This window comes from Pseudomonas sp. FW306-02-D09B (assembly GCF_058782685.1).
In genome coordinates this window covers 1-114,641 of the sequence record NZ_JBYSXY010000012.1, presented here as the reverse complement: position 1 = coordinate 114,641, position 114,641 = coordinate 1, and the positions used below count along the sequence as shown (strand labels likewise).

At 59.7% G+C, this 114,641-nt stretch carries 112 protein-coding genes (1 of these 112 running past the window's edge); 32 read left to right on the top strand and 80 right to left on the bottom strand.

Features of this window, described 5'->3' with window-relative positions; all coding sequences use genetic code 11:
• The 7 genes from AC3WK5_RS19940 to flhA form a co-directional block, all read right to left on the bottom strand.
• A protein-coding gene (locus AC3WK5_RS19940; RefSeq protein ID WP_103315625.1) for a chemotaxis protein CheA crosses the window boundary here: on the bottom strand, positions 1–1,919 show its 5' portion. Its footprint begins 322 nt before the window's first position; 1,919 of the gene's 2,241 nt are visible here — the first part of the coding sequence; it begins with the start codon at positions 1,917–1,919; its stop codon lies off the left edge, out of view.
• A gap of 38 nt (positions 1,920–1,957) precedes the next feature.
• Positions 1,958–2,746, bottom strand: coding sequence for a protein phosphatase CheZ (locus AC3WK5_RS19935; RefSeq protein ID WP_103315624.1), 789 nt, complete (start codon positions 2,744–2,746; stop codon positions 1,958–1,960).
• Positions 2,747–2,777: 31 nt separating this feature from the next.
• Positions 2,778–3,149, bottom strand: a complete 372-nt coding sequence (locus AC3WK5_RS19930; RefSeq protein ID WP_008006721.1) for a chemotaxis response regulator CheY — start codon at positions 3,147–3,149, stop codon at positions 2,778–2,780.
• A gap of 166 nt (positions 3,150–3,315) precedes the next feature.
• On the bottom strand, positions 3,316–4,056 hold the full coding sequence (fliA, locus tag AC3WK5_RS19925) for an RNA polymerase sigma factor FliA (protein WP_007894214.1): 741 nt from the start codon (positions 4,054–4,056) through the stop codon (positions 3,316–3,318).
• On the bottom strand, positions 4,053–4,883 hold the full coding sequence (gene fleN / locus AC3WK5_RS19920; protein WP_019692370.1) for a flagellar synthesis regulator FleN: 831 nt from the start codon (positions 4,881–4,883) through the stop codon (positions 4,053–4,055). The genes fliA and fleN overlap by 4 nt, the downstream gene beginning before the upstream one ends.
• Before the next feature lie 114 nt (positions 4,884–4,997).
• Complete coding sequence (flhF, locus tag AC3WK5_RS19915; RefSeq protein WP_103315623.1) at positions 4,998–6,329, bottom strand: flagellar biosynthesis GTPase FlhF; 1,332 nt, start codon at positions 6,327–6,329, stop codon at positions 4,998–5,000.
• 11 nt (positions 6,330–6,340) lie between these two features.
• Positions 6,341–8,470, bottom strand: a complete 2,130-nt coding sequence (flhA, locus tag AC3WK5_RS19910) for a flagellar biosynthesis protein FlhA (RefSeq protein WP_054596299.1) — start codon at positions 8,468–8,470, stop codon at positions 6,341–6,343.
• Between the two features lie 401 nt (positions 8,471–8,871).
• Between flhA and AC3WK5_RS19905 the strand changes: the two genes are divergently transcribed.
• The gene (locus AC3WK5_RS19905; RefSeq protein WP_103315622.1) at positions 8,872–9,168 is read left to right on the top strand and encodes a DUF3077 domain-containing protein; all 297 of its coding nucleotides are present in this window, start codon (positions 8,872–8,874) and stop codon (positions 9,166–9,168) included.
• A 681-nt stretch (positions 9,169–9,849) separates the two neighbouring features.
• On the opposite strand, the gene flhB is transcribed toward AC3WK5_RS19905, so the two are convergent.
• From flhB to AC3WK5_RS19645, 52 genes are all read right to left on the bottom strand, one after another.
• Entirely contained in the window at positions 9,850–10,989 is a 1,140-nt protein-coding gene (gene flhB / locus AC3WK5_RS19900; RefSeq protein WP_054596297.1) for a flagellar biosynthesis protein FlhB, read from the bottom strand.
• 3 nt (positions 10,990–10,992) lie between these two features.
• Positions 10,993–11,775, bottom strand: coding sequence for a flagellar biosynthetic protein FliR (gene fliR, locus AC3WK5_RS19895; RefSeq protein ID WP_054596296.1), 783 nt, complete (start codon positions 11,773–11,775; stop codon positions 10,993–10,995).
• 3 nt (positions 11,776–11,778) lie between these two features.
• Positions 11,779–12,048: a flagellar biosynthesis protein FliQ gene (gene fliQ / locus AC3WK5_RS19890; protein ID WP_054596295.1), complete on the bottom strand. Its 270-nt coding sequence runs from the start codon at positions 12,046–12,048 to the stop codon at positions 11,779–11,781.
• Positions 12,049–12,072: 24 nt separating this feature from the next.
• Positions 12,073–12,822 carry a flagellar type III secretion system pore protein FliP gene (fliP, locus tag AC3WK5_RS19885; RefSeq protein ID WP_071551272.1) on the bottom strand — a complete coding sequence of 250 codons (750 nt, stop codon included), beginning with the start codon at positions 12,820–12,822 and terminating at the stop codon, positions 12,073–12,075.
• The gene (gene fliO, locus AC3WK5_RS19880) at positions 12,822–13,253 is read right to left on the bottom strand and encodes a flagellar biosynthetic protein FliO (RefSeq protein ID WP_103315621.1); all 432 of its coding nucleotides are present in this window, start codon (positions 13,251–13,253) and stop codon (positions 12,822–12,824) included. The genes fliP and fliO overlap by 1 nt, the downstream gene beginning before the upstream one ends.
• Entirely contained in the window at positions 13,254–13,715 is a 462-nt protein-coding gene (fliN, locus tag AC3WK5_RS19875; RefSeq protein ID WP_103315685.1) for a flagellar motor switch protein FliN, read from the bottom strand. It abuts the gene before it with no gap.
• Positions 13,716–13,784: 69 nt separating this feature from the next.
• Positions 13,785–14,753 carry a flagellar motor switch protein FliM gene (fliM, locus tag AC3WK5_RS19870; protein WP_103315620.1) on the bottom strand — a complete coding sequence of 323 codons (969 nt, stop codon included), beginning with the start codon at positions 14,751–14,753 and terminating at the stop codon, positions 13,785–13,787.
• Between the two features lie 9 nt (positions 14,754–14,762).
• Positions 14,763–15,263 (bottom strand): flagellar basal body-associated protein FliL, encoded by a 501-nt coding sequence (gene fliL, locus AC3WK5_RS19865; protein ID WP_103315619.1) that lies wholly within the window; start codon positions 15,261–15,263, stop codon positions 14,763–14,765.
• Positions 15,264–15,463: 200 nt separating this feature from the next.
• Positions 15,464–16,861, bottom strand: a complete 1,398-nt coding sequence (locus AC3WK5_RS19860) for a flagellar hook-length control protein FliK (RefSeq protein WP_103315618.1) — start codon at positions 16,859–16,861, stop codon at positions 15,464–15,466.
• Between the two features lie 105 nt (positions 16,862–16,966).
• On the bottom strand, positions 16,967–17,311 hold the full coding sequence (locus AC3WK5_RS19855) for an Hpt domain-containing protein (protein WP_054596289.1): 345 nt from the start codon (positions 17,309–17,311) through the stop codon (positions 16,967–16,969).
• Between the two features lie 30 nt (positions 17,312–17,341).
• Positions 17,342–19,048 (bottom strand): ATP-binding SpoIIE family protein phosphatase, encoded by a 1,707-nt coding sequence (locus tag AC3WK5_RS19850; RefSeq protein WP_103315617.1) that lies wholly within the window; start codon positions 19,046–19,048, stop codon positions 17,342–17,344.
• A gap of 5 nt (positions 19,049–19,053) precedes the next feature.
• A complete protein-coding gene (locus tag AC3WK5_RS19845) occupies positions 19,054–19,362 on the bottom strand; it encodes an STAS domain-containing protein (RefSeq protein ID WP_103315616.1) in 309 nt (102 codons plus the stop codon).
• 77 nt (positions 19,363–19,439) lie between these two features.
• The gene (fliJ, locus tag AC3WK5_RS19840) at positions 19,440–19,889 is read right to left on the bottom strand and encodes a flagellar export protein FliJ (protein WP_054596287.1); all 450 of its coding nucleotides are present in this window, start codon (positions 19,887–19,889) and stop codon (positions 19,440–19,442) included.
• 6 nt (positions 19,890–19,895) lie between these two features.
• A complete protein-coding gene (fliI, locus tag AC3WK5_RS19835) occupies positions 19,896–21,254 on the bottom strand; it encodes a flagellar protein export ATPase FliI (protein ID WP_103315615.1) in 1,359 nt (452 codons plus the stop codon).
• Entirely contained in the window at positions 21,244–22,053 is an 810-nt protein-coding gene (gene fliH / locus AC3WK5_RS19830) for a flagellar assembly protein FliH (protein ID WP_103315614.1), read from the bottom strand. Before fliH ends, fliI begins: the two co-directional genes overlap by 11 nt.
• A gap of 4 nt (positions 22,054–22,057) precedes the next feature.
• Positions 22,058–23,077 (bottom strand): flagellar motor switch protein FliG, encoded by a 1,020-nt coding sequence (gene fliG / locus AC3WK5_RS19825; protein WP_019692390.1) that lies wholly within the window; start codon positions 23,075–23,077, stop codon positions 22,058–22,060.
• Entirely contained in the window at positions 23,070–24,857 is a 1,788-nt protein-coding gene (gene fliF, locus AC3WK5_RS19820) for a flagellar basal-body MS-ring/collar protein FliF (protein ID WP_103315613.1), read from the bottom strand. Before fliF ends, fliG begins: the two co-directional genes overlap by 8 nt.
• Before the next feature lie 15 nt (positions 24,858–24,872).
• Positions 24,873–25,202: a flagellar hook-basal body complex protein FliE gene (fliE, locus tag AC3WK5_RS19815; RefSeq protein WP_019692392.1), complete on the bottom strand. Its 330-nt coding sequence runs from the start codon at positions 25,200–25,202 to the stop codon at positions 24,873–24,875.
• 306 nt (positions 25,203–25,508) lie between these two features.
• Entirely contained in the window at positions 25,509–26,909 is a 1,401-nt protein-coding gene (locus AC3WK5_RS19810; protein WP_103315612.1) for a sigma-54-dependent transcriptional regulator, read from the bottom strand.
• The gene (locus tag AC3WK5_RS19805) at positions 26,909–28,108 is read right to left on the bottom strand and encodes a sensor histidine kinase (RefSeq protein ID WP_177474813.1); all 1,200 of its coding nucleotides are present in this window, start codon (positions 28,106–28,108) and stop codon (positions 26,909–26,911) included. The genes AC3WK5_RS19810 and AC3WK5_RS19805 overlap by 1 nt, the downstream gene beginning before the upstream one ends.
• Before the next feature lie 128 nt (positions 28,109–28,236).
• Positions 28,237–29,712 carry a sigma-54 dependent transcriptional regulator gene (locus AC3WK5_RS19800; protein WP_103315610.1) on the bottom strand — a complete coding sequence of 492 codons (1,476 nt, stop codon included), beginning with the start codon at positions 29,710–29,712 and terminating at the stop codon, positions 28,237–28,239.
• Between the two features lie 170 nt (positions 29,713–29,882).
• The gene (gene fliT, locus AC3WK5_RS19795; protein WP_103315609.1) at positions 29,883–30,179 is read right to left on the bottom strand and encodes a flagellar protein FliT; all 297 of its coding nucleotides are present in this window, start codon (positions 30,177–30,179) and stop codon (positions 29,883–29,885) included.
• Between the two features lie 10 nt (positions 30,180–30,189).
• Positions 30,190–30,585 (bottom strand): flagellar export chaperone FliS, encoded by a 396-nt coding sequence (fliS, locus tag AC3WK5_RS19790; protein WP_103315608.1) that lies wholly within the window; start codon positions 30,583–30,585, stop codon positions 30,190–30,192.
• A 129-nt stretch (positions 30,586–30,714) separates the two neighbouring features.
• The gene (gene fliD, locus AC3WK5_RS19785; RefSeq protein WP_103315607.1) at positions 30,715–32,163 is read right to left on the bottom strand and encodes a flagellar filament capping protein FliD; all 1,449 of its coding nucleotides are present in this window, start codon (positions 32,161–32,163) and stop codon (positions 30,715–30,717) included.
• Between the two features lie 83 nt (positions 32,164–32,246).
• The gene (locus tag AC3WK5_RS19780) at positions 32,247–32,609 is read right to left on the bottom strand and encodes a flagellar protein FlaG (RefSeq protein ID WP_103315606.1); all 363 of its coding nucleotides are present in this window, start codon (positions 32,607–32,609) and stop codon (positions 32,247–32,249) included.
• A gap of 73 nt (positions 32,610–32,682) precedes the next feature.
• Entirely contained in the window at positions 32,683–33,534 is an 852-nt protein-coding gene (locus AC3WK5_RS19775; RefSeq protein WP_103315605.1) for a flagellin domain-containing protein, read from the bottom strand.
• Positions 33,535–33,781: 247 nt separating this feature from the next.
• On the bottom strand, positions 33,782–34,054 hold the full coding sequence (locus AC3WK5_RS19770) for a hypothetical protein (RefSeq protein WP_103315604.1): 273 nt from the start codon (positions 34,052–34,054) through the stop codon (positions 33,782–33,784).
• Positions 34,051–35,343 carry a motility associated factor glycosyltransferase family protein gene (locus tag AC3WK5_RS19765; protein WP_103315603.1) on the bottom strand — a complete coding sequence of 431 codons (1,293 nt, stop codon included), beginning with the start codon at positions 35,341–35,343 and terminating at the stop codon, positions 34,051–34,053. The genes AC3WK5_RS19770 and AC3WK5_RS19765 overlap by 4 nt, the downstream gene beginning before the upstream one ends.
• An 82-nt stretch (positions 35,344–35,425) precedes the next feature.
• Positions 35,426–36,352, bottom strand: coding sequence for a ketoacyl-ACP synthase III (locus tag AC3WK5_RS19760; protein WP_103315602.1), 927 nt, complete (start codon positions 36,350–36,352; stop codon positions 35,426–35,428).
• Between the two features lie 226 nt (positions 36,353–36,578).
• Positions 36,579–37,631 carry a pseudaminic acid synthase gene (gene pseI / locus AC3WK5_RS19755; RefSeq protein ID WP_103315601.1) on the bottom strand — a complete coding sequence of 351 codons (1,053 nt, stop codon included), beginning with the start codon at positions 37,629–37,631 and terminating at the stop codon, positions 36,579–36,581.
• A gap of 1 nt (position 37,632) precedes the next feature.
• The gene (gene pseG, locus AC3WK5_RS19750; protein WP_103315600.1) at positions 37,633–39,129 is read right to left on the bottom strand and encodes a UDP-2,4-diacetamido-2,4,6-trideoxy-beta-L-altropyranose hydrolase; all 1,497 of its coding nucleotides are present in this window, start codon (positions 39,127–39,129) and stop codon (positions 37,633–37,635) included.
• Complete coding sequence (gene pseF / locus AC3WK5_RS19745) at positions 39,126–39,833, bottom strand: pseudaminic acid cytidylyltransferase (protein ID WP_103315599.1); 708 nt, start codon at positions 39,831–39,833, stop codon at positions 39,126–39,128. The genes pseG and pseF overlap by 4 nt, the downstream gene beginning before the upstream one ends.
• Positions 39,830–40,450 (bottom strand): pseudaminic acid biosynthesis-associated methylase, encoded by a 621-nt coding sequence (locus AC3WK5_RS19740; protein ID WP_103315598.1) that lies wholly within the window; start codon positions 40,448–40,450, stop codon positions 39,830–39,832. Before AC3WK5_RS19740 ends, pseF begins: the two co-directional genes overlap by 4 nt.
• A gap of 31 nt (positions 40,451–40,481) precedes the next feature.
• Positions 40,482–41,639 carry a UDP-4-amino-4,6-dideoxy-N-acetyl-beta-L-altrosamine transaminase gene (pseC, locus tag AC3WK5_RS19735; RefSeq protein WP_103315597.1) on the bottom strand — a complete coding sequence of 386 codons (1,158 nt, stop codon included), beginning with the start codon at positions 41,637–41,639 and terminating at the stop codon, positions 40,482–40,484.
• Positions 41,636–42,637 carry a UDP-N-acetylglucosamine 4,6-dehydratase (inverting) gene (gene pseB, locus AC3WK5_RS19730; RefSeq protein WP_103315596.1) on the bottom strand — a complete coding sequence of 334 codons (1,002 nt, stop codon included), beginning with the start codon at positions 42,635–42,637 and terminating at the stop codon, positions 41,636–41,638. Before pseB ends, pseC begins: the two co-directional genes overlap by 4 nt.
• A gap of 29 nt (positions 42,638–42,666) precedes the next feature.
• Positions 42,667–45,597 (bottom strand): TIGR00180 family glycosyltransferase, encoded by a 2,931-nt coding sequence (locus AC3WK5_RS19725; protein ID WP_103315595.1) that lies wholly within the window; start codon positions 45,595–45,597, stop codon positions 42,667–42,669.
• Positions 45,598–45,652: 55 nt separating this feature from the next.
• The gene (locus AC3WK5_RS19720; protein WP_103315594.1) at positions 45,653–46,381 is read right to left on the bottom strand and encodes a cephalosporin hydroxylase family protein; all 729 of its coding nucleotides are present in this window, start codon (positions 46,379–46,381) and stop codon (positions 45,653–45,655) included.
• Positions 46,382–46,406: 25 nt separating this feature from the next.
• Positions 46,407–47,072, bottom strand: a complete 666-nt coding sequence (locus tag AC3WK5_RS19715; RefSeq protein ID WP_103315593.1) for an acetyltransferase — start codon at positions 47,070–47,072, stop codon at positions 46,407–46,409.
• The gene (locus AC3WK5_RS19710; RefSeq protein ID WP_103315592.1) at positions 47,069–48,190 is read right to left on the bottom strand and encodes a DegT/DnrJ/EryC1/StrS family aminotransferase; all 1,122 of its coding nucleotides are present in this window, start codon (positions 48,188–48,190) and stop codon (positions 47,069–47,071) included. The genes AC3WK5_RS19715 and AC3WK5_RS19710 overlap by 4 nt, the downstream gene beginning before the upstream one ends.
• Positions 48,187–49,413 (bottom strand): class I SAM-dependent methyltransferase, encoded by a 1,227-nt coding sequence (locus AC3WK5_RS19705; protein ID WP_103315591.1) that lies wholly within the window; start codon positions 49,411–49,413, stop codon positions 48,187–48,189. The genes AC3WK5_RS19710 and AC3WK5_RS19705 overlap by 4 nt, the downstream gene beginning before the upstream one ends.
• Positions 49,410–49,970: a dTDP-4-dehydrorhamnose 3,5-epimerase family protein gene (locus AC3WK5_RS19700; RefSeq protein WP_103315684.1), complete on the bottom strand. Its 561-nt coding sequence runs from the start codon at positions 49,968–49,970 to the stop codon at positions 49,410–49,412. The genes AC3WK5_RS19705 and AC3WK5_RS19700 overlap by 4 nt, the downstream gene beginning before the upstream one ends.
• Positions 49,967–51,049 (bottom strand): CDP-glucose 4,6-dehydratase, encoded by a 1,083-nt coding sequence (rfbG, locus tag AC3WK5_RS19695; RefSeq protein WP_103315590.1) that lies wholly within the window; start codon positions 51,047–51,049, stop codon positions 49,967–49,969. Before rfbG ends, AC3WK5_RS19700 begins: the two co-directional genes overlap by 4 nt.
• Positions 51,031–51,804, bottom strand: a complete 774-nt coding sequence (gene rfbF, locus AC3WK5_RS19690; RefSeq protein WP_103315589.1) for a glucose-1-phosphate cytidylyltransferase — start codon at positions 51,802–51,804, stop codon at positions 51,031–51,033. The genes rfbG and rfbF overlap by 19 nt, the downstream gene beginning before the upstream one ends.
• Positions 51,805–52,691: 887 nt before the next feature.
• Entirely contained in the window at positions 52,692–56,288 is a 3,597-nt protein-coding gene (locus tag AC3WK5_RS19685) for a glycosyltransferase (protein ID WP_103315588.1), read from the bottom strand.
• Positions 56,289–56,402: 114 nt separating this feature from the next.
• The gene (locus AC3WK5_RS19680) at positions 56,403–57,971 is read right to left on the bottom strand and encodes a flagellar hook-associated protein 3 (RefSeq protein ID WP_103315587.1); all 1,569 of its coding nucleotides are present in this window, start codon (positions 57,969–57,971) and stop codon (positions 56,403–56,405) included.
• Between the two features lie 13 nt (positions 57,972–57,984).
• Complete coding sequence (flgK, locus tag AC3WK5_RS19675; RefSeq protein ID WP_103315586.1) at positions 57,985–60,048, bottom strand: flagellar hook-associated protein FlgK; 2,064 nt, start codon at positions 60,046–60,048, stop codon at positions 57,985–57,987.
• A 23-nt stretch (positions 60,049–60,071) separates the two neighbouring features.
• Positions 60,072–61,367, bottom strand: a complete 1,296-nt coding sequence (gene flgJ / locus AC3WK5_RS19670) for a flagellar assembly peptidoglycan hydrolase FlgJ (protein ID WP_103315683.1) — start codon at positions 61,365–61,367, stop codon at positions 60,072–60,074.
• A gap of 10 nt (positions 61,368–61,377) precedes the next feature.
• Positions 61,378–62,487 (bottom strand): flagellar basal body P-ring protein FlgI, encoded by a 1,110-nt coding sequence (locus AC3WK5_RS19665; RefSeq protein ID WP_054596272.1) that lies wholly within the window; start codon positions 62,485–62,487, stop codon positions 61,378–61,380.
• A 15-nt stretch (positions 62,488–62,502) separates the two neighbouring features.
• The gene (flgH, locus tag AC3WK5_RS19660) at positions 62,503–63,183 is read right to left on the bottom strand and encodes a flagellar basal body L-ring protein FlgH (RefSeq protein WP_054596271.1); all 681 of its coding nucleotides are present in this window, start codon (positions 63,181–63,183) and stop codon (positions 62,503–62,505) included.
• Between the two features lie 51 nt (positions 63,184–63,234).
• A complete protein-coding gene (gene flgG / locus AC3WK5_RS19655) occupies positions 63,235–64,020 on the bottom strand; it encodes a flagellar basal-body rod protein FlgG (RefSeq protein ID WP_054596270.1) in 786 nt (261 codons plus the stop codon).
• A gap of 45 nt (positions 64,021–64,065) precedes the next feature.
• Positions 64,066–64,806, bottom strand: coding sequence for a flagellar basal body rod protein FlgF (locus AC3WK5_RS19650; RefSeq protein ID WP_103315585.1), 741 nt, complete (start codon positions 64,804–64,806; stop codon positions 64,066–64,068).
• Positions 64,807–65,174: 368 nt separating this feature from the next.
• Complete coding sequence (locus AC3WK5_RS19645; protein WP_103315682.1) at positions 65,175–66,737, bottom strand: sigma-54-dependent transcriptional regulator; 1,563 nt, start codon at positions 66,735–66,737, stop codon at positions 65,175–65,177.
• A 281-nt stretch (positions 66,738–67,018) separates the two neighbouring features.
• On the opposite strand from AC3WK5_RS19645, the gene phhA reads away from it, so the two are divergent.
• The 6 genes from phhA (at position 67,019) to AC3WK5_RS19615 (ending at position 71,441) form a co-directional block, all read left to right on the top strand.
• On the top strand, positions 67,019–67,810 hold the full coding sequence (gene phhA, locus AC3WK5_RS19640; RefSeq protein WP_103315584.1) for a phenylalanine 4-monooxygenase: 792 nt from the start codon (positions 67,019–67,021) through the stop codon (positions 67,808–67,810).
• Positions 67,811–67,879: 69 nt separating this feature from the next.
• Positions 67,880–68,236 (top strand): 4a-hydroxytetrahydrobiopterin dehydratase, encoded by a 357-nt coding sequence (locus tag AC3WK5_RS19635; protein ID WP_019692410.1) that lies wholly within the window; start codon positions 67,880–67,882, stop codon positions 68,234–68,236.
• Complete coding sequence (locus AC3WK5_RS19630) at positions 68,236–69,429, top strand: amino acid aminotransferase (RefSeq protein WP_103315583.1); 1,194 nt, start codon at positions 68,236–68,238, stop codon at positions 69,427–69,429. Before AC3WK5_RS19635 ends, AC3WK5_RS19630 begins: the two co-directional genes overlap by 1 nt.
• A gap of 307 nt (positions 69,430–69,736) precedes the next feature.
• Complete coding sequence (locus tag AC3WK5_RS19625) at positions 69,737–69,868, top strand: hypothetical protein (protein ID WP_256583854.1); 132 nt, start codon at positions 69,737–69,739, stop codon at positions 69,866–69,868.
• Between the two features lie 75 nt (positions 69,869–69,943).
• On the top strand, positions 69,944–70,126 hold the full coding sequence (locus AC3WK5_RS19620; protein ID WP_019692413.1) for a hypothetical protein: 183 nt from the start codon (positions 69,944–69,946) through the stop codon (positions 70,124–70,126).
• Between the two features lie 115 nt (positions 70,127–70,241).
• Complete coding sequence (locus AC3WK5_RS19615) at positions 70,242–71,441, top strand: MFS transporter (RefSeq protein WP_103315582.1); 1,200 nt, start codon at positions 70,242–70,244, stop codon at positions 71,439–71,441.
• On the opposite strand, the gene arfB is transcribed toward AC3WK5_RS19615, so the two are convergent.
• Together arfB and AC3WK5_RS19605 are read right to left on the bottom strand one after the other, a co-directional pair.
• Positions 71,438–71,851, bottom strand: coding sequence for an alternative ribosome rescue aminoacyl-tRNA hydrolase ArfB (gene arfB, locus AC3WK5_RS19610; RefSeq protein WP_019692415.1), 414 nt, complete (start codon positions 71,849–71,851; stop codon positions 71,438–71,440). The two genes, AC3WK5_RS19615 and arfB, sit on opposite strands and share 4 nt — an antisense overlap.
• Before the next feature lie 144 nt (positions 71,852–71,995).
• Positions 71,996–73,417, bottom strand: a complete 1,422-nt coding sequence (locus AC3WK5_RS19605; protein ID WP_103315581.1) for an amino acid permease — start codon at positions 73,415–73,417, stop codon at positions 71,996–71,998.
• A gap of 949 nt (positions 73,418–74,366) precedes the next feature.
• On the opposite strand from AC3WK5_RS19605, the gene AC3WK5_RS19600 reads away from it, so the two are divergent.
• Both AC3WK5_RS19600 and AC3WK5_RS19595 read left to right on the top strand, forming a co-directional pair.
• Positions 74,367–74,504: a hypothetical protein gene (locus tag AC3WK5_RS19600; RefSeq protein WP_054596264.1), complete on the top strand. Its 138-nt coding sequence runs from the start codon at positions 74,367–74,369 to the stop codon at positions 74,502–74,504.
• Between the two features lie 67 nt (positions 74,505–74,571).
• On the top strand, positions 74,572–75,534 hold the full coding sequence (locus tag AC3WK5_RS19595) for a M29 family metallopeptidase (RefSeq protein WP_103315580.1): 963 nt from the start codon (positions 74,572–74,574) through the stop codon (positions 75,532–75,534).
• Between the two features lie 199 nt (positions 75,535–75,733).
• On the opposite strand, the gene rluB is transcribed toward AC3WK5_RS19595, so the two are convergent.
• The 5 genes from rluB to AC3WK5_RS19570 form a co-directional block, all read right to left on the bottom strand.
• Positions 75,734–77,017: a 23S rRNA pseudouridine(2605) synthase RluB gene (rluB, locus tag AC3WK5_RS19590; protein ID WP_054596262.1), complete on the bottom strand. Its 1,284-nt coding sequence runs from the start codon at positions 77,015–77,017 to the stop codon at positions 75,734–75,736.
• Between the two features lie 321 nt (positions 77,018–77,338).
• Complete coding sequence (gene scpB / locus AC3WK5_RS19585; protein WP_103315579.1) at positions 77,339–78,331, bottom strand: SMC-Scp complex subunit ScpB; 993 nt, start codon at positions 78,329–78,331, stop codon at positions 77,339–77,341.
• A 12-nt stretch (positions 78,332–78,343) separates the two neighbouring features.
• Positions 78,344–79,162: a segregation and condensation protein A gene (locus AC3WK5_RS19580; RefSeq protein WP_103315578.1), complete on the bottom strand. Its 819-nt coding sequence runs from the start codon at positions 79,160–79,162 to the stop codon at positions 78,344–78,346.
• Positions 79,163–79,792, bottom strand: coding sequence for an L-threonylcarbamoyladenylate synthase (locus AC3WK5_RS19575; RefSeq protein WP_103315681.1), 630 nt, complete (start codon positions 79,790–79,792; stop codon positions 79,163–79,165). It lies immediately after the preceding gene.
• A 13-nt stretch (positions 79,793–79,805) separates the two neighbouring features.
• Positions 79,806–80,669, bottom strand: a complete 864-nt coding sequence (locus AC3WK5_RS19570; protein WP_054596259.1) for a PHP domain-containing protein — start codon at positions 80,667–80,669, stop codon at positions 79,806–79,808.
• Between the two features lie 87 nt (positions 80,670–80,756).
• On the opposite strand from AC3WK5_RS19570, the gene AC3WK5_RS19565 reads away from it, so the two are divergent.
• The 6 genes from AC3WK5_RS19565 (at position 80,757) to AC3WK5_RS19540 (ending at position 84,817) form a co-directional block, all read left to right on the top strand.
• Positions 80,757–81,353 (top strand): septation protein A, encoded by a 597-nt coding sequence (locus AC3WK5_RS19565; RefSeq protein ID WP_054596258.1) that lies wholly within the window; start codon positions 80,757–80,759, stop codon positions 81,351–81,353.
• Between the two features lies 1 nt (position 81,354).
• Entirely contained in the window at positions 81,355–81,654 is a 300-nt protein-coding gene (locus AC3WK5_RS19560; RefSeq protein WP_103315577.1) for a YciI family protein, read from the top strand.
• 108 nt (positions 81,655–81,762) lie between these two features.
• A complete protein-coding gene (locus AC3WK5_RS19555; RefSeq protein WP_054596256.1) occupies positions 81,763–82,173 on the top strand; it encodes an SH3 domain-containing protein in 411 nt (136 codons plus the stop codon).
• A gap of 7 nt (positions 82,174–82,180) precedes the next feature.
• Positions 82,181–82,858, top strand: a complete 678-nt coding sequence (locus AC3WK5_RS19550; RefSeq protein ID WP_103315576.1) for a response regulator transcription factor — start codon at positions 82,181–82,183, stop codon at positions 82,856–82,858.
• 104 nt (positions 82,859–82,962) lie between these two features.
• The gene (locus AC3WK5_RS19545; RefSeq protein WP_054596254.1) at positions 82,963–83,403 is read left to right on the top strand and encodes a Spy/CpxP family protein refolding chaperone; all 441 of its coding nucleotides are present in this window, start codon (positions 82,963–82,965) and stop codon (positions 83,401–83,403) included.
• Positions 83,404–83,470: 67 nt separating this feature from the next.
• Positions 83,471–84,817, top strand: a complete 1,347-nt coding sequence (locus tag AC3WK5_RS19540) for a sensor histidine kinase (RefSeq protein ID WP_103315575.1) — start codon at positions 83,471–83,473, stop codon at positions 84,815–84,817.
• Between the two features lie 37 nt (positions 84,818–84,854).
• On the opposite strand, the gene AC3WK5_RS19535 is transcribed toward AC3WK5_RS19540, so the two are convergent.
• Positions 84,855–85,421: an NAD(P)H nitroreductase gene (locus AC3WK5_RS19535; protein WP_103315574.1), complete on the bottom strand. Its 567-nt coding sequence runs from the start codon at positions 85,419–85,421 to the stop codon at positions 84,855–84,857.
• 120 nt (positions 85,422–85,541) lie between these two features.
• On the opposite strand from AC3WK5_RS19535, the gene AC3WK5_RS19530 reads away from it, so the two are divergent.
• Positions 85,542–86,996, top strand: coding sequence for a TrkH family potassium uptake protein (locus tag AC3WK5_RS19530; protein ID WP_054596251.1), 1,455 nt, complete (start codon positions 85,542–85,544; stop codon positions 86,994–86,996).
• Here the strand turns inward: AC3WK5_RS19530 and AC3WK5_RS19525 are convergent.
• The gene (locus tag AC3WK5_RS19525) at positions 86,953–88,014 is read right to left on the bottom strand and encodes an AraC family transcriptional regulator (RefSeq protein WP_103315573.1); all 1,062 of its coding nucleotides are present in this window, start codon (positions 88,012–88,014) and stop codon (positions 86,953–86,955) included. The genes AC3WK5_RS19530 and AC3WK5_RS19525 overlap by 44 nt on opposite strands.
• Before the next feature lie 160 nt (positions 88,015–88,174).
• On the opposite strand from AC3WK5_RS19525, the gene AC3WK5_RS19520 reads away from it, so the two are divergent.
• Both AC3WK5_RS19520 and AC3WK5_RS19515 read left to right on the top strand, forming a co-directional pair.
• Positions 88,175–88,486: an Mpo1-like protein gene (locus AC3WK5_RS19520; protein ID WP_103315572.1), complete on the top strand. Its 312-nt coding sequence runs from the start codon at positions 88,175–88,177 to the stop codon at positions 88,484–88,486.
• Positions 88,487–88,585: 99 nt separating this feature from the next.
• A complete protein-coding gene (locus AC3WK5_RS19515) occupies positions 88,586–89,176 on the top strand; it encodes an HD domain-containing protein (RefSeq protein WP_103315571.1) in 591 nt (196 codons plus the stop codon).
• Between the two features lie 183 nt (positions 89,177–89,359).
• Here AC3WK5_RS19515 and AC3WK5_RS19510 read toward each other — a convergent pair whose 3' ends face one another.
• The gene (locus AC3WK5_RS19510) at positions 89,360–90,181 is read right to left on the bottom strand and encodes a UDP-2,3-diacylglucosamine diphosphatase (RefSeq protein ID WP_103315570.1); all 822 of its coding nucleotides are present in this window, start codon (positions 90,179–90,181) and stop codon (positions 89,360–89,362) included.
• A gap of 134 nt (positions 90,182–90,315) precedes the next feature.
• Here AC3WK5_RS19510 and AC3WK5_RS19505 point away from each other — a divergent pair, with 134 nt between their 5' ends.
• Together AC3WK5_RS19505 and AC3WK5_RS19500 are read left to right on the top strand one after the other, a co-directional pair.
• Positions 90,316–91,074 (top strand): helix-turn-helix transcriptional regulator, encoded by a 759-nt coding sequence (locus AC3WK5_RS19505; RefSeq protein WP_103315569.1) that lies wholly within the window; start codon positions 90,316–90,318, stop codon positions 91,072–91,074.
• 91 nt (positions 91,075–91,165) lie between these two features.
• Positions 91,166–92,059 carry a DMT family transporter gene (locus tag AC3WK5_RS19500; RefSeq protein ID WP_103315568.1) on the top strand — a complete coding sequence of 298 codons (894 nt, stop codon included), beginning with the start codon at positions 91,166–91,168 and terminating at the stop codon, positions 92,057–92,059.
• Here the strand turns inward: AC3WK5_RS19500 and AC3WK5_RS19495 are convergent.
• The 4 genes from AC3WK5_RS19495 to recQ all read right to left on the bottom strand — a co-directional run bounded on the left by AC3WK5_RS19495 (position 92,053) and on the right by recQ (position 97,002).
• Positions 92,053–92,340, bottom strand: a complete 288-nt coding sequence (locus tag AC3WK5_RS19495) for an Rdx family protein (RefSeq protein WP_103315567.1) — start codon at positions 92,338–92,340, stop codon at positions 92,053–92,055. The two genes, AC3WK5_RS19500 and AC3WK5_RS19495, sit on opposite strands and share 7 nt — an antisense overlap.
• A 196-nt stretch (positions 92,341–92,536) precedes the next feature.
• The gene (locus tag AC3WK5_RS19490) at positions 92,537–94,192 is read right to left on the bottom strand and encodes a motility hub landmark protein FimV (protein ID WP_103315566.1); all 1,656 of its coding nucleotides are present in this window, start codon (positions 94,190–94,192) and stop codon (positions 92,537–92,539) included.
• Between the two features lie 127 nt (positions 94,193–94,319).
• A complete protein-coding gene (locus AC3WK5_RS19485) occupies positions 94,320–94,754 on the bottom strand; it encodes a MarR family transcriptional regulator (RefSeq protein ID WP_054596242.1) in 435 nt (144 codons plus the stop codon).
• Between the two features lie 118 nt (positions 94,755–94,872).
• Positions 94,873–97,002 carry a DNA helicase RecQ gene (gene recQ / locus AC3WK5_RS19480; protein ID WP_103315565.1) on the bottom strand — a complete coding sequence of 710 codons (2,130 nt, stop codon included), beginning with the start codon at positions 97,000–97,002 and terminating at the stop codon, positions 94,873–94,875.
• A 313-nt stretch (positions 97,003–97,315) separates the two neighbouring features.
• On the opposite strand from recQ, the gene AC3WK5_RS19475 reads away from it, so the two are divergent.
• The 3 genes from AC3WK5_RS19475 (at position 97,316) to lapD (ending at position 100,398) form a co-directional block, all read left to right on the top strand.
• On the top strand, positions 97,316–97,903 hold the full coding sequence (locus tag AC3WK5_RS19475) for a UPF0149 family protein (RefSeq protein ID WP_103315564.1): 588 nt from the start codon (positions 97,316–97,318) through the stop codon (positions 97,901–97,903).
• Positions 97,904–97,913: 10 nt separating this feature from the next.
• Positions 97,914–98,309 carry a YbaN family protein gene (locus AC3WK5_RS19470; RefSeq protein WP_019692443.1) on the top strand — a complete coding sequence of 132 codons (396 nt, stop codon included), beginning with the start codon at positions 97,914–97,916 and terminating at the stop codon, positions 98,307–98,309.
• A 148-nt stretch (positions 98,310–98,457) separates the two neighbouring features.
• On the top strand, positions 98,458–100,398 hold the full coding sequence (gene lapD, locus AC3WK5_RS19465) for a cyclic di-GMP receptor LapD (protein ID WP_103315563.1): 1,941 nt from the start codon (positions 98,458–98,460) through the stop codon (positions 100,396–100,398).
• A gap of 52 nt (positions 100,399–100,450) precedes the next feature.
• Here lapD and AC3WK5_RS19460 read toward each other — a convergent pair whose 3' ends face one another.
• Together AC3WK5_RS19460 and AC3WK5_RS19455 are read right to left on the bottom strand one after the other, a co-directional pair.
• Positions 100,451–101,050, bottom strand: coding sequence for a tRNA-uridine aminocarboxypropyltransferase (locus AC3WK5_RS19460; protein ID WP_103315562.1), 600 nt, complete (start codon positions 101,048–101,050; stop codon positions 100,451–100,453).
• Between the two features lie 13 nt (positions 101,051–101,063).
• A complete protein-coding gene (locus tag AC3WK5_RS19455; RefSeq protein WP_103315561.1) occupies positions 101,064–101,957 on the bottom strand; it encodes a LysR family transcriptional regulator in 894 nt (297 codons plus the stop codon).
• Positions 101,958–102,154: 197 nt separating this feature from the next.
• Between AC3WK5_RS19455 and speB the strand changes: the two genes are divergently transcribed.
• From speB to AC3WK5_RS19440, 3 genes are all read left to right on the top strand, one after another.
• Complete coding sequence (speB, locus tag AC3WK5_RS19450) at positions 102,155–103,105, top strand: agmatinase (RefSeq protein ID WP_054596236.1); 951 nt, start codon at positions 102,155–102,157, stop codon at positions 103,103–103,105.
• A gap of 374 nt (positions 103,106–103,479) precedes the next feature.
• Entirely contained in the window at positions 103,480–104,859 is a 1,380-nt protein-coding gene (locus tag AC3WK5_RS19445; RefSeq protein WP_103315560.1) for a sodium:solute symporter family protein, read from the top strand.
• 87 nt (positions 104,860–104,946) lie between these two features.
• Entirely contained in the window at positions 104,947–105,672 is a 726-nt protein-coding gene (locus tag AC3WK5_RS19440) for an MBL fold metallo-hydrolase (protein WP_103315559.1), read from the top strand.
• Positions 105,673–105,745: 73 nt separating this feature from the next.
• Here the strand turns inward: AC3WK5_RS19440 and AC3WK5_RS19435 are convergent, their stop codons facing one another.
• Both AC3WK5_RS19435 and ptrR read right to left on the bottom strand, forming a co-directional pair.
• Complete coding sequence (locus AC3WK5_RS19435) at positions 105,746–105,874, bottom strand: PA1414 family protein (RefSeq protein WP_009042667.1); 129 nt, start codon at positions 105,872–105,874, stop codon at positions 105,746–105,748.
• Positions 105,875–106,102: 228 nt separating this feature from the next.
• Positions 106,103–107,029: a putrescine utilization regulator PtrR gene (gene ptrR / locus AC3WK5_RS19430; RefSeq protein ID WP_103315558.1), complete on the bottom strand. Its 927-nt coding sequence runs from the start codon at positions 107,027–107,029 to the stop codon at positions 106,103–106,105.
• A gap of 103 nt (positions 107,030–107,132) precedes the next feature.
• Here ptrR and AC3WK5_RS19425 point away from each other — a divergent pair, with 103 nt between their 5' ends.
• Positions 107,133–108,311: an MFS transporter gene (locus AC3WK5_RS19425; protein WP_103315557.1), complete on the top strand. Its 1,179-nt coding sequence runs from the start codon at positions 107,133–107,135 to the stop codon at positions 108,309–108,311.
• On the opposite strand, the gene AC3WK5_RS19420 is transcribed toward AC3WK5_RS19425, so the two are convergent.
• Positions 108,259–109,188: a DMT family transporter gene (locus tag AC3WK5_RS19420; RefSeq protein ID WP_054596231.1), complete on the bottom strand. Its 930-nt coding sequence runs from the start codon at positions 109,186–109,188 to the stop codon at positions 108,259–108,261. The two genes, AC3WK5_RS19425 and AC3WK5_RS19420, sit on opposite strands and share 53 nt — an antisense overlap.
• A 102-nt stretch (positions 109,189–109,290) precedes the next feature.
• Complete coding sequence (locus AC3WK5_RS19415; protein WP_019692453.1) at positions 109,291–110,127, bottom strand: CvfB family protein; 837 nt, start codon at positions 110,125–110,127, stop codon at positions 109,291–109,293.
• A 352-nt stretch (positions 110,128–110,479) separates the two neighbouring features.
• Between AC3WK5_RS19415 and AC3WK5_RS19410 the strand changes: the two genes are divergently transcribed.
• Positions 110,480–110,668 carry a PFL_1563 family small protein gene (locus AC3WK5_RS19410; RefSeq protein WP_017337097.1) on the top strand — a complete coding sequence of 63 codons (189 nt, stop codon included), beginning with the start codon at positions 110,480–110,482 and terminating at the stop codon, positions 110,666–110,668.
• 176 nt (positions 110,669–110,844) lie between these two features.
• Positions 110,845–111,714 carry a DUF6279 family lipoprotein gene (locus AC3WK5_RS19405; protein WP_103315556.1) on the top strand — a complete coding sequence of 290 codons (870 nt, stop codon included), beginning with the start codon at positions 110,845–110,847 and terminating at the stop codon, positions 111,712–111,714.
• On the opposite strand, the gene AC3WK5_RS19400 is transcribed toward AC3WK5_RS19405, so the two are convergent.
• Complete coding sequence (locus AC3WK5_RS19400) at positions 111,711–112,103, bottom strand: hypothetical protein (RefSeq protein WP_054596229.1); 393 nt, start codon at positions 112,101–112,103, stop codon at positions 111,711–111,713. The two genes, AC3WK5_RS19405 and AC3WK5_RS19400, sit on opposite strands and share 4 nt — an antisense overlap.
• Positions 112,104–112,295: 192 nt before the next feature.
• On the opposite strand from AC3WK5_RS19400, the gene AC3WK5_RS19395 reads away from it, so the two are divergent.
• The 3 genes from AC3WK5_RS19395 (at position 112,296) to AC3WK5_RS19385 (ending at position 114,519) form a co-directional block, all read left to right on the top strand.
• Positions 112,296–113,033, top strand: coding sequence for a DUF899 domain-containing protein (locus AC3WK5_RS19395; protein ID WP_103315555.1), 738 nt, complete (start codon positions 112,296–112,298; stop codon positions 113,031–113,033).
• A 268-nt stretch (positions 113,034–113,301) separates the two neighbouring features.
• The gene (locus AC3WK5_RS19390; protein ID WP_103315554.1) at positions 113,302–113,901 is read left to right on the top strand and encodes a papain-like cysteine protease family protein; all 600 of its coding nucleotides are present in this window, start codon (positions 113,302–113,304) and stop codon (positions 113,899–113,901) included.
• Positions 113,902–113,910: 9 nt separating this feature from the next.
• A complete protein-coding gene (locus tag AC3WK5_RS19385; protein ID WP_103315553.1) occupies positions 113,911–114,519 on the top strand; it encodes a hypothetical protein in 609 nt (202 codons plus the stop codon).
• The last annotated feature ends 122 nt before the right edge of the window (positions 114,520–114,641 follow it).

The window sequence follows — 114,641 nt, the reverse complement described above, 5'->3', positions numbered from 1 at the left end:
GTGCGCGACAGGTCGAGATGGAAAATCTCGTTGACGTTGACCAGCGGGAAAGCAAAGGCCTGGTTGCCGAGCATGACCATCAGCGTTGGCATGATCGCCAGGGTCAACGGGACCTTGATGACGATCTTCGAGCCTTTGCCCTTGGTCGAGTAGATATTGATGGTGCCGTTGAGCTGGGCGATCTTGGTTTTCACCACGTCCATGCCCACGCCACGACCGGACACGTCGGAGATCTCGGTTTTGGTCGAGAAACCCGGCGCGAAGATCAGGTTGAAGCAGTCGGACTCACTGAGACGGTCCGCCGCATCCTTGTCCATCAAGCCTTTCTTAACGGCAATACTGCGCAAGACATCAGCGTCCATGCCCTTGCCATCATCAGAGATGGACAGCAGGATGTGATCGCCTTCCTGCTCTGCGGACAGAATCACTTTGCCGCTGCGAGGCTTGCCCATCGCCTCACGATCAGCCGGTTCTTCGATACCGTGGTCGACCGAGTTACGCACCAAGTGGACCAGCGGGTCGGCCAGGGCTTCGACGAGGTTCTTGTCGAGGTCGGTTTCTTCGCCGACCAGCTCCAGGTTGATCTCTTTCTTCAACTGGCGCGCGAGGTCGCGAACCAGCCGCGGGAAGCGCCCGAAGACTTTCTTGATCGGCTGCATCCGGGTCTTCATCACCGCGGTCTGCAAGTCGGCCGTGACCACGTCGAGGTTCGACACGGCCTTGGACATGGCTTCGTCGCCGCTGTTGAGGCCCAGACGAACCAGACGGTTACGCACCAGTACCAGTTCGCCGACCATGTTCATGATTTCGTCGAGACGTGCGGTATCCACACGCACGGTGGTCTCGGCTTCACTGGCCGGTTTTTCCGGTGGCGGTGAGGCCGGTGCGCGAGCTGGGGCCGGTGCAGCAGCGGCAGCAGGTTTAGGCGCTTCGGCTTTTGGCTCGGGCGCTTTAGCCACAGGTGCTGGCGCTGCAGCCTTGGCAACTGGCGTCGCCATAGAAGCAGCAGAACCGGTGCCGACCTCCGTGAACTTGCCTTTGCCATGCAGTTCGTCGAGCAGCGATTCGAACTCGTGATCGGAGATCAAATCGCTGCCAGCGGCCGCAGCCACAGGTGCCGCAGGCGCCGGAACGGCAGCAATTGCCGATTCCAGGGCATCAACGGCGAAGTTGCCTTTGCCATGCAACTGATCGAGCAGTGCTTCGAATTCGTCGTCGGTAATGTCGGAGCTGTCGCCTGCCGCTTTCGGGGCAGTCGGTGCGGCTGGCGCTGCCACCGCATCGACAGCGAACTGACCCTTGCCGTGCAATTGATCGAGCAACGACTCGAACTCGGCATCGGTAATTTCATCGCTGCCGGCAGCCACTTCAGGTGCCGGGGCGACAGGCGTCCCCGCCTCGGCTTGCGCCTTGACCGCGTTCAGCGAGTCCAGCAGCAGTTCGAATTCATTGTCGGTGACGTCGCCCGATTCGCTTTCAGCGGCAGGTGCTTCAACCACCTCTGCAACCGGTTGCGCCACATCGGCTGTTTGAGGCTCGGCCAGACGGGCCAGAGCCGCCAGCAGTTCCGGTGTAGCTGCAGTGATCGGTGCACGCTCGCGGACTTCGCTGAACATGCCGTTCACCGCGTCCAGCGCTTCGAGAACCACGTCCATCAGTTCCGAGTCGACGCGACGCTCACCCTTGCGCAGGATGTCGAACACGTTCTCGGCGATGTGACAGCACTCCACCAGCTCGTTGAGCTGGAGGAAGCCGGCGCCCCCTTTTACAGTGTGAAAACCGCGAAAAATTGCATTGAGCAAATCCGCATCATCTGGTCGGCTTTCCAGCTCGACCAGCTGTTCGGACAGTTGCTCTAGAATCTCGCCGGCCTCAACCAGGAAATCCTGAAGGATCTCTTCATCGGCGCCGAAGCTCATTAAGGGGGTGCTCCTAAAGGTCTAAAAACCTAAAAAACCTAAAATCCAAGACTGGATAGCAAATCGTCCACATCGTCCTGACCGGACACAACGTCTTCTCTTTTATCGGCATGAATCTGCGGACCTTCACCCTGAGAGAGATGTTTTTGCGGATCTTTTTCAGCCAGCATCGCTTCATGGTCATGTTCGATGCCCGCAAAGCGGTCTACCTGACTGGCCATGAGCACGAGCTTGAGCAGGTTGCTTTCGACTTCGGTGACCAGTTGAGTCACGCGCTTGATCACCTGACCGGTTAGATCCTGGTAATCCTGTGCCAGCAGAATATCGTTGAGGTTGCCCGAGACGACCTGGCTCTCCTCGACACTACGCGTCAGGAAACCGTCGACACGCCGGGCCAGTTCGCGGAACTCTTCGGCACCGACTTCGCGGCGCATGAAACGCCCCCAGTCGGCGCTCAAGGCCTGGGCGTCAGTGCTCAGGCCATTGACCAGCGGAGTACTGTTCTCGACCAGATCCATGGTCCGGTTCGCGGCCGCTTCGGTCAGCTTGACCACATAGGACAGGCGCTCGGTGGCGTCCGTGATCTGTGAGACTTCCTCGGCTTGCGGCATGTTCGGGTCAATCTGAAAATTGACGATCGCGCTGTGCAGCTCGCGAGTGAGCTTGCCCACCTCCCGGTACAGGCCGCGGTCACGGGTCTGATTGAGCTCATGGATCAGTTGCACAGCGTCACCGAACCTGCCCTTTTCAAGGCTTTCGACCAGTTCGTGAGCGTGTTTTTTCAGGGTCGATTCGAAATCGCCCTGTGAAGATTCTCTTTGCTCCATAGCTCCCCCCGTGGCGCAGTGGCTCCGCGCATCAACCGATGCGTTCGAATATTTTTTCGATCTTCTCTTTCAACGCCTGGGCCGTGAAGGGTTTGACCACATAGCCGTTTACACCGGCTTGAGCGGCTTCGATGATCTGCTCGCGCTTGGCTTCGGCAGTGACCATCAGCACCGGCAGGTGCTTGAGCTTTTCATCGGCGCGCACGTGGCGCAGCAAATCGATACCGGTCATGCCAGGCATGTTCCAGTCCGTTACCAGAAAGTCGATGCTCCCGCTGTTGAGGACGGGAATGGCGGTAATACCGTCGTCCGCCTCGACCGTGTTGGTGAACCCAAGGTCACGCAACAGGTTTTTTATGATCCGCCGCATCGTTGAGAAGTCATCAACGATGAGGATTTTCATGTTCTTGTCCAATTCGACCTCCAAGCAGTCTTAAACGCGTTCAGCACCTGAACACGCCATTCAATCAATTCGGCAGAGCACTCGACGACTGTCTGGAGCACAACGGATGAAGACCGGCACAGCGTTACGCCCTGCCTGTTTCGTTCGCAGTGTCCCCACACTGCTGTCAGCGCGCTCGCCACTCCCCCAAACGCCCCCGCAAACGGGCCGCGCACTGGCTGTGTAACTGGCTGACCCGCGATTCACTGACCCCCAGGACCTCACCGATTTCCTTGAGATTCAGCTCTTCGTCGTAGTACAGCGCCAACACCAGTCGCTCACGCTCCGGCAAATTGGCAATCGCATCCGCCAGTGCAGCCTGGAAGCGTTCATCTTCCAGGTCGCGCGACGGTTCGAGATGAGCACTCGCGCCATCCTCGTGCAGCCCTTCATGCTCGCCGTCCTGCAACAGATCGTCGAAGCTGAACAGGCGACTGCCCAAGGTGTCATTCAAAATCCCGTAATAATCGTCGAGACTCAATTGGAGTTCGGCCGCAACCTCGTGATCTTTAGCGTCACGCCCGGTTTTAGCTTCAATTGAGCGAATCGCATCACTCACCATCCGGGTATTGCGGTGTACCGAGCGTGGCGCCCAGTCACCCTTGCGGACTTCATCGAGCATCGCACCACGGATACGGATCCCCGCGTACGTCTCGAAACTCGCACCTTTGCTCGCGTCGTATTTGGTCGACACTTCAAGCAAACCGATCATGCCTGCCTGGATCAGGTCCTCGACCTGAACACTGGCCGGCAAGCGCGCCAACAGGTGATAGGCAATACGTTTTACCAGTGGCGCGTAACGCTCGATCAGTTCGTACTGCGCGTCACGCGCCGACTTCTTGTACAGGTTGTAACCGCTGGCTGTCATAGAACCGGACCCGCAGTTTGCTGCACCAGACGCTCGACGAAAAACTCCAGGTGCCCACGCGGGTTGGCGGGCAACGGCCAGGTATCGACTTTCTGCGCGATGGCCTTGAACGCCAGTGCACATTTGGAGCGAGGAAACGCTTCATACACGGCGCGCTGCTTTTGCACCGCCTTGCGCACGCATTCGTCGTAAGGCACCGCACCGACGTATTGTAAGGCGACGTCGAGGAAGCGATCCGTGACCTTGGTCAACTTGGCGAACAGATTTCGCCCTTCCTGCGGGCTTTGCGCCATGTTGGCCAGCACGCGGAAGCGGTTCATGCCGTAATCGCGGTTGAGCAGCTTGATCAGCGCGTAGGCGTCAGTGATCGACGTCGGCTCATCGCACACCACCAGCAATACTTCCTGGGCTGCGCGAACAAAACTGACGACCGACTCACCAATGCCCGCCGCCGTGTCGATCACCAATACGTCGAGGTTATCGCCGATGTCGCTGAATGCCTGAATCAGGCCAGCATGCTGGGCTGGACTCAGATGAACCATGCTCTGGGTACCGGACGCTGCTGGAACAATGCGAATTCCGCCCGGCCCCTGGAGTAATACATCGCGCAGTTCACAGCGGCCTTCGATGACGTCGGCCAGCGTACGCTTGGGCGTAAGCCCCAGCAGGACGTCAACGTTCGCCAGCCCCAGATCGGCGTCCAGCAGCATGACGCGCCGGCCGAGCTCAGCAAGAGCCAGGGACAAGTTCACTGACACATTAGTCTTCCCGACGCCACCTTTGCCGCCGGTCACTGCGATCACCTGTACGGGATGCATGCTGCCCATGTTCGTTCTTTACCTTGTCTTGCTTAGACGCGGACTACATGACTGGCTGCGCGCTCACTTGTGAACAATGCATGGCAGGCCATCGATGTAGATACAAATCTATTCATTATTACCTCAGCCGACACGCTTGGCCGGGCTGTGGTAGAGGTCAGCGAACATATCAGCCATGGCTTCTTCGCTGGGTTCTTCCTGCATCTGCACGCTAACGGCGCGACTGACCAACTGATGCCGGCGCGGTAAATGTAGATCATCCGGGATCCGTGGCCCGTCGGTCAGATAAGCGACAGGTAATTCGTGGCTGATTGCCAGGCTCAACACCTCGCCCAGGCTCGCTGTTTCATCCAGTTTAGTCAGAATGCAGCCTGCTAGCCCGCACCGCTTGTAACTGTGATAAGCGGCAGTCAGCACCTGCTTTTGGCTGGTAGTGGCCAGCACCAGATAATTCTTCGACTTGATCCCGCGACCGGCCAGGCTTTCCAGCTGCATGCGCAACGCCGGATCACTGGCCTGCAGGCCGGCGGTGTCGATCAACACCACACGCTTGCGCAACAGCGGATCAAGGGCTTGCGCCAGGGACTGGCCCGGGTCGACGTGAGTCACCGAGACATTGAGGATACGCCCCAGAGTCTTGAGCTGTTCCTGAGCCCCAATGCGGAAGCTGTCCATGCTCACCAACGCGATGTTCTGCGCGCCGTACTTGAGCACGTAACGTGCGGCCAGCTTGGCCAGCGTGGTGGTTTTGCCCATGCCGGCAGGGCCGACCATGGCGATCACGCCACCTTCTTCCAGTGGTTCGATCTCGGGAGTCACGATCATCCGCGCCAGGTGCGCCAACAGCATGCGCCAGGCCTGGCGGGGTTCTTCAATGTCAGTAATCAGTTCCAGCAGATCGCGCGACAACGGACCGGACAGGCCAATGCGTTGCAGGCGACGCCACAGGTTGGCTTGCTGCGGGCGACTGCCTTGCAGCTGGTTCCAGGCCAGCGAACCCAACTGCACTTCGAGTAATTCACGCAGGCCATTGAGTTCGAAACGCATCGAGTCGAAAGCCCGCGGATCGACCCCGGCAGAATGCACAGGCGCTGAAGCAGGACGCGGCCGCTCAGCAAAGGTCGGCTCGATCAACGGTTCCGCAGCGGTCAGCGGCAGGCCGGCAAACAACTGGCGATTGGTGCTGGCGCTCGCATCACCTTCGCCGTCGCCACGCAGGCTCAATTCAGCCTGAGCCGTGACGATCCGCGACTGGGTCTTGCGCAACTCGTCTTCGAGTTCAATGTTCGGTACACGCGGGGCCAGCGCCGACAGCTTGTAATCCAGGGCAGCCGTCAGCTCGACACCACCGGCGATCCGGCGATTACCGATAATGGCCGCATCAGCGCCCAGCTCATCGCGAACCAGCTTCATGGCCTGACGCATATCGGCGGCGAAAAAACGCTTAACTTGCATAAACCACTACCTCAGCCGTTGGGCCCTACTGTCGCAACGATGGTCACTTGCTTGTTGTCAGGGATTTCCTGATACGCCAACACATGCAACCCCGGTACTGCCAAACGTCCGAACCGCGAGAGCATCGCGCGTACCGGACCTGCTACCAGCAGAATCACCGGTTGACCTTGCATTTCCTGACGCTGCGCGGCGTCGATCAACGAACGTTGCAGCTTCTCTGCCATGCTTGGCTCCAGCAAAACGCCCTCTTCCGAGCCTTGTCCTGCCTTCTGAAGACTATTGAGCAATATTTGTTCCAACCTTGGTTCCAAGGTGATCACAGGCAGCTCGGACTCAGTGCCTACAATGCTTTGGACGATAGCGCGCGATACGCCGACGCGAACGGCCGCCACCAGAGCGGCAGTATCTTGACTCTTGGCGGCATTGTTCGCGATGGCTTCGGCAATGCTGCGAATGTCGCGAACCGGAACCTGTTCGGCCAACAAGGCCTGCAGTACTTTGAGCAACTGCGACAGCGAAACGACGCCCGGCACCAGCTCCTCGGCCAGTTTCGGCGAGCTTTTGGCCAGCAATTGCATGAGCTGCTGAACTTCTTCGTGGCCGATCAGCTCGCTGGAGTGCTTGTACAAAATCTGGTTGAGGTGAGTCGCCACCACCGTACTGGCATCGACCACGGTGTACCCCAGGGATTGTGCCTGCGGACGCTGACTGATTTCGATCCAGACCGCTTCCAGACCAAAGGCCGGATCTTTGGCGGTGATGCCATTGAGCGTGCCGTAGACCTGCCCGGGGTTGATCGCCAGTTCGCGATCCGGATAAATCTCCGCCTCCGCGAGGATCACCCCCATCAGGGTCAGGCGGTAGGCACTCGGCGCCAGATCGAGGTTGTCGCGAATGTGCACGGTCGGCATCAGGAAGCCCAGATCTTGGGAAAGCTTCTTGCGCACGCCCTTGATCCGCGCCAGCAACTGACCACCCTGGTTGCGATCCACCAGCGGGATCAGCCGGTAGCCGACTTCCAGACCAATCATGTCGATCGGGGTCACGTCATCCCAGCCCAGCTCTTTGGTTTCCATGGCCCGTGCGGGCGACGGCAGCAGGTCCTGCTGACGCTTGACCTCTTCCAGAGCCTGAACCTTGACGATGTTGTGTTTTTTCCAGAACAGATACGCGCCGCCTGCTGCGACGGCTGCCATGCTGAGAAAGGAGAAGTGCGGCATGCCTGGCACCAGGCCCATGACTGCCATCAAACCGGCAGCTACCGCCAGCGCCTTGGGCGACGCGAACATCTGCCGATTGATCTGCTTGCCCATGTCTTCCGAACCGGATGCACGGGTCACCATGATCGCCGCCGCGGTGGACAGCAGCAGTGATGGCAATTGCGCCACCAAACCGTCACCGATGGTCAACAATGCGTAGACCTTGCCGGCATCGCCGAAGCTCATGCCGTGCTGGAAGATCCCGACCGCCATACCGCCAATCAGGTTGATAAACAGAATCAGCAGACCGGCGATGGCGTCACCGCGGACGAACTTGCTGGCACCGTCCATCGAACCGTAGAACTCGGCCTCCTGGGCCACTTCCATACGGCGCAGCTTGGCTGCTGGCTGGTCGATCAGGCCGGCGTTCAGGTCGGCGTCAATGGCCATCTGCTTGCCCGGCATCGCATCAAGGGTAAACCGCGCACTGACCTCGGAAATCCGCCCGGCACCTTTGGTCACCACGACGAAGTTGATGATCATCAAAATCGCGAAGACCACGATACCGACCACGTAGTTACCGCCAATCACCACCTCGCCGAAGGCCTGAATCACCTTGCCGGCGGCGGCATGGCCGTCCTGACCGTGGAGCATCACCACCCGGGTCGAGGCCACGTTCAATGCCAGTCGCAACAACGTGGCGACCAGCAGAATGGTCGGAAACACCGCGAAATCCAGCGGCCGCAAGGCGTAGACGCAGACCAGCAGCACGACAATCGACAGCGCAATGTTGAAGGTGAAGAACACGTCGAGCAGGAACGGCGGGACCGGCAACATCATCATCGCCAGCATGACCAACAGCAACAGCGGCACACCCAGATTGCCTCGACTGAGGTCTGCCAGGTTGCTGCGGGCACTGTTGATTAACTGAGAGCGATCCACCGGTATTCCCCGTTCCTTGAAGCAAACTTTTGACGCCTGAAGCGGGCGCAGGCCGGCTATTGCAAGAAGCCTTCCAACTTTTGCGGGGAGCTTGAAACAGCGGGGTTTATCGGGAGTTTTTCAGCGATCGGAGAGACGCCATCGCGGGCAAGCCTTGCTCCTACAGATCACTCACATCCGTAGGAGCAAGACTTGCCCGCGAAGAGACCGGATATTCAACGCCCATCCCAAGAATTCAGCCACAAATCTGGAAAACACCGGGATTTGTCCGACAGGCTTTCAAGGTTGCCCCTCGGAAGTGGCATCGCTAGTCTTTGGTGGTCACTGCCGAATCAGCGACCGGGCCTGGAAACCCGATTGAGTAAACGAGGCCGCTCTAACCAGTAAACGAGAACCTCGCCATGAACAAATCTTCGCACCTCCACGATTTAAAAACCGCCGGCCTCACCCCCTTCTCCATCCACAACGATCAAGCCTCGTTCCGCGTCAACAGTGGCGTCTCGATCCACGAAGCCTTGCCCCACGTATCCGACCTGCTCCACCTCTCCAGGATGCTGGCCGAAGATGCAGCGATGGAGCGCAAAACCGACCGCTATGCCTGGGCCTCTCACTACTTGCAGGAGATGAGCAAAGCCGTCATCGATAACGCGGTGAAAGTCATATCCGCATCGAACAACCATCAAAAAGCCGAACATTAACTCACCCACCGCGAATCGCTCCCACGCTCCTGCGCGGAAACGATCTAAAGCCGTTCACGCCCCAACCACTCAGGCCGGCCGGTAGGCCGCCGTGCTGTGGCTTTTGATCTTGATCCACCCGCCCCTTCGGGAGGCCGAGTGGAGGTGTTCATCAGGGGGTGGGCGCGCAGCGCCGTTCGACGCAGTCGAACACATCGAGAGGAGGTCGTCGCGAAGCAGACCGTAGGCGATGCCCCCTGATGAATGCCGGAACGAGGGGACGCCGAGCCTAGGCGAGGTGCCGTACGCTTGGGGCGAAGACTTTTGCTTACTTTTCGTCGTTTGGAAAAGTGAGGCGCCGTAAGGGCGAAACCCTATGCCGCCGTTACCGCAGAAATGGATATGTACACCTGCAAGAGATTGGTCGGCTGTCAGGCCGCCATCGCGGGCAAGCCCGGCTCCCACAGGGGATGGGGGTATATCTGAAAGAGACGGGTCGGCTGTCAGGCCGTCATCGCGAGCAAGCTCAGCTCCTACAGAGGATGGGGGTATATCTGAAAGAGACGGGCCGGCTGTCAGGCCGCCATCGCGAGCAAGCTCAGCTCCTACAGAGGATGGGGGTATATCTGAAAGAGACGGGTCGGCCGTCAGGCCGCCATCGCAGGCAGGCCAACCCGCACAATTTTGATCAGCGTAAGCCGGTCAGGAATCCCGCCGCAGATCCGGAGGAATCGGCAATTCATCCTTAAGCGGATCCGGACGCTTACCCTTGCCCGCACGGTACTGACGGATCTGATAAACGTAAGCCAACACCTGAGCAACCGCCAAATAGAGCCCACCAGGAATTTCCTGATCAAGCTCGGTGGAATAGTAAATCGAACGCGCCAGAGCCGGCGACTCAAGCAGCAAGACCTCATTAGCCACCGCGATTTCGCGGATCTTCAGCGCCAGGAAGTCGCTGCCCTTGGCCACCAGCATCGGCGCCCCACCCTTCTCCGGATCGTACTTGAGCGCCACCGCGTAGTGGGTCGGGTTGGTAATGACCACATCGGCCTCAGGAATGGCCGCCATCATCCGCCGCTGGGACATCTCGCGCTGCAACTGGCGAATCCGCTGTTTGACCTCTGGGCGACCTTCCTGATCCTTGTGCTCGTCACGCACTTCCTGCTTGGTCATCAGCAGTTTTTTGTGACTCTGGTAAAGCTGAACCGGCACATCGACCGCCGCGATCAGAATCAACCCGCACGCCATCCACAAGGTGCTCCAGCCCACCAGTTGCACACTGTGAATAATCGCCTGCTCCAGCGGCTCATGGGCGATTCGCAACAAATCGTCGATGTCCGAGCGCAGCACGCTCAGCGCGACGAACAGCACCAGCAGGAATTTTGCCAGAGCCTTGAGCAGCTCGATCAGCGCCGTGGACGAAAACATCCGCTTGAGGCCGTTGGCCGGGTTCATTCGACTGAACTTGGGTGCCAGGCTACTGCCGGCGAACAGCCAGCCGCCCAGGGAAATCGGGCCGATGATCGCCGCCAGCAACAAGGTCAGCAGCACCGGTTGCACCGCGATAATCGCGATCTTGCCCGACTTCAGCAAATACAGGCCCATGGCGTCCGGAGTCAGCACCACTTCACGCGGCAGGGAGAAGTTCAGGCGCATGATTTCCAGCAGGTCCAGCGCCAGACCGCCGCCGTAGATCAGCAATCCGCCTGCACCGGCCAGCATCACCGCCAGTGTATTGAGCTCTTTGGAGCGCGCGATCTCGCCCTTTTCACGGGAGTCCTTCTTGCGCTTGTCCGTGGGGTCTTCTGTCTTGTCCTGACCGCTCTCGCTTTCAGCCATGACTCAGCGCGCCTGTGCCATATCACGCAACAACTGCAAGGCCTCGGTGGCCAGCGGTTGATACTGGTTGAGAATGTCCCCCAGGCTGACCCAGAAAATCACCAGGCCCAGCACCAGGGTCAGCGGAAAACCGATAGAGAAGATATTCAGTTGCGGCGCTGCGCGGGTCATGACCCCGAAGGCAATGTTGACCACCAGCAGCGCGGTGATTGCCGGCAATACCAGCAGCATCGCCGCCCCCAGCACCCAGCCCATCTTGCCGGCCATTTCCCAGAAATGATTGACCAGCATGCCACTGCCCACCGGCAGGGTCGTGAAGCTTTCCGTGAGGACTTCAAACACCACCAGATGGCCGTTCATGCCCAGAAACAGCAACGTCACCAACATCGTCAAGAACTGCCCGATGACGGCCGCCGACACGCCGTTGGTGGGGTCGACCATGGACGCGAAGCCCATGCCCATCTGGATCGAAACAATCTGCCCGGCCACCACGAACGCCTGAAAGAACAACTGCAAGGAAAACCCCAGCAGCGCGCCAATCAGTATCTGTTCGGCAATCAGCAGCAGACCGCTCAAGTCCAGCGGATTGACCTGCGGCATCGGCGGCAGGCCCGGCGTGATAACCACCGTTATCGCCAGCGCGAAGTACAACCGAATACGCTTGGGCACCAGGGTCGTGCCGAAGACCGGCATGGTCGTCAGCACCGCGCCAACCCGAAATAGCGGCAGCATGAAGCTGGCCACCCAGGTACTGATTTGCGCGTCGGTCAGCGCCAGCAATGACATGGTTTAGCCGATCAACTGCGGAATGCTGGTGTACAAGCGCAGGATGTATTCCATGAACGTTTGTATCAGCCACGGACCGGCAACGATCAGTGTGATCAGCATCACCAGCAAACGCGGGAGGAAGCTCAGGGTCTGTTCGTTGATCTGCGTGGCCGCCTGAAACATCGCCACCAGCAGGCCCACCAGCAAACTCGGAACGACCAATATGGCGACCATCATGGTGGTCAGCCAAAGCGCCTCACGGAACAGGTCTACCGCAACTTCAGGAGTCATATCGCCCTACCCGCCCACTTATGCCTAAACACCGCCGAAACTGCTCGCCAGCGTACCGATGATCAACGCCCAGCCATCCACCAGCACAAACAGCATGATCTTGAACGGCAGCGAAATGATCAGCGGCGAGAGCATCATCATGCCCATGGCCATCAGCACACTGGCAACGACCAGGTCGATGATCAGGAACGGAATGAAGATCATGAAGCCAATCTGGAATGCGGTTTTCAATTCCGAGGTCACGAAGGCCGGCACCAGAATGGTCAGCGGCGCCTGATCCGGCGTTGCGATGTCGGTGCGCTTGGACAGGCGCATGAACAGCTCGAGGTCGCTGCTGCGGGTCTGCGCCAGCATGAAGTCCTTGATCGGCACTTGTGCCTTGGCGACTGCATCCTGAGCCGTAAGTTTTTCGGCCAGATACGGCTGCAAGGCATCCTGATTCACCCGATCAAAGACCGGCGCCATGATGAACATGGTCAAAAACAGCGCCATGCCGGTGAGGATCTGGTTCGACGGCGTCTGCTGCAAGCCCAGGGCCTGACGCAGGATCGAGAACACAATGATGATCCGGGTGAAACTGGTCATCAGCATGACAAACGCCGGGATGAAGCTCAGCGCAGTCATGATCAGCAGGATTTGCAGGCTGACCGAGTACTCCTGAGCGCCATTGGCGTTCGTGCCCAGGGTGATCGCCGGAATCGACAGCGGGTCGGCAGCGAACGCCAACGGCGCGGCCAGCATCAGGACCAGTGTCAACAGGATGCGCAACGGCATTACTTCTTATCCTTATCTTTACCCAGCAACTCCATCAGGCGCTGGGCAAACTCGGGGGTCGCCTGCTCGGTGCTCGGCACTTGCACCGGCTCCTTGAGCACATGCAACGGGGTAATGGTGCCCGGGGTCAGCCCAAGCAAAATCTGCTCGTTACCGACTTGCACCAGCACCAGGCGATCACGCGGCCCGAGGGCGCGCGAGCCGATCAGCTCGATCACCTGCCCTTTGCCGGCAGGCCCCGCCTGCTGGACGCGGCGCAACAACCAGGCGAGGAAGAAGATCAGGCCCAGCACCAGCAGCAACCCCAGCACCAGCTGAGTCAACTGCCCGGCCACGCCGCTGCCGACCGCTGGGGTCGCGACCGCCGCTACCGGTTCCGCCGCCCATGCACTGAGCGGCAAGGCCAGCAATACGCCGAGAAACGCCTTCACTCAGCGCAGCTTCTTGATGCGTTCGCTTGGGCTGATCACGTCGGTCAGGCGGATGCCGAACTTCTCGTTGACCACCACCACTTCGCCGTGAGCGATGAGCGTGCCATTGACCAGCACGTCCAGCGGCTCGCCGGCCAGACGGTCAAGTTCGATCACCGAGCCCTGGTTGAGCTGCAGCAGGTTACGAATGTTGATATCGGTGCTGCCGACTTCCATGGAAATCGACACCGGGATGTCCAGAATCACGTCCAGGTTAGGACCGTCGAGTGTCACTGGCTCGTGGCTCTTCGGCACGCTGCCGAACTCTTCCATTGCCATACGACTGGAGGACGACGAACTCGCCGCATCGGCGGCCAGCAAGGCGTCAATATCGTCCTGCCCGGCATCACCCGTTTCTTCGAGCGCCGCAGCCCATTCATCGGCCAGCGCCTGGTCGTCCTGGGTATTCATTTCGTCAGCCATCATTTGTCCTCAGCGGGCAACCAATCAATTGGACGCCGTCAATTAAAAGCGAATGTGTGCGAACGCCGATCAGCGCCGCTCGATCGGCTCGATCACTTGCAACGCCAGGTTGCCCCTGTGGGAGCCCATCTTGACCTTGAAGGCCGGCACGCCGTTGGCGCGCATGACCATTTCTTCCGGTAGTTCCACCGGGATCACATCGCCCGGCTGCATGTGCAGGATGTCCCGCAGGCGCAATTGGCGACGAGCAACCGTGGCACCGATCGGTACGTCGACGTCCAGCAAGTCCTGGCGCAAGGCATTGACCCAGCGCTCGTCCTGATCGTCGAGGTCCGACTGGAAGCCGGCATCGAGCATTTCGCGGACCGGCTCGATCATCGAATACGGCATGGTCACGTGCAGATCGCCGCCACCGCCATCGAGTTCGATGTGGAAGGTCGAGACCACCACCGCTTCGCTCGGCCCGACGATGTTGGCCATGGCCGGGTTCACTTCTGAGTTGATGTACTCGAAGTTGACTTCCATGATCGCCTGCCAGGCTTCCTTCAGATCGATGAAGGCCTGTTCCAGCACCATGCGCACGACGCGCAATTCGGTCGGGGTGAATTCACGGCCTTCGATCTTGGCGTGACGACCGTCACCGCCAAAAAAATTGTCCACGAGCTTGAATACCAGTTTGGCATCCAGAATGAACAGCCCAGTGCCGCGCAACGGCTTGATCTTGACCAGATTGAGGCTGGTCGGTACATACAGTGAGTGCACGTACTCGCCGAACTTCATCACCTGCACACCACCGACGGCAACGTCTGCCGAGCGACGCAACATGTTGAACATGCTGATGCGGGTGTAACGGGCAAAACGCTCGTTGATCATTTCCAGGGTCGGCATGCGTCCGCGAACGATGCGATCCTGGCTGGTCAGGTCGTAGCTTTTAGCTCCGCCCGGTTCAGTAGCGTTGTCGGTCTGTACCAGACCATCGTCGACGCCATGCAACAGCGCATCGATCTCATCCTGGGACAGCAGGTCCTGCACGGCCATGTCGTGTTCCTACTGCAGTACGAAATTGGTGAACAGCAACTGGTCGATAACGACTTTGCCGACTTCTTTCTGCGCTACTTCCTGCACACTGGCAGTGGCTTTCTGGCGCAGCATTTCCTGACCGACCGGAGTCGCCAGGGTGTCGAAACTCTGCCCGGAGAACAGCATGACCAGGTTGTTGCGAATCACCGGCATATGCACTTTCAGCGCATCCAGATCGGCCTGGTTACGCGCCTGCAGGGTAATGCTCACCTGCATGTAGCGCTGACGGCCATTCTGGTTGTAGTTGGCCACGAAGGCCGGAGCCATGGGTTCATAAATCGCCGCAGGCTTGGCATTACTGGCGGTTTCGGCCGTAGGCGCAGGCTTGCTCTGAGCGCTGTGCATGAAGTACCAGGTCGCCCCCACGGACAGACCGATCGCCAGCAGCACGGCCAGCACAATCACGAGAATAAGCTTGAGTTTGCCTTTCCCGGCAGGGTCTTTCACTGCTGCTTCGCTCTTCGCCATGCCAATAATCCGTCACTATTCGAGTTTTCACAGGTGCACGGCAAGGCAAGAGCAAGTGTTATGCCAGAAGTGTCAGGAGGGGAAATGGTGTAGCGGTCGGCTAATGCCGATATTAAAAGATCGCAGCCTTCGGCAGCTCCTACAAAGGCTGGGTGTAGGAGCTGTCGAAGGCTGGGATCTGTTCGGGTTGCTGCAACTCGTCAGGCGTAGTAATCGACTGCGCTGGAGCCGATGACGCTGGTCGTGCTGGCGGCCGCTTCAGCCACGCTTGCCGGCAGCTCTTCATCCGCCGAGCCCAGACGACCACCGCTGGCAGTCGTGCCGGCGCCCTGGCCTTGCTGGGCCTGCTGCTGCCCTTGCCCTTGCCAGCCGCGGGACTGGTCGGACACGTTGACATCGACTTGCCCCATGCCTTGTTGGGCAAACATGTCGCGCAGACGATGCATCTGGCTGTCCAGCGCCTCACGCACACCTACGTGAGCACTCATGAAAGTCACTTGCGTCTGCTGATCGGGAACCATGTTCACCCGAATATCCAGGCGACCCAATTCTGCCGGCTGAAGCTGGATATCGGCCGCTTTGAGGTTGGCACTCGACAGGTACATGACCCGATTGACCACTTCCTCGGTCCAGCCGCTCTGATGCATGGCGATCGGTTGATTCACCGGCAACGCATTCGCGGTCTTGGGCGTGGCGGCCTGGGTCAGCGCTGCCAGACGATTGGCAAAATCGTCAACGCGCGTGTCACTGGTCGCCGATTTCAGGTCCTTGAGCCCGTCATCGATCAAACCGCTGAAGGACTTTTCGCCCCCCTGGCTGGTGCTGTCCTTGCTGGCTTGCACGTCAAGCATGCTCGCCATGCCATTGGCAAAGTTCTGCGCCGCGGTGGGCTCGCTATCGGCCTGATCCGGCGTCGCTTTGGTCGGGGACTGGCTGGAGGCCGACACGTGACCACTTTGCTCAAGTGCCAGGCGCACGGCCGGCATCGCGTCCAAAGGATCGGCTGCAGGATCGAACGAAGGATCAGTCGCAGCCACAGGCTGGGCCGGTGCAGGCGTCACTGTCGCCGCAAGAGCCGGATCGACCTGAGGCTGGGTCTGAACCTGAGCGACCACTGGCGGTGTTTGTGGATCGGGTACCGGCACTGGCGCTTGAGCCGGTTGCACCGCCTGCGCCAATGCCGGATCGAGAGTTGGGTCAAGCGGAGCGCTATCAGCCACCGGAGCATCCTTGGCCACTGCAGAATCGCTGGCGCCGCTTGTGTCGCTAGCAGCCTTGTCGCTGGTATCCGCCGGTTTGTCGGCGGGCAAGGATTTGCCGCTATCGGCAACTTTCGCCTCTGGCGCGGCAGACTTGTTGTCAGGCGCCACTTTTTTGCCGGTGCTGTCCGCCACTTTGTCGCGCACGTTTTTACCGGCCCCGTCAGCACTGGACGCCGGGGTAGCTTGCGCCTGTTTGGCATAGACCTGAGAAAAGCTGGCGGCCTTATCCCGGGGCTCCGCAGGCGCTGCCGGCGCATTGACAGGCACGCTGGCAGACACGGATTGAGTCTTGGCCTGCGAGGTGGCCTGAAGAAGCGAATTCGGGGCGAGGGGCATAACGGTCTCCGCTGCACTGGGATCGTAGGTACAGTTGAGAAACAAAGCTGCAAGGGTCGAGCCAGGTTTGCTCAGGTGCTGGAAAAACCTGCACCGAGGGTGCTTTCAACAATGAAAACGCTGGCGCTCTTCACTGTACAAGCGTCGGACGATGGCAAATTCGCCGTCGATTTCGCCGACCAGCTCTTCAATTCCCGCAAGGCTTTTTTGTTTGGCTCGCTGCTCCAGCTCATTGCACAGTTCAGCCAAGCGCGTAGCCCCCATGTTGCTGCTGCTGCCCTTGAAGCTGTGGGCGGCACTGAGCAACTGGTCGGGGTCCTGAGTTTCGCGAAGTTGGGTCAAACGTGTTTCGGAGTCCTGAAGGAAAGTATCCAGAAGTATCGGGTACTCATCCTCCATGACTTCTTGCAGCGCACTCAGTACGTCGTGATCCAGATGAATGTCAGTCACTTGTTCGCTCCTTGATCAAGAATGCGCGGATTATGCCTGAGCCTCCCAGGAAAACTCCACGCGGGCACGTCGGCCATTGTCCGACCAACTGGCGTTGTGGCTCAACTGACGAATCAGACTCACACCACGACCCGACAAACGGCCGCTGTCGACAGGTCGAGTCATGACCCGCTCTACGTCGAACCCTGCACCACTGTCTTCGACTTCCACCACCAGACAGCCTCCCGCACCTTGCGGCGACAGCTGCATATGCACCCGCAGGTAGCCATCCTCAAGCGCCTCCAGACGCGCATTGCGCTGCTCGTAATACCGCGCAAACCCGGAGGCATCGCGCTTGATACTCGAATCCAGGCCCAGTACACCATGCTCCAGTGCATTGGAATAGAGCTCGGCCAGCACACTGTAAAGCGCCCCGCTTTGCGCCCGCAACCCATGCACCTCAAGCAACAATTGCATCAGATAAGGCAACGGATTGAAGCGCCTGAGCGAGTCTGCACGAAACTCAAAACTCACCGACCAATCCAGCGGGCAAGACACACTGCTGTCGGAATACACCATGGCTGGCGGCGTGAGTTGCGAGGCGTCGAGCAGGCGAACCTCGAGCATGCTGACATCGTCACGCGCCTCGCCACGGAAATCCCGCAGCGCCTGTTCGATCTCCTCGAACAATCGGTCTGGCTGGCGATTGTCGGCAAACACCTGCTGCAACCGCTCGACACCAAATAACTGGTCGTTGGCATCACAGGTATCGATCACGCCGTCCGACAACAGGAATACCCGGTCGCCGAGGGCCATCGGCAACACCTCGGTGCGATCATCAAAGGCTTGCGCACTCAACACTCCCAGCGGCAGATGCCGCGCCGGCAATACGGTGCGCTTGTCGTTGGCGATATCATGCAGATAACCATCCGGCATACCGCCGTTCCAGACCTCCACCGAACGACGCTGAAAACTCAGGCACAACAGGGTCGCGCAACAGAACATATCCACCGGCAGGATACGCTTGAGCTTGGCGTTCATCTCGCACAGCATTTCCGCCAGACCGTACCCCTTGGCGGTCATACCGTAGAACACTTCCGCCAGCGGCATGGCGCCGACTGCTGCCGGCAGGCCATGACCGGTGAAATCCCCCAACAGCACATGCATGTCACCGGCAGGCGTATATGCCGCCAGCAACAGATCGCCGTTGAACAGTGCATAGGGGGATTGTGAATAACGGATATTGGGAGCGCTCAGGCAGCCGGAGTGAGCGACCTTGTCGAATACCGCCTTGGCCACCCGCTGCTCATTGAGCAGGTACTCATGGTGCCTGGCGATCAGATCGCGCTGCTCCAGGACCGTCGCCTGCAGGCGCCGCAAACGATCCATCGCCTTGATCTTGGCGCTGAGGATCACCTGGTTATAAGGTTTTGCCAGAAAGTCGTCGCCACCCGCCTCCAGGCAACGCGCCAAGGCTTCGCTTTCCGTCAGCGAGGTCAGGAAGATGATCGGCACCAGCGTTTCACCAGCCAGCAGCTTGATCTGTCGCGCCGCTTCGAAACCGTCCATCACCGGCATCATCGCGTCCATCAACACCAGTTGCGGACGCTGCTGCTGGTACAGCTCAACCGCCTCGGCGCCGTTGGCCGCAGCCAACACCTCATGCCCCTGACGACGGACGATACTCGACAACAACAAGCGATCGGCCGCGCTGTCCTCTGCGATCAGCACGGTCAGCGGCTCGGGCAGCGTCGACATGACGGTCAACTGATGTCGAACAGCTTGTCGAAGTTGGAGATGGCGAGGATTTTCTTCACATCGGAACTGCTGTTGACCACGCGAATATCGGAATTGTCTCCGCCAGCGTGATCACGCAACAGCAGCAACATACCCAACGCCGAGCTGTCGAGGTAGGTCGCGTCCTTCAAGTCGACCACCACCGAGTTTGGCATTTGCCCGTCGGGGCGCTCGTAGGACTCGCGAAACTCCTGATGCTTGGCGAAATCGAACCGCCCCTTGACCGAAATCGTGAGTTTTTGCCCATCCGGCGATACTTCTGTAACGACTGACATGCTGCGGCTTCCCTGTCATTGGCAACGTGTAGAAGGTTTAGCACTTGCCGGGAGCATGAGCAAGGTCAAAAGATCGCTCAATACGGGTCGTGGCGCGGCAAACGCTGGGAAAGCTCATCGAGCAGTTTCTGCTCACGCCGGTCTTCGAGTTGGCGAGCCTCATCAATGTAACGCTGCACCAGCTTGCGCAGCCCTTCAACCCGGGCAAACGCCTGCTGCCAGGTGTCACGTGCCTTGTTCAGGTTGTTCTGGTGCCAGGCCAGGCTTTGGCGCTGCTGATCGATCGCGGTACCCAGTTGCGCGAGAAAGCCCTGATACCCCAGCAACCATTGCCCCGAGACGCCACTGCTGCCGCGTACGATCCATTGTTCCTGGTATTCGAGGCGGAAGCTTTCGAGGTCGGCGAGCTTGCTTTCGGCCAATCGCACCTGGCCCTGAAAGTGCCCCAGGCGCTGGGCAGCGGTCTTTTCGGCCTTTTCAGCCATATCGACCACGGGCGCCAGGCGCGCCGACCGGCTCTGGGCCATGAGGTGTTAGCCGCCAGCCGCCGGGGCAAAGATCGAGGCAAGGTATGCCTCGCTCTCGCCCAGGTTGATGCTGTCGTTCAGCCCCTGACGCAGGTACTTGGCCAATTGCGGCTGCAACGAAATCGCCAGATCGGTTTCCCGGTCGCCGCCCGCCACATAGGCGCCGACACTGATCAGGTCGCGGCTTTGCTGATAACGCGACCAGAGCTGCTTGAAGTACTGCGCACGGGTCATGTGGTCTGGGCTGACCACCGATGGCATGACCCGACTGATGGACGCTTCGATGTCGATCGCCGGGTAATGCCCCTCTTCCGCCAGGCGTCGCGACAGGACGATGTGCCCGTCGAGTACACCCCGCGCGGCGTCAGCGATAGGATCCTGCTGGTCGTCGCCTTCGGACAACACCGTATAAAACGCGGTGATCGAACCGCCGCCCGCCTCGGCATTACCGGCACGCTCCACCAGTTTCGGCAGTTTGGCGAATACCGATGGTGGATAACCCTTGGTCGCGGGTGGCTCGCCGATGGCCAGGGCGATTTCCCGTTGCGCCTGGGCAAAACGGGTCAGTGAATCCATCAGCAACAGGACGTTCTTGCCCTTGTCGCGGAAATACTCGGCGATCCGCGTGCAATACATCGCGGCGCGCAGACGCATCAGCGGCGCATCGTCCGCAGGCGACGCCACCACCACGGAGCGCTTGAGCCCCTCTTCACCGAGGATGTGCTCGATGAATTCCTTGACCTCGCGACCCCGTTCGCCAATCAGCCCGACCACGATGATGTCGGCCTCGGTGAAGCGGGTCATCATGCCCAGCAGCACACTCTTGCCGACACCGGTGCCGGCGAAGAGGCCGAGGCGCTGACCGCGACCGACCGTCAATAATCCGTTGATGGAGCGAATGCCCACGTCCAGCGGCTGGCTGATGGGGTCGCGCTTGAGCGGATTGATGGTCGGCCCATCCATCGGCACCCAGTCTTCGGCTTTCATTCCGCCCTTGCCGTCCAGCGCACGGCCGGCGCCATCCAGTACCCGCCCGAGCATGCTCATGCCCATCGGCAAGCGCCCGGCATCGGCCAGGGGCACTACCCTGGCGCCCGGGGCAATGCCGGCGACACTGCCGACCGGCATCAAAAATACCTTGCCGCCAGAGAAGCCCATGACTTCGGCTTCGACCTGTACCGGGTGATAACTGTCGTCGTTGATCACCATGCAACGGCTGCCCATGGCGGCGCGCAGGCCCTCGGCTTCGAGCGTCAGGCCAACCATGCGCAGCAAGCGCCCTTCGAGGATCGGTTGGCCGGGCAATTCGGTGGCATGCGCATAAGTACTCAGGCGCTTGCCGAAGCTGGTGCGATCAAGGCGCATCAGCGATTTCCGGCTCTAGCTCAAGTGCTGCGACAGACGGCTTTTCGCTGACGGGAAGTTCCAGCGTCAAATCCGCCTCGGCCGGATGCAGCGCCTGATCGTGCAGTTGATCGAACAGCTTGGCCATGATCTGCGTGATACGGGTTTCTACGGTCGCGTCGATACGGCTGTGCTCGGTCTCGACCCGGCATCCGCCCGGCAACATGGCTTCGTCTTCGACGATGCGCCAGGTCTCCTCATGGCGCTCACGCAATGCCTTGACCTGCTCGAAGTCCTGCGGGTTGATGTACAGACGCACATTCCCGACGCCTAGCGGCAGCAGTTTCAGGGCTTCGCGCATGACGTGTTCGATTTGCGTCGAGTCGATGGCCAGCTCGCGCTGAATCACCTGCCTGGCAACGTGCTGGACCAGCCCGACCAGGGATTTCTCGATCTGCGTATCTTGCTCGGCAATTGGTTCGAACAGATTGCCCATCAGCAATTCAAGGCTGGCGAGCTTTGCGCTCAGGGCCACGTCAGCTTCCTGACGAACCTTGAGCGTGGTGCTGTGAAAACCTTCTCGCTCACCGGTAGCGAAGCCTTCGTTGTAGGCTTCCTGACGAATGCTTTCGAGCTCTTCGAGGGTCAGTGGCTGGACTTCCTCCAGCGGCACTTCTTCCATCTCCGGCGGCTCGGGCTCAGGCTCGGGTTCAGGCTCCGGGACGTGCGGGTCGAAGCTGGGCAACGACCAGGTATCAAAACCGCGAACATCACGCGCACGGATCAGGTCGGTGGGCGACTCATCACTCTTGGATGCCATGGCGTTAAATCATTTCCTCGCCGCCCTTGCCGCCGAGAACGATTTCTCCGGCTTCGGCCATACGGCGGGCAATGGTGAGGATTTCTTTCTGTGCGGTTTCGACGTCGCTGACGCGTACCGGGCCCTTGGCCTCCAGGTCGTCGCGGAGCAATTCGGCCGCTCGCTTGGACATGTTCTTGAAGATCTTTTCCTTGACGCCTTCGTCCGAGCCCTTGAGGGCCAGCACCAGCACGTCCGAGGAGACTTCGCGCAGCAACGCCTGAATTCCGCGGTCGTCGACGTCGGACAGGTTGTTGAACACGAACATGAGGTCTTCGATTTGACCGGACAGGTCTTCGTCGACTTCGCGAATCGAGTCCATCAGTTGACCTTCGATCGAGCTGTCGAGGAAGTTCATGATGTCGGCTGCACGCTTGATACCACCCAGGGTGGTGCGCGCGGCGTTGGAGTTGCCGGAGAATTGCTTCTCGAGAATCTGGTTGAGTTCTTTCAGCGCGGCAGGCTGTACGGTGTTCAGCGAAGACACGCGCAAAATAATGTCGAGGCGTACTTTATGGTCGAAGTTACCGAGCACTTCGCCGGCCTGATCCGGGTCGAGATACGCCACGACGATGGCCTGGATCTGCGGGTGCTCGTAACGGATCACGTCCGCCACGGCACGCGGCTCCATCCACTTCAGGCTGTCCAGACCGCTGGTGTTGCCACCCAGCAGAATTCGGTCGATCAGGCCGTTGGCCTTGTCTTCGCCCAGCGCCTGGGTGAGCATCTTGCGCACATAGTCATCGGAGCCGACGCCAAGGCTGGTCTGATCGCCGACGATGTCGACGAACTCGCTCATCACCTGCTCGACCTGCTCGCGGTGCACGTTGCCCATTTGCGCCATGGCCACACCCACACGCTGGACCTCTTTGGGCCCCATGTGGCGCAGCACTTGCGCAGCATCGGTTGAACCCAGGGACAGTAGCAGAATCGCGGCTTTGTCGACCCGGCTGAGTTTGGCGATAGCGGCTCGGTTATCACTCATCTGCGTTAATCCACTCTTTCACGACCTGAGCCACACGACCCGGATCTTCGGCCACCAGGCTCTTGATTGCGTTCAACTGTGCGTCATAGCCTTCGCTCGGGCTAGGCAGCAGAATACTTTGCGGACCACCTAGGCTGACGCGGTCGTTGGCCAGTTCGCCGTCCAGACCGCCCATGCCACCGAGCTCGACATCGCTGCCAAGACCCGCCAACTGCTTGCCTTTACCGCCGCCGGTAATGTTGTTGAGCACTGGACGCAGCACGCCGAACACCAGCACCAGGATGAACAACACGCCGAGCACCTGTTTCACCACATCCCAGAACCAGGGCTGCGAGTAGAACGGAATGTCAGCGATGACTTCGCCACGCTCGGCCGAGAACGGCACGTTGATCACGCTGACGCTGTCACCACGGCTGGCATCAAAACCGACGGCGTCCTGCACCAGACGCGTGAAGCGTGCCAATTCATCGGCGCTCCACGGCGCGCGGGTAGTTTCACCGTTGGCCGCATTGACCTTGACCTGATCATCCACAACGACCGCAACCGACAGGCGATTCAATCGGCCCTGTTGTTGCTTGGTGTGGCTGATGGAACGGTCGAGCTCGAAGTTCTTGGTGGACTGTTGACGCTTGTCCGCCGGGTACGGCGCCAGCATCGGCTGACCGGTTGCCGGGTCCATGATTTGCTGGCCGTTGGCATCCAGCAGCGGCTGACCTGGCTGCACCATGCCCGCGGAAGCGCTCGAGCCACCGGTGGTTTGTGGTGCTGAAGCCGGCGATGGCGGCTGGTTGCTCAGCGCACCGGGAACGCCTTGCGGGCCGTTGCTGGCGGTGCGCTGCTCGGAAGTCGATTGCTCGCTGCGCAGGGCCGGCTGATCAGGATTGAACTGCTCCGAAGTCGATTCGACTGCACTGAAATCGACATCGGCGGAGACTTCAGCCTTGTAGCGATCGTTACCCAGCACTGGCTGCAAAATATTGTGCACACGCTGTGTGAGCATGCTTTCCATGCGGCGGCTGTAATCGAATTGCTTGCCGGCCATGGTCAATTCGGAGTTTTCCGCCTGATCGGAGAGCAAGGTGCCCTTCTGGTCGACGACGGTGATCTGCGACTTGCTCAACTCAGGAACGGCGGTCGACACCAGGTTGATGATGGCCATGACCTGGCCTGGTTCCAGCGAACGGCCTGAGTAAAGCTCGACCAGCACCGATGCGCTGGGCTTGCGTTCATCACGCACGAATACCGAGCTTTTCGGAATCGCCAGGTGCACACGGGCACCCTTGACGTTGTTCAGGCTGGAAATGGTCCGCGCCAGTTCACCCTCAAGGCCGCGACGATAACGGGTCGCCTCCATGAACTGACTGGTCCCCAGGCCCTGGTCCTTGTCGAGGATTTCAAAACCGATGTTGCCGTCGCTGGGAGTGACACCAGCAGCGGCGAGCTTGAGCCGCGCGCGCGCCACATCATCGGCCTTGACCAGCAAGGCACCGGAGTTGGGTTCAACGGTGTAGGGAATGTCGGCAGCGGCCAGGGTTTCCATGACCTGCTTGGCGTCCATACCGGCAAGGCTGCCGTACAGCGGCCGATAGTCGGGTTGCTGCGACCACAGCACCACGGCAAAACCAATCGCCACGCTCGCAGCCAGGCCAACCAACAGGCCCACCTGACGCAGCATGGTCATCTCGGAGAGGTTTTCCAGGAAGGACAGACCAAACAACGGCGGTTTGCCGTCTGCTGGCGTGACCTTGGCCGGAACGTTATCGGCGACTGCTTCTGCCATGACTCAATCTCGTCCTTAAACCGGCATCTGCATGATGTCTTGGTATGCCTGAACCAGCTTGTTACGCACTTGGGTCAACGCCTGGAAAGATACGCTGGCCTTTTGCGAGGAAATCATTACATCTGTCAGGTCGACGCCGCTTTTGCCAATTTCGAAAGCATTGGCCAGTTGGTTCGAAGCCTGTTGGGTGTCGTTGACCTTGTTGACGGCCTGACCGAGCATGTCGGAAAAGCTGCTACCGCCCATTTCCGGCACCGCGACCGCCGCTTTCGGCTGAGCCATGGCGTCCATTTGCATGGACCGCATGTCCAACATCAAGCGATTAAATTCAATACCTTGGCTCATGGTCTACTCTCTCTGACGACCCGCAATTTTTTGACACTCACTCGGCGGATAGAGTGGTGTTAGCAACAAGGGTGCCAGCTCCATGGCGAGGCTTCATAAAAGTCCGACACGGATCACCGCCCCTGTAGCAGCTGTCGAGCCCGCGAGGCTGCGTTCGGTCTGAGCCGCATCCGGACGGAGCGGTCGTAAAATCAGGCGGGACGCTCTTCCAGGTAAACCGCGTATGCAGGATTTGCGAGGACTTCGTCCGAACGCGGCCCGCCTCGTACGCCGCCTCGCAAGCTCGACAGCTGCTACAGATACGGTTCAGGTCGCAAACAAGTAACCTTCAACGTCCATTCCCGCATCGCGCATTTGCGCCAGCTTGTAGCGCAAGGTCCGCGGGCTGATACCCAGGCGCTCGGCCGCTTCCTTGCGCCGCCCGCGCTCGGAACGCAAGGTATCGATAATCATCTGAAACTCGCGACGCCGCAGGTCATCGCCCAGCGCGCCCGCTGAATCGCCTTGCGGTGCCTCGACTTCGAGCATGCGTGACGACATTGGAACCGGCGTCAATGCCGGTAGTGGCGCGCAAGCGACCGGCCCCGCAAGGCAAAAGTCCTGCGGCTGAATCAAACCACCCTGCTGCAAAATCAGCGCCCGCTGAATGGCATTGTCCAGCTCGCGCACGTTGCCCGGCCACGGATAACCGATCAGGCAAGCCTGAGCTTCCGGCGACAGCCTGGCAGCGGCATGCTTCATTTTATTGACGTGCTTGGCCAGCAGACGCTCGGCCAGCGGCAAGATATCGGCGGTGCGCTCACGCAACGGACGCCAGGCCAGCGGAAACACCGACAGGCGATAGTAAAGGTCTTCACGAAAGCGCCCCGCCGCCACTTCGCCTGCCAGATCGCGGTTAGTGGTTGCGACCACCCGGATATCCAGCGCGATAGGCTTGCGTGCGCCCACGCGCTCGACTTCACGCTCCTGCAACACGCGCAGCAGCTTGGCCTGAAGCCCCAGGGGCATTTCGGAGATTTCGTCGAGCAGTATGGTCCCGCCATCGGCCTGCTCGAACTTGCCCGCCTGAGCCGCAATAGCACCGGTGAACGAGCCTTTCTCATGACCGAACAAGGTCGCCTCGAGCATGTTGTCCGGGATCGCCGCACAATTGATCGCAATGAACGGCTGACTGGCGCGACGCGACTGCTGGTGGATGTAACGCGCCAGCACCTCTTTGCCGGTGCCCGACTCTCCCGAGATCAACACCGTCGAATCACTGCGCGCCACACGGGCTGCCAGCTCAAGCAGCTGCGCACTGGCCGGCTCGAACGCGACCGGGCCCTCACCCTCTGCGGCGCCGACACAACCCAGGGCATGGCGCGACACCAGATCCAGTAGCGCCTTGGGCTCGAACGGCTTGACCAGATAATCTGCCGCCCCCTGACGCATTGCATCGACGGCGCGCTCGACCGCGCCATGGGCGGTCATCAGTAACACCGGCAACTGCGGCTGACGAATTCGCAACAACCCCAACAACTGGTGACCATCCATGCCCGGCATGTTGACGTCACTGACCACCAGATTGAATGACTCGCTCGCCACGGCTTGCAGCGCATCTTCGGCCGAGCCCACTGCGGTGTAGTCGTGACCGGCCAGCAGCAGCGTATCCGTCAATGCTTCGCGCAGCGAGCGGTCATCTTCGACCAGTAAAACCTTGATTGCCATCAGCCTCTTTCCACTCCTTGAGCGCTGGAGAACAACGGCAAGACCACCACCGCACACGTGCCGCGGCCCGGCCGCGAGCGCAGTTGCAATTCTCCCTGATGAGCACGGGCCACCGCCTTGACTACGGTCAGGCCAAGGCCGGTACCGGTGGTTTTAGTCGTAAAAAACGGCTCACCCAGGCGCGCCAGCACAGTGGGGTCGATACCGCCGCCGTTATCGCTGACGCACAGCCGAAGGGTGCTTTCACGGGTGTATAGATGGACCTTTAGACGGACTTCGCCAGCACTGGCCTGAATCGCATTTTCAATCAGGTTCAGCAGCGCGCCGACCAGCGTGTCGCGATTACACAGCAATTCTCCGGCATGACTGTCGCACTGCCAACGCACCGGATAATCCTGGACATGCGTCAATGCCGCCGCTTGCAGCGAGTGCAGGAGCGCCCCGGGTGTCAGGCGATCAGTCAACGGCAGTTCGCCGCGAGCGAACACCAGCATGTCCCGCACCTGATGCTCAAGCTCATGCAGGCGCTCTTTCAAACGTCCGGCAAACCGTTGCTGGGTAGCGACCGGCAACTCTTGCTCAGTCAAATGACTGGCATACAGCAATGCTGCGGACAGCGGCGTGCGAATCTGATGCGCCAGGGAAGCGACCATCCGGCCGAGGGACGACAAGCGCTCATGGCGAGCTAGTTGATCCTGCAAGTGCCGGGTTTCGGTCAGGTCGTTAAGCAGCACCAACTGGCCCGGCTCGGCATCCAGCGAGCGCGTGGCAATCGACAGGCGTCGACCATCCTTCAGGGAAATTTCATGACCGTCGTCTTCGCGTGGAGCAAAGCAGCGGGCAATCACATGACGCCACAACTCGCCTTCAAGCGGTAGACCCAGCAGCTCGCAGGCCGCCGGATTGGCTTCGCGCACCATGCCCTGGGCATCGATGACGATGACGCCACCCGGCAACAAGTCGAGAAGGTTTTGCAGCCGGTTGGCCAGGCGTTCTTTTTCGGCCAGCTCTTGCATGCGCTGAGCACTGACCACTGCCAGTTCGCCCTTGAGCTCGGTGACCCGGGCCTCAAGCATGCTGTAGGAATCGGTCAGTTGGCTCGACATCTGACTGAACAGCGCGAACGCCTGCTCAAGGCCAAGCCGACTTGCCTGCTCTACAGAGGACGATTGCCCCGAGACTTCGGAGACAGGGGACATTTGGGCGGCGTGGGGCATCGTGCTCTCTCGCTTGGCTGACCGTCAGTTAAACGGAACGTTGCGAGGGACGTAGCAATACCCGTGCCTAAAAAAAACCGCCCATTATTCAGTGAGTTGAAAAACAGGCGTCAATCATCCGCCTGTTCATCACCTTCGCGACGGCTCATGCCGTACTTGCGCATCTTCTCGACCAGGGTGGTACGACGAATGCGCAGGCGTTCGGCAGCACGCGCCACGATGCCGTTGGCATCATCCAGCGCCTGCTGAATCAGGCCTTGCTCCAGACCACCGAGGTAGTCCTTGAGATCCAGCCCTTCTGGCGGCAGCATGGCGTTAGCGCTGAAGTCCGGGGTATGGCCATTGATGGCTACCCGCTCTTCAAGATCGCTGCGCAAGCTATCGACCAGTTGCTCGTCTTCGTCATCGACATAACGGAATTTCTTCGGCAACTCGACCACACCGATCACGCCGTACGGATGCATGATCGCCATGCGCTCGACCAGGTTGGCCAGCTCACGGACGTTGCCCGGCCAGCCATGACGGCACAGCGACATGATCGCTGCCGAGTTGAAGCGAATGGAACCGCGCTTCTCGTGCTCCATGCGCGAGATCAACTCGTTCATCAGCAACGGAATATCTTCAACGCGCTCACGCAGCGGCGCCATCTCGATCGGGAAAACATTGAGGCGGTAGTACAGATCCTCACGGAAGCTGCCGACCTCGATCATGCTTTCGAGATTTTTGTGGGTCGCGGCAATGATTCGCACGTCGACGCTTTGGGTCTTGTTGCTCCCCACGCGCTCGAAGGTGCGCTCCTGCAATACTCGCAACAGCTTGACCTGCATCGGCAATGGCATGTCGCCGATCTCGTCGAGAAACAGCGTACCGCCGTTGGCCAGCTCAAAACGCCCGGCACGGCTGGTGATGGCCCCGGTAAAGGCGCCCTTCTCATGGCCGAACAGTTCGCTTTCCAGCAGCTCGGCCGGGATCGCACCGCAGTTGACCGGAACGAACGGCGCGTCGCGTCGCTTGGAGTGATAGTGCAGGTTGCGCGCGACCACTTCCTTGCCCGTACCGGACTCACCGAGGATCAGCACGCTGGCATCGGTGTCGGCCACTTGCTGCATCATCTGGCGGACGTGCTGAATCGCCCGACTGGTGCCGACAAGGCTACGGAAAAGGTTGGGTTCACGGTGACGACCGCGCTCGCGGGCCTGGTCGTACATCTCGCGATAAACCTGGGCGCGGTGCAGGGAGTCGAGCAACTTGCTGTAGCTGGGCGGCATTTCCAGTGTGGAAAGTACCCGGCGACGCTGGTCTTCCGGCAGGTCAATGGAAGAATTATCACCCATTAACAAAACCGGAAGGAACTCATCCCAGGTAGCGAGTGTCTTTAACAGTCCCGGAAGAGAGCCAGGAGCATTTACCGTCCCGATAAGGACGCAAATAACTTCACGACTTGATGACAAAGAGCCGACAGCCTGCTGCCAGTCATGGCTACCGCAGGGTAAATTTTCTTCGCCGAGAAAATTTAAAATCACCGCCAGGTCGCGGCGGCGGACGCTATCGTCATCAATCAGCAGAATTTTGGTTTCACGCCACATGCAATAGCAACTTCCCTAGTCAACTCAATGCCCGAAATAGGTGGGCAAGCTAGACGCTTGCAGGCACGTTAAGCCTGATAGACGCCTGAAATCTTCAAACAGCCACTAGTTAAGTCAAAAAACCGTACACAGTCAAATTTATGACGCACTACGATCGGATTAACTGAGGATTAACCGAACAGATGGTAAACCTTTGCCGCGCTCTGTGCTTGATGGATCTGCGACATCTCATCGAATATTGCCTGACGCTCTCCCGTCGCAGCCTCCAGCAACTGCCGATAAACCCCCAGCAGCTCCTCGAGATTATCGCGTAACGCCACCTCATCCAGCGAAGCCTCACTCAAGACGTCTTCCATGCAGGAACGGCAATCCAGGTCAAGTTGACCGATAGCTTCCCAGTTACGCTCGGCCAGTGCATCGACCAGGGCTTCACGGGTTTGTTCGATACGCTGCAGTACAAGACTCATGGTGATCTCCTTAAAACTGCGGACCTGGCGCTGCGATGGCGTCCCAGCCTTCCTTGATCGTCCCCAGCAAACTGGCGACTTCGTCGAGGATCTTCGGATCGCTGTTGATATTAGCCTCCGCCAGACGCTTCATCATGTAGACGTAGAGATTATCCAGCTCGCCTACTTCTTCCGCCTTGTTCTCAAGGTCCAGACCTTCACGCAGGCCGCCGATGATGCCGATGGCCTTGCTGATGAATACACCTTTGCCCGGAATATCCTTGCGCTCCATGGCGCCTTTGGCCTGAGCAATACGATCCAGCCCACCCTCCATCAACATCTGCACCAACCGGTGCGGACTGGCTTCGGAGGTTTGGGCCTGTGCTCCAATTTTCTGATATTGCCGAAGGGCTAACATCGGATTCATGCTCTACCTCATCACAACTCAAGGGCTCGTATAACCAATGTATCGTCTACGAGTCAAAAAACTTTAAATTCAAAAGGCAAAAACCCGGCGCGTTAAAAACGCAGCCGGGTTTTTGGCGCTGGCTCAAGATTAGCCGCCGGACTTCTGTGCGTTCAAGGAGGTGAAGAACGAGGTGATACTGGTCGACGTCGCCTTCATCTGCCCGACCAACAAGTCCATGGCATTGTACTTGGCAGTCAACGTCGCGGTCAGCGTGGTAACGCGCAAGTCCAACGCCACCTGCTGATTGGCCAGATCGCTTTTCTGCTTGTTCAGGCTGGCGGTGCGCTGATCAAGAATGCCATTGGTCTGCAAGTAAGGCTTGATCGCCGTACCCATCCGGGCCAGCAGGCCATTGGTGCTGTTGGTGCCGGTAAAGAGTGTTTGAACCTGGCTACTCAAGCCCTGGGTAGTCATCGCAGCGGTGAACTTGGTGGAGTCAAAGTTCAGCGTGCCGAGTTTCTGATCGGTCGTGATGCCCAATTGCGATAGCACCGCCAATTGCCCTCCCGGCCCAGGAGTCACCAACTGATTGCGAATATCGGCAATTATTGAACGAGGCACCGAGTCACCGGTCAGCGCAGCAGAGACGGTCAGCTTGCCATTGGCATCGGCCGAGGCCTGGGTCAGCGAGGTAACCGTTTTCACCAGCGTGTTATAGGCGTCGACAAACGACTGCACCGCCGTCTGCAAACCGGTGGTGTTGGTGGCCACGGTTACCGTCGAAGTACCCGGCGCAACCAACGTCATGCTCAAGCCACCCACCGCCTGATTGACGCTATTGGTTTTGCTGGTGACTGCCAGACCATCAATCGTCAGGCTCGCATCAGCGGCCAGCGCGCCGATAGTACCGGCACTGGCGGGATCAGGCAGCGTCCCCCCGGTGGTCGACGAAGGATCAGGGATAGTCCCCATCATCTTGGTGCCGTCGATTTCCAGACCGGCAATACCACTGACAGTAAGGTCCGAACCCTTGCCGGTAGTAGTCGACCCGAGCACCAGACGCGAACCACTGCTGTCGGTGACGATGTTGGCCGTGATGCCTTTGGCCGTCAGCGTGGTGTTGATCGCGTCGCGAGTGGACTGCAGCGTCGCACCGGACGGGATAGTGACGTTGTAGGCAGTGCCATTTTGACTGATATTCAAAGTACCACTCGGAATGGCACTGCTAGCACCGCCTGCAAATGAAGCACTGGCAACTTTGGAACCGGTAGCCAGATTCTTCACATTAATGCTGTAAGTACCATTGACCGCAGTGTTATCAGAAGTCACGGTCAAGGTCGCCGGCGTCGACGAGGTAGCCGCAAACCCGCCAAACGCAGGACTTGTCGAGCTATTGAGCTTGTCCATGGCAGCCTGATAAGCGGCCAAGGCACTTTTGAGCGAACCCACACCGGAAATTTTCGAGGTGTTGAGCGTGCCTTGAGTGGTGATCTGAGTCTGCTTGGCCGACTTGTCGCTGTTGACCAAAGCTGTAACGATCGAACCGATATCCAGGCCGGACCCCAGACCTGTGCCCGGTAAAATTGGACTTGCCATGTGCTTCTCCCTTTCTGTCTGTCGCCAGTCTTTTGACCACTCAAGTCGTCAAATGAACGTGCAACCACTATTCATGCCAGTTGTCAGGCTTTTGCGTCGAACAGTACGTTGCTCGCCGTATTCAAACTGTCCGCCAGCTTCAACGCTTCTTCGGAAGGGATTTGTCGCACCACTTCACCTGATTCGGTGGCAATCACCTTCACGACCACCCTGCCGGAAGCCTCATCGATAGAGAACTCCAGGTTGCGCTTGATCGACTGTACGAACTTCTCGATCTCTTGCACGGCCAGTTTCAACTTCTGCGCGTCCGCGTCCGCGCCCTTACTTCCAGCCACAGCCTGAACGCTGTCACTGCTGCTACGAGGTGCTGCAGCCGCTTTATCGACCGTCGTACTTGCCGGCTGAGCAGTCGGGTAAGACAAGTTCAGCTTCACGCTCATGTCCATATCCATCACCTCTTAACGTAAAAAGGCGAGAGAGCGCGACCAGCACACTCCCTCGCCAAAACTCATTCCGAAATTACTGAAGCAGCTTCAGTACAGCGGAAGGCAGTTGGTTGGCTTGAGCCAGAACCGAGGTGGAAGCTTGCTGCAGGGTTTGCTGCTTGGTCAGCTGAGCAGTTTCTGCTGCGAAGTCGGTGTCTTGTACGCGACCCAGTGCAGCGGTGGCGTTTTCGTTGACGTTCTGCAGGTTGGAGATGGTGCTGGTCAGACGGTTTTGCGAAGCACCCAGGTTTGCACGAACAGCACCAACAGAGGCGATTGCAGCATCGATTGCGGTGATTGCACCGTCGATGTTGGTAGCAGCAGTAGCACTGGTAGCACCGGTCAGAACAGTAGTACCGCTACCTACCGACAGGCTGACGGCGTCGAACTTGGTGCTCAGGGTCAGAGTGATCTGGTTGGCAGTACCGGTGTTGGAGCCCACTTGCAGGGTCATGCTGCCGGCGGAACCGTCCAGCAGGTTTTTGCCGTTCAGGTTGGTGGCCTGGGAAATACGGGTCAGCTCGTCGGACATCTGAGTGAATTCCGCGTTGGTCGCGGACTGGTCAGCAGTGCCGTTGGTGCCGTTACGTGCCTGGAGAGCCAGTTCACGCATACGTTGCAGAATGTTGGTGGTCTCTTGCAGAGCGCCTTCAGCAGTCTGAGCCATCGAGATGCCGTCGTTGGCGTTTTTGATAGCTACGGTCTGACCGCGGATCTGGCTGCTCATACGAGTAGCGATCTGCAGGCCGGCAGCGTCGTCTTTGGCGCTGTTGATTTTCAGGCCGGAAGACAGGCGAGTCATGGAGGTCTGCAGCGCGTTAGCGGCATTGTTCAGGTTCTTCTGAACAGACAGAGAAGCGACGTTAGTGTTTACGCCTAAAGACATGGTGAGTTCCTCGTTGGTTGGGTACTGCGGCTTCCGGCCCTGGCAACCGCCGGGTGTGGCCTAGAGAACCTTCGTAGTAGTTATCGTCGCGATTGCAGGTTGCTTGAGGGCTTTTTTGAAAAAAAATGCCATCACACTGCCACCCCCGCGAAAACAAAGGCCTGCACGAGACCCACGAGAGAAAAATGACGTCAGGGAAATGCCGGCGGCAGAAGAGCGAGGAGATCGCCTGGCCGGCAAAAACGGTTCAGAGGTGAGCGTGAATCGCGTCCAGCAAGTCGATCAATTCATACTCCATGGTGTCGGCCAACCCCAGCCAGTCCTGCGCTTCCTGGGAGGCCAGCATCGACATGAGCAATTGCGCCCATTGCAACTGGATATCTTCAGGGGCCTGACAAAGCAGGTCCTGCACCTTATCGAACACATCGACCATGGTCAGCGCAGCCTCGACGTCGCGCCCGAGACGAAACAACCCGGCGCACTGCCGACAATCGATGACACATTGTGCAAGCTCGCTCATTGCACGAACTCCTGATTGAACGTCGCTCCCACGATCATCGCCCCTGCCCGGCTGCTGTTAAAAAAGCGCACCTGCGGATGCCCGGCGATGTAGCGCTCCAGTTCACACAGATAACTGCGAAAGTTCAACTGCGTCCTGACCCGCACCCCATGCCCATCAAGCACCCAGTGCTTGGCCTGGTTCACCCCCGGCCCCAGATCACCATCGTTCCAGCCGGCATGGGTTTTGTTCATCGGGAACGCAAAGTCGGCACCGAACAGGGTAATCCGGTCCGCCCCCATCTTCACCGCCAGATCCACGGCAGGATGAATCACGCTGCCACCGACATACAGTTCAGCCTTGCTGATCTGTTGGCGAATAGCGGCATAGACCGGGCTGGCGGAATACCCGACGTAACGCGTGCCCTGCCAGGCCTTCAATACCTGCGGGTCGCTCATTGGCAGGTACACCAAGGGGATGTTGCCGGTGTCCTCGGGCGGCAAGTGCCTGAAGCTGATGCGTCGGTCGATACTGACCACCAGATCCGGCCGGATGCCGTGCTCGCGCAATGGGCGGTACGCCGTATCGACACTGATGAACAACGGCCGCTGATCACGCTCGCGTATCGCCCGGAGCTGATCGAAATGCTGCTCAAGGCTTGGCCCTGTGCCGATCACATAGACTTCCCGACCGGTACACGTCGCGAACAACTCGGCCACATCGCGATCGCTGCCGACGAGCTCACGACTCTCCTCCAGCCGCTCAATGATCGCTGGAGACTGCGGATCGAACTCACGGTTATTGAAGGTAAGGTGCACTTCGCTGATCAGCCGATCCCGAATCTTGGCATTGAAATCATCTGCCAGCAGCATCTCGGACGGTAATGCAAAAAACGGCAGGTGGATGTCCGACAAGTCGCCGGCATAGATCAACTCGACCCGAGGATCACTCAGCCACTGCCGCTGATCGAGCAACTGCAACGTCAACGAGAAAATCGCGCCATTGAGGATATGCACGTACAAACGCTGAAGCTCGGCGTTTTCAAGCAGTACTGACTGCAAGTCACCCAGCCCTGTACCGTAGACATGCACCACCTCGCTTGCCGGCGGCAGACTGGCCGCTTGCAACCGCGCTTCACGCGTACGGTCATGGCGACTGGTGAGCTGGATACCGGCAATGCTCAGGGTCGACCCCAAACCTTCCACCAGCTCAGCCTGAACCGCCGCACTGTCTTCAGTCATCAACCGTACATGCAGCGCCGGCCAGCGACGCTCTATCACCTGGAAATTGTCTTCAACGCTGTCGCTCATGCGGCCTCGATATTCATTCAGGCAAAAAAATAGCGTTCAAGGTTACACCTTGAACGCTATTTTTTATGCCACAGGATCTAGCTCATGGGCGATAAATAATCGCCGAGCCCCACGAGAGCCCCACACCAAAACCGCTCAGTGCAACGCGCTTCCATTTGGCGTCAAGTACGTGTTTTTCCAGCAACAACGGAATGCTCGAAGACACGGTATTACCGGTCTCGACCATGTCCTTGATGAATTTCTCCGGATCACCTTCAAAACGCCGCGCCACGGCGTCAACAATCGCCGCACTGCCTTGGTGAATGCAGAACGCATCGATATCGTCGGCGTGCAGACCGGACTCGTCGAGCAGCTCGTGCAAATGCGCCGGGACTTTCAGCAATGCAAAGTTGAACACTTGACGACCGTTCATGAAGAACACTCCGTCAGTGACTTTCAGGTGCGGTGCACCAGAACCGTCGGTGCCGAACTTGGCCTTGCCCAACTGCCACGGAGCATCTTCGCCCATCCAGGTCGCGGTGGCGGCATCACCGAACAGCATGGTGGTGTTGCGGTCTTCGGGGTCGACGATTTTCGAGTAAGGGTCGGCGGTCACCAACAGGCCGTTCTTCAGGCCTGCGGCTTCCATGAAGCCCTTGATCGCGTAGATGCCGTACACGTAGCCGGAGCAGCCCAGGGAGATATCGAAGGCGGCAACGGTGGTGGGCAGGCCGAGCTTGTCCTGAACGATCGCTGCGGTGTGCGGCAGACCTTCTTCGTCGCCGTTCTGGGTAACAACGATCAGCACGTCAATCGATTCGCGCTTGAGCGCCGGGTTGTTGGCAAACAACGTATTGACCGCTTCGACACACAGGTCCGAAGTTTCCTGCCCGGCGTCTTTACGCGGCAGGAAAGCGGAACCGATCTTGCCCAGGATGAATTCCTCATCCTTTTCGAATTTTGCACCTTGTGCGTAATTGTCCACGCCGGCTACAGGTACGTAGCTCGCAATGCTCTTTATGCCAATCATTACGGCTTCCCAATAATAAACAGCTGAATACCCCCGTTCGCACGAATCGAGGGGCGCCGACACATAGATTTTGCGTTGCCCGCAACGGGCAACCACGGAAAGCCTAAAGGGCTATCACTGAGCCGATTACCGGCCAGGCGCCATCTTTCCGATCAATACAATACAGTGAAGATGCCCGTTATGACTCACAGGTCACGCTATTTTGCGCAATCAGCCGCACAAGCGCTCATTCGATCAGCGACCAGGCCAGCGCTGTGCCGCGCTTTAAAGGCCCGCGTGCACGTCGTCCGATAATGCTTTCAGCGTGTTTGGGTGCCAGTCCCAACCCCGGGCGAATGGCTCGCAGGTTCTGTGACGTGAACACCTCACCGGCGGCCATGTCCTGGGCAACGTACAGCGAACGACGGTACACCAGCGACTTTTGCTCGGCCTCGGTGACGCCATAATGCACCCGGCCCATGGCCTGCCAGGCGCGCCCGGTCTCGACCACCAGGCTGGCCAGCTCGGCCGGCTCCAGCGAGAAACTCGCGTCGACGCCTCCGGCAGCCCGGTCCAGGGTGAAGTGTTTTTCCACCACCGTCGCCCCAAGGGCCACCGCCGCCACCGAGACCCCTACGCCCATCGAATGATCGGACAGCCCCACTTCGCAACCAAACAGCTCGCGCAGGTGCGGGATGGTTCGCACATTGCTGTTGGCAGGCGAAGCCGGGTAGGTGCTGGTGCATTTGAGCAGCACCAGGTCCTTGCAGCCGGCCGCACGTGCCGCACGCACGGTTTCATCCAGCTCGGCAATGCTGGCCATGCCGGTGGAAATGATCAGCGGCTTGCCAGTGGCGGCGACTCGACGAATCAACGGCAGGTCAGTGTTCTCGAAACTGGCGATCTTGTAGGCCGGCACATCGAGACCTTCGAGAAAATCCACGGCGGTGTCATCGAACGGCGTCGAGAACGCCAGCATGCCCAACTCTTTGGCTCGGGCAAAGATCGGCGCGTGCCATTCCCACGGCGTATGCGCCTTCTCATACAGCGCATACAACGAGGTGCCGGCCCACAGGCTATTGGGGTCCTTGATGAAAAACTCACCTTGATCCAGGTCCAGGGTCATGGTCTCGGCGGTGTAGGTTTGTAATTTCAAGGCATGCGCGCCGGCCCTGGCCGCAGCCTCGACGATCTGCAACGCAACGTCCAGCGACTGATTATGGTTGCCGCTCATCTCGGCGATGATGAATGGCGGCGCATCGGCACCGATCATCCGGTCGCCAATCTTGAAGCTAGTCATGTCAGTGTTCCTTCAATACGCGCGTGAACACGCAAGCGCTCTGGGTAAATCCGGCTTCGCGAAACAGGCTCAGCGACGGCCGGTTGGCAGGCAACACCTGCGCGGTGATGGTGCGTACTTGCGGCCAATGGGCCGTCACGAAGGCTTCGCCACGGGCCAGCAGCGCCCTGCCCCAGCCCAGGCCGAAACGACCTTCGAACAAATAAATCGAGACTTCGGCGCTCACCCCATCAAGGTCGTAGCGCAACACGCTAACCGGGCCATCACCGGCCTCGGCAATCAACAGCAAGCGCTGCTCATTGCTCAAACTCGCGGCCAGCCAGGCCTGGTGCGCTTGCCAGTCGATGCTGCGGTTGTCCAGCGACCAGCGCCGTACCGCCTCGGCATTACGGCCATCGAACAACAGGCGCGCATCATTCTGCGTTGCCTTGCGCACCGGCAGCACCGCACCGACCAGCGCCGCCGCGACCCGTTGCGCACCACGGCCATCGACCAGTTGCCGGGAGCGTTCGGCCAGACTCTGGCGCAAACCCCGATTGCCTGCGACAAAACCGATAGCCTGGCGCAGTTGCTCGACGCTGACCTGCTCCCGCGCGCCCAGGAACACATGGGCGCCCGAAATCGCCATGACCTCGCCATTGGCCTGCTGATTATTCGACACTGCAATGCAAATCGTCGGCAGCCCCATGGCCGCCCGCTCCCAACTGGTGCCGCCACCGGCACCGATAAACAGGTCGGCTTCGGTCATCAGCCGGTAAAAATCGCTGACAAAACGCTGCAAACGCCAGTTCGGGCGACTGGCCGCCAGCACCTGCATCTGCTCCCACGCCGGGTTGTCGGCACCGGCGACGAAGTCGACTTGCAGCTCCGGGAAATCGCTCAACGCGAGCATTGCATGGTGAGTCTGCCTCGCCGCATCGAAGCCCCCGAAGTTCACCAATACGCGTTTTGCCCGAGGTTTGATTTCAATCGCCGGACAGCAGAATTCATCGCGCAACATGGCGAAGCGCGGGCCAAGCAACGTCTGGCATCCGGGGGCAAGTAGCGAAGCATAGGCCTCTGGCGTGCCGGAAAGATTCTGGTTGAGCAACAGATCGACGCTATAGGTGCGCGTCGCCAGATCATCCACTGCGCCGATCCGTGGCGCCCAACGGCGGGCGGCGGTCTGCCAGTGGTGATCGAGGCCGTAATGGTCGGCAATGATCCAGTCGAAAGCCGCCTGCTGCTCTAGCACTTGTCCCAGCGCGGCGATGTCCGCCTGCCACGGCAGCAGGCTCTCGATAGCTTGCAGCGGGTCTTCGTCGGGATAGCGGTCTGGCAGCGCAAAGGTTTCAAAGCCTTCAGCGGCGAGACTGTCGAGCCGATGCCCCGGCAACCGTCGACAGGCGAACGCCACGTGCGCGCCCATCCGGCGCAAGGCTCTGGCCAGGGTCAGGCAGCGGGCGATGTGGCCGCTGCCAATGGTCGGCGAGGCGTCGGCACGGATCAGCACTCTCATTGCAATTCACCGCCAGCCTTCAGTGCAGCGTACAGGTACTCGGCGCGCTTCCAGTCTTCGAGGGTGTCGATGTCTTGCACCAGATAGCGCGGCAGGATCACCGGCAAACTCCGGGGTGAATACAACACATCGCCGCGCAACCAGGCACTGCTGCGGCCCCAATAGAACTGCCCGGCGTCCTGATAGGCCGGCGGCAAATCCTGGGAGCGCGTATTACGAAATTCCGGGTACAACGCGCTCAAGGCGCCCTGATCGTCAAGGGTCAGGGCACGCTGCACCGGAAAACCGAAGTCGCACACCGAGAACGCGAACGACTTGTCCGGGTGCAGTTCCAGTCGCTGCAAACCCTGTTGCAGAAACCGCGTTTGCAGCAGAGGCGCGGTGGCGTAAATGCAACAGGCGTAATCAAAGTCACTGCCCTGTCGATGCAGTTCTTCCAGTGCATGGACAATCACCGCCGCGGTGCCGGTGAAGTCATCAGCCAGCGCCGCCGGGCGCATAAACGGTACCTGCGCACCACTGGCGCGGGCCAGGTCGGCGATTTCATCATCGTCAGTGCTGACCAGTACCTGGGCGAACAACCCCGAATCGAGAGCGGTTTTGATCGAACGGACAATCATCGGCACGCCGTCGAACGGCTTGAGGTTCTTGCGCGGTATGCGTTTGCTGCCACCGCGGGCCGGGATGATGGCGACGTTGCTCAACGGCGTTTTTCCAGAAGAAACCAGGTGACATCGTCCACCGGAAATTGCGGGTCGCGGTGGTAACCAAACCCGTAATCCAGCAGTTGCAAGTCATCATAGCGATCAAGCATTTCACCGGCAAAATCGCGCTTGAACAGCTTGCCGCTGTTACCGCGATACGACACCTCGACCGGCGCCGGGTTGTAGTACTCGGCGATCAGGATGTAGCGCCGGCTCAGTTCATACAGCTGCGCATAGGCCGCTGGCAGCAGCTGCGGTGCCAGGTGAATCAGCACGCCTTTACTCAGGGTCAGGTCGAAGGTGCGTTCGAGGGGAAAATCGAACAACGAACCGTGCCAGATCTGCGCAATCCCCAGCGCCTGCGCCTGGGCGCACGCGCTGGCATTGATCTCCACGCCAAACAGCTCGCTCTGCGGCAACAACTGACGCAGCGCCTGCAGGTTATTGCCGGCATTGGTGCCCAGCTCCACCAGGCTTTCGATACGCCCGGCCCGGGTCAGAGCCTTGGCAAACAAGGCCAGGTTGGCCGCCACCAACGGCTGGCCGACGTTGCGGTCGATGTACTGGTTACCGAAATCGCCTTGCCAGAATTTTTCCTGCTCACTGAGTTCGCGCATCACACATTCCCATTCGCCGCCATGGCAGCAATTATTCGGTCAGCCGGCGCAATTGCTCGACCACGTAGTCCTGCTGTTCATCGCTGAGTAACGGAAACAGCGGCAGGCTGATGGCCTCGGCGTAGTAACGCTCGGCCTGTGGGAAATCACCTTCGGCGAAACCCAGGTCCCGATAGTACGGCTGCAAATGCACCGGAATATAGTGCAGATTCACCCCTACCCCGGCCGCTCGCAGACCTTCAAACACCTGTCGATGACTGAGGTTGATACGATCGAGTTGCAGACGCACCACATACAGATGCCATGCCGACTCGGCCTCGGGCTGAGCGCTGGGCAAGGTCAATGGCAGGTACGCCAGCAAACGGTCATAACGCGCCGCCAACTCACGCCGACGCTCGATGAAGTCATCCAGCTTGTTCAACTGCGACAGCCCGAGGGCCGCTTGCAGGTCGGTGATGCGGTAGTTGAAGCCCAGTTCCACCTGCTGGTAGTACCAGGGACCGTGACTGGCTTCGGTCATTTGCTCGGGATCGCGAGTCATGCCGTGGCTGCGCAGGCGTTGCAGGCGCTCGGCCAGGTCCCGGCGATTGGTCAGGACCATGCCACCTTCGGCACTGGTAATGATTTTCACCGGATGGAAGCTGAACACCGTCATCGCCGCGAACTCACCACACCCCACCGGGCGCCCGGCATAAGACGCACCCACCGCGTGGGACGCATCCTCAATCACGGTGAAGCCATAGCGCTCGGCCAGTTCGGCGATCATGCGCAGGTCGCAGCTCTGCCCGGAGAACGCCACCGCTACCAGCACTTTAGGCAGCGTGCCGTTGTCCTCTGCCGTTTCCAGCTTCGCTTTCAGGGCGTAGGCATCGAGGTTCCAGGTCAGCGGATCAATATCGACAAAGTCCACCTCGGCACCGCAATAGCGACCACAGTTGGCCGAGGCCAAAAACGTATTCGGCGTGGTCCACAAGCGATCGCCCGGCCCGAGCCCCGCCGCCAGACACGCGATGTGCAAGGCCGCCGTGGCGTTGCACACCGCCACCGCATAATCCGCCTGGCAGCGCTCGGCCATCGCCTGCTCGAAACGCTCGATGGTCGGCCCCTGGGTCAGCCAGTCGGATTGCAACACCGCGACCACTGCGTCGATGTCTGCCTGATCCAGGCTTTGCCGACCGTAAGGAATCATGCCGACAACCCGGCGTGCAACTCGGTGATCTGCCCGACCGAGAGGAAATGCCCATTGGTGTCGGAGCGGTACTCGAAGTCTTCGCTCACGCGCCGCCCCTGCTCACCCACGCCGTCCAGCGAAAAATCAATATCGACGTGAGTAAAACGAATCGACGGCTCGATGGTGTAGTGGTCCTCGAATTCCAGGGTCATCCGTGCGTCATCCAGCGGCACCATCAATTCATGGAGCTTTTCACCCGGACGAATCCCGACGACTTTGTGCGGCAAATGCTCAGCCATGCCGCGTGCCAGGTCGACAATGCGGATTGACGGAATCTTCGGCACGAAAACCTCCCCGCCATGCATCCGCGCGAAGCTGTCGAGCACGAACTGCACACCGTGATCGAGGGTGATCCAGAAGCGGGTCATGCGCTCGTCGGTAATCGGCAGTTCTTTCGCGTCCTCGGCAATCAGTTTGCTGAAGAACGGCACCACCGAGCCGCGTGACCCGGCCACATTGCCATAGCGCACCACCGCAAACCGGGTTTGCTGATCACCGGCGATGTTGTTCGCCGCCACGAACAGTTTGTCCGAGAGCAGCTTGGTCGCACCGTACAGGTTGATCGGGCTGGCCGCCTTGTCGGTGGACAGCGCAACGACTTTCTTCACACCGTTATCAATGGCGGCGGCGATGATATTTTCCGCGCCATTGACGTTGGTGCGAATGCATTCAGTGGGGTTGTATTCCGCCGCAGGCACCTGTTTCAGGGCAGCGGCATGCACCACGTAATCGATCCCGCGCATCGCCTGACGCAAACGCTCGGCATCGCGCACATCGCCCAAAAAGTAACGCATGCACGGTGCATTGAAGGTTTGCTGCATCTCGTACTGCTTGAGTTCGTCGCGCGAGAACACCACCACCCGCTTGGGCTGGTACTGCTCGAGCAAACGCCGGATGAACATGCGCCCGAACGAACCGGTGCCGCCGGAGATGAAAATCGATTTACCGTTGAACATGCCGCGATCCTTTTACCTGTGCGCCAAACTTAAACCAGCAACCGCGCCCAATCCACGCTGGTCGGATTGCCAAGAGTGAAACCCTTGCCGGTCAGGGCGAGGTTCTTGTTGTACGCCAGATCGTGCTGGAACGGCCCGGCCCATTTTTCACGCAAGGCCGCAAGCGCCTGCGGTGCATCGGGCAAGGTGCCAGGATGGATAACCTGCACTTGCGGTGTCCATACCACCAGATAGCCGGCTTGACCTGCCTTGAGGCACAGGTCGACATCGCCGTAGGCATTGGCAAACGCCTGTTCGTCCAGCCCGCCAACCTCGTCGAACAGCGCTTTGCGGATCATCAGGCATACAGCCGAAACGGCCGAATAGTTCTGCTCCAGCACCAGACGGTTCATATAGCCTTTGGCATCCTTGGACTCGCCAACGAAAGCCGAACCGACGCCATCGTTCATGCCCAGAATCAGCCCGGCCTGAGTCACCTTGCCGTCGTGATCCAGCAGCTTGGTGCCAACCACCCCGACTTCCGGGCGCTGGGCCTGGTTGAGCAGGGATTCGAGCCAGTTCGGGTTGACCACTTCACTGTCCGCCGCCAGTAGCACCAGGTATTCACCCTGGACCTGCTGACTGGCCTCGTTGTACAACGCCGACAGGCTGAGACGCTCGTGCGCCCGCAGGACTTGAATCTTGTCGCCCGGCTGCCCGAGGCCGTCCAGCCATCGAAGGATGTCCGGTGACTGGCTCGCGTTATCGGCGATCAGCACTTCGTAACGGGTGTAGCGGGTTCGTTGCACAATGCCGGTCAGGCAACGTTGCAGCTGCGCCAGGTTGTCCTGGCTGGCCACGATGATCGACACCAGCGGACGCTCGGCATGACGGTAATCGATTTGATAAGTACCAGGCTCGACGGAGCTGATTTGCGCCTTGTAGCCACGGGTCGCAAGGTGACGGATCAACGCCTGGCGCTCGTGGGCGTTGTCTTCCAGCACCGGCGCCCGGGCGATCAGCAACGGTTCGTCCAGATGAGCCAGCCAGGCCAGGCCGCCCTGCTCGATGATGCGCAGCAGCAGGTCGAACTCCAGTGCCTTACTGAAGTCGGCCTGGTAACCGCCTGCTTCCAACAACACATCCTTGCGGATCAGCCAATGCCGAGCCATCAGCGCTGGCAGGCTTTGCAGCAAATCGAGGTTGAAGCCTGGGCGGAACACATCGATCAGCGCGCCATTGGTGTCACGCTGAATCTCGTCCGCTGCCACTGCTCGACAGTCAGGCGCGGCGTGCAGTTCCAGACCTGCGCGCAACAAGCCACCAGCAGTGAACTCGTCCCCCGCCTCGGTCAGCAGCAGCCAGTCGCACGGCGATTGACGCGCGATCTGATTGAGCTTGTCGACATGGTTGGCCGGGGTTACGCGAACGAAATGCAGCGTGTTGTGCACCGTCGTTGCCGCCAGCGGCTCACCGGTGGTGAACACCACGATCTTGAAGGCATGGTTGTGGCCTTCCAGCAAACTGTCGAGGGTGATCTGCAGCTTGGCTGCGTCGTTGTCGAGGTCCAGCACCAGAATGCCAAACTGTGGACCGCCGTTGTGGGCGGCCAGATAACGTGACGTCGCAGCGACTTCGTCAGCGTCCGGGGCGCGCGCCGCCAGCCACTTGAGCAGGCGACCGGAGCGCATGGCACCGAACACCTCGTCGTTGCCCTGGGTCGTCACCGCATCCAGGCGCTCGGCCCAGGCAAACATGTCCCGCGCGTCGTCCGCTTCGCCCAGAAGCTCCAACTGCTGCGCCAGGCGCTTGACCACCTGACGGTTGAACGGGTTGCTGCCGTACGCGTGCCCCAGTCGCTCGATAACGCTTTCAGGGGTGTCGTTGTTGCGGGGCCGCATCATGTCAGCCTGCATCGTCCAGATACCTTCGAGCCCCTGAAGCTGAACGCGGCCGGCCGGCATGGCGTGCAGCAGAAATTCGAACTGGCTCAACAGGTCGAAGAACTTTTGATTGTAGAAAGGCATTTCGACATATTGCAAAAGCCCGAATTGGCGGTCTGGCCCCTTCTGCACATTGTTCCAGCGCGATTCGAAAATCGGCTCGGCAGTCAACGCCCGACGGTTGCGCAAGCTGTCGGCCAGCGCCTCGAAACTGTCCAGTGCCAGTTGCCTGGCCTGCTCCGCGTCAAGACCGGTGCGGCTACTCGGCAACGTCGCCAGCAATTGGGCGAACGCTTCACGGTCCGCTACCGACTTGGCATCGGCAAGGGTCAGGGTGCTGTAGATCTCGGTGTTGTGCTCCGACTCAATATAATTGACCTCTCGCACCACATACGGGATCGGCAGAATTCGCGCCTTGGCCATTGCCAGCATGTAGTACGCATGGCCGATTTCCTGCCATTCGAAGATGGTGTTCTCTGGCATGAGCGCGTACCAGTCACGCAACAGCTCGGTGCGGTGAACCGCATAGAACGGCGGGATGTACTGGTGCATGAAATCGATGACCCGGTCCTGCGCACGTTCGGACGAGTAGTCTTCACAGACCTTCTTGTCCCGGCGGTAGTAGCTCACGCTGTTGGCCAGGGTCAGGTACATCAGGCAATAGCCATGGCACATGCCGTAATCCGGATTTTCTTCCAGGAACGATACCGAAGCGTCGAGGGCGTCATGCACGATGAAGTCATCGTCGGCGGCAAACACCATGTACGGCGTGGTGACTTGCTGCACGCCGTAGTCGAGCTTGGCCCGAATGCCCCAGTAACCGTACTGCGGCAGGTGCTGATAGTCGACCGAGGGGTACACGCCGTCGATGCCATCGGTGGCTTGGGTCGAAGAGTCCAGCACCAGAATCCTGCAAGGCAAGGTGCTGTAAAACTTCACCGCCCGGCGCGCAAAGGCCGGTCGGTTGTGGGTGATGAGTACCACCGTCAACAACTCGTTCAATGGTAATCCGCTTTCAGAACCGCACTTGCCTTGCATAATTTCTCCCCACAACCGGCGTATCGCCCGATGAACTCAACAATGATGTCGTTGCTTAACGAACCCGACGCAGATAGCCGTCCGGCGCCACGGTGATCAGCAGCTTGCTGTGAATCCGCGCATCGATTTCAAAATCGCGGTTTTCTTCCAGGTAGGCCCAGACCGCAGTTTTCGGGTTATCACCCTTGCCCCACGGACGATCCGGGAAGGCATCTTCCGGCATGTCTTCGACCACGGTGTCCATCACCACGCAGTAGCTGCCGACCGACACCAACGGTGCGTACAGGCGCAACTCTTCAAGCACGTGTTCGTGGGTATGGTTGGAGTCCAGAACCACCAGCACTTTCTTGCCAGCCACCCGTGCACGCACTTCTTCAACGATGGCCGGATCGATGCTCGAACCCTGGATCATGCTGATCCGGCGCGCCATCGGGTGGGCTTCAATGGCTTCGCGGTTGTGTTGACGAATGTCGATGTCCACACCCAGCACTTCGCCGTGGCCGATCAGTTCCAGCATCGAGGCGTAAAACACCAGGGAGCCGCCGTGGGCGATGCCCGTTTCGACGATCACATCCGGGCGCAGGTCCCAGATGATTTCCTGCATGGCAACCATGTCCTGGGGAAACTGAATGATCGGCCGGCCCATCCAGCTGAAGTTGTAGGTGTATTTGTGTTTGGCCGTGACACCGACCCAGTCCAGCGACTCGGACTGAAGTTTTTTGTCTTGCTGCAAGCCTTCGATGTTCTGGCTTACTTCTTCGCGAAACTGCTCATGAGGATTCATGCAAACGCTCCGATACGGGGTGTTGTTAGTTAAAAACCCGACCGTCCTGATAAGGGACGGCCTGAGTCTTGATAATTCGTGCGGGATTACCGACGACAACGGCATAGTCGGGAACGTCCCGGGTGACCACGGCGCCGGCGCCGACCGTTGCCCAGCGGCCAATGCGCAAGCGCGGAAGAATGGTGGCGTTGGTGCCGATGAAAGCCCCGTCCCCCACTTCGACACAGCCGGCGATGGCTACTCCGGGCGCCATGAATACGCTGTGCCCGATGCGGCCTTCGTGCCCGATCAGGCTGCCGTAGCTGATGCTGCTGTTATCGCCCAGGGACACTTCGGCCTGAATGATCACGCCTTCCTGGAGATAGTTGCCGGTGCCCATGCGCGTCATGCTCAGATCGATGCCGGGGTGCAGGAAGTTGCCCAGTGTTCCGCCGGCCTCGATGATCTGCCGCGTCGTCTCGTAACGGGTTCTGGTGTCGCGGGTGATCAGGTTCACGAAGTGCGTGTCCGGGCCTTTCAAGTCGGCCACACGCTCTACCCCACCGATCACCGGCACGCCATGAAACAGCGTGCCGTGCTTGGCTGCATCGTTGTCGAGAAAGGCAAACTCCATGGCAGGGTTGGCTCGTTTGACGGAGCCAATCATCCGCACGGCTTCAGGGTTTGCCGCGCCCAACAGGTAGACCTTCACAGCACATTCCTTTGCTGGCAGACCGTGCGAATCACCTCGATCACCCGCTGTTGATCAGCGTCGGTCATGTCGTGGTAGCTCGGCAGATTGATCGCCCGTTCCGACAGCGAGACGGCCATCGGCGTGTGCACCGGCTTATCGGCAAACATCGGCAGCGCCGACAATGGCCAGAAAAATACCCGGGCATCGATATCCGCTGCTTGAAAGGCTTCGATCAACAACTCTCGGGTAATACCGGTGCTTTCATGGAACACCACGGTGGGCATCCAGTAACCGTTCCTGGAATGCTCAGGTTGCGGGTTCATGGACAGCAACGGGATATCCAGCAGCCCCTGGGCATACCGATCGAAGATCGCGCGTTTGCGGGCAATCAGCTCATCGACACGTTCGATCTGGGCACAACCGATGGCGGCCTGCAGATTGCTCATCTTGTATTTGAAACCAATGAAATCCGGCCAGAACTGCCGCGTGCTGCCACTGACCCGACCGTGGTTGGAGAGTGTCAGCACTCGGTCATACAGCGCCTTGTCCGAGGTCACGAAAATCCCGCCTTCCCCGGTGGTCATGGTCTTGGTGCCATGAAAGGAGAAGGCGCCGAAAGCCCCCAACGAACCCGCGGCTTTACCACGCCATTGCGAGCCGATGGCTTCGGCGGCGTCTTCGATGACCGCAATCCCGTGCTCGCGGCCGATCGCAAGCAGCGTGTCCAGATCGCACAGGTTGCCGTACAAATGCACCGCCACGATGGCTTTGGTCCGTGGCGTAATGGCTTGCCGAACCTGCTCCGGGTCCAGGCACCAGCTGTCCGGCAACACGTCGACAAAAACCGGCGTCGCGCCCAGGTAATCGATAGGGGCCGCCGAGGCGATCCAGTTGGTGTTGGCCAAAATAACTTCATCGCCCGGACCGATTCCCAATGCGGCCATGCCCATGTGCAAGGCGCCGGTACAGCTGGAGGTCGCGATGGCATAGGGCACGCCCATGTGCTGCGCGAAGGACTTCTCGAAACGTGTGATGTATTCGTAGCAACGCTCGCCCCAGCCATGCTGCACAGCATCCAGCACGTACTTGGCTTCCAGCTCGCCCACACTGGGCTTGGTGTAGTGAATTCGGCTCATCTGAAGCTCAACTCCGGAATGGCAACGACAAAACGCCCGCCCCAACTGCGGACAACTGCGTATTGCTGGGTGATCTCGTCCAGCAGGTTCCATGGCAGCACCAGGACATAGTCCGGTTTCTCGATTTCAATCCGCTCGGGAGACACCACCGGAATGCGACTGCCCGGCAAGAACTTGCCTTGCTTGTGCGGACTCGCATCCGCGACCCAGGCCAGCAGATCTGGCTTGACCCCGGCATAGTTGAGCAAGGTATTGCCTTTGGCGGCGGCGCCATAACCGACTACGCGTTTGCCCTCGGCCTTGGCCTGCAAGAGGAAACGCAGCAGTGCGTGTTTGATCTGTTCCGCGGCCGGGGCCAGGGTCGTGTAGTAAGCGGCGGTTTTGACTCCGGCCGCCTGCTCGACCTGCAACTGTTGTTGCACGGCAGGCGTTACTTCACGGCGCACACCCTCGGCACGCTGCACGAACACCCGCAGTGAGCCGCCATGGGTCGGCAACTCGCTGACATCGAAAACTTCCAGGCCATTGCGCTCGCACAAACGCTGCACGGCGGTCAGCGACAGATAGGAATAGTGCTCGTGGTAAAGGGTGTCGAACTGTTGCCCGGCCATCAGCGTCAGCAACTGCGGAAACTCGAACGTCGCCACGCCCGTGGGCTTGAGCAGCGTCGCGAAACCGCCGAGGAAATCATTGATGTCCGGCACATGCGCCAGCACATTGTTGGCGGCCATCAGGTCCGCGCCCCAGCCTTCGCTCAGCAACTGCGAGGCGCTGTCGCGACCGAAGAACAGCTCGCGTATGTCCAGGCCTTTTTCCCGCGCGGCCTGTGCTGTGCTGCGGGTCGGCTCGACGCCGAGGCAACGGATACCGCGTTGTGCAACGTACTGCAGCAAGTAGCCATCGTTGGCGGCAATTTCCACCACACGGCTGTCGGCGGTCAGCCCGAAACGCTCGACCATCTCGGCCACATACCGATCGGCATGGGCCAGCCAGGTGCTGGAAAACGAACTGAAATACGCATAGTCGGCATCGAACAGACTGTCAGCGCGGGTGTAGTCCTCGGTCTGCACCAGCCAGCATTCCTGGCAGACCGCGACCTTCAACGGGACCCATTGCTCGGCCTGCTCCAACTGCTCCGCCCGCAGGTACGCGTTGGACGGCGGCGAGGTGCCCAGATCGATCAATGGCAACGCCAACGGGGTGCCGCAACCTCGGCAATTCATAGACGCACTCCAGGGAATTGGTCATCCAGCCAGGGATGGGCGGCATCCCGGGTCGACAGATTTTTGACAGGCTCGGGCCAGGCAATCGCCAGACGCGGATCGAGCACCGACAGGCCGCCCTCGTGATCCGGCGCATAATCGGCGCTGTGCAAATAGAGCAGCTCGGCATCGTCGCTCAAGGTCTGAAAACCATGGGCGAAACCTGCTGGAATCAACAGGCTGCGACCATCACCGGCACGCAGGTGCTCGGCGTGCCATTGCAAAAAGGTCGCCGAGTCCGGTCGCAGGTCGACCGCAACATCCCAGACTTCACCGCGCAAGCAGGTGATCAGTTTGGCTTCCGGGGCCTGGGTATTCTGATAATGCAAACCGCGCACGCTGCCGCGCTCACGGGTGCAGGACTGGTTGATCTGACGAATATGGAACGGCTCGCCAAAGGCGTTCAGGCTGCCCTCGCAGAACAACCGGGCGAAGTGCCCGCGCTGATCTTCATGACGTTTGTGCTGAACACTGAACAAGCCCTGGAGAGGTAACGCACTGATGCAAAACTCACTCACAGCGGCCACCGATACAGGTTCAGCTGGTGCAGCGTGATGGCACGCATGTCATCGCCATTTTCCCAGGCCAGGTGCCAATCCAGAGTGTGCGTCAGACAGTCTTGCAGCGACCAGCGCGGCTGCCATGCCAACAACTGACGGGCGCGACTGCTGTCCAGGCGCAACAGGCCGGCCTCATGCAACTCGCTCGGTTCGACACGCAAACCTCGCGCGTGCGGCCAACGCCTGGAGAGCAGTTCGACCACTTCACCGACGCTGCACATATCGCTTTCACTCGGCCCGAAGTTCCACGCACCGGCGAATTGCGGACCGTGCTCATACAGGCCCGCCGCCAGTTGCAGGTAACCGGCCAGCGGTTCCAGCGCGTGCTGCCAAGGGCGAACGGCTTGTGGATAACGCAGGGTCACCGGCTCATTCGCCGACCACGCCTTGAGCACATCGGGAATCAGGCGTTCCGGGGCGAAATCGCCGCCACCGAGCACATTCCCGGCACGCGCAGTGGCCAGTGCCAGGCCGTGCTCGGCATGCCGCTCGGCAGGGAAAAACGAGGCTGCGTAAGACTGCGCCAACAACTCGCAACAGGCCTTGCTGCTGCTGTAAGGATCATGGCCGCCAAGGGCTTCGTTTTCACGGTAGGGCCACAGCCATTCCTGATTGGCGTAGACCTTGTCGGTGGTCACCAGCACGCACGCGCGCACTCCGCCGATTTGACGAATCGCTTCCAACAGATTGAGCGTGCCCATGACGTTGCTTGAGTAAGTCCCGAGCGGGTCACGGTAGCCTTCGCGCACCAAGGGTTGCGCTGCCAGATGCAGGACGATTTCTGGCTGAGCCTCGGCGATCAGTTCCAGCAACGCCGCCAGGTCACGCAAGTCACCGCGCTGATCGTTGATGCCTTCAGCAACGCGCGCCAGTTCGAACAGACTCGGTTCGGTGGACGGGTCCAGGGCAAAGCCTGTGACCTCAGCCCCCAGGCTTTGCAGCCAAAGCGTCAACCAACTGCCTTTGAAACCAGTGTGACCGGTGACCAGTACCCGCTTGCCGCGCCAGAATTGCGAACTCAGTCCCACTGCTTCCATGGGGCCTCCCCGCTCTGCCACAGGTGCTCCAGATGATTCTTGTCACGCAGGGTGTCCATCGGGTGCCAGAAACCATCGTGCTGGAAAGCGTTCAGTTGCCCCTCGGCCGCCAAGGTCATCAACGGTTCGGACTCCCAAACCGTCTCGTCGGCTTTGATCAGCGACAGCACTTTGGGCGACAAGACAAAGAAGCCACCGTTGATCCAGCCGCCATCACCGCGAGGCTTCTCGGTGAAACCGCGCACCAGATCACCGTCGCGCTCCAGCGCGCCGTAACGTCCTGGTGGCTGTACCGCCGTAACCGTCGCCAGCTTGCCGCTGCTCAAGTGAAAATCCACCAGGGCACCAATATTGAGGTCCGAAACACCGTCGCCATAGGTGAAGCAGAACGCTTCCTGATCTTCCAGATAGCGGCTGGCACGACGCAAACGGCCACCGGTCATGGTTTCTTCGCCGGTGTCGATCAAGGTGACACGCCAAGGCTCGCTGTAGTTCTGGTGAACGTCCATGCGGTTGTTCGACATGTCGAAGGTGACGTCAGAGGTGTGCAGGAAGTAGTTGGCGAAGAAGTCCTTGATCGCGTAGCCCTTGTAGCCCAGGCAAATCACGAAGTCGTGAATTCCGTGTGCGGAATACTGCTTCATGATGTGCCAGAGAATTGGCTTGCCGCCGATCTCGATCATCGGCTTGGGCTTGAGGTGCGACTCTTCGCTGATCCGCGTGCCCAGGCCACCCGCCAGAATAACTGCCTTCATCTTGTCCCCTCTTGTTCGTCACAGCGCCAGCCCAAGCCCTGCAAGGCTTTGCGACCGTCTGGATAAATCGTATGAGGCTGCACCCATCACTCTCTGGCTGCACCGCACATGCTCGATTTATGGCGATTTTGAGGGGGACTTGCAGGAAACGCGCCAGCTGCGGACATCAACCGCCCGCAATAAAGTGGCTCGCCTTCACCACTCAACAGGCCGAGCGTTAGCTCGCCTGCCGCTGTTGATCTTGATCCACCCGCCCCTATCGGGAGGCCGAGTGGAGGCGTTCATCAGGGGGTGGGCGCGCAGCGCCGTTCGACGCAGTCGAACACATCGAGAGGAGGTCGTCGCGAAGCAGACCGTAGGCGATGCCCCCTGATGGACACCGGAGTGAGGGGACGCCGAGCCTAGGCGAGGTGCCGTACGCTTGGGGCGAAGACTTTTGCTTCCTTTGGGGCGTTTGCCAAAGGGAGTCGCCGTCAGGGCGAAACCCTAAGTGGCCGTTACCGCAGGAATGGATATGTACACCTGCGAGAGACTGGTCGGCTGTCAGGCCGCCATCGCGGGCAAGCCCGGCTCCCACAATGGATTGGTGTACACCTGCGAGAGATTGGTCGGCTGTCAGGCCGCCATCGCGGGCAAGCCCGGCTCCCACAGTTGGACTGTGTATATCTGCGGGAGATGGGTCGGCTGTCAGGCCGCCATCGCGGGCAAGCCCGGCTCCCACAGCTGGACTGTGTACATCTGCGGGAGATTGGTCGGCTGTCAGGCCGCCATCGCGGGCAAGCCCGGCTCCCACAGCTGGACTGTGTACATCTGCGGGAGATTGGCCGGCTGTCAGGCCGCCAAGGTCAAAAGATCGCAGCCTTCGGCAGCTCCGAAGGCAGGGCGTATCAGTCGGCCAACCAGCCATTTTCCCAGTACCGCACGTTATCCCCGCGCAGCATGTAGTCGCGCAGCACCGCTTCGCGCAGCTCATCGCCCATGCGGTAGCTGGCATCCGGGTCCGCCAGGTGCATGCGAATGGCCTGCAACCATTCCTCGGTACTGTTGCTGACAACCCGAGTGCACGGCAGATAACCCCGATAGGCCTCGGTATCGGTACACACCACCGGGTAGCCGCAAGCACCGTACTCCAACAGGCGCAGATTGCTCTTGCAGTCGTTGAAGATATGAAACTCCAGCGGCGCCAGCGCCAGGTCGAGGTTCAGGCTGGCCAGTTTCGCCGGGTAGACACTGAGGTCGATCACGCCATGGAACTCATGCATGTAAGGCAGCAACTCTTCGGGACACATGCCGAAGAACACCCAATCCACCTCGTTGGCCAGCTCGCGAACGACGTCAGCGATGATCGCCAGGTCGCCCGAGTGACTGGTACCGCCCCCCCAGCCTACCCGCGGCTTTTTCGAGGTGCGGCGCTGGCTGCGCAGGCCATCCCAAAGATGAGTGGCGAGCATGTTCGGCACAACCCGAATGTCGTGATGCATCGACGACAACGCATCGGCCAGTGGCTGGGTCGACACCACCACCCGATCGCACAGGCCGATACCGCGACGGACCAGACGCTCCATCTCGACGTGGTCCGGCATATTGCGAATGTGTGCGTTCTTCTTCGGCGCCTTGATGACATAGTCATCCAGCTCGAAAATCAGTCGGGCGTTGGTGTAGGGCTTGAAGGCGGCGATCTCGTTGACCGGTCCTTCACTGTAGCGCCCTTGCAGGATGATGACGTCCGGCGCCTCACGCTCGATCTCGATGATCGACGGCAGATCGTAGTAGATCCGCCCGGTCGCCCGACCCGCCTTCTGCAGTTCAACCAGCGGCTGGATCGCCCGATAGTGACCGACTGCCGAGGAGTTGACCGGCAGCGCCATGATGTTCGGTAACTGGCGAACGGAAAACGGGCTCCAGCCGGTGCGCAAGCCTGGCTCCAGGCTGTAACTGGAACCCCCTGGCGTATTGAGCATCAGGTTCGGGTTGTACGCCGGGTCGCGAGCAACAATGGACAACCAGCGCCGGTAGAAGGTTTCCTGCTCTTGCGTGAGTTGCGCCAACTCGACTTTGTCCGGGACGACAGCAGGCTGTGTCCCGAGGGCCAACTGGGCGTACGGCGTCCACACCACCAGATAGCCGTTCTGACGGACCCGCAAACACAGGTCCACCTCGTTGAGGGTCAAGGCAAAATCCTGCGCCTGCAGCCCACCGACACTCTCGAATATTGCCTTGCGCACCATCAGGCAATCAGCACCGACAGCGCTTAGGTCCTGAACCACCTGCAAGCGGTGCATGTAGCCCGCCGCGTTAAGCGAGTCGGCGTAAAACGGTGAAGCGGCCGGCCCTTGCAGCCCGAGAATCAGCCCGGCATGCAGCACGCAACCGTCAGGATTGAACAGCTTGGCCCCGACGACACCGACTTCTGGACGCTGCGCATGATTGAGCAACTCACCCAGCCAGTCCGCACGGGTGACCACCACATACGGGTCGAGCATCAGCAGGTATTCACCGCGAGCCTGCTGCGCCGCAAAGTTGCGCGTCGCCGCGAGATTCCCCTGCGGCGGATACGTCAGCACCCGCAACCGGTCGCTGCCCAACTGGGCCATGGCACTCAGCCACTCAAGCGTCTGCGCAGACTCACTGCCGTTGTCGACCAGCAGCAACTCGTACTCGCTGTAGGCGGTTTTCTCCAACAGGCTTTCGACACACCGTTGCAGCACTGACAACTGGTCCTTGCAGACAATGATGATCGACACCAGCGGCCGCTCAGCGTGCAGGTAATCGACACGATTGAGCAAGGTAAAACTGCCCTGGCGAATCTCATGGGCAATATTCAATCGCTGAAGATGTGCCTCCAACACTTGCGGATTGAGTTCAATGACGTCGGGCAGCGCCAGCCACTGTGCCAGGCCGAGTGTCGACTCCAGCATCACCTCGGCAATATGTTCGACGACCTCCACGCCACTGTCCTCGACCATGCGCCACAGCACATCGTGAGGCGCCAGCTCTCCATAACGTGAATCGAAGCCACCCAGCGCCAGGAAACGCTCGCGCTGAAAGGCCAGGGATCGCCCGACATAGGGATAACTGCGCATCAGGTCCAGGTTGAAATCCGGCTTGAAGACCGGGTCTGCCGACTCACCGTCGCGCAATCCGCCTTCGTCACCATACACACACAATGCGCTCGGTGACGCACTGACGCGCTCGGCCAGCAGCAACAGCGCCGGCTCCACCAGACGATCGCCGGCACGCAGCACATAGAACCAGTCAACCCCGTCGAGTTGCGCCAGCAGTGCGTTGAGCTGCGCGCACCAGTCCTCCTGCAACGGCAGGTTGAACACCCGCTCATCGAGCTGCGCTTCGGTACAGGCGCTGGACAACACCAGGATCAGTTCTGGCGCATAGAGCTGTCCGGCAAGGCTTTTAAGGGTGAGATCCAGGCTGGCACGACTGGACTGATCATCGATGATGATCGGGACGATTTTCGGTTGCCGCGACCAACCGGCGACGGTTTCCGGCAACAGATGTCGCTGAGTCTCACTGAGTGTGCGACACGCCAGCCATTGCGTGTACAGCTGGGAAAAACTCTCGCTGGCGATACCCACCCGATATTCCTGGCTGGCCTGGCGATTCCCCAGCGTCCGACTCAGGGGCAACTCCTCCCAGATTCGCGGCGCCTCTTCGGCACGACTCAGTGGCAGGAAACGAACCCAGCCTCCCGCCGGAGCATCCTCGCCGCCACGAACCTTGAGCATTTGCACCAGCCAGTGCTTTTCCAGCTCCGCCGCATCTTTCATCGGCTGCTGACGAATCAAACGCTCCGGATGCAAGCGCTCGACGCTCAACACGTAGTTGAGCTGAGCCATGTTGCCCCGGCGCATCAGGCAGATGTACAAGGCCAGATCGAGCGACGCGACAAAGCAATGGCCAGGTTGAGTCAAAGCCGGCATCAGTTCCTGCACATCCTTGCGGCGGAACAGCGCACTGCTGAAACCACCGAGGAAGTTGACCGGGAAGCTCTCGAAAATCGCCAGCAGGTCATCGCCCTTGAATATCCCGCACTCCGGCGACAGTGTGCTGTTCTCCAGACGTGATGGCAGCGGGTGATCATCCGCATCCCAGAACACGCGCTGGGCCAGCACCAGATTGATGTCCGCCTGCTCGGTCAGGACCTGCGCCTGGCGCTCGATACACGCAGGCGACAGCTGATCGTCATCACAGAGAAACTTGATGTACTCGCCCTTTGCCTCGCCCAGGCACGCCTGCAGATTGCCGACAAACCCCAGCGTCTGCGGGTTTCGCACATACCGCACGCGCTCTGCTGCATCGCCCGTCAGCGACTCGACAACCTGCCGGATCTCATCGCCGCGACTGTCGTCGCACACAATGATTTCGAGGTTGGCGTAATGCTGGACCAGGGCACTGCGCAGAGCCTGAGCAAAGAAGCGTGGATTGAAGGCGGGAATGACGAGGCTGACTAACGGGACTGGATTCACGGCGGGGCTCTCAAGCGGCGGACGCTCACCCGGTCGGGTGAGCCCCTGAAACCGCTGAAAAAAGGCGATTGGTATTCGGCGGTTTACGACCGGGCGCTTTCGCGCCAGGCCCCCTTAGATCTTGTTGAACAGACCCAGCTGACTGATTTTGCTGAACGCCAGTTGCGCGGCCTGCAACATGGTTTGCTGCAACGTCAGACGGGTCATGACTTCGGCCGGATCAGAGTCGCGGATAGCCGACTGGCTGGTGGTGTTGGCCAGGACGAGACTCTGGTTGGTTGTCGTCTGATCATCCAGGGCCTGACCGCGCACGCCCACCGCAGTGATTGCCGAGCCCACCTGCGCCGAAGCGGTGTCCAGGTTGCCCAAGCCCGACGCGACGGCCGCCTGCATTTTTTGCAAGGCGACCGGATTGTTATCCGCCGGGGTATTCAACGCAGCCTGCAACTGCCCCAAAGTGTCCAGAACGTTCTGGGTCTGGTGGTTGTTAGACTGAACAACAAACTGATCGCCGGCTGCCGGAGTACCGCCGAGCGTAAACGTAACCCCTGCGGCTGTCGCCGTAGAACCGGCCATGGTGCTCGAAGACACGGGCTTGCTGTTCGCCGTGATCGGCGATGCATAAAGATCGTAAGCCGTGGCACTGGTGAACTTGAGAATCGCGCCGCCAGTCGGGAAGGTGCTGTTATAGGCAGTCGGGTTGCTCGTGGTCGCACCGGAGACCACTGCCGTGGACGGGTTGCCCGGGCTACGCGACGCGCTGATGGTGTCGGGCTTGACCGCCAACTGGAAGCTATGGCCGGCGATCACTGCGTCTGGAACGGTATCGCCAGACTTCAGATTGATGTTCAGCGTCAGGTCCACACCGCGGAAGCTGACCGTCTGGTTAGAGGCGTCCTTATTGCTGATCACACCGTTCTGGCTGGCCTCGGCAGTGACATCGTTACCCAGCGCATCAGTGATCTGCAGCTGGGTGCTGCTGACAAAATTCACGGTGTAAGGTTGACCGGCGGCGAACTTGGAATCGAACGTTCCGGTGTTGCTGATCTGGCCGCTGGACAGCGTCACCCGACCGTCATCCACCGCAGGTGCGGTCATGGTGGTCAGAGAGCGGCTGGTGTTGCTCGCCTTCTGGAAGGCATCCCAACCAGTGATGTTGCTGGCAACCGACATGGAGTCGCCGATGGCCAGGTTCACGTCGGACTGGTCACCGTTGTAGCTGTAGGTGCCATCGGAGTTTGCCGTGTACGGAGGCGTACTGGTTTTGGAGCCGGCGAACAGGTAGTTACCGTTGGCATCCTGACTGTTCATGAGGCCTAACACCTGGCTCTGGATCTGCCCCAGCTCCTGGGCCGCAGCCTTACGGTCCGCATCGGTCTGCGTGCCGTTGCTGGCGCCGAGCGCGAGTTCCTTGGCCCGCTGCAAGGCGGTGCCAATCGCGCTCAACGCGGTTTCGGACTGACTGTATGCACCCTTGAGACTGCTGATGTTGCCGGCGTACTGATCGAGCATTGCGCTCTGCTGGCCGAGTTGAAGCAAGCGCGCAGCACCAATCGGATCATCGGCGGCGGTATTGACCTTGGTCAGGCTGCTCGCTTCGGCACTGGTCTTGATTGCATTGTTGTAATTACGCTGATAGTTGGCAGCGGTCGTTTCGTAATACTGGGCGGTAGAAATGCGCATGAATTACGACTCCTTAAATACTGTTGATCAGCGTGCTGAAAGTTTCCTGCGCAGCCTTGATGATCTGCGATGAGGCTGTGTAGTACTGCTGGTATTTCACCAGGTTGCCGGACTCTTCATCGAGGTTGACACCCGACAGGGCATCGCGGGCATTCTTGGCACCGGTCAGAATCACCGTGGCGGCATCGCCGTCAGACTTGGCCTGAGCCGCCTGGGCGCCAACGTTGGACACCAGTTTGCCGTAGGCGTCCGAGAGGCTGAGCCCCTTGCTCACCGAGCCGGTATCCACCGTTTGCTTGGTCTGTAAACCGACCAGAGCGGTGCCGTTGCGGTTGTCCGAAGAGTTGGCACCGTTCAACGAAATACTGAAGCTCTCACCGTCAGCGGGCGAACCATTGACCGTTGTTTGAACCGAGAAGGTCTTCTGCACTGGCGGCACGACCGAGTTGTCCATGATCGCAGCACCCGTGCTATCGACCATGTTCACTTGCAGGTTCAGGGTATTGCTTTGACCGGGAACGATGGTGCCCGAGCCCATGACCCCGCCCTTGGCGTCGAAAAGCTTGTAACCCTGGGTCCCGGCACCGGCAGGATCGAACACCACTTTGACCGGCGTCGAATACTTGAGCCCGGTTTGCAGGTCGGCATTGGCCGCTGGATTGTAGATATCCAGAGTGCTGGTCAACGTCGGCTGAGTATAGGTGCCTTTGTTGTTGGCACTGGCGACACCACTCAGAGGCGCAGCCGCGGCGAGCTTCTTCGGATCGGTGATCACCGTCTGGATATCACTGGCACCGCTGCGGGTCGGCGTCACCTTGAAAGTGTCGCCGGCGCTCATGGCACCGCCGCCATTGAGCGTCATGCTGAAGCCGTCGATCACCGGAGCCGGCGTGGTGGTGGTGCTGAAGGCGCCCATGTTGGTGCCGTCGGAGCGCGTAACGCTGTAGTTCGTAGCGCTGGTGAAGGTCACCTTATAATCGCTGGTGGTCAGCTTGCCCGTGTCGTTGATAGTGACATTGAGGTTGCCGGAACCGGCGCTGTTACCCGCCTGGGCAATGCTGCGCTGCGAGATCAGCGTGGCACTGTTTATGTTGTTGAAGATCGCCGAACCAAAGTCGCCGTTCTGGTCGATGCCCTGAGCCTGCTGCTGGTTCATCTGATCGGCGACAACCAGTGCCACTCGCCCCAGCTCGTTAATTGCCGGGTTGAGCACTTCGCTGCGATAACTCAGCAAGCCACCCACCTGACCGGTCGTCACCACCGACGTAATATCGATGACGCTCGAGCCGCGATTCAACTGGAGTGTCGACTGAGTCGGATCAGTCTTGCCCGGTACGGTTTCCAGGGTATTAGTGGTGCCGCCCATCACCAACGGCTGACCGCTGCCGATGTAGACGTCGTAGTTGGTGCCGCGCTCGACAACCTGGGCACCGACCAGGTCGGAAAGCTGGCGGACCGCCTCGTTACGCTTGTCGAGCAGGTCGCTCGGGCCACTGCTGTTGCTGGTGTTGCTACCCGCTGTTTGAGAAATCTGCTGGTTGTACTGGGCGATCGTGGTCGCCAGTTTATTGACCTGGGACGCCATGTCCGCGAGGTTGGAGTTGATGCCGGTGTTCTGGTCCGTCAACTGCTTGGAAATCGAGTTGAAGCGATCGCTCAGGGCCTTGGCATTGGTCATCACCGATTGGCGGGACGCATCATCGGTAGGCTTGGTCGCGACCGCTTGCAGGGACGTGAAGAACTTCTGCAATGAGCCACTGAGGCCGGTGTTGCTGTCGGACAGCATCGTGTCGACCGGCGTAACCTGCCCCAGATAGGACGATGCCTGGCCGTTAAGCGAAGTGCTGGTCTGCAACTGGGTGTCGAGGTAGGCGCTATACACACGACGCACGTCAGCCAGGGTCGTGCCCGTGCCGATGAATACGTTATTGCCGTACTGAATCGAGGCCTTGCTGCTCTGCACGGTTTGCTGACGCGAATAGCCGGCCGTATCAACGTTGGCAATGTTGTTGCCGGTCACCGCCAAAGACGATGAGGCCGCATTCAACCCCGACATCCCGATATTGAGCAAACTCATGATTCAGACCTTATACCTTATGCCTATAAAGGCGTCGTGGAAGAGCCCGCCGCAGCGTAGTTCTGGTAACTCTTCATCTGCTTGGCTATCTGCGAAATCTTGCGGGCGTAGCCCGGGTCGGTTGCATACCCGGCCTTTTGCAACTCGCGTACAAACTGTTCTGGGTTATCGGCCGACTTCACAACATCTTGATAGCGATTATTGGTTTGCAGCAATGTCACAAGGTCATGGAAGCTGTCCTTGTAAGAGGCATAGGAACGGAACTCGGCCGTCTCCTTGACCATCTCGCCATTCCTGAATTCGCTGGTGATCGCCCGCGCCGAATCGCCCGTCCAACTGCTGCCGGCCTTGATGCCGAACAGGTTATGACTGCTGCTGCCATCCTGGGCACGCATGACCGATTTACCCCAACCGGTTTCCAGGGCCGCCTGGGCCACCAGATAACGCGGATCGACGCCAATGCGGTCCGCGGCTTCCTTGGCCATCGGCATCATCGTATTGACGAATTCGTCGGCAGAGCTGAAGGCTTTCTTCGCCGGCGCCAACGGAATTTGAGCCATCGCACGACCATAAATCTGCATCCGCCCGCTCGATCCCGAATCCGTTTGCGAGGCCAGCCAATCGCCATTGAACAGCGGACCGGAGCCGGTCTTCATGGCTTGAGGCGACTGGGTGTTGTTGAGCGCCGTTGCGCTGGTCGCAGCAGTCGTCGATGCCGACGGCACCAGGCCGGCGAGCAAGCGATCCGCGAGTTTCGGCGGCAGCGCCAGACGACGCTGGTTGAGCATCGCCACGTCATTGCGGTGCCCATCGAGCGATTGCTGCGGCGGATTGACCGCGCGCGACGCCCACAACGGCCGCTGGCCATTGAGCCGCGACAACGGCCCGTCGGTGCCCACCGTACCGGCAGCCACCGGCGTTGATACTGCCGCTTTCGCCGCTTCCTGCTTGGCCGCAGACATTGCCGCCGCCTCGCCCGGTGCCAGCGGTTTGTTCTTCGACATCTGGCGCATCAGCACGTCGGCCAGACCGATACCATGACCCTGACGAGACATGGAAACCGCCAACTGCTGGTCGTACATTTCCTGGTACTGCTTGGCCGCAGGCGTGTTGAGCGGATTGTCCTTGCCCAGGGTCTCGGTGGCCGAGCGCATGGACTTGAGCATCTCGCCGAGGAACAGCGACTCGAACTCCTGCGCAACCTTGCGCATGTTCGCATCGCTGTTCTTGTCACCGACCTTGAGCTGGTTAAGCCGGTTCAGGTCCGAGTACGAACCCGAATCGCCGCTGCTGACCAACCCGCTCTTGTGAAGATCCATGTTCGCCATATCAGATCACGATCAGGTCGGCTTGCAGGGCACCAGCCTGCTTCAACGCTTCAAGGATCGCCATCAAGTCGCCCGGCGCCGCGCCGACCTGATTCACCGCACGGACAATCTCGTCCAGCGTGGTACCAGGGCCAAACTTGAACATCGGCTTGGCTTCTTGTTGAGCATTGACCCGGGAACGCGGCACGACAGCGGTCTGACCGTTGGACAAAGGTCCTGGCTGACTGACAATCGGGTCTTCGGTGATGGTCACGGTCAGGCTGCCGTGAGTCACGGCGGCGGGTGAAACCTTGACGTTCTGGCCGATCACGATAGTGCCGGTCCGCGAGTTAATGATGACCTTGGCCACCGCCTGACCCGGATCGACTTCGAGGTTTTCCAGGATCGACAAGTAGTCGACGCGCTGGCTCGGATCGAGCGGCGCGGTGACGCGGATCGAACCGCCATCAATCGCCTGTGCAACACCAGGGCCGAGCATGTTGTTGATCTTGTCGACCACGCGCTTGGCGGTGGTGAAGTCGGAGCGATTGAGGTTCAGGGTCAGGCTGTTGCCCTGATTGAAACCGCTCGGCACCGAACGCTCGACCGAAGCACCACCCGGGATGCGACCGGCCGACGGAACGTTGACGGTAATCTTCGAACCGTCGCGACCTTCAGCATCAAAACCACCGACCACCAGGTTGCCCTGGGCGATCGCATAGACGTTACCGTCGATACCCTTGAGCGGCGTCAGCAGCAAGGTGCCGCCACGCAGGCTCTTGGAGTTGCCGATCGAGGATACGGTGATGTCGACCTGCTGACCTGGCTTGGCAAACGCCGGCAAATCGGCACTGACCGACACTGCCGCGACGTTCTTCAACTGCACGTTGCCAGAGCCGGCCGGCACCTTGATGCCGAACTGCGAGAGCATGTTGTTGAAGGTCTGCAGGGTGAACGGGGTTTGCGTGGTCTGGTCACCCGTGCCATTAAGCCCGACGACCAGGCCGTAGCCGATCAATTGGTTGGAACGCACGCCCGAAATACTGGCGATGTCCTTCAACCGCTCGGCCTGAACGCCGAGGGAGGTGGACAGCAACAACACGGCCGCCATCAGGTGCTTGAAATTAAACATGAGTCGTTTCATCACCTAGAAAGGGAACAGCGGGCTTAGGAAGAAACGGTCGAACCAGCCTGGCTGACTCGCGTCGGCAAACGAACCGGTGCCCGAATAGGTGATCCGTGCATCAGCGATACGCGTCGACGGCACCGTGTTATCGGTAGCAATATCGTCTGCCCGGACCAGACCGGCAATGCGCACCAGCTCATCACCGGTGTTGAGGGTCATCCACTTCTCGCCACGCACGGCAATGATGCCGTTGGGCAGCACGTCGGCAACGGTGACGGTGATCGAACCGACCAGGCTGTTGCCCTGCCCTGCCTTGCTGTCGCCCTTGGTGGCGCGATCACCGTTGTAATTGGCACCCAGACTCAGCGGACTGTTGGCGGCCGGGGTGCCACCGAACAACGAGGTCAGACCGATTCCGGCCTTGCTGGTCTTGTCCACCTGGGAGTTGGCGTTTTTACTGGCTTGGGTCTTCTCGTTCAGGGTGATGGTGATGATGTCACCGACCCGGAACGCCTTGCGGTCGCTGTACAGGTTCTGCTCGAAACCGGCCTGATAGATCGAGCCGTTGTTCGCCGCTGCAGGCAGCGGTGTACGAGGCAACACGGGCGCATAGTAGGGGTCATTGGGCTTCGGCGTCGGACCGACGCAGCCCGCGAGCACGGCGATCCCACTCAATGCGAGAACAGATACAAAGCGATTCATGACCCTACCTCACGGTGTTGCAGGCGGCTGCATGCCGCCTCATAGACTTGATTACAGATTCTGCGTTACGAACGAGAGCATCTGGTCGGCGGTAGAAATCACCTTGGAGTTCATCTCGTAAGCGCGTTGAGTGGTGATCATGTTGACCATCTCTTCAACGGTGCTGACGTTGGAGGTTTCCAGGGTGTTCTGCAGCGTGGTACCAAAACCGTTCAGGCCCGGCGTACCGATTTGCGGCGCGCCACTGGCGGCGGTTTCCTGGAACAGGTTGTTGCCCATCGCCTGCAGACCGGCCGGGTTGATGAAGTCGGCGGTTTGCAGGTTGCCGATCACTTGCGCGGCAGCAGCGCCCGGAACGGTGATCGACACGGTGCCGTCACGACCGACGGTGAAGGTCTGTGCGTTGTTCGGAATGACGATGGCCGGTTCCAGGGCAAAGCCACTGGCATTGACGATCTGGCCATTGGAGTCCAGGTGGAACGTACCGTCACGGGTGTAGGCGGTGGTGCCATCCGGCTGCAGGATCTGGAAGAAACCGCGACCGTCGACCGCCATGTCCAGCGGCTGGTCGGTGGTTTGCAGGCTACCGGCGGTGAAGTTTTTCTGAGTGCCGACAATGCGCACACCGGTACCCAATTGCAGACCCGACGGCAGTGCGCTGTCCTGGGTCGACTGGGCGCCTGGCTGACGCTTGATCTGGTACAACAAGTCCTGGAACTCGGCACGGTCACGCTTGAAACCCGTGGTCGATACGTTTGCCAGGTTGTTGGAAATAGTCGTCAGGTTGGTGTCCTGGGCGGACAGACCTGTTTTGGCAACCCATAGAGCCGGAAGCATTCAATTCTCCTCGTGCGCCTGTTTTACGGCGCGACGTTCTGATAATTAGCTGATCTGCAAGACCCGAGCCATGGCCTGGTCGTCGTCTTTGGCGGTGTTCATCATCTTGATGTGCAGCTCGAATTGCTTGGACAAGGCCAACACCGAGGTCATCTCTTCAACGGCATTGACGTTGCTCGACTCAAGGAAGCCCGACACCAGTTGCACATTGGCATCGACCGGTGCCGGCTTGCCGTCTGCGGTGTTGATCGAACCGTCCAGCCCCTTGGTCATGTTCTTGATGTCCGGGTTGACCAGCTTGATGCGGTCGATTTCTGCGATGACGCGCGGACCTTCACCCATTGACCGAATGCTGATGGTGCCGTCCTGACCGACTTCGATTTTCTGCTCGGGCGGCACGGCAATCGGGCCACCGTTGCCCATGACCGGCATGCCGTTGCCGGCGCGCAGCACGCCCAAGGCGTCGACATTCAGGCTGCCGGTGCGCACATAGCTTTCACCACCGCTCGGATTCTGTACGGCAATCCAGCCGCTGCCCTGAACCGCTACATCAAGGTCGCGACCGGTTTCAATCATCGCGCCTGGAGAGAAGTCGGTGGCCGGACGTTCGGACAGGGCAAACGCTCGCGCCGGAAAGCTGTCGCCAAACACCGGCATCGACCGCGCTTGCTCCAGGTCTTTCTGAAAACCGTTGGTGGAGATGTTCGCCAGGTTGTTGGCATGAGCCTTTTGCGCCAGTGCGTTCTGGCTGGCGCCGGTCATTGCCACATAAAGGTACTTGTCCACAGTCTTTCCTCTGCATGTCGGACGTTTGCCGCCCACCGCTGTACTGCTGAGCCTCAAGCAATTTGCAGACCAACTTTCACGCAGGGGTTCGAAGTCCTCTAAACAAAGGACTTGAGAGGAATTGGAGGAGAATGGGCAATGGCATCAAAGACGAAAAACCGGCGCGGTTATGCCGCTTACGGCAAGTGTCGGCCTTTTACACGCGACACATTCACCGTGGCGAGGGAGCTTGCTCCCGCTGGGCTGCAAAGCAGCCCCAAAAACAACAATGAAGTTCCAGCAGGCATTACCCGCCGACGGAAGTTGCGGCCGCTTCGCGCCCGAGCGGGAGCAAGCTCCCTCGCCACAAAGAGCCCGTCCACCACAGGCTATGCGCCCGGTTCTTTACCGACTTCGTATTCACGCAGTTTATTGGCGATGGTGGTATGAGAAACCCCGAGGCGCTTGCCCAACAGGCGACTGCTCGGGTACTCGGAATACAACCGCTCCAGCACCGCCTTTTCGAAACGCCCGACAATCTCGTCCAGCCCGCCTTCCAGCGAGAAATCCCCCAGAGGCTGGCGCACGCCGTAATCAGGCAGGCGAATATGCTCTGCCTTGACCGTGCCGCCGTCACACAACGAAACCGCCTGAAACAGCACGTTTTCCAACTGCCGGACGTTGCCCGGCCAGTGATAATGGCTGAGCCGCTCCATCGCCGCCGGTGCCAGCTTCGGTAGTGGACAACCAATCTGCCGACTGGCCTGATCGAGAAAGTGCTCGACCAGCGGCGTCAGACCGTCGAGGCATTCACGCAGCGGCGGGATGTGCAACGAAAGCACATTCAAGCGATGGTAAAGATCCTGACGGAATTCACCGCTGGCACACAGTTCAGACAAATCGACCTGGGTGGCGCAGATCACCCGCACATCCAGGTAAACCTCTTCATCGCTGCCGACCCGGCGGAAGCAACCGTCCTGCAAGAACCGCAGCAATTTCACCTGCAAGCGCGGACTCATTTCCCCGACACCATCGAGAAACAGCGTACCGCCCGCCGTCAGTTCCAGCAGCCCGAGTTTGCCTTCGGCGCGCGCCCCTTCGAACGCCCCTGGGCCATAACCGAACAGCTCGGTCTCGGCCATCGATTCTGGTAACCCGGCACAGTTGAGCGCCATCAACGGCGACTGTCCACGCGGGCTGGCCAGATGGCAGGCGCGCGCCAACAGTTCTTTACCGGTGCCGGTCTCGCCCTCGATCAGCAGCGGCGCATCCAGTGGCGCCATGCGTCGCGCTTCACGCACCACCGCGGCCATGACCTTCGAACTCTGGAAAATGCTGTCGAAACCGCGCAACTCCTGCTTGCGCACGTTATAGATGCGTTCGCCGACCCGGTCCGCCCGGTGCAACGTCAGCACCGCACCAGCCATGGCCTCGCTGTCGTCATGCTCCGATTGCAACGGCGCGATATCGGCCAGGAACACGTCGCCCTTGACCTTGACCCGCAAGCCATTGATCCGCGATTTATTGGCGCGAACAAGCTCCGGCAGATCGAAGTCCTCGGCATACCGCGACAAGGGAATGCCCGGCACCTCGTCCACCCGCACCCCGAGCAATTGCGCGGCAGCACGGTTGGCCGCGACGATCGAGCCGCCCATGTCGATCGACAGCACCGGAAACTCCAGCGCGCCGAGCAAGGCGTTCAGCTCCATGTGCCGACGCTCGCTGGGCATCAGCCCTACGCGCTTGACGCCAAACACACCGGTGATGGCCTCGAACTTCGGACGCAGTGCCTGGAACTGAAGGTTGATCAGGTTCGGGCAATGCAGATAGATCGCGTTGCCATGCTCGCCGCCGACCTCACCCCGGGCGACGTTGATCCCGTACTCCACCAGCAGGTTGAGAATGTCGCGCAGGATACCGATGCGGTTCTGGCAGTGGACTTTGATACGCATATAAAGGCCCGAACGGTGGTAAATGAGGCGCATGGCGAGGATTTTTCTGCCGAGGCGCGAAGTTTGTTGTCAAGATTATGTGACAGCCCAGGGCCTTTTAAAACCCGAAAATCTCAATACCTACGCCACAGCCGCCCATCCGTAACGAATACTTTACGAAAATCAGGGAATTCTCCTACGCGCAACGCTCCAAACCTGCTGCAAGGTCGCACACTTCGGGTTATCTCTAGGTCCATAGGCAACAGACATAACAAGAACGTATCCCTTTGCAGGAGAGCAGCATGAAGCAGACGCAATACGTGGCCCGCGAGCCCGATGCGCAAGGTTTTATTCACTACACCGCTGAAGAGCATGCAGTGTGGAACACGCTGATCACTCGCCAGCTGAAAGTGCTCGAGGGTCGTGCGTGCCAGGAATACATGGACGGAATCGAAAAACTCGGCCTGCCCCATGACCGCATTCCGCAACTCGACGAAATCAACAAAGTCCTCGGCGAGACCACTGGCTGGCAAGTTGCCCGGGTACCGGCGCTGATTCCATTCCAGACCTTCTTTGAATTACTGGCCAGCAAGCAGTTTCCGGTCGCGACCTTTATTCGTACTCGCGAAGAACTGGATTACCTGCAAGAGCCGGACATTTTCCACGAGATCTTTGGGCACTGCCCACTGTTGACCAACCCTTGGTTCGCCGAATTCACCCACACCTACGGCAAACTCGGCTTACAGGCTTCCAAGGAAGAACGCGTTTATCTGGCGCGCCTGTACTGGATGACCATCGAGTTTGGCCTGGTCGACACCCCGCAAGGCAAACGCATCTACGGCGGCGGCATCCTCTCCTCGCCGAAAGAAACCGTGTACAGCCTGTCCGGCGAACCGGAGCATCAAGCCTTTGATCCGCTGGAGGCGATGCGCACACCGTATCGCATCGACATCCTGCAACCGCTGTACTTCGTCCTGCCCAACCTCAAGCGCCTGTTCGATCTGGCCCACGAGGACATCATGGGCATGGTCCAGCAAGGCATGCAGCTGGGTCTGCACGCACCCAAGTTTCCGCCTAAACCCAAGGCGGCCTGAGAGCGCCGCAGTCGCGGCGCCCCTCAAAAAATAGTAACGTCTAACAAGAACCGAATTCAGGAATACACCATGAACGCTCTGAACCAAGCCCATTGCGAAGCCTGCCGTGCCGATGCTCCACAAGTCAGCGACGAAGAACTGCCGGTACTGATCAAGCAGATCCCTGACTGGAACATCGAAGTCCGCGATGGCGTGATGCAGCTGGAAAAAGTCTTCCTGTTCAAGAATTTCAAATTCGCCCTGGCCTTTACCAATGCCGTGGGTGAAATCTCCGAGGCCGAAGGTCACCACCCAGGCCTGCTCACCGAGTGGGGCAAAGTCACCGTGACCTGGTGGAGCCACTCGATCAAAGGCTTGCACCGCAACGATTTCATCATGGCCGCGCGCACTGACGAAGTGGCCAAAGACGCCGAGGGCCGCAAATAATGCATTTCGACGCCATCGGCCGAGTACCCGGCGACCCGATTCTCGGCCTGATGGAGGCCTATGCGCAGGACAGCAATCCGTGCAAGTTCGACCTTGGCGTGGGCGTCTACAAGGACGCCCAGGGCCTGACCCCGATTCCGCAGTCGGTGAAACTCGCCGAACTGCGCCTGGTGGATCGTCAGACCACCAAGACCTACATCGGCGGTCACGGTGACCCGGCTTTCGGCAAAGTGATCAATGAGCTGGTGCTCGGCGCCGATTCCACGCTGATCGCCGAGCAGCGAGCCGGCGCGACCCAAACCCCGGGCGGCACCGGCGCCTTGCGCTTGAGCGCCGACTTCATTGCGCACTGCCTGCCGGGACGTGGCATCTGGCTGAGCAACCCGACGTGGCCGATTCACGAAACCATCTACGCCACTGCCGGCCTCAAGGTCAGCCACTATCCGTACGTGGGCAGCGACAATCGCCTCGATGTCGAAGCGATGCTGGCGACCCTGAACCTGATTCCCAAGGGCGATGTGGTGCTGCTGCACGCCTGCTGTCATAACCCGACCGGTTTCGACTTGTCCCACGATGACTGGCGCCGAGTGCTGGAGGTGGTTCGCAGCCGCGAACTGCTGCCACTGATCGACTTCGCTTATCAGGGTTTTGGCGATGGTCTGGAGCAGGACGCCTGGGCGGTGCGGTTGTTTGCCGCTGAACTGCCCGAGCTGCTGATTACCAGTTCCTGCTCGAAAAACTTCGGCCTGTACCGCGACCGCACCGGTGCGTTGATCGTCTGCGCGAAGGATGCCGAAAAGCTGGTGGATATCCGCAGCCAATTGGCCAACATCGCCCGCAACCTGTGGTCGACACCACCGGATCACGGCGCCGCCGTGGTGGCAACCATCCTTGGCGACCCGGAGCTGAAACAACTGTGGGCCGATGAAGTGGAAGCCATGCGTTTGCGCATCGCGCAGTTGCGCTCGGGCCTGGTGGAAGCGCTGGAGCCACACGGCTTGGGCGAACGCTTCGCGCATATCGGTGTGCAACGCGGGATGTTTTCCTACACCGGTTTGACGCCGGCGCAGGTGAAAAACCTGCGCGACCACCACAGCGTGTACATGGTCAGCTCCGGTCGCGCCAACGTCGCCGGGATTGATGCGACACGTCTGGATTTGCTGGCGCAAGCTATCGCTGACGTCTGCAAGTAAATCCCCGGCAGGCTCCTTGTGGCGAGGGAGCTTGCTCCCGCTCGAGCACGCAGTGGTCGAAAAGCCTGCATTCGAGCTTTAACTGAACAAACTAATTACCTTACTTTTGGGGCTGCTCCGCAGCCCAGCGGGAGCAAGCTCCCTCGCCACAAATGCTTCAAAGCACGGGTACCGCATGCGGCCATCCGTCGCAACAAAGGGAGATAAAAGTCTTTCTGTCATCTCCCCTGCTGTATCCTGCCCAGGCTTTTTAAAAGCGCGGATCTACACAGCGATTTAAAAACAGACCTTGCGAGGAGCAACCAACATGCACGAGATTCCTAATCTCCCCTTCCCAAGCCTGCACGAAACTGCGCAGACAACCCCGCAACAAGCCGGTGCCCATAAGCCCGAGCCGAAAGAAGCCACTGGCAGCCGCAAGGCCGACAGCGAAGACTGAAAAAAGCACTACCCAGACCGTGTGGAAAGCGCTAACTCATGCGCTTTCCACACAGCCTGAACCAAGGACCCGCACATGAGCGACACCTTCACCGAAAGCCAGGCCAGCGTACTGATCGGCACTGCCGAAAAGATGATCGATGTCTGGAACCGCCTGACACCCGAGAAGCAAGCCCTGCTCCTGACCCGCTTCGGCAGCCAGGAAAACGCCCTCGCCGCACTGGTAACCACGCAACTGGTCGCACCTGCCAAATCCTGATTCCGGCCAGGCAACACAACGATCGACACCCGGCACCAATTTCTCCCCCTCTGCGCATCCAACCACCGGTATCATAAGCAGCCTATCTATCCTGCTGTCCCGTGGACCCATTCCCATGCCAGATCCTCAGCGCCCCATGGCGGTCACGCTGCAAGTCGTTTCCATCGTCCTGTTTACCTTCATCGGCTATCTGAATATCGGCATCCCCTTGGCCGTGTTGCCGGGTTACGTGCACAGCGACCTGGGCTTTGGCGCGGTAATCGCGGGCCTGGTGATCAGTGTGCAATACCTCGCCACCCTGCTCAGCCGCCCGTACGCAGGACGGATCATCGACAACCAGGGCAGCAAACGCGCGGTAATGATCGGCCTGGCTGGGTGCGGCTTGAGCGGTGTGTTTATGCTGCTGTCGGCCTGGACGCAAAACCTGCCGACCTTGAGCCTGATCAGCCTGCTGATCGGCCGACTGGTACTGGGCAGTGCCGAAAGCCTGGTCGGTTCAGGATCGATTGGTTGGGGCATCGGACGGGTCGGCGCAGCGAATACCGCCAAGGTTATCTCCTGGAACGGCATCGCCAGTTACGGTGCGCTGGCGGTCGGCGCACCGCTCGGCGTGCTGCTGGTGCATCACTTGGGGCTGTGGAGCATGGGCGTGAGCATTCTGTTGCTGGCAGCGCTGGGGCTACTGTTGGCCTGGCCGAAAACCGCGGCGCCGATCGTTGCCGGTGAACGCCTGCCGTTCATGCATGTCCTGGGACGGGTGCTGCCCCACGGTTGCGGGCTGGCGCTGGGCTCGATCGGCTTCGGCACCATCGCCACCTTCATCACCCTGTATTACGCCACCCGACACTGGGACAACGCCGTGCTCTGCCTGAGCCTGTTCGGCGCCTGTTTCATTGGCGCGCGTCTGCTGTTCGGCAATCTGATCAATCGCCTCGGCGGTTTTCGCGTGGCGATTGCCTGCCTGTCGGTCGAAACCCTTGGCTTATTGCTGTTGTGGATAGCACCGGACGCACACTGGGCACTGGCGGGCGCGGCGCTGAGCGGGTTCGGCTTCTCGCTGGTGTTCCCGGCGCTGGGCGTGGAAGCGGTGAATCTGGTGCCCGCCTCCAGCCGTGGCGCGGCAGTTGGCGCTTACTCGCTGTTCATCGACTTGTCACTGGGGATCACCGGGCCGTTGGCGGGCGCCATCGCAGCCGGATTCGGCTTTGCCTCGATCTTCCTGTTCGCCGCCCTCGCCGCGTTGAGCGGTTTGATGCTCAGCGTCTACCTGTACCGGCAATCACCAAAGTATCGTGAAGAGCGCGAAGCGCCCTAGAAGTCGACTTTGCCGCGCCCGGCCTTGATCGAGCCGCGCTTGGTTTTTGACTCCAGCCGACGCTTCTTCGAGCCCAGGGTCGGCTTGGTCGGACGACGTTTTTTTTCAACCTTGGTGGCGCTAAGGATCAACTCGGTCAGTCGCGCCAGCGCATCTGCGCGGTTGGCCTCCTGCGTGCGGTACTGCTGGGCCTTGATGATGATCACGCCGTCGCTGGTGATCCGACTGTCACGCAGCGCCAGCAAGCGCTCCTTGTAGAACTCCGGCAAGGATGACGCCGGAATATCGAAGCGCAGGTGCACCGCGCTGGAGACCTTGTTGACGTTCTGCCCACCCGCGCCTTGCGCACGAATGGCGGTCAATTCGATCTCGGCATCCGGCAGATGCACGTTGTTGGAAATCACCAGCATGGAAAAGCGTATCCGCGTTAGGAGTGCATCAGGATACCCGAATAGCCTGAAGGAGATTACAGGCTCGTTCCCACAGAGTTTTGTGTGAACCCTGAAAACAACAAACCCGGCACATGGCCGGGTTTGTCGTTTCTGCTTTCTGCGTTACTTCACTGCAGAAGCCGCAGCATTCAACGCGTGCTGAGCGCTGCGTTTGTTCTTGATGTTGTAGCAGACCCACATGAACAGGACCCACACCGGAATCGCGTAGACCGAGATCTGGATGCCCGGGATCATCAGCATGATGCACAGGATAAAGGCCACGAACGCCAGGCAGATGTAGTTGCCGTATGGGTACCACAGCGCCTTGAACAAGGGCGTTTGTTTGGTGCGGTTCATGTGCTGGCGGAACTTGAAGTGCGAGTAGCTGATCATCGCCCAGTTGATCACCAGCGTTGCAACCACCAGCGACATCAGCAGTTCCAGCGCGTGCTGCGGGATCAGGTAGTTCATCACCACCGCAACGAACGTTACCGCGGCCGAGGCCAGGATCGAACGCACCGGCACGCCGCGCTTGTCGATCTTCGCCAGGCCTTTCGGGGCGTCGCCCTGTTCAGCCATGCCCAGCAACATGCGGCTGTTGCAGTAGGTGCCGCTGTTGTACACCGACAGCGCAGCAGTCAGCACCACGAAGTTGAGGATGTGCGCCGCGGTCTTGCTGCCCAGCATCGAGAACACCTGAACGAACGGGCTGCCACTATAGGCATCGCCGGAGGCATTCAGGCTCACCAGCAAGCTGTCCCACGGAGTCAGCGACAGCAGAACCACCAGTGCGCCGATGTAGAAAATCAGGATCCGGTAGATCACCTGATTAATGGCTTTCGGGATCACGGTTTTCGGCTTGTCGGCTTCTGCTGCGGTGAAACCGAGCATTTCCAGGCCGCCGAAGGAGAACATGATGATCGCCATGGCCATCACCAGACCACTGACGCCATTCGGGAAGAACCCACCGTGTTCCCACAGGTTGCTCACCGAGGCTTGCGGGCCGCCATGGCCGCTGACCAGCAGGTAGCTGCCCAGGGCAATCATGCCGACGATCGCCACGACCTTGATGATCGCAAACCAGAACTCCGCTTCGCCAAAGACTTTGACGTTAGCCAGGTTGATCGCATTGATCATCACGAAGAACACTGCAGCCGAAGCCCAGGTCGGGACATCCGGCCACCAGTAGTGCACATATTTGCCGACCGCTGTCAGCTCCGACATGCCCACCAGGATGTACAGAATCCAGCAGTTCCAGCCCGACAGGAAGCCGGCGAAACCGCCCCAGTACTTGTGCGCAAAGTGGCTGAACGAGCCAGCCACCGGCTCTTCAACGATCATTTCGCCCAGTTGGCGCATGATCATGAAAGCGATGAAGCCACAGATTGCGTAACCGAGAATCATCGACGGGCCGGCCGATTTCAGCACACCGGCAGAGCCCAGGAACAATCCGGTACCGATCGCGCCACCGAGGGCGATCAGTTGAATATGGCGATTTTTCAGGCCGCGCTTCAGCTCGCCTGAATGCGAGTTTTGTCCACTCATGAAAAGGGTCTCACGCAAGGTTTGATAATGTTCGTTAAGACGTTGCCGCTCGGATCAGGATCAAGCGGCGCGGATCAAACCCCAGCGCAGGCACCAGGAGTTCAGCGTTTTTTTACCGGTCATGCGTCACCTGTTTGTTTTTATCTGTGACGAAATCGAACCCGACACGCTTGTGGCGCGGCGGAGTTAACAAAGCGGATAGCCTTGAGTTTGCGCAGTTACGCAGGGAGGTCACAGTTAAAACGCGGCGCATTGTACACCTGTAACCCCCTGCTGCCAGACACCGCTGAATCAGCGCGTCGTTTGCCGGGATTGCCTGTGTCCGCCTCGAGGGGCCCGGGCGGCTGCAAAAAAAAGCTCAGACCTTTGCGGGTCGTTGACGGGGGCGATGGAAAAATCACCCCTCGAAGAGAGATGGAGATGGCTCACGGCGTTCATTGCGCCTCCTTCTTGTTATGCACCTGCACGACAGGCATGGGCGCATCTCACCGCTGAAACCGTCTTGAAACAAGCGGACCAGAGCCCTGTAAACCGTATGACCGAGCACCAACCGGAAGCTTTTCCTTACAGCCCTCACTGCAACCCGAATCCATAGCACAGAACGCGGCTTTTCGTAAAGTCTTCTTTACGATGCGTAACGCATTTTTTCCACTACAGATCTTTCTGTAGGCCGACTGCAAATTGACGGTAGTCCTATTCCTACGGATGCGACCGAGTTAGCGTTTGTTTTTAATTGAAAAAACAGACAACCAAAAACGGAATAAAAATTTCACAAAAGACGAATTTAAATTTTAAATTGTATTTTAAAAAGTACTGGACTAGGTTTCCAACCACTTGCCAGACCGTGAAGGCGCGCAAGTAAGCGGCAACTTTTTTCGGTCGCAATGATTTATTCCCGCACTGAAAACAGCACCGTCATTCAACCTTAAAGCTATCAGGGAGATTCACTATGCAAGCAATGAATAAAGACCTGGAAACCGAACTGCAACTGGACGAGTGGTTTGAAGCGCCGACCCATGACGCTGCTGTTGAAATGATGCAAGCCGACGCGGTCGTTCCGTTCGGCACGGCGATGTGGCCTTTGTAAGAAATCCAGGCAGGTACGCGCCGGCCGGTCGTACCTGCCACTATTCGCTGACTGTCAGGGAGGACTCATGGATAGACTCCGCGCCATTTCGCATTTCCTTTACTACCTCGAACACCACCCTGCCCTCGTTGGCGTACGTCCGGCCAAGGTCTTGCTCGGGCATACGCAACCTTACGAGGCGTTGACCGGCGCGATCATCGAGCAAGCGGCCAACGAGCCATTCCACTTCAGTGCCATGCGCCTGGACCTCGAATCGACCCAAACCCTGGCACAGGCGATTGCCGACTGTGATCTGTACATTTTCTTCTATGACTCGTCGACCCTGCCCAACCCGCGCCCGGACGGCCCCGAGTTTGTTCGCGCCCTGCAAAGCGTCATGGCCGACCACTGGAAGAAGTCGCTGCTGTTCAAGGATTACGGCGATTACTTCTACGACACCTTCAGTGTCACGCCGCAACGTATCGCCGGGCTCAACAGCCATCTGATCCAGCGCATGTCCCAGGCCACCACCCTGAGCTTCAGTGATCGACATGGCTCTTACTTTGAAACACCGCTGAGCAGCATCAAGAAGTGGACCAATATCAACGGCGTCGGCAACTTCGATCTGGCGCCCGGCGAGATCGCCACCCACAGCGAAGCCATCAATGGCCAGGTAAAGTTCGTCGGTACCTTCCTCGGCACCATTCCTTTCGCCCGCAAATATGGTGTGCTCGAATCGCCGCTGGAATTGTGGATCGAGAACTCGACCATCAGCCGAATCGCCACGCAAGTGCCGGGGCTGGAACATGACTTCAACAAATACCTGGATGCCAATCCTTCCAACCGACGCATCGAGGAGTTGGGGATCGGCACCAACGAGGGCGTCAAGGACCTGTATGCGCGCAACGCCGGCTTCGAAGAGCGCCATTGCGGCCTCCACCTGGGGTTGGGCGGTGGCGCCAAGGGCAGCCATCACCTGGACCTGATCTTCGCCAGCGGCATGTTGGCGCTGGATGACAAGCCGGTGTTTGATGGGCGGTTTGTCTTTTAGCGCTAACCGCTTTGGTGATGCTACTGACGCCTTCGCGAGCAAGCCCGCTCCCACATTTGACCGCGACCTCAAGGTAGATACGGTCCAATGTGGGAGCGGGCTTGCTCGCGAAGACTGGCTCAAAAACACTACATCACTAAAGCCGCGTCAAAAAAAACGCCAACCCGAGGGTTGGCGTTTTTTATGGAGCGCTTACCGATTATTCCGGCTTGCGACGACCAAAGCCTGGGCGCTGACCAGAACCGGCCGGTGCGCCACGACGCTTGCCCGATGGCGCATCACGGTCGACCAGGACGATGCCCGGACGCTTTTTCGGCGCAGGCTTGGCCGGGCGCTTGGTGTCGGACGGACGGTCTGCCACTGGCGTACCGCGACCCGACTCACCACGACCTGCCGGCGCACCGCGATCGCTGCGACCACCGGACGGAGCACCGCGGCCTTCGCCACGTTCAGTGCGACCGTTGGCCGGACGCGGAGTGCGTGGACCGCGCTCGCCGTCCTGACGTGGTGCCGGCTTGCGAGCCGGACGCTCGCCTTCGATCTGCGGCTCGCGCGCTGGACGCGGGCCAGCAGCCGCTGGAGCACCGGTCGCTGGACGCAGGGTCCGCACGCGCTCGCTCTTGCCGACCGGGCGCGACGACTTGCGCTGCATACGCTCAAGCTTGTCTTTGCTCTTGGCGTTCATTTGCGGCATAGCCACCGGGGTCAAACCGACTTCAGCACTCAGTACGTCGACTTCGTACTGGCTCATTTCGCGCCAGCGGCCCATCGGCAGGTCAGAGTTGAGGAACACCGGACCGAAACGCACGCGCTTCAGACGGCTGACCACCAGCCCCTGGGATTCCCACAGACGTCGAACTTCACGGTTACGACCTTCCATCACCACGCAGTGGTACCAGTGGTTGAAACCTTCGCCACCTGGAGCCTGCTTGATGTCGGTGAACTTCGCCGGGCCGTCTTCGAGAACGACGCCAGCCTTGAGGCGCTCGATCATTTCGTCGTCGACTTCACCACGAACACGTACCGCGTACTCGCGGTCCATTTCGTAGGATGGGTGCATCAGGCGGTTGGCCAGTTCACCGTCGGTGGTGAACATCAGCAAACCGGTGGTGTTGATGTCCAGACGACCGATGTTGATCCAGCGGCCTTCTTTGGGTTTCGGCATTTTGTCGAACACGGTCGGACGGCCTTCCGGGTCGTCACGGGTGCAGATTTCGCCGTCGGGTTTGTTGTACATGATCACGCGGCGGACCGATTCGGCCGCTTCTTCACGCTTGATCACCTTGCCATCGATGGTGATGGCGTCGTGCAGGTCGACTCGCAGGCCAAGGGTGGCATCTTTGCCGTTGACCTTGATCCGGCCATGACTGATCCAGGCTTCTACGTCGCGGCGCGAGCCGACACCGATACGGGCGAGGACTTTCTGCAGTTTTTCGCCTGCTGGGCCGATTTCCTGGTCGTCTTTCTGGTCGTTGATACTCATCTGGGCACCTCCCGGTGTGGTCTGTTCAGGCCTGGCCTGAAGATTTGAAATCTGGTCTTTGAGCGAAAGGATCGCCGAAGGGTCGCGAATCATACGCGCATGACGCCGCTCGCGCATCAGAGACTAGCGGATAAACGGTCGGTTAATTGTTTTTCCGCCGACCGGTGATATAGAGCTCACTGCAAAACCACCTGTAGACACAAATCAATGTGGGAGCGGGCTTGCTCCGGGCGGCGATCCGACGAAAGCGGTCTGACAGTCAATATCGAGGTGGAATGTCAGGCCCCCTTCGCGAGCAAGCCCGCTCCCACAGGATTCGTGTCAATCGTCGAAGTGGCGGCGTTCGTTCTCGATTGCTTCGGCCAGCGCCAGGGCTTCAGCTTCTTCGTCGCTTAGTTCGGGCGCGGGTTTCGGCTGTTCCAGTGCAGCGACGGCGGCCAGGAGTTTCTCGCGAGCTTCGGCAACGCCGAGGACGTCGTCTTCAGCCTCCTCCTCAACTTCTTCAGTTTCGGCCTCGGCTTCAACCTGGTGCTCGGTCTCTACCGCCACTTCGACGGGCGCATCAACGGGCGGCTGCGGCTCGCTGTCGCTGACCGCGCCATCACGCAGCAAGTCGTCGAAGTCGGTCTTGATCCCCTCTTCCATCGAGTCCAGTTCGAGCAGCAAGGTATGGAAACTGGTCTCGTCTTTCGGCTCTTCCGGCTCGGCGCTGGCATCGGCCAGTTCTTGCAGGCCCTGCGGCACCGGTGCGTCGTCGAACTCGAGCATCGGCTCGGGTTCCAGCTCGCGCAGTTCGGCCAACGGTGGCAGGTCGTCGAGGTTCTTCAGGTTGAAATGATCGAGGAACGCCTTGGTGGTGGCGAACATCGCCGGCTTGCCCGGTACGTCGCGATAACCGACGATCCTGATCCACTCACGCTCCAGCAGGGTCTTGACGATGTGGCTGTTGACCGCCACGCCGCGCACATCCTCGATCTCGCCACGGGTAATAGGCTGACGATAGGCAATCAACGCCATGGTCTCCAGCATCGCCCGTGAATAGCGCTGCGGACGTTCTTCCCACAGACGTCCGACCCACGGCGCGAACTTTTCGCGAATTTGCAGACGGTAGCCCGAGGCGACTTCCTTCAGCTCAAAAGCCCGACCGTCGCAGGATTTCGCGAGAATCGCCAAGGCCTTCTTGAAGACCGGCGGCTCCGGGCGCTCGCCCTCCTCGAAGAGTTCGTACAGACGCTCCATCGACTGCGGCTTTCCCGAGGCCAACAGAAAGGCTTCAAGCAGTGGCGCCAGCTCGCGGGGTTCACTCAGATTCATTGAATTTGCTCGTTATTCGGCTCGCGCCCGCACATGGATAGCCGCAAACGGCTCATTCTGCACCAGCTCGACCAAAGATTCCTTGACCAGTTCGAGGATCGCCATAAAGGTCACGACCACACCCAAGCGTCCTTCTTCGGCGGTGAACAGCTCGACAAAAGGCACAAAACCGCCGCCCTTGAGCCGTTCCAGCACATCGCTCATGCGCTCGCGCGTTGACAACGCCTCGCGGCTGACCTGATGGCTTTCGAACATATCGCCACGGCGCAGCACCTCGGCCATGGACATCAGCAACTCTTCCAGACTCACGTCCGGCAGCAACTTGCGCGCCATCGCCTGCGGGGCATCGAGCTTGGGCACCACTACATCGCGACCAACCCGGCTCAGGCCGTCGATGCCTTCGGCGGCCGCCTTGAAGCGTTCGTACTCCTGCAAGCGACGGATCAGCTCGGCACGCGGATCGTCTTCTTCCTCTTCGATCTCGGCCGAGCGCGGCAGCAACATCCGCGACTTGATCTCGGCGAGCATCGCCGCCATCACCAGATACTCGGCAGCCAGTTCCAGGCGTACCGACTGCATCAACTCGACATAGCCCATGTACTGCCGGGTAATTTCCGCCACCGGAATGTCGAGGATATTGATGTTCTGCTTGCGGATCAGGTACAGCAGCAAGTCGAGCGGGCCTTCGAAGGCCTCAAGGAAGACTTCCAGCGCGTCCGGCGGAATGTACAGGTCCTGCGGCATTTCCATGACCGCCTGGCCATAGACCATGGCGAACGGCAGCTCTTGCTGTGCCCCGGCCTGGCTATCGACGGGCTCTACTGCGGACATCTAGGCCTCAACCGTAAACGGCGCGGGGTCACCGCAACCGACGCGAATCACTTCTGGCTCGCCATCGGCCAGGTTGATCACCGTGGAGGCTTTGATACCGCCAAAACCGCCGTCGATGATCAGGTCGACCTGATGCTCAAGCAACTGGCGCATTTCATACGGATCGCTCAACGGGTCGGTGTCGCCGGGCATGATCAGGGTCACGCTCATCAGCGGCTCACCCAGCTCTGCGAGCAGCGCCAGGGCAATCGGATGGCTCGGCACCCGCAGTCCGATGGTACGTTTCTTCGGATGCAGCAGCAGACGCGGCACTTCGCGAGTGGCGTTGAGAATAAACGTGTACGGCCCCGGCAAGTGGGCCTTGAGCAAGCGGAACGTGCCGGTGTCGATCTTGGCGAACAGCCCCAGCTGTGACAGGTCGCTGCAAATCAGCGCGAAATTGTGCTTTTCATCCAGCTGACGTAGCCGACGCACGCGCTCCACAGCATTCTTGTCACCGATCTGGCAACCAATGGCGTAGGACGAGTCAGTAGGATAAATCACTACCCCGCCATTGCGGATGATCTCGACAGCCTGTTTGATCAGGCGCGCTTGCGGGTTTTCCGGATGAATCTGGAAAAATTGACTCACATTGTCTACCTGTTCAGACGGCAATAACGGCTGGGTCATGTTTGAACCGACACCAAAGTGGTGGCAGGTCCTCCGGGAGTGGGCGGTACTCGCCGATCTCGGACCAGCCTCCGGGTCCATGGAAATCACTGCCGGCACTGACCAGCAGACCGAACTCACGCGCAAGAATAGCCAGGCTGCCGACCTGCTCGGCCGGCTGATGGCCATTGACCACCTCGATTGCGTGGCCGCCTGCTTGAATATAGTCGGCAATCAGGCGACGGCGTTTGCTGCGGGTAAAATCATAGTGCCAAGGATGCGCCAGACTGACCCAGGCCCCGGCAGCGCGCAGGGTTTCGACGGTTTCTTCCAGGGTCGGCCAGTGCTGCTTGACGTCCCCCAGCTTGCCGGCGCCCAGCCACTTGCGGAAGGCTTCGGCACGGTCTTTGACGAAGCCTGCACGAACCAGATAGTCGGCAAAGTGCGGTCGGGCCGGCGCATTGCCGCTGTCACCAAGCTCCTGCTGGATAGCCCGCGCGCCTTCCAGCGCGCCCGGCATGCCCTTGAGTTCGAGCTTGCGACTGATTTCTTCGGACCTCAGCCAGCGCCCGTCACGCAATTTGGCAATCGCCTCGACCAGCGCCGGGGCATTGACGTCGAACCCGTAACCGAGCACATGAATGGTCGCGCCCCCCCAGGTGCAGGACAATTCGACGCCGTTGATCAGTTGCATCCCCAGCGCAACCGCTGCGCTGCGGGCCTCGTCGAGGCCTTCAAGGGTGTCGTGATCGGTCAAGGCCAGGACTCGCACGCCTTTCTCGAACGCACGCGCAACCAGTACCGCAGGCGCCAGGGCGCCATCGGAGGCCGTGCTATGGCAGTGCAAATCAACATTCACAGGACTGTGTAACCTCAAATCAGCTGGCGCTTTCGCGACTCAATATGTTTGTTATTATGCCGCCACATCCTGCTTCTGGCTGCCACTGTGAAACAATTCATCGACTTCATCCCGCTTCTGCTGTTTTTCATCGTCTTCAAAATCGATCCACGAGTCGTCGACATCGCCGGTTATCCACTGACCGTAGGCGGCATTTACAGCGCCACTGCGATGCTGATCACCAGCTCCCTGGTGGTCTACGGCACGCTGTTCATCAAGCAGCGCAAGCTGGAAAAGAGCCAGTGGCTGACCCTGATCGCCTGCCTGGTCTTCGGTAGCCTGACCCTGGCGTTCCACAGCGAAACCTTCCTTAAATGGAAAGCGCCGGTGGTCAACTGGCTGTTCGCCCTGGCCTTTATCGGCAGCCACTTCATCGGCGAGCAGTTGCTGATCAAACGCATCATGGGCCATGCGCTGACCCTGCCGGACCTGGTCTGGAGCCGTTTGAACATCGCCTGGATCGGCTTTTTCCTGTTTTGTGGCGCGGCCAACCTGTTCGTTGCGTTCACCTTCCAGGACTATTGGGTCGACTTCAAAGTCTTCGGCAGCCTGGGCATGACCCTGCTGTTCCTGGTCGGCCAGGGCATTTACCTGTCCCGCCACCTGCACGACGCCGACACTTCTACGCCAAAAACCGAGGACTGACATGCTTTACGCAATCATTGCTACAGACGTCGCCAACTCCCTGGAAAACCGCCTGGCTGCGCGCCCTGCCCACATCGAGCGGCTGCAACAGCTCAAGGCCGAGGGCCGCGTGGTCCTGGCTGGCCCGCACCCTGCCATCGACAGCAATGATCCGGGCGCAGCAGGTTTCAGCGGCAGCCTGATCGTCGCCGAGTTCGCCTCCCTCGAAGCCGCCAAGGCCTGGGCCGACGCCGATCCGTATATCGCCGCAGGCGTCTACGCCAACGTTCTGGTCAAACCGTTCAAGCAAGTCCTGCCATAACCCGGCCTCTGCGCGATGAACCTTCGGTTCATCGCGTGTTCAATTGCTCATTATTCTCGTTCCACGGCCGACAACCTGCCCAACACTCGATTGGAATCAGGAGTTTCGATGCGCCAAGGTCCGCTGTGCCTGCTGTTGGTCACGTTATCGATCGGGGCCTTCGCCCATGCCGAAGAGCACTCGGACTCAGGCTATTCAACGCCTCTGTCGTTAAGCGCCGGAAGCCAGATCACCGAATTGCAGCAGCGCTTGAAAGAGAGCGAGCGGCAACGAGAAGAGCTGAACAAACAACTGCAAAATGCCGATAACGAACGCGAAAGCGCCTTGCTGGGCCGGTTACGCCAAGAGAATCAGCGCCTCAAGCTGCAACTCAAGGAAGCCCAGGCAAACCCGCTGCCGCGCCTGCTGACCGATCAACAGCAGTGGTTCGTCACTGGCGCCGGAGTAGCGCTATTGGCCCTGCTCTGCGGTATCTTCGCCAGTGGTGGACGTAGAACACGTCGGCAATGGCTAAATTGAGTGAGTCATGAGCGAGCTGTTACTAATTGATGATGACCAGGAGCTGTGTGAGCTCCTGAGCAGTTGGCTGAGCCAGGAAGGTTTTGTCGTGCACGCTTGCCACGACGGTCTGAGTGCGCGCCGCGCCTTGGCCGAGTCTGCGCCGGCAGCAGTGGTGCTGGATGTGATGCTGCCCGACGGCAGCGGTCTGGAGCTGCTCAAGCAGTTGCGCAACGACCACCCGGACCTGCCGGTGCTGATGCTCTCGGCCCGTGGCGAGCCGCTGGACCGGATCCTCGGGCTGGAACTGGGTGCCGACGATTACCTGGCCAAGCCTTGCGATCCCCGAGAACTGACGGCCCGTCTGCGCGCAGTACTGCGGCGCAGCCATCCGGCAGCGGTGTCCAGCCAGATGGAACTCGGCGACCTGTGCTTCAGCCCGGTCCGCGGCGTGGTCAGCATCGACGAACAGGAATTCACCCTGACCGTCTCTGAAAGTCGCCTGCTCGAAGCCCTGCTCAAGCAACCCGGCGAACCGCTGGACAAGCAGGAGTTGGCGCAGATCGCCCTCGGGCGCAAGCTGACCCTGTACGACCGTAGCCTGGACATGCACGTCAGCAACCTGCGCAAAAAGATCGGCCCGCACCCCGACGGTCGCCCGCGCATCGTTGCCCTGCGCAGCCGTGGTTATTACTACAGCCTCTGAACCGTCTTTACCCAAGCTTTACGCTCTGCTGACCGCCGCTGACCTTGATCTCCGTATTCTGTACTCATCCGGAACACACCGGGAACGAGACAAGGAGACACACCATGCGCAAGACCCTTATCGCTTTGATGTTCGCCGCTGCACTGCCAACCATTGCCATGGCAGCACCAGAAGGCCCAGGCCCGATGGGCCCAATGGAAGGCCACGGCTACAGCGAGCACATGCATGGCGGCAAAGGCATGTACAGAGAGTTGAACCTCAGCCACGAACAACGCGAGCAGATTCGCAAATTGATCGGCGAGCAGATGCATGCACGTAAAGAGTTGGTCGAGCAGTACCTGCAAAAACTCTCGCCAGCCGATCAGCAGGCCATGAAAGACCAAATGGCGGCCGGCCGCCAGAAAACCGAGAAGGACATTCGTGCCCTTCTCAAGCCGGACCAACAGCAGAAGTTCGATGCGATCCAAAAGAAGCAGGCCGAACGCAAAGCCGAATGGGAGCAGTTCCAGGCCTGGAAAGCCCAACAACCGCAAAAAACGCAATAATGCTCTAGCGTTTCTCCCCAGCCCAATGGTCAATCGCCATTGGGCTTTCTTTGTTTGAGGACTTACCGTGCGTTCATTGTTCTGGCGCATCCTTGCCAGTTTCTGGCTGGCCATCGCTCTGGTTGCAGGGCTGTCGATCCTGCTCGGGCACATGTTGAACCAGGACGCCTGGATTCTCAGTCGCCACCCGGGCCTCAATACCCTGGCGCAAGAGTGGACGCAGCTCTACGAAGAAAAAGGCGAGGACGCGGCGCAAGCCTTGCTCGAACAACGCAAACGGCGTTACCACATCGATGTTCAGGTACTGAACGAAGGTGGTGACCCGGTGGTGCGCGGGACCTTTCCTCGCCGCGCGGCAGCCCTGGAAGCACGGCAAAACGACAACCCCGACGACAGCGGCCGCCACCTGCCCTGGCGGCGTCTGACCGTCGAGTACACCAGCCCGAAAAGCGCCGAAACCTACTTGCTGATCTACCGTATTCCGCATCCAGAGCTCAACGCCTGGCACCGCAACAGCCTGCTTTGGCCCTTCAGTGCGCTGGCCATTGCCCTGGTGGTGCTGACACTGTTCAGCCTGCTGGTGACGCTGTCCATCACCCGCCCGCTGAGCCGTTTGCGCGGTGCGGTGCACGATCTCGGTCAGACGACCTATCAGCAAAACAGCCTGGCGCGGCTGGCCAACCGGCGTGACGAGTTTGGCGTGCTGGCCAACGACTTCAACCGCATGGGCGCACGCCTGCAAAGCCTGATCGGCAGCCAGCGGCAACTGCTGCGTGACGTGTCTCACGAACTGCGCTCACCCTTGGCCCGGTTGCGCATCGCCCTGGCGCTTGCGGAACGGGCCGGTCCCGAAGAACGCGGAAAACTCTGGCCACGATTGACCCGCGAATGTGATCGTCTGGAAGCACTGATCAGTGAAATCCTGGTGCTGGCACGGGTCGACGCCGACAACGCAAGTGCCGAAGCGGTCGACCTCAATGCGCTACTCAATACTGTGCAAAAAGACGCTCAGCTTGGCGCGCCAGAGCAAATCATCCGTATCGAAGCCGAACGGCAATTAAGCCTCAAGGGCTGGCCGACCATGATCGAGCGGGCGCTGGACAACCTGTTGCGCAACGCCCAGCGCTTCAATCCGGCAGGACAACCGATTGAAGTGCTGGCATTGCGTCAGGGAGATCGGATTGTGATCAGCGTGCGCGACCACGGCCCCGGTGTAGAAGCCGAGCATTTGAAGCAATTGGGCGAGCCGTTTTTTCGCGCGCCCGGCCAGACCGCCCCCGGACATGGCCTGGGATTGGCCATCGCCCGGCGTGCGGCGGAGCGCCACGGTGGCAGCCTGATTCTGGCCAATCACCCGGAAGGTGGATTCATTGCCAGCCTGGAGCTGCCATTAGAGCCCGGTATCGCACCGTAACGATCGTCCCCGCGCTCCCGCGTGGGGACGATCATGTTCAGGGCTTGGCAGGCCAGGCGCTGACAAACTCGGCGAGATCGACTTTCCCGGCCACCCGCGGTTCGTTCTGCGGTGTGCCCAGGTAAAGGAACGCAATCACTTCTTCACCTTCGGCCAGGCCCAACCCCTGGGCCACATGCTCCGAATAGACCAGCTCGCCGGTACGCCACACCGCGCCGATACCCTGAGCGTAAGCCGCCAGCAAGATAGCGTGTGCCGCACAACCTGCCGCCAGCAACTGCTCGGACTTTGGCACTTTGACGTGGTCTTGAACGCGCGCCACCACAATGACGACCAATGGCGCACGGAGCGGACCGTTGCGCGCCTTGTCCACCAGGGCCTGAGGCACATCGGCGTCTTGCAGGCGTGCAGCCTCAGCCAGTATCTCGCCCAATTGCTCGCGCGCCGCGCCTTCGACCGTCAGAAAACGCCACGGCTGCAAATGCCCGTGATCCGGCGCGCGCATGGCCGCGGAAAACAACACTTCCCGTTGTGCTGCGGTGGGCGCCGGGTCGAGCAAACGCGGAACGGATACACGGTTGAGCAAAGCGTCGAGAGCCTGCATCGGCCACCTCCTGAAAAAAATGTCTGGCTATTCTAGCGGCAACTGCCGCCGGGATGCCGGTTTACATGCCCTGCCTCGCAGGTAGAATGGCGCCCTTCCCTATCAGCCCGAGCGGACTTCATGGCGTTGCCGACCTTACGGATCATTGGTTTCATCATCGGCATCTTCCTGATCACCCTGGCCATCAGCATGGTTGTGCCGATGGCAACCCTGCTGATTTACGACCGCACCAGCGACCTGCCGTCGTTCCTCTGGGCCAGCATGATTACCTTTCTCGCCGGCCTGGCGCTGGTCATCCCCGGGCGACCAGAGCATATACACCTGCGCCCGCGGGACATGTACCTGCTCACGGTGTCGAGCTGGGTGGTGGTCTGCATATTCGCCGCATTGCCATTTCTGCTAACCCAGCACATCAGTTACACCGACTCGTTTTTCGAAAGCATGTCAGGCATCACCGCCACCGGTTCTACTGTGCTCAGCGGCCTGGACAGCATGTCTCCGGGAATCCTGATGTGGCGTTCGTTGCTGCACTGGCTGGGCGGTATCGGCTTTATCGGCATGGCGGTCGCGATTCTGCCACTGCTACGCATCGGCGGCATGCGGCTGTTTCAGACCGAGTCGTCGGACCGTTCCGAAAAGGTCATGCCGCGTTCGCACATGGTGGCCCGGCTGATCGTCGCCGCCTACGTCGGCATCACCATCCTCGGCAGCCTGGCGTTCTGGTGGGCGGGCATGAGCCCGTTCGATGCCGTCAACCATGCGATGTCGGCAATATCCACTGGCGGCTTCTCCACCTCCGACCAGTCCCTGGCCAAGTGGACGCAACCGGCTGTGCACTGGGTCGCGGTGGTGATCATGATTCTCGGCAGCCTGCCATTTACCTTGTACGTGGCGACCTTGCGCGGCAATCGACGGGCGCTGATCAAGGATCAGCAAGTGCAGGGGTTACTCGGCATGCTGCTGGTGACCTGGCTGGTACTCGGCACCTGGTACTGGTGGACCACCGACCTGCATTGGCTGGACGCACTGCGCCACGTTGCGCTGAACGTCACCTCGGTGGTCACCACCACCGGTTTCGCGCTGGGGGACTACAGCTTGTGGGGCACCTTCTCATTGATGCTGTTTTTCTATCTGGGCTTTGTCGGTGGTTGCTCGGGGTCGACCGCTGGCGGAATCAAGATCTTCCGTTTCCAGGTGGCCTTTATCCTGCTCAAGGCTAACCTCAACCAACTGATCCACCCCCGTGCGGTGATCAAGCAGAAGTACAACGGTCATCGTCTCGACGAAGAAATTGTGCGCTCGATCCTGACGTTTTCGTTCTTCTTTGCAATCACCATTTGCGCCATCGCCCTGGCGCTGTCGCTGCTGGGCGTGGACTGGATGACCGCCTTGACCGGTGCCGCCAGTACGGTTTCCGGAGTGGGTCCGGGACTGGGTGAAACCATCGGACCGTCCGGTAACTTCGCCAGCCTGCCCGACGCCGCCAAGTGGATTCTGTCCCTCGGCATGCTGCTCGGGCGACTGGAGATCATTACCGTGTTTGTGCTGTGTATCCCGGCGTTCTGGCGTCACTGAGTTCTTTGGGCGCGTCCATCAACCGCGTCCGGTATTCGCCGGGCGTGGTATCGAACCAGCGCCGAAAAGCTCGAAAGAAATTGCTCGGATCGGCGAACCCCAACAGGTAGGCGGTTTCCAGCAGGGTCATGTTCGGCTGCGCCAGGTACTGCTCGGCCAACTCGCGGCGCGTGTCGTCGAGCAGCGTCTGAAAACTCGTGCCTTCTTCCTGCAAGCGTCGCTGCAAGGTGCGCTGGGACAAGTGCAGGGTTTGCGCCACCGTATCGCGCTTGGGCTCGCCTTGCGGCAGTAGGCGACAGAGCACTTGCCGAGCCTTGTGGGTAACCTGGCTTTCAGAAAACCGCGCCAGGTATTCGCCGGCAAACCGGTCATGCAACAACGCCATCGCCTCGTTGGCAGTCGGCAACGGGGCTTCCATGTCTGCCCGTTCGAAAATCAGCGCGTCATAAGGCGCGCTGAACTCCAGCGGCGCATGAAAGGCAAATTTGTAGGGTTCGAGGTCTTGGGGTTGATCGCCCTGCATCAGCACTTTGCGTGGCTGCAAGGTGCGCCCGGTCAGCCAGCCACACAAGCCCAGCGCACAGGCGAGTGACGCTTCGGCACTTTGTCGGGTGGGCGGCAGGTGGTCGCCATGCACCGTCAAAATCAGTGCATACCCTTCGGGTAACAGGCGAAAACTCAGGTCAGCGCTTTCGGCGATGATCCGCTGATAACGCACCAGGCGCTGAAAACCTTCCGCCAGGGTCTGGCTCGACATCAAGGCATAACCGACCACATGAAACGATGCCGGGCGGACCAACTTGCCCATGTTCAGACCGATTGCCGGGTTGCCGGACAGCTCTACCGCACGCTGCCAGAGTCGCGTCATCGAATCTTGAGGAAAGCGCGCATCCGGATCATTCAGCGCCGCGTAGTCGAGCCCCAGCTGTTTGAACAAGACCCGGCAATCCAGGCCGTCCATCTCCAGTGCCTTGACAATCCCCATCGCCCAGCTTGCAGAAGTCGTTCGTTCGCTCATGGCGTTTTCTTACTTGATGTGCCGCGCATCACGGCCAATTTCAGAAGGATACTAAAGTGGCGCCCAAGGTCACTGGCTGTTGCCACTGATGACTCTAGACTTAAATAAGCTGCCCGCAGAACATCCGCTCGGCAGAACAATAACCACAGAGAATGCAGTCGTGGAAAACATCAAGCGTTTCAGCAGCTTCGCCGAGTTTTACCCGTATTACCTCAGCGAACACAGCAACAGTGTCTGCCGACGCCTGCACTTTGTCGGCACCAGCCTGGTGCTTTTCATCCTCGCCTTCGCTATCGGCAAAGGTGCCTGGCTGTTGTTGCTGGCCCTGCCTCTGGCCGGCTACAGCTTCGCCTGGGTCGGACACTTTTTCTTTGAAAAAAACCGGCCGGCGACATTCCAGCATCCGTTTTACAGCCTGCTCGGTGACTTCATCATGTATCGCGACATGATCCTCGGCAAAGTGCCTTTCTAGGCTCGCCGGGCCATCAAGCCGTCCCACATGGCCAGTGCAGCATTGGATCCAAGCTCTACACTGCACGACGTCCCTTCGTAAACAATAAGAGGATAGCTGATGAATGCGCACGCCCGTTTCACCCACATGAAGGAGGGTACGCAGGAAGACTGGGCGATCATCGCCGCGGACTTCAGTGCCTACGCCAAACAATTGCCGACACGGATTGTGGCGCACCTGAAACTGCTGGAGGGTGATTTTGGCGGTTTCCCGGTCGATCGGCTGACCCACTCACTGCAAACCGCCACCCGCGCCTGGCGTGATGGCCGGGATGAGGAATACGTGGTGTGTGCGCTGCTCCACGACATTGGCGATACCCTTGGCTCCTACAACCACCCGGACATTGCGGCAGCGATCCTCAAGCCATTCGTCAGCCCTGAAAACCTGTGGATGGTAGAAAAGCACGGGATTTTCCAGGGCTACTATTTTTTCCATCACCTGGGCATGGACCGACACCTGCGCGAGCAGTTTCGCGAACACCCGCAGTACCGGCAAACCCTCGAGTTCTGCGCCAGGTATGACGCGGCAGCCTTTGATCCAGACTACGAGACCCTGCCGCTGAGTTTCTTCGAACCGATGATGGAGCGCCTGTTCGCCCGACCGAAAAACTCGATCTACACGGCAGCGATGGAAGAACACGCACCGGTCTGAAGACAAGCCGATTTCCTGTGGCGAGGGGGCTTGCCCCCGTTGGGGGGCGAAGCACCCCCTAAACCTGCAATCGGGTATCGCCAGACATACTGCGTTTGCTGGGCTTGCGGCCACTTCGCTCCCGAACGGGGCATTGCGGCGTTCCGACAAGCCCCCTCGCCACAATGGCAAGCACCTCACGACTTACACCGGCTCCGCGACCTTCACCAAGTCAGCTTTCAGTTGTGCCTCGCGCGCCTGCGCATCCGCCAACCGGTACAACTCGATCGTGCCGTCCAAATGCTCGATCAAGGCTGTGCACGACTCCACCCAATCTCCGCAATTGAGGTAATCCACCTCACCGACCTTGCGGATTTCCGCGTGGTGAATGTGCCCGCAAACCACCCCGTGCAGCTCGCGTTTGACACACTCGTGGGCGATGGCCTCTTCGAAATCGCTGATGAAGCTGACCGCGGTTTTGACTTTGTGCTTGAGGTACGCCGACAACGACCAGTAACCGTAGCCGTACCGTGCACGCCAGTGATTGAGCCAGCGGTTGAGGGTCAGGGTGAACTCGTAGGCCGAGTCGCCAAGAAACGCCAGCCAGCGGTGATAACGCGTGATCACATCGAACTGATCGCCATGAATCACCAACAGGTGCCGGCCATCCGCGGTGACGTGGACCGCCTCGTCCACCAACTGAATATTGCCCAGGATCAGCTTCGAATAACGCCGCAAAAACTCGTCGTGGTTGCCGGTGATATAAATCACCTCGGTGCCGCGCTTGCTCATGGTCAGCAAACGGCGAATGACGTTGGTGTGAGCCTGCGGCCAGTACATGCCGCTGCGCAGCTTCCAGCCATCGATGATGTCGCCGACCAGATAGATCTTGTCAGCCTGATAGCCCTTGAGAAACTGCGACAAATGCTCGGCCTGACAATCCCGGGTGCCGAGGTGCACATCGGAGATCCACAAGGTGCGCACGCGTTGTTTACGGCTGGGTTTTGCACGTTCGGCGCTGGTCATGGGCAACCTCTGCGAGATTTTTCGCAAGCTTGCACCGCAGCGATTAATAGCCCATGACACAAATACGGCAGTCTGATGACAACCCGGACCCAGGCCCGGCCGGTGTAGACTGCGAGTCTGCCCAGGAGACTGCGATGAGACCGATCCTCACGCTACGCCAGTACACCCACGACCTGATCGTCCACAGCCATGACCACGCGCAACTGGTGTTCGGCCTGTCGGGCGCGCTCGACTTCGAGGTCGGCGGTCATGGCAGCCAGGTGGTGCAGCAGAGTTTTGTGGTCGTACCGGCAGGCGCTCATCACGCTTGCGGCAGCCCGAATGGCAGCCGCTGCCTGGTGCTCGATGTGCCGAGCGATCAATGGGTTTCGCAATCATTGGGCGAGCATGCGGAGGCCAGTCGGCGCTTGCTCGACAACCCCGGACGCTTGCCGCTGGATGCCGGGCAAAGCCAACTGGTGAGCTGGCTGGCGAGCAGCCCGGTCACTGACCCGCTGATCGCCCAGCAAGGCGCCGTGTTGTTGCTCGCCAGCCTCAACAACGCCGTGCCGGGCAGCATCGCCGGGCGCCGCTTGCCTTACGCCGCGCTCAACGCGCACATCGACCAATACGCCGCCTATCCGCTGCAAGTCGCCGATCTGGCGCGTATCGCCGGGCTGTCCAGCGCACGTCTGCACGCACGCTTTGTCGCTGAATGCGGACAGACGCCGATGGATTACATCCGCAGTCGCCGCCTGCATATCGCGGTGAAGTTGCTCCGTGAATCCGCGCTGCCCATCGGCGAAGTCGCCTGCCGTGTCGGTTATGGCTCCCAGAGCGCCTTCGCCGCAGCGGTGATGCGCGAGTTCGGCGCCTCGCCGGGCGCACTGCGTCGAACGGCGGGCAAGCGCTAGGCTGACGATAAAAAACGCGAGTTTGACGACAGACAGATCAGGCCGTCACGCGGTTCAATGTCGTCATTGCCTCTATGGATTAAGGATTGAAATGACTCCGCGTACCGCCCTTGGCGCCCTGCATATCGGCGCATTGATGTTTGGCCTGACGGGTGTGTTCGGCAAACTCGCCGCGGCCTCCCCTGCCATCATTGTCTTTGGCCGTGCGGCATTCGCGGTGATCGCTCTGGCATTCTTTGCCCGTTTCGCCAGCAGCACTGGCTGGCAGAAACTCGAAGCCGTGGACTGGCGTCGCCTGCTCCTCAGCGGCCTGTTGCTGGCCGGGCATTGGGTGAGTTTTTTCATTGCGGTGAAAGTTGCCGGCGTGGCGATTGCGACCCTGGGCTTTGCCAGTTTCCCGGCGTTCACGGTGATCCTCGAAGGCCTGATCTTCCGCGAGCGAATCCGCGCCAATGAAATACTTCTGGTGACGCTGGTGAGCGTCGGCCTGGTGTTGGTTACGCCGGATTTCGACCTCGCCAGTGAAGCCACCAGCGGTCTGCTCTGGGCGGTGGGCTCGGGCCTGCTGTTCGCCTTGCTGTCGCTGACCAACCGTGCCAGCTCCGGGCGTATACCCGCCGTGCAGGCAGCGCTGTGTCAGAACGTAGTGGTCGCCCTCTGTCTGTTGCCGGTGGCAGCACCGGGCTTGAGTGAGGTGCGCGCCATCGACTGGCTGTGGATCGGTCTGCTCGGAGTGTTCTGCACCGGCGTCGCCCACAGCCTGTTCGTTGCCAGCCTGGCGGTGATCAAGGCTCGCACCGCCGCGGTGGTGTTTGCCCTGGAACCGGTTTACGGCATCACCGTCGCCTGGCTGCTGTTCGGTGAGAATCCGACACTGCGGATGTTGATTGGCGGTGCGCTGATCATCATCGCGATTGTGGTGTCCAGCAGTCTGTCTGGCAGCTCAAGCAAGAAAAGCGTGACGGCCGAAGCCGCCTCTCACTGAGTTCTATCGTTGTGTCCGAGATCGCGGTCGGGATCGATCTGATCCCGGACCCGCTGCTTGAGCACCTTGGCTTCCGGGAAGCCGCCATCGGCCTTGCGTTCCCAGATCTGCACCCCGTCGCAGGTAATGAAAAACACCCCGCCGGTTCCCGGCACCAGAGAAACTTTGCCCAGGTCGTCACCGAAGGTACTGAGCAGCTCCTGGGCCAGCCAGGCGGCGCGCAACAGCCACTGGCATTGCGTGCAGTAAGTGATGACAACTTCCGGTTTGTGCGTGGTCATGGCGTGCTGGACTCCTGAACTCGATGGCGCCGCTATGATAGCCGCCTTTGCCGCTCGATCTACCTGAGCCTTGGGCAGACGTACTGATCGCAGGTATTGCGAAAATTGATGGCTGCGCGCGACCTGTAGGAGCACAGCTGCTGGCGATAGCGATCTCACGGACGCCATCGCAGGCAAGCCATGCTCCTACAGGAGCTCAGCGTATGCTGGCCAACAGGCTGCGGGCGGTTTGCTTCAAGGATTCGTCACTGTCCTTGAGTAACTCGTTCAATAGCGCAATGGCGCTGTCCAGATCACCGTCGTCGATGCAGTTCTGCGCTTCTTCCAGTTTGCCGGGGTGGATCTCTTCGTGCGCAGGTACCGCGAATTCGCCCGACAACGGCTCAAGTTCCAGAGGCGGCGATGCATCGGCGAAATCGTCGAGAAAGCCATCGTCCAACGGTTCCAGCTGATCCACGGGTTCAGCTATTGCCGCTGTTGTGTCGGACGGACAGGCCAGATCCCAGCTCGAATCCATCGACAAGTCATCCAGATTCAACTGGAACTCATCCCCTACCGAGGCAGCAGGTTCAGCCGTCGTTTCAGCCGTCGACTCAAGAGTCGCCAACGATTGTGCACTGGCCAGTTTCGGCGAACGTGCGCGAATCTGCTCCAGCACCTCGGCACTGTAACCCGCTTCATGCAAACTGTTTTCATGCTCCGAATAAGCTGCGCTGTCGCCCTGCAGTCCCAGCACCTCCAACAGTTTCAGGTTCAAATCGCTGCGCTGTGGCTCTTTGAGCAAGGCTTCGCGCAATAGACTGGCCGCCTCGGCGTAGCGGTCATAGGTCAGGTAGATACCGACGCCCTCAAGCACTTCTGCCCCATGAGCGGTTTCGCGGTTCGCAGGGGGAGACTGCGTCGCAGAAAGCTCAATCGATGGTTTCTGTGCACTATCGGGCGCTCCCCGACTGACCACCGGCTCATGTCGCGGCGCGGGTGCTGATACAGGCTGTACCCGCCGCCGACGGAGCGCAAACAGGCCCAGTAGCAATAGCACGCCAAGCACCAACAGGCCGCCGATCAGCCACAACGCCCAACCACTGCTCGTCTCATCCACAGCGGCTGTGGGCACCGGAATTGGCACGACGGGAATGACGGGGGCGGGTAAAGGTTTTTTGGCTTCGGCCAACTCGGTTTGCAGATCGCTGACTTGCTTGCGCTGGCTGGCGATCTGTTCATCCTGGGCTTGTAGCCGGGTGTTCAACTGATCGATCGTTTGTTTCAGTTGCTGGTTTTCCAGGACGCTGGCTGCCAGCAACTCGGAGGTGCGGTCGGTAGTTGCAGGCGCCGTGCTTACCGGGGGGGCAGCAGGCGTTTTGACGGGGGCGGTGGCAGTGGGTTGCTGGGTGATCGCCGGGGCCGGCTCGACATCACTCACCGGTACGATCCCCGGTGAACCCGGTGGATCGATCAGCACCGTGTATTCGCGCAGCAGATGCCCATTGGGCTGGTTCGCCTGCACCAGAAAATTCAGGAACGGTTCATTGACCGGCTTGCTGGACACCACCCGAATCACGCTGCGATTGCCACGCAGAACGGCGGTAAAACGCAGGTCGTTGAGAAAAAACACTCGCTCGACACCGGCGCGGGCGAACTCATCCGCCGTCGCCAGGCTGACCGAGAGTTCACCGTCACTCAGGGCACCGGGATCGACCAAGGCGATTTCGGCATTCAACGGTTGGTTAAGGGCTGAGTGCAACGTGATGTCGCCCAACCCCAACGCGGGTGCCAATGCGGAGTAACTCAAGGCACCGGCGACCGACAACAGGCTGACGGAGCGCCGTAACACAGACTGCAAACTCTCGAGCATGAGCATTCCTTAGCTAACCAGAATCAACCTGTGCGCATTCGCACGTCCAGTGTGAACACGTAATTGCCTGGTAGTTCTTATAGTCTGCTCTGCGCCAGTTCTCAAAAGTCTGCGGTGTGGTTATGCCTCAAGATTTTTCCAGATTGGCCAAAATGTGCCCATGGACCCGCATACACACCCGCATATCTTCCTCGTTGACACCCTCGAACAGCTCATGGCGCAACTCGGCGGCAATGGTTTCAATTTGTTCGATCAAGGGACGGGCGGGCGCGCACAGCACGATCTTTTTCGCCCGGCGGTCTTCCGCCACCGCCTGACGCTGCACCAGGCCTTGGGTTTCCAGGCTATCGAGCAGACGCGCCAGTGTCGGTCCTTCAACACCGACGCTTTGTGCCAACTCACGCTGAGTGGGGGCTTCTTCGAAACGCGCCAGGTGCAACAGCACCAGCCAGCGGGCCTGGGACAGGCCAAGACCGGCAAGACGGCGATCCAGTTCGGCGCGCCAGCCGCGAGACATCTGCGCCAACTGCATGCCAAAACGGTGTTGATCGGTTAACGGCATAAAAAACTCATGGTTAGACTGAAATAGGCTGAAACTAATTATTAGTCAGCTAAGCATGGCCCTCGACTCTAGGCAAGGCTCGGTCTGTACTGAATCGTTACATCTTGATCTTCGACACTTAAATTTCAAACTCCGACTGCAATGCCGCTCTCACACAGTACAAAACGCCCTCGGGAACACGACCGGCAAACAACGCGGAAATCTCCGACACCGGCGGCAACTCGCCCTCGCCGTCCAGGAATGCGTCCTGGACTTCACCCATCAGCTCTTCCGGAAGGTCCAGTGCCTGCTCCAGCGACAGTTGCTGCTTGCCGATGGCCTCGGCGAGCATCGTGTACACGTTCTTTTCCGAACACTGCAACTGACCGGCAATCTGCATCGGCGTCATGCCGGCGCGCGCCAGTGTGATCAATTCGTGACGCAGGTCGGCAACCACTTTCGGGGCCTCGGCCTGGCCGCCCAGCACTTCGAGGAAGGCCTCGCCATAGCGCTCCAGCTTGCGTGCACCGACACCGCTGACCTTGGCCATCTCCGGCAACGAGCTTGGCTGGCTGCGAAGCATTTCGAGCAAGGTCGAATCGGGGAAGATGACGTACGGCGGCACGCCATGCTCTCCGGCGAGCTTGCGGCGCAGGGCGCGCAAAGCTTCCCACTGCTCGCGTTCTTCGCCTCGCACCAACTGGCTGGCCTGGCTGGTGCTGCTGCTTTTCGCGGTGGTTTGCGGTTTGAGGTCGCGGCGCAGTTCCAGGGTCACTTCGCCCTTGAGCAACGGCCGGCAGCTGTCGCTTAAACGCAGGCCGCCGTAGCCTTCCAGATCAATGTCCGCCAGACCGCGCGCCACCAACTGTCGGAAAAGGGAACGCCATTCACCTTCGGCCCGCGCCTTGCCGACACCAAATACCGACAGATGCTGATGGCCGAAGCTGCGGACTTTTTCGTTGTCCTTGCCCAGCAACACGTCCACCAAATGCCCGACGCCATAACGCTGGCCGGTGCGGTAGATCGCCGACAGTGCCTGACGGGCGGGTTCGGTGGCGTCCCAGGTCTGCACACCGTCGACACAGTTGTCGCAATGCCCGCAGGGCTGCGGCATGTCTTCGTCGAAATAGGCCAGCAGCGTCTGACGGCGGCAGCGGGTTTCTTCACACAGCGAGAGCATGGCGTCGAGCTTGTGCTGCTCCAGACGCTTGTGGCGCTCATCGCCTTCGGAGTTCTGCAGCATCTGCTTGAGCATCACCACGTCTTGCAGGCCGTAAGCCATCCAGGCATCTGCCGGCAGACCGTCACGGCCACCCCGACCGGTTTCCTGGTAATAGGCCTCAAGGGACTTTGGCAAGTCCAGATGCGCGACAAAGCGCACATTGGGTTTGTCGATGCCCATGCCGAATGCCACGGTGGCGACCATGATCAGGCCTTCCTCGTTGAGGAAGCGCTTCTGGTGGTGAGCCCGCGTATCGTTGGGCAGGCCGGCGTGGTACGGCAGTGCCGGGAAACCTTGCTCGCTGAGGAACACCGCTACTTCGTCGACCTTCTTGCGCGACAGGCAATAGACAATGCCGGCATCGCTGCGCCGTTCAGCCAAAAACGCCAGCAACTGCTTGCGCGGCTGCTCCTTGGGCACGATGCGGTAAAAAATGTTCGGCCGATCGAAACTCGACAGAAAGCGCTCGGCGTTCTGCAGATGCAGGCGCTCGACGATTTCTTCCCGGGTGCGCTTGTCGGCCGTGGCGGTCAGGGCGATGCGCGGGACGTTGGGGAACAGTTCCGCCAACTGGCCCAGTTGCAGGTATTCCCGGCGGAAATCGTGCCCCCATTGGGACACGCAGTGAGCTTCGTCGATGGCAAACAGCGCGATTTCAAGACTTTGCAGGAATGCCAGCATCCGTGGCTGGACCAGGCGCTCAGGTGCCAGGTACAGCATCTTCACTTCGCCGCGCTTGATCCGCGCCGCCAGATCGCGCTGTTGCTCGGCGCTCAAGGTCGAATTGAGCGCCGCCGCGGCCACACCGAGTTCTTCGAGGGTCGCAACCTGATCGTCCATCAAGGCAATCAGCGGTGAAACCACCACCGCCAAGCCATCGCGCAACAGTGCCGGGACCTGGAAGCACAGCGATTTGCCGCCGCCGGTCGGCATCAGCACCAGAGCGTCACCGCCGCTGGCCACGCGCTCAATGATGGCACCCTGACGGCCACGAAAACTGTCGTAGCCGAAGATGTCCTTGAGGACGCGCTGAGCCTGTTCGAGCATGAAAAACTCCAAATGGTGCTGAATATCCCTGTGTGCAGGCTGGATCAAAAAACCACGTTGTCACGGACAGATCCGTAAGCGGATTTGTCCGGGACCGTCGCGACACCTGCAGGGCTTTGCAAAACGCGCGAGTATACCCGAGCGATACCGGGCAATGGGGGGCACTGACGAATAGCCTCCCCGCCCAGATCAACAATTCCCTACGGATCGGGATTAGACTGGTCTGGAATGCGGGCAAATCTGCCGTGCGGCTGGCCGGACCGCTCAAGAACGCCTAGAATTGGGCATCGTATATTCCCAAGGTAGCCCTTCAATGTCCTTCGCTGAGCAACTAACCCGCCTGCAAGCCTTCCTCGACGCCGACGAGCTGCATGACGAGGCGCTGGACTATGTGGCCGCCCACGGCTACCTGACGGCGCTGTCGATCTGTTCCGAGACGGTGCCTGATCGTGAGTGGATCGACGCGCTCTTCGCCGAAGAGCCGCATTATCGCGACGACGCCGAGCGTGCCGAAATCGAATCGACCCTGATTGCCCTCAAGGCTCATATCGCTCGCCAACTGGCCTCCGATGAAGAGTTCGAGCTGCCATGCGACCTGGACCTGGGCGAAGAGCCGGATGATTCCGACCTGCGCGGCTGGTGCATCGGTTTCATGGAAGGCGTATTCCTGCGTGAAGAAGCCTGGTTCGAGACCGCCGAAGACGAAGTCAGCGAAATGCTGCTGCCGATCATGGTCGGTTCCGGCCTGTTCGACGAACAGCCCGAGTTCTCCGACATCGCGGCCGACGCCAACCTGATGGACGACATGATCGTGCAGATCCCGGAAGCCCTGACCGCGCTGTACCTGCTGTGCAACGCGCCAGACGAAAAACCGGCGATCCTCAAGCCTCGTCACCACTAAGTCCTTGCCTGTGGCTGACCCCATAGGCAATCGTCCCCTGATCCTGCGCTATGTGCTGCTGGCCATCGGCTGGCTGAGCGTAGCGTTGGGGGTGATTGGGATCTTCCTGCCTGTACTGCCCACCACCCCTTTCCTGCTGTTGGCGGCCGCCTGTTTCGCCCGCAGTTCGCCGCGCTTTTATCAATGGCTGGTCGAGCATCCACGACTCGGCCCCTGGATTCGCGACTATCTGGACGGCAACGGCATTCCGCTCAAGGGCAAGGTCTACGCCATTGGCCTGATGTGGCTGAGTATCGGCCTGTCCTGCATCCTCGTCCCACTGCCCTGGGCACGTGGCTTCATGCTGACCAGCGCAGTGCTGGTGACGGTGTATATCCTGCGGCAGAAAACCCTGATCAAACCCTGAATACGCCTCGCCACCTAAGCTCATCCATCCCCCCGCTCCCGACAATCTGCCCTGCCTCCTGCAAAACAGTGCCTAAACTCCAGGCATCTGCACGTCTGCGGCCAGACATATCCCGTCGTCCAGGAAGGTCAACGCTCCGGAGCGTCTCATGTCGCTACTCAAACAGTTGTTTTTGGCCATCTGCCTGTTCTTGCTGGTCGCCTTCAGCGGCAGTTTTTTTGTCAGCCTGGAAAGCTCGCGTGCGCAGATACTCAGCCAATTGCGCGCCCATGCCCAGGACACTGCCACCGCACTGGGGCTGTCGTTGACCACACAGATCGACGACCTGGCGATGATTGAATTGATGGTCAGCTCGGTCTTCGACAGTGGCTACTTTTCCAGTATCCGGGTCATCAATATCGAGGACGAACGCGTCCTGGTCGAGCGCAATGCGGTCGCCACCACCGAACGCGTACCGGGTTGGTTCGTCGATCTGGTGAACCTGCATCCGCAAGGCGGGGATGCGTTGGTGATGCGCGGCTGGGAGCAAGCCGCGCGCGTTGAAGTGGTGAGCAACCCACAGTTCGTCCTGAGCAAACTGTGGGACAGTACCCTCGGCAGTCTGATCTGGTTACTGCTGTGCGGGTTGCTCAGCGCGATGTTCGGCGGCTGGTTGCTGCGTCGGCAACTGCGCCCGCTGGACGCCATGGTCAAACAGGCCGAAGCCATCAACAAACGCGAGTTTCTCAGCCTGCCGAAGGTGCCCAGAACCCCGGAACTCAAACGCGTGGTGCTGGCGATGAACCAAATGGTCGAAAAGCTCAAAGGGCTGTTTGCCGAAGAAGCCGCACGTAGCGAGCAACTGCGCGCCGAGTCGTTTCAGGACAGTCTCACGGGGCTGGCCAACCGCCGTTTGCTCAACGAACAACTCACCGATCAGTTGCTGGTGACTGAGCAGAGCAGCGCCGGACACCTGCTGATGTTGCGGATCAATGACCTGACCGGGCTCAACCAGCGACTGGGTGGCCAGCGCACCGACGCGCTGATCAGCGCCGTGGGTCAGTTACTCAAACGCCTGATTCAACAGCCGGATCGCCATACCTGGCTGGCTGCACGCAATCGGGGCGGTGAGTTCAGCCTGCTGACCCCAGGCCTGGACAGCAAGGACGCAGCGCGCCTGGCCGCAGAGATCAGCGCCACCCTGGAAAATCTGCGCCTGACCGGCGCCAGCGACTGCATGCCAGTGGCGCATCTGGGAGTCGTCGCCTACACACCCGGCGAAGCCTCCACCGACATTCTGCTGCGCCTCGATCAGGCACTGACTCAGGCCCAGCAGCATCCCGAACGGCCGTGGGTGCAACTGCAGCAGTCCGATAACCCACCGAACCATACGCAGCACGACTGGCGCACCTGGATCGATGACGCCCTGACTCACGGCAAAATGCAGCTGTACTTCCAACCCGTGGTGCAATGCGCCGACACCAGTCAGGTGCTGCACCACAAGGTGCTGGCGCGCCTGCTCGATCCACAGGGCAAAACCATTTGCGCCGGGCACTTTCTACCCTGGATAGAACGGCTGGGCTGGTCGGCGCGATTCGACCTGGCAATGCTCGAACACACCCTCGACTACCTTGCCGAACACCCTTGGCCGCTGGCCCTGAGCTTGTCCGGCAGCACCCTGCGCGATGCCGCGCAACGGCGCCTGATCCTCGATATGCTCGACGGCCTGCCCAGCCTCGGCCCCTTGCTGACCCTTGAACTCGACGAACGCCAACTGCCGCCCCCCGAAGAGTTGCGTCAACTGTGCCTGAGCCTGCACAACACCGGCTACGGGATCGGCCTGCAGCACTTCGGTGGCAGCTTCAGCCAGATCGGCAACCTCACCCAACTCGGTTTGGCCTACCTGAAAATCGATGGCAGCTACATTCGCGCCATCGACCAGCAAAGCGACAAATGCCTGTTCATCGAAGCCATTTTCCGCGCGACCAACAGCATCGATTTACCGTTGATTGCCGAGCAGATAGAAACGCCGGGGGAACTGGAGGCAATCAGGTCGTTGGGACTGTTCGGCGTCATGGGCCGGCTGATCGGACCGCCAGAACCCATGTAGTACGCAGGTGTAGCCGCCTCGTGGCAAGCTACGCCAGCTTGCGTCGTGGCCTCTAGACTTTGCCACCATGATTACGCTGGTACGTCTCCTCCCCCATCGCCGCAATCTGCCCTTCGATCAGCGCTTCAAACGGTCGCAATAGCGGCTCGAAGGTCGTCGGTGCCTCCAGCGTTTGCAATGCCTGCACGATCGCCTCCACCGTCGACAACGCTCCCGGCCCCGGAGCCTTGCGCAAGCGATAGCGCGAGACCGCGCCTTCGGCCAGCGTCACTCGGGGCAACGCTGCCAGCAATGGATTGAGGTGCAGCATCTTGCGCGCCTTGCGCCAGGTGCCGTCCGGCACCACCAGCAGCAACGGTTGATCATCAGGCGTATAGGCCTGCAACGGTTGCGCATCGTCAGCCGGGAACAACAAGCGGGCCCGGTAACCCGGTTGATTCAGCAGACGCGGTAAATCCTCGAACACTTCGCCGACGACCAGCTCGGCATTGTTCAGCCCCGACGCTGCCAGCCGTGCGGTGTTCAACGCATGGTTCACCTCGCTCGGATGCTGCAACAGCAGCACCCGGGTGCGGCTGTCGAGGCTCGGAATCAACGGGCACAGGCAGTGAGTTTGCGGGCGCAGGCAGCGGGCGCATTGAATTCTGGACATACGATTCCCCCGATCAGGCCTGGTTGAGCTGCGCTTTGAGCAAGTCGCGGAAGGTCTGGATCAACGGCTCGCGGCTGCGCCCACGACGCACGATCATCGAGAACGGTGCCTGGTAGCCAAAGGTCGCCGGCAGTAGCACGCGCAAATCGCCCTTGTCGGCCCAGGCTTGAGCGTAGTGCTCCGGCAGGTAGCCGATGTAGGCGCCGGACAACACCAGAATCAGCTGTGCTTCCATACTCTCCACAGTCGCCGCGCTGTGCTTGAAGCCGTGGCGGGCCAATTCGGCCTGGCTCCAGTATCCGCGACCGACCATGCGCTGCTGGGTGATGACTTGTTCGGGAATGCGCCGCTCGTTGAACAAGGGATGACGATTGCTGCAATACAGCCAATGTTGTTCACGGTACAGCGGCATGTAGACCAGCCCGCTCATGCGCGTGGAGAACGCACCGATGGCCAGATCGAGGCGGTTGTCCTGCACGCCGAGTTGCAGTTCGTAAGGGCTCATCACCGACAGGTGCAAATGCACCGCCGGGTGCTCCTGGCTGTAGGCACCAATGGCTTCGGCGAACGGCAAGGCCTTGTCGCTGACGGTCGAGTCGATCACCCCGAGGTTGAGCGTGCCGCGCAACTCGCCCTTGAGCGCCGCGGCGTATTGCTCGAAACCTTCCAGCTCACCGAACAGGCGCAAGGTTTCCTGATGGAACAGCTCGCCCTTGCTGGTCAGGCTGAAACCGCCACGCCCACGATGACAGAGCACCAAACCCAACGCCGCTTCGAGCTGGCTCATGTAGGTGCTGATGGCCGATGTCGAGAGGTTGAGCTCTTGCTGCGCGTTGGCAAACCCCTGATGACGCACCACGCTGACGAAGATGCGCAACAGTTTCAGGTCGGGTAAAGCGTTGGCCATGGGGGGATCTCCAAACACGATCAGTGTGAAGTCTATCGCTGCCGGGGCCATTAGTTTAGAAAAACCTGAACTAAGTATTTGCCGGTAGCGATTCTTCTCCCGCAGCGTATTTCGCAGAATCCGTCCAACAGGTGCCCGTGCGATCCCTTTGCGCGGTGCAACCCCATAAATAAAACAATGATGATGAGGCCATACCCGTGGACAAGATTCTTCACCAACCACTGGGCGGCAATGAAATGCCGCGCTTCGGCGGCATCGCCACCATGATGCGACTCCCCCACTTGCAAACCGCTGCCGGCCTGGACGCTGCCTTCATTGGCATCCCGCTGGACATCGGCACCTCCCTGCGCGCCGGCACTCGCTTCGGACCGCGCGAGATCCGTGCTGAATCGGTAATGATCCGCCCGTACAACATGGCCACCGGCGCTGCACCGTTCGACTCGCTGTCGGTTGCCGACATCGGTGACGTGGCAATCAACACCTTCAACCTGCTGGACGCCGTGCGGATCATCGAAGAGTCCTACAACGAGATCCTCGAACACGACGTGATCCCGCTGACCCTCGGTGGCGACCACACCATCACCCTGCCGATCCTGCGTGCCATCCACAAAAAACACGGCAAGGTCGGCCTGGTGCACATCGATGCCCATGCCGATGTGAACGATCACATGTTCGGCGAGAAGATCGCCCACGGCACCACCTTCCGTCGCGCCGTCGAAGAAGGCCTTCTGGATTGCGACCGCGTCGTGCAAATTGGTCTGCGCGCGCAGGGCTACACCGCCGAAGACTTCAACTGGAGCCGCAAACAGGGCTTCCGCGTGGTTCAGGCCGAGGAGTGCTGGCACAAGTCGCTGGAACCGCTGATGGCTGAAGTCCGTGAAAAAGTCGGCGGTGGCCCGGTGTACCTGAGCTTCGACATCGATGGCATCGACCCGGCCTGGGCACCCGGCACCGGGACCCCGGAAATCGGCGGTCTGACGACCATTCAGGCGATTGAAATCGTTCGTGGCTGCCAAGGCCTCGACCTGGTTGGCTGCGACCTGGTAGAAGTCTCGCCGCCATACGACACCACCGGCAACACCTCGCTGCTGGGCGCCAACCTGCTGTACGAAATGCTCTGCGTATTGCCGGGCGTGGCGCACCGCTGAGGCAGCGCCCCCAGCCTGCTTCAGCACCGCTAACGGTTTCGCTTTCTGCACCCCGGACAACCGCAGCTATCGCGCAATGCCAATCAGGCGTTGTGCGACAGCCGACGTTGTCGAGCCTGATCCCCGCGCCAGTGGCGGTGTTCGGGCAGTACGGGCACGGATTCGTTCGCTAAAGCGGTCATGTGCAATACCGCCTGACTCAAGCATTACCCGTAGGAACAGGACGTTTGTGGCGAGGGAGCTTGCTCCCGCTCGACTGTGCAGCAGTCGCATTTTTGGGGCCGCTACGCAGCCCAGCGGGAGCAAGCTCCCTCGCCACAGCAAGCCTTGCTCCTACGAGACTCTTATAAGAAAGACAATCGGAGACACGCTTCATGGCTTTGGATTTATTCGTTGTACTCATCTATGCCGCCGGCATGCTCGTGCTGGGCTATTACGGCATGCGCAAGGCCAAGACCCACGAAGACTACCTCGTGGCCGGTCGTAACCTCGGCCCAACCCTGTACATGGGCACCATGGCCGCTACTGTATTGGGCGGTGCATCGACCGTCGGCACCGTTCGCCTGGGCTACGTCCACGGTATTTCCGGTTTCTGGCTCTGCGCCGCGCTGGGTTGCGGGATCATTGCGCTGAACCTGTTCCTGGCCAAGCCGCTGCTCAAACTGAAGATCTTCACCGTCACCCAGATCCTCGAAAAGCGTTACAACCCAATGGCCCGCCAGGCCAGTGCGGTGATCATGCTGGCCTACGCGCTGATGATCGGCGTGACCTCGATCCTGGCGATCGGCACCGTGCTGCAAGTGCTGTTCGGCCTGCCCTTCTGGATTTCAGTGGTACTCGGCGGTGGCGTGGTGGTGGTGTATTCGACCATCGGCGGCATGTGGTCGCTGACCCTGACCGACATCGTTCAGTTCGTGATCAAGACCGTTGGCCTGATGTTCATCCTGTTGCCGATCTGCCTGTACCGCGTGGGCGGCTGGGATGAGCTGGTGCTGAAACTGCCAGCGTCCAGCTTCAGCTTCACCACCATCGGCTGGGACACCATCATCACCTACTTCATGATCTACTTCTTCGGCATCCTGATCGGCCAGGACATCTGGCAACGGGTGTTCACCGCCAAGAACGAAAAAGTCGCTCAGTACGCAGGCACCATTTCCGGCTTCTATTGCATCCTCTACGGTCTGGCCTGTGCGCTGATCGGTATGGCTGCACACGTGCTGATCCCGGACCTGGACAACGTCAACAACGCCTTCGCCGCAATCGTCAAACTGTCCTTGCCTGACGGTATCCGTGGCCTGGTCATCGCTGCTGCCCTGGCCGCCATGATGTCCACCGCCAGCGCCGGCCTGCTCGCAGCATCCACCACCCTGACCGAAGACCTGCTGCCAAAACTGCGCGGTGGCAAACAGTCGAGCCTGAGCATCAACCGCCTGTTCACCCTGCTGACCGGTATTGTCGTGCTCGGTATCGCGTTGGTGGTGAGTGACGTGATCAGTGCCCTGACCCTGGCCTACAACCTGTTGGTGGGCGGCATGCTGGTTCCGCTGATCGGGGCCATTTTCTGGAAACGTGCAACCACCTCCGGCGCTATCGCCAGCATGGGCCTGGGCTTCGTGACCGCCCTGGTGTTCATGTTCAAGGATGGCCTGGACGCCAACACCCCGATCTACTACAGCCTGGCGGTCGGCCTGGTGAGTTTCGTCGTGGTCAGCGTGCTGTCCCCTCGCCCGGTTGCCGTGGCGAACGCGATATAAGCTGAAACCAATAATGGCTTGAACCTTTTCTTCGGCGGGTGCAGCGTCGGTTGCTGCACCCGTTTTTTTCGCCTGGAGGAAAGCACCATGAAAATCGTCAGTCGCGACCAATGGTTCGAAGTCAAACACCTGAGCGACGGCATTCGGCTGATTCACGAGCCGTACATTCGACCGTTCTACCGCTGCAACCTGTGGCACATTCAGGGCCGCGACAAAGACCTGCTGCTCGATAGCGGCTCGGGCCTGGTCAGCCTGCGCGAGCAACTGCCCTGGCTGACCGACCGGCCGCTGGTGGCCGTGGCCAGTCATTGCCATTTCGACCATATCGCCGGTCATCACGAATTCCCCGAGCGGCTGGTGCATCCGGCCGAAGCGCAGATCCTCGCCGAACCCGACGGCGACAACACCCTTTCCAGGGCGTTTGTCGGCGACGAGATGTTCGAAGCCCACCCCGATTGCCCACTGTGCTACGCCGAATACCGGGTCAAAGCTGCACCCGCCACCGGGCTGATCGAAGAAGGTGACGTGCTGGACCTGGGAAATCGAACCTTGCAGGTGCTGCACACTCCCGGTCATTCACCGGGTGGTATCAGCCTTTTTGAAGTTGCCACCGGCACACTGTTCAGCGGCGACATCATCTACGACGGACCGCTGGTCGAAGACGCCTATCATTCCAACCTTGAGGATTACGCCCGCAGCCTGCAACGCTTGCGCTCGTTGCCGATTCGCACTGTGCATGGCGGACATTTCGGGAGTTTTTCCGGGGAGAAGTTGCACACGATGATTGACCAGTGGCTGCAACAGCACGCTTGAGGCAAGTGAGCTAGCGCAGCCGCGCCTCCGACGCGGTGGTCGAAGGCTGCGATCCTTTCACGCCTTACCTCGTTTACCGGCGGCGTTGCTGACGGCGGCGTTGCTCATCGTCGGTGCGGATTGGCACGGGTTGCAGAGGTGGTTCGATCAAACCAAGCGCGACACCGAGGTCATGGAGCCAGTTTTGCAGTTTCTCTTTCATGGTGCCCCCCCTTCAGGGTAGTGCTGAGCGACCGGGTTCTATAGACGCTTCATACAGATAGTAGTCCGAAGTCTTACGCAATGCTCGCCTCAAAAGGCAAAGATCTGTTACCGAATTCATCAAAATCACTGTGGCGAGGGAGCTTGCTCCCGCGGGTCGGTCCGCGCTCGGGCGAAGCGGCCCCAAAACCATTCACCCAACCCTTTAGGGCTGAACCCGCCAAACGCCTTATGACTGCTGCGCAGCCGAGCGGGAGCAAGCTCCCTCGCCACAATCGTTCGCCGAAGATGAGACCCCATACACCGCTTGTTGCACCTCGATCCAGGCATTGAGATTGGCGCCGAGCATACCCTTTCGCCACATCAGCCAGGTGGTGGCACTGGCGAAAGGCTCGGCCAATGGATGCACGGCCACACTCTCGCGTCCCGGCAGACTGGCCAGCATCGACTCGGACATCAGCGCCACGCCGGAACCGGCAATCACACACGCCAGCATCCCCTGATAGGACTCGATTTCCATCGCCCGGCCCATCGCCGCATGATCATGGGCGAACCAGGCCTCCAGGCGCATCCGGTAGGAACAGCCCTGGCGAAAGGTGAACACCGAACGCCCCTGCACATCCAGCGCGCTGCGCACCGGCGGGTGATCGGCTTCGCTGATCAGCACCAGTTTTTCGTCACACAGCGGCACACCGTCGAGCCCGGCCAGTTGCAGCGGGCCATCGACCAGCGCGGCGTCCAGACGCCCGGTGAGCAGGCCTTCAAGTAATTCACCGCTCGGTGCCGACTGCACTTGCAGGTTCACCGCCGGATAAGTGCGGTGATAGCGCGCCAGCAAACCCGGCAGATGAATCGCCGCAGTGCTGTACATGGTGCCCAGCACGAAATTGCCGGCCGGTTGCCCGCCCTGCACGGCTGCGTGGGCTTCGTCATGCAGGGCAAACAGCTTGGCGGTGTAGTCCAACAGCACTTTGCCTGCGGGCGACAACTGCAAACGCTGACGCTCACGCAAGAACAGTTCTACGCCCAGCTGATCTTCAAGCTGCTTGAGCCGGGTCGACAAATTGGATGGCACCCGATGCAAGCGTTCGGCGGCACGGGTGATGGAACCTTCCTCGGCCACCGCCTGGAAGATGCGCAATTGGCTGAACTCCACACCTTTCTCCAAATATGAACAAGTTACTCACTATTATTCATTTTTAAAGAAAGTCAATCAGTCCTAGCCTGACGGTCATTGCTCCGTTGCAGGAATCCTGACCATGTCGCCGCTTATACGCTTACTCGCCAGCTTCATTGCCTTGATGATGGCCATGGGCATTGGGCGCTTTGCGCTCACTCCACAGCTGCCGCACTTGCTCAGCGAAGGTCAGATCGACCTGACTGCCGCGGGTCTGATTGCAGCAGCCAATTACCTGGGCTACTTCATCGGTGCCGTGGATGCGATGTTCGCCCGTCGCCCCGAGCAAGTCCGTCGGCGCTTGCTCGGCGGATTGTGGCTGTGCGTGCTACTGACCCTTGCCTCGTTCTGGGCCAAGGGCTTCTGGCCGCATCTGGTTTTGCGCTTCGGTACTGGTGTAGCCAGCGCCTGGGTGCTGGTGATGATCACCGCGTTGAGTCAGCCATTGGCGATGGCCGCCGGACGTCCACGGCTCGGCGCACTGGTATTCGCCGGGCCGGGCCTGGGGATTTTTCTGACGGGTTTGCTCGCACTTGGCTCGAACCTGTTGGGACAAAGCTCTGCGACCCTGTGGCTGGTGTATGCCGGCGTGGGCCTGGCAATGCTGTTGGTGATTCTGCCGATCCTGCCGCAACCGACTGCGAGCGTGGCAGCCACAGCCACGGCCGGCGCTCCAAAGAGTGCCGGTATCCCGCGACTGGGTTTGATCTACGCGCTGTACGGCCTGGGCTACATCATTCCGGCGACCTTCCTGTCGCAGATGGCCAGCGCCCGTTTTCACGGTCAATGGCAGGCCGATCTGTTCTGGCCGTGTTTTGGCCTGGCGTCCGCCACAGGTGTGCTGCTGGTGAGTTTGCGCCGGCATAACCCCAACGCCACGCGTCACTGGCTGATCGCGACGTTGTGGCTGCAAGCGGCCGGGGTCTTCGCTTGCCTGCTGGGCAGCGGTCTCGGTCTGGCGCTGGGGGTGATTCTGTGTGGCACGCCGTTTCTGGCCTGCATGCAATTGGTGATGCAACGCTCGCGAGAACTGGCGCCGCAGGCCACCCAGCGCAATGCCGGCCTGCTGACCGCGTGTTTTGCCGTGGGTCAGCTCAGCGGGCCATTGCTGGCAGCGCTGAGCAGCCACTTCAGTGGTGGCTTGCAACCGGCGTTGATGGTGGCGGGCAGCGGCCTGCTGGTAGCCGGTGGTTTGCTGCTGCGTCCACTCAACGCTCCAGCATTGTGCGCAAACGACGGCGCACCCACTGTTCTGCGCTGACAAAGGTGATGCCGAGCAACACCAGCACGGCACCGACGACAAAGTTGACACTCAACGGCTCACCGAGCAGCAACACCCCGAAGGTGACACCGAACAGCGGCGTCATGAAAGAGAACACCGCGAGGTTCGATGCCAGGTAACGGCGCAGCAGCCAGAACCACGTCAGGTAGCTGAAAAACGATACCACCAGCCCTTGGAACAGCACGCTGGCCACCGCCACGTTAGTCAGGTGGACGTGGGTGATCTGCCCGCTTAGCGCGGCAATCAGCAGCAGGCCGAGAAAGCCGACGATCAGTTGATAAAACAGGGTCAAGGTCGCCGGCGCTTCCGACAACCGTGAGGCGCGCACGACCACAGTCGTCGCGCCCCAGGCGGCCCCCGCCAGAACGCCGAACGCATCGCCGAGCAGCATCCGCCGGTCCAGATTATCCCAGGACACGCCCCCGGCGAATGCCACGGCAATACCGATAAACGCCAGCAAAATCCCCAGCCATTGCAACCGCCGCAAACGCTCGCTCGGCAGCAGCCAATGCACGCCCAATGCGGTGAAGATCGGCGCGGTATAGAGGAACACCGACATGTGCGCCGCCGTGGTCAGCTTCAGACCTTCGGCGATGAACAAAAACTCGGTGGCAAACAGACCGCCCGCCAGCAAACCGCCGCGCCAGGTGCTGCCAACCTGGTTCCAACCACCCTTCCAGCAGATCAGCAAACCCACCAGCAATGCGGAAATCCCGGAACGTGCGGCGGCCTGCATCACCGGTGCGATGTCCGCCGCCGCCCATTTGATCATGACCTGCTGGATACCCCAGATCAGACACAACCCGAGCATCACTTGCAGGGCAAAACCATCGGCGCTGCGCCGAGTGGCAATCACCGCGAAACCTCGCGAACGGTTAACGACATGGCAGTTACTCACTAAAAACAAAATGCCCCGGTACTTGGCCGGGGCAGTCAGGTCAGGTCAAGTCAGCTCGGCTCAGCTGAGTTCAATGCGATCCGCATGAATGACGATCTGGCCGTTCTTGTAGAGCGCGCCGATGGCCTTCTTGAAGTTGCCTTTGCTGACGCCGAACAGGCTGCTGATCAGCGCCGGGTCGCTCTTGTCGCTGACCGGCAAGGTGCCGTTGTTGTCGCGCAGCTTGGCGAGAATCTTCGAGTTCAGGCTGGTGGCGGCTTCTTCGCCCACGGGCTGCAGGCTCAGGCTGATCTTGCCGTCGGCGCGGATCTCCTTGATGAACCCCTTCTCTTCCTTGCCGGCACGCATGAACTTGAAGATTTCGTTCTTGTGGATCAAACCCCAATGCTTGTTGTTGATGATCGCCTTGAAACCCATGTCGGTCGCTTCGGCTACCAGCAAGTCAACTTCCTGGCCGGGTTTGTAGTTGGCCGGGGTTTTGTCCAGGTAGCGATCCAGACGCGCGGTCGCGGTAATACGGCGGGTGTGCTTGTCGAGGTAGACATGCACCACGCAGTATTCGCCCGCGGTCATCTGACGCTTTTCTTCGGAATACGGCAGCAGCAGGTCCTTGGGCAGACCCCAGTCGAGAAACACACCGATGCTGTTGACTTCAACGACTTTAAGACTGGCGAAATCACCGACCTGAACTTTCGGTTTTTCAGTAGTTGCGATGAGTTTGTCATCGCTGTCCAGATAAACAAAAACGTTCAGCCAGTCTTCATCTTCGCTGGGAATATCTTTGGGGATATAACGATTCGGCAGAAGGATTTCGCCATCCGCGCCACCGTCCAGATATAAACCAAAGTTAGTGTGTTTAACCACTTGCAAGCTGTTGTAGCGCCCGACTAAAGCCATTTCCAATACCCTCATTGCTTGGGCGCCATTCTACCCGGTTTTGCCGGTGCTGTTGGGGGACTGGCCGGCTTGCGAAGAAAAATCCGCTGCAAGGCTCATTTTTCCTGGGTTTTGCACCAGAGCAGAGCCCGCTCGTCAGACCGTCCAGACGGTTTTCTGCTGATATCGGTAAGCCATACACGGTACTTTTCAGGCCTGCGTTCTTATTCAAAACAGCAGCTTAGGTGATTATTGCGAACAGTAACTTATGAATAATCGACACCCGCCCCCGGTTATTTCAGGCAGATATTTACCAAGCAATTGTCAAGTATTTCCTGTACGATGCCTGGCCAAGTTAATTTTCTACAGGTTAATGGCCGCCATGCGTGTAAAAGCATCCAACAGCAAAGCAAAGCCAGCTCCAGCCGTTGAAACCAGCGAATCGATCAACAACCAGATTGCTGCTTTCCTCAAGTCCGGCGGCGAGATCCAGCAAATTGCCAAAGGCGTCAGCGGCCAGACATTCGGCCCGTCCAAACAGATCACCCTGGGCAAAAAGTAATACCCCCCTCGCGTCACCCTGGTCCCTAAGCGCTTTGAGCTTCGAAGCGCTAGGACTGGAACCCTCCTCCCCTGCCACACCCTTCAAGACCAAACGTACGTTCGATTTGATCAGCTGAACAGCCGGGTCCATCCTGCATTCAGATACCAGAACTACGCCCTTGCAAGGATTGGCTCATGTCGCGCTGGTTGAAACACCTGGCCCTGTTCCTGACCCTGTGCCTCTCGCTACCGGCCTGCAACCGAGTGAGCCTGGCCTATCGCAATCTCGACATCATCATTCCCTGGACGCTCAACGACTACCTGGACATGAACAGCGAGCAGAAAGGCTGGCTCAGCGAACGTCTCAAGGAACACCTCAGTTGGCATTGCTCCACACAAATACCCGGCTATGTCGACTGGCTCGACCGTTTGCAGCAGATGGTCGAAACCAATCAAGTCACAGACGCCGCACTGCAAGCCCGCATCCTTGAAGCCAAACAAGCCATTGCCCAGACCGCCCGGGAAATCACCCCGTCGGCGGTCGAGTTGTTGCAAGGCTTGAATGACCAGCAGGTCAACGAGATGAAACAGGCCTTCGCCAAAGACCAGCGCGTGCATCAGGAGAAATACCTCAAAGCACCGCTGGCACAACAGGTCAAACATCGCATCGAGCGGATGGATAAACGCCTGGGCGACTGGCTTGGCCCGCTCAACACTATTCAAGCGCAGCGCGTTGTTGCCTGGGCCAACGCGCTGGGCGAGCAAAATCAGCAATGGATCGCCAATCGCGCTCATTGGCAGGCACTGTTCAGCGCAGCAGTGGAACAACGCCACAGCAGCGACTTTGCGCAACGCATCGAAACCCTGCTGGTCGATCGCGAGACCTTATGGACCCCGGCCTATCGCCAGGCTTACAGCAACACCGAAGCCCAGGCACGCAGCCTGATTGTCGACCTGATGGCCGACAGTACCGCCGATCAACGCCAGCACTTACTGAAAAAAATCGACAAGATGCGCAACGATTTCAGCGCATTGAAGTGCTTGAAGGTCGCAGGAGCCTCTTAAGCGATCTGCGCTTTAGACGCCACCTCATCAAAGGTCGCCGGGTCCAATGCATCCACCTGCTCGTCGAGCACCTGCCGTGAATGATCATTGCCCGCACTGCTGCTGTCGATCATGTACAGCAGGCTCGAACCGCGCGGTGTCAGGATGAAGTTCTCGCCGTTACCACCTTCGTCCTCGGGGCGGGACTCGATATAGCCACGGTCCAGCAGGAGCTTTTCATATTCGGTGGCGGTCACTTTCAGCTCATCCAGATTGCCGATGGGCTCACCCTCTGCCGCCTTCTCTGCCGCATGCTGCTCGGCATAGACGCGCGGAGCAAAGCTGTGGTCGGCGCTGTTCTGCACTTCGTGCAGCATTCGTTCAAGCAAATCCCAGTTATAAGCCGTCATCCGATATCAACCTCCAGCCAGACAGTGAGAGGCCTCTCATAGGTTGTGACCGGCGCCATCGGCAGCCGTTCAGCCAGGTTGTCATGCGGGCAGATGACGGCGACAGCCGATCAGCGGCTTGTCGATTACAGCGTCGGCCAAACGACTAGGCTGTGTAAGCCACAACACGCCAACCTCGCAGGAGGGAAAGTCATGAACAGCGTGCAACAGCACAAGGTCGTGTCCCGAGAAGAATGGCTCGCGGCCCGTAAACAACATCTGATTCACGAAAAAGCCTTTACCCGGGAACGCGACAAACTCAGCGCCGAACGTCGCGGACTGCCCTGGGTAAAAGTCGACAAGAACTATGTGTTCGAAGGCCCCGATGGGCGGCAAAACCTCGCCGACCTTTTCGGTGGCAACAGCCAGTTGATCATCTATCACTTCATGTTTGCCAAGGGCTGGAAAGAAGGCTGTCATGGCTGCTCGTTTCTGTCCGACCACTTCGACGGCGCCAACCTGCACCTGTCCCACCACGACGTTTCACTGGTGGTGGTTTCCCACGCGCCATTGGCAGAATTCCAGGCGTTCCGCAAACGCATGGGCTGGAAGTTCAAATGGGTCTCATCGGCCGGCAGCGACTTCAACGCCGACTACAAGGTGACCATCAGCGATCAGGAACTCGCGGACGGCACCGCGACCTACAACTACGAAAAAAGCACCAGCACTGAAGGCGAACTGCCGGGGCTGAGTGTGTTTTATCGCAATGACGCCGGGGAAATCTTCCACACCTATTCCACCTACGCTCGCGGCCTGGACTTGCTGGTCGGTGCCTATAACTTCCTCGACCTGACGCCCAAGGGCCGCAACGAAGAGCAGGGCATGAAATGGGTGCGCCATCACGATCGTTACGAGACCGCGCCAAGCGCCAAAGACTGTGGCTGCGAGTAATGCTGCCGGCCCCTCGCCCCGGTTGGGGCGAGGGAGTGCAAGCGCCCTCTCCACTCGAAGACGTCCGCCACAAAAAAATGCATTAACGCATTATAAATTTGCACAAACGCATATTGCATCCTAAGGTTACAGCGAGACCCGATCGGGGCAGGCCATCGAAAATGGCAAATAGCGCAAGCCGATACCTCACCCACTAAAAAGCAGTTTTATTTCAATTAGGTACATATACCCAAGCTGGACGCTTACGTTCATTCATGGAGGATGAATCATGTTACTGACTGAAGAAACACAGTTTAAAAGTTCGGCCACCGGCGAAGCACTTCCCAAATGCCTGTCCCAACACCTTATCAACCCTGAACTGGCCGATAGTGAAACATCGGTAGAGCCAGCAACGTTGGCCGCTGCCAGTCTCAGCTTCAGCATGCAGCGGCAAACCCAAACCAACTGGTGCTGGGCAGCGGTTTCGGCGTCTATTGGCAACTATTACGGCACCGGGTCCTGGTCCCAATGCGTCGTCGCCAACTATGAACTCGACAGGAACTCCTGCTGTAACCAACCAGGCCCCTGCAACGTTTATGGCTATCTGGATTCGGCCCTCAGGACCACAAGAAGCTTTGCCAGCATGAGCCAGGGTTCGATTCAAATGAGCGCCATTGAAAACCAGATCAACATGGGAAGACCCATCGGCATACGCGTTGCCTGGTATGGCGGTGGCGCTCACTTCCTGACGTTTTATGGGACCAACGGCAACTATGTACTGGTTGCAGATTCCATCTATGGCTATTCCACGCGCGCATTAAATACGTTCCCCGGCTCATACAACGGCGGCGGCAACTGGACCAACACTTACTTCACCCGGAAAAACTAGGAGGGCAGCATGAAACTTTCTTACCCAATGGCGCCTTCCAACGGCGTACAAACACTGCGCCCTGCACTTCAAGCAGCCTTGCAGACACAAGGTTTTGGCATCAACCGCCAGTTTGCAAATGCCGTCCCGAGCAAAATCAGCCTCTCCGAACCTTACCGTGGTTATTCACTGAGCCTGGAAGACCTGGCCCAAGGTAAAGGCTTGAAAGCCGTCACCCAAGGTAACTGGCACTACCTGGTGTTTTCCGATGGAACGACCATTGCCGATGCAGAACTGGCCGAAGTACACGGCCATGTCGAGTTCTCATCGCTGAACCATGGCGCGATGGCCCCCGCCACCGTCAGCGCGCTGAACCTGGCAGAAAACTCGGCGAGCCTGCAGGGAAAATCCTATGAGCTCAGAGTGTTGTTTGTCTCGGCACTGCACTTTGTGGCGATCTGGCTGCATGCAAACGACGCGGGTAATGAGGACATCATTATCCCGATTGAGCCGACACCCAAGAGCCTGGCCAGTACGCAGTTGTATAACGAGGCCAAACTACTTGCCCTGCTGACGCCTGCCGCCAACCAGACCAAAAAACTGTTTGATGCGGACACTACGGGATTGTTGGGGAGTTGAATCAGCTGTTGGTGAGCTGAAATGTAAAAAGCCCGGACAGTGTTTGCAATGCTGTTCACTTAAGGAAGTCTGGAGGCCTGAGAAGTATCTGTGGCGAGGGAGCTTGCTCCCGCTGGACTGCG

Coding starts and splice junctions, on each gene's coding strand:
- AC3WK5_RS19935 (WP_103315624.1), bottom strand. CDS start 2,746: ATGGAGCAAAGAGAATCTTCACAGGGCGATTTCGAATCGACCCTGAAA.
- AC3WK5_RS19930 (WP_008006721.1), bottom strand. CDS start 3,149: ATGAAAATCCTCATCGTTGATGACTTCTCAACGATGCGGCGGATCATA.
- fliA (WP_007894214.1), bottom strand. CDS start 4,056: ATGACAGCCAGCGGTTACAACCTGTACAAGAAGTCGGCGCGTGACGCG.
- fleN (WP_019692370.1), bottom strand. CDS start 4,883: ATGGGCAGCATGCATCCCGTACAGGTGATCGCAGTGACCGGCGGCAAA.
- flhF (WP_103315623.1), bottom strand. CDS start 6,329: ATGCAAGTTAAGCGTTTTTTCGCCGCCGATATGCGTCAGGCCATGAAG.
- AC3WK5_RS19905 (WP_103315622.1), top strand. CDS start 8,872: ATGAACAAATCTTCGCACCTCCACGATTTAAAAACCGCCGGCCTCACC.
- flhB (WP_054596297.1), bottom strand. CDS start 10,989: ATGGCTGAAAGCGAGAGCGGTCAGGACAAGACAGAAGACCCCACGGAC.
- fliR (WP_054596296.1), bottom strand. CDS start 11,775: ATGTCATTGCTGGCGCTGACCGACGCGCAAATCAGTACCTGGGTGGCC.
- fliQ (WP_054596295.1), bottom strand. CDS start 12,048: ATGACTCCTGAAGTTGCGGTAGACCTGTTCCGTGAGGCGCTTTGGCTG.
- fliP (WP_071551272.1), bottom strand. CDS start 12,822: ATGCCGTTGCGCATCCTGTTGACACTGGTCCTGATGCTGGCCGCGCCG.
- fliN (WP_103315685.1), bottom strand. CDS start 13,715: ATGGCTGACGAAATGAATACCCAGGACGACCAGGCGCTGGCCGATGAA.
- fliM (WP_103315620.1), bottom strand. CDS start 14,753: ATGGCCGTGCAGGACCTGCTGTCCCAGGATGAGATCGATGCGCTGTTG.
- fliL (WP_103315619.1), bottom strand. CDS start 15,263: ATGGCGAAGAGCGAAGCAGCAGTGAAAGACCCTGCCGGGAAAGGCAAA.
- AC3WK5_RS19860 (WP_103315618.1), bottom strand. CDS start 16,861: ATGCCCCTCGCCCCGAATTCGCTTCTTCAGGCCACCTCGCAGGCCAAG.
- AC3WK5_RS19850 (WP_103315617.1), bottom strand. CDS start 19,048: ATGTCGACGCTGCCCGAGCCGCTGACCGTGCTGATCGCAGAGGACAGC.
- AC3WK5_RS19845 (WP_103315616.1), bottom strand. CDS start 19,362: ATGTCAGTCGTTACAGAAGTATCGCCGGATGGGCAAAAACTCACGATT.
- fliJ (WP_054596287.1), bottom strand. CDS start 19,889: ATGGCCCAGAGCCGGTCGGCGCGCCTGGCGCCCGTGGTCGATATGGCT.
- fliI (WP_103315615.1), bottom strand. CDS start 21,254: ATGCGCCTTGATCGCACCAGCTTCGGCAAGCGCCTGAGTACTTATGCG.
- fliH (WP_103315614.1), bottom strand. CDS start 22,053: ATGGCATCCAAGAGTGATGAGTCGCCCACCGACCTGATCCGTGCGCGT.
- fliG (WP_019692390.1), bottom strand. CDS start 23,077: ATGAGTGATAACCGAGCCGCTATCGCCAAACTCAGCCGGGTCGACAAA.
- fliF (WP_103315613.1), bottom strand. CDS start 24,857: ATGGCAGAAGCAGTCGCCGATAACGTTCCGGCCAAGGTCACGCCAGCA.
- fliE (WP_019692392.1), bottom strand. CDS start 25,202: ATGAGCCAAGGTATTGAATTTAATCGCTTGATGTTGGACATGCGGTCC.
- AC3WK5_RS19810 (WP_103315612.1), bottom strand. CDS start 26,909: ATGGCAATCAAGGTTTTACTGGTCGAAGATGACCGCTCGCTGCGCGAA.
- AC3WK5_RS19805 (WP_177474813.1), bottom strand. CDS start 28,108: ATGTCCCCTGTCTCCGAAGTCTCGGGGCAATCGTCCTCTGTAGAGCAG.
- AC3WK5_RS19800 (WP_103315610.1), bottom strand. CDS start 29,712: ATGTGGCGTGAAACCAAAATTCTGCTGATTGATGACGATAGCGTCCGC.
- fliT (WP_103315609.1), bottom strand. CDS start 30,179: ATGAGTCTTGTACTGCAGCGTATCGAACAAACCCGTGAAGCCCTGGTC.
- fliS (WP_103315608.1), bottom strand. CDS start 30,585: ATGAATCCGATGTTAGCCCTTCGGCAATATCAGAAAATTGGAGCACAG.
- fliD (WP_103315607.1), bottom strand. CDS start 32,163: ATGGCAAGTCCAATTTTACCGGGCACAGGTCTGGGGTCCGGCCTGGAT.
- AC3WK5_RS19780 (WP_103315606.1), bottom strand. CDS start 32,609: ATGGACATGAGCGTGAAGCTGAACTTGTCTTACCCGACTGCTCAGCCG.
- AC3WK5_RS19775 (WP_103315605.1), bottom strand. CDS start 33,534: ATGTCTTTAGGCGTAAACACTAACGTCGCTTCTCTGTCTGTTCAGAAG.
- AC3WK5_RS19770 (WP_103315604.1), bottom strand. CDS start 34,054: ATGAGCGAGCTTGCACAATGTGTCATCGATTGTCGGCAGTGCGCCGGG.
- AC3WK5_RS19765 (WP_103315603.1), bottom strand. CDS start 35,343: ATGAGCGACAGCGTTGAAGACAATTTCCAGGTGATAGAGCGTCGCTGG.
- AC3WK5_RS19760 (WP_103315602.1), bottom strand. CDS start 36,352: ATGATTGGCATAAAGAGCATTGCGAGCTACGTACCTGTAGCCGGCGTG.
- pseI (WP_103315601.1), bottom strand. CDS start 37,631: ATGACTAGCTTCAAGATTGGCGACCGGATGATCGGTGCCGATGCGCCG.
- pseG (WP_103315600.1), bottom strand. CDS start 39,129: ATGAGAGTGCTGATCCGTGCCGACGCCTCGCCGACCATTGGCAGCGGC.
- AC3WK5_RS19740 (WP_103315598.1), bottom strand. CDS start 40,450: ATGCGCGAACTCAGTGAGCAGGAAAAATTCTGGCAAGGCGATTTCGGT.
- pseC (WP_103315597.1), bottom strand. CDS start 41,639: ATGATTCCTTACGGTCGGCAAAGCCTGGATCAGGCAGACATCGACGCA.
- pseB (WP_103315596.1), bottom strand. CDS start 42,637: ATGTTCAACGGTAAATCGATTTTCATCTCCGGCGGCACCGGTTCGTTC.
- AC3WK5_RS19725 (WP_103315595.1), bottom strand. CDS start 45,597: ATGCAAGGCAAGTGCGGTTCTGAAAGCGGATTACCATTGAACGAGTTG.
- AC3WK5_RS19720 (WP_103315594.1), bottom strand. CDS start 46,381: ATGAATCCTCATGAGCAGTTTCGCGAAGAAGTAAGCCAGAACATCGAA.
- AC3WK5_RS19710 (WP_103315592.1), bottom strand. CDS start 48,190: ATGAGCCGAATTCACTACACCAAGCCCAGTGTGGGCGAGCTGGAAGCC.
- AC3WK5_RS19705 (WP_103315591.1), bottom strand. CDS start 49,413: ATGAATTGCCGAGGTTGCGGCACCCCGTTGGCGTTGCCATTGATCGAT.
- rfbG (WP_103315590.1), bottom strand. CDS start 51,049: ATGGAAGCAGTGGGACTGAGTTCGCAATTCTGGCGCGGCAAGCGGGTA.
- rfbF (WP_103315589.1), bottom strand. CDS start 51,804: ATGAAGGCAGTTATTCTGGCGGGTGGCCTGGGCACGCGGATCAGCGAA.
- AC3WK5_RS19680 (WP_103315587.1), bottom strand. CDS start 57,971: ATGCGCATTTCTACCGCCCAGTATTACGAAACGACCGCTGCCAACTAT.
- flgK (WP_103315586.1), bottom strand. CDS start 60,048: ATGAGTTTGCTCAATATCGGGATGTCGGGGTTGAATGCGGCCTCATCG.
- flgJ (WP_103315683.1), bottom strand. CDS start 61,367: ATGGATCTTCACAAGAGCGGGTTGGTCAGCAGCGGCGATTCGGGTTCG.
- AC3WK5_RS19665 (WP_054596272.1), bottom strand. CDS start 62,487: ATGTTTAATTTCAAGCACCTGATGGCGGCCGTGTTGTTGCTGTCCACC.
- flgH (WP_054596271.1), bottom strand. CDS start 63,183: ATGAATCGCTTTGTATCTGTTCTCGCATTGAGTGGGATCGCCGTGCTC.
- flgG (WP_054596270.1), bottom strand. CDS start 64,020: ATGCTTCCGGCTCTATGGGTTGCCAAAACAGGTCTGTCCGCCCAGGAC.
- AC3WK5_RS19645 (WP_103315682.1), bottom strand. CDS start 66,737: ATGCGTATCAAAGTCCACTGCCAGAACCGCATCGGTATCCTGCGCGAC.
- phhA (WP_103315584.1), top strand. CDS start 67,019: ATGAAGCAGACGCAATACGTGGCCCGCGAGCCCGATGCGCAAGGTTTT.
- AC3WK5_RS19635 (WP_019692410.1), top strand. CDS start 67,880: ATGAACGCTCTGAACCAAGCCCATTGCGAAGCCTGCCGTGCCGATGCT.
- AC3WK5_RS19630 (WP_103315583.1), top strand. CDS start 68,236: ATGCATTTCGACGCCATCGGCCGAGTACCCGGCGACCCGATTCTCGGC.
- AC3WK5_RS19625 (WP_256583854.1), top strand. CDS start 69,737: ATGCACGAGATTCCTAATCTCCCCTTCCCAAGCCTGCACGAAACTGCG.
- AC3WK5_RS19620 (WP_019692413.1), top strand. CDS start 69,944: ATGAGCGACACCTTCACCGAAAGCCAGGCCAGCGTACTGATCGGCACT.
- AC3WK5_RS19615 (WP_103315582.1), top strand. CDS start 70,242: ATGCCAGATCCTCAGCGCCCCATGGCGGTCACGCTGCAAGTCGTTTCC.
- arfB (WP_019692415.1), bottom strand. CDS start 71,851: ATGCTGGTGATTTCCAACAACGTGCATCTGCCGGATGCCGAGATCGAA.
- AC3WK5_RS19605 (WP_103315581.1), bottom strand. CDS start 73,417: ATGAGTGGACAAAACTCGCATTCAGGCGAGCTGAAGCGCGGCCTGAAA.
- AC3WK5_RS19600 (WP_054596264.1), top strand. CDS start 74,367: ATGCAAGCAATGAATAAAGACCTGGAAACCGAACTGCAACTGGACGAG.
- AC3WK5_RS19595 (WP_103315580.1), top strand. CDS start 74,572: ATGGATAGACTCCGCGCCATTTCGCATTTCCTTTACTACCTCGAACAC.
- rluB (WP_054596262.1), bottom strand. CDS start 77,017: ATGAGTATCAACGACCAGAAAGACGACCAGGAAATCGGCCCAGCAGGC.
- scpB (WP_103315579.1), bottom strand. CDS start 78,331: ATGAATCTGAGTGAACCCCGCGAGCTGGCGCCACTGCTTGAAGCCTTT.
- AC3WK5_RS19580 (WP_103315578.1), bottom strand. CDS start 79,162: ATGTCCGCAGTAGAGCCCGTCGATAGCCAGGCCGGGGCACAGCAAGAG.
- AC3WK5_RS19560 (WP_103315577.1), top strand. CDS start 81,355: ATGCTTTACGCAATCATTGCTACAGACGTCGCCAACTCCCTGGAAAAC.
- AC3WK5_RS19555 (WP_054596256.1), top strand. CDS start 81,763: ATGCGCCAAGGTCCGCTGTGCCTGCTGTTGGTCACGTTATCGATCGGG.
- AC3WK5_RS19550 (WP_103315576.1), top strand. CDS start 82,181: ATGAGCGAGCTGTTACTAATTGATGATGACCAGGAGCTGTGTGAGCTC.
- AC3WK5_RS19545 (WP_054596254.1), top strand. CDS start 82,963: ATGCGCAAGACCCTTATCGCTTTGATGTTCGCCGCTGCACTGCCAACC.
- AC3WK5_RS19535 (WP_103315574.1), bottom strand. CDS start 85,421: ATGCAGGCTCTCGACGCTTTGCTCAACCGTGTATCCGTTCCGCGTTTG.
- AC3WK5_RS19530 (WP_054596251.1), top strand. CDS start 85,542: ATGGCGTTGCCGACCTTACGGATCATTGGTTTCATCATCGGCATCTTC.
- AC3WK5_RS19525 (WP_103315573.1), bottom strand. CDS start 88,014: ATGAGCGAACGAACGACTTCTGCAAGCTGGGCGATGGGGATTGTCAAG.
- AC3WK5_RS19515 (WP_103315571.1), top strand. CDS start 88,586: ATGAATGCGCACGCCCGTTTCACCCACATGAAGGAGGGTACGCAGGAA.
- AC3WK5_RS19510 (WP_103315570.1), bottom strand. CDS start 90,181: ATGACCAGCGCCGAACGTGCAAAACCCAGCCGTAAACAACGCGTGCGC.
- AC3WK5_RS19505 (WP_103315569.1), top strand. CDS start 90,316: ATGAGACCGATCCTCACGCTACGCCAGTACACCCACGACCTGATCGTC.
- AC3WK5_RS19500 (WP_103315568.1), top strand. CDS start 91,166: ATGACTCCGCGTACCGCCCTTGGCGCCCTGCATATCGGCGCATTGATG.
- AC3WK5_RS19495 (WP_103315567.1), bottom strand. CDS start 92,340: ATGACCACGCACAAACCGGAAGTTGTCATCACTTACTGCACGCAATGC.
- AC3WK5_RS19490 (WP_103315566.1), bottom strand. CDS start 94,192: ATGCTCGAGAGTTTGCAGTCTGTGTTACGGCGCTCCGTCAGCCTGTTG.
- AC3WK5_RS19485 (WP_054596242.1), bottom strand. CDS start 94,754: ATGCCGTTAACCGATCAACACCGTTTTGGCATGCAGTTGGCGCAGATG.
- recQ (WP_103315565.1), bottom strand. CDS start 97,002: ATGCTCGAACAGGCTCAGCGCGTCCTCAAGGACATCTTCGGCTACGAC.
- AC3WK5_RS19475 (WP_103315564.1), top strand. CDS start 97,316: ATGTCCTTCGCTGAGCAACTAACCCGCCTGCAAGCCTTCCTCGACGCC.
- lapD (WP_103315563.1), top strand. CDS start 98,458: ATGTCGCTACTCAAACAGTTGTTTTTGGCCATCTGCCTGTTCTTGCTG.
- AC3WK5_RS19460 (WP_103315562.1), bottom strand. CDS start 101,050: ATGTCCAGAATTCAATGCGCCCGCTGCCTGCGCCCGCAAACTCACTGC.
- AC3WK5_RS19455 (WP_103315561.1), bottom strand. CDS start 101,957: ATGGCCAACGCTTTACCCGACCTGAAACTGTTGCGCATCTTCGTCAGC.
- AC3WK5_RS19445 (WP_103315560.1), top strand. CDS start 103,480: ATGGCTTTGGATTTATTCGTTGTACTCATCTATGCCGCCGGCATGCTC.
- AC3WK5_RS19440 (WP_103315559.1), top strand. CDS start 104,947: ATGAAAATCGTCAGTCGCGACCAATGGTTCGAAGTCAAACACCTGAGC.
- AC3WK5_RS19435 (WP_009042667.1), bottom strand. CDS start 105,874: ATGAAAGAGAAACTGCAAAACTGGCTCCATGACCTCGGTGTCGCGCTT.
- AC3WK5_RS19425 (WP_103315557.1), top strand. CDS start 107,133: ATGTCGCCGCTTATACGCTTACTCGCCAGCTTCATTGCCTTGATGATG.
- AC3WK5_RS19415 (WP_019692453.1), bottom strand. CDS start 110,127: ATGGCTTTAGTCGGGCGCTACAACAGCTTGCAAGTGGTTAAACACACT.
- AC3WK5_RS19410 (WP_017337097.1), top strand. CDS start 110,480: ATGGCCGCCATGCGTGTAAAAGCATCCAACAGCAAAGCAAAGCCAGCT.
- AC3WK5_RS19405 (WP_103315556.1), top strand. CDS start 110,845: ATGTCGCGCTGGTTGAAACACCTGGCCCTGTTCCTGACCCTGTGCCTC.
- AC3WK5_RS19400 (WP_054596229.1), bottom strand. CDS start 112,103: ATGACGGCTTATAACTGGGATTTGCTTGAACGAATGCTGCACGAAGTG.
- AC3WK5_RS19395 (WP_103315555.1), top strand. CDS start 112,296: ATGAACAGCGTGCAACAGCACAAGGTCGTGTCCCGAGAAGAATGGCTC.
- AC3WK5_RS19390 (WP_103315554.1), top strand. CDS start 113,302: ATGTTACTGACTGAAGAAACACAGTTTAAAAGTTCGGCCACCGGCGAA.
- AC3WK5_RS19385 (WP_103315553.1), top strand. CDS start 113,911: ATGAAACTTTCTTACCCAATGGCGCCTTCCAACGGCGTACAAACACTG.